Annotated in this window: 109 protein-coding genes and 2 pseudogenes (2 of these 111 cut by a window edge); 70 read left to right on the top strand and 41 right to left on the bottom strand. The window is 68.6% G+C overall.

Translation table 11 applies throughout. The features are described 5' to 3' along the window. The 3 genes from rplL to ABH923_RS15585 all read left to right on the top strand — a co-directional run. On the top strand, positions 1-254 hold the 3' portion of the coding sequence (gene rplL / locus ABH923_RS15575) for a 50S ribosomal protein L7/L12 (protein ID WP_370056298.1). 133 nt of this gene lie to the left of the window's left edge; 254 of the gene's 387 nt are visible here — the last part of the coding sequence; its start codon lies off the left edge, out of view; the stop codon is at positions 252-254. 239 nt (positions 255-493) lie between these two features. Continuing rightward, positions 494-631, top strand: coding sequence for a hypothetical protein (locus tag ABH923_RS15580; protein ID WP_179607953.1), 138 nt, complete (start codon positions 494-496; stop codon positions 629-631). Positions 632-715: 84 nt separating this feature from the next. Then, positions 716-1414, top strand: coding sequence for a class I SAM-dependent methyltransferase (locus tag ABH923_RS15585; RefSeq protein WP_370056299.1), 699 nt, complete (start codon positions 716-718; stop codon positions 1412-1414). Here ABH923_RS15585 and ABH923_RS15590 read toward each other — a convergent pair. Then, positions 1369-2817, bottom strand: coding sequence for an amino acid permease (locus tag ABH923_RS15590; RefSeq protein ID WP_370056300.1), 1449 nt, complete (start codon positions 2815-2817; stop codon positions 1369-1371). The genes ABH923_RS15585 and ABH923_RS15590 overlap by 46 nt on opposite strands. Positions 2818-2893: 76 nt before the next feature. On the opposite strand from ABH923_RS15590, the gene ABH923_RS15595 reads away from it, so the two are divergent. Continuing rightward, positions 2894-3376 carry a MarR family winged helix-turn-helix transcriptional regulator gene (locus ABH923_RS15595; RefSeq protein WP_370056301.1) on the top strand — a complete coding sequence of 161 codons (483 nt, stop codon included), beginning with the start codon at positions 2894-2896 and terminating at the stop codon, positions 3374-3376. Positions 3377-3436: 60 nt separating this feature from the next. Then, the gene (locus ABH923_RS15600; RefSeq protein WP_370056302.1) at positions 3437-4675 is read left to right on the top strand and encodes an MFS transporter; all 1239 of its coding nucleotides are present in this window, start codon (positions 3437-3439) and stop codon (positions 4673-4675) included. A 240-nt stretch (positions 4676-4915) separates the two neighbouring features. On the opposite strand, the gene ABH923_RS15605 is transcribed toward ABH923_RS15600, so the two are convergent. The 6 genes from ABH923_RS15605 to ABH923_RS15630 all read right to left on the bottom strand — a co-directional run bounded on the left by ABH923_RS15605 (position 4916) and on the right by ABH923_RS15630 (position 10030). Then, entirely contained in the window at positions 4916-5923 is a 1008-nt protein-coding gene (locus ABH923_RS15605; RefSeq protein ID WP_370056303.1) for a LacI family DNA-binding transcriptional regulator, read from the bottom strand. Between the two features lie 10 nt (positions 5924-5933). Next, complete coding sequence (locus ABH923_RS15610) at positions 5934-6170, bottom strand: hypothetical protein (protein ID WP_370056304.1); 237 nt, start codon at positions 6168-6170, stop codon at positions 5934-5936. A 3-nt stretch (positions 6171-6173) separates the two neighbouring features. After that, a complete protein-coding gene (locus ABH923_RS15615; protein WP_370056306.1) occupies positions 6174-7088 on the bottom strand; it encodes a carbohydrate ABC transporter permease in 915 nt (304 codons plus the stop codon). Then, a complete protein-coding gene (locus ABH923_RS15620) occupies positions 7088-8119 on the bottom strand; it encodes a carbohydrate ABC transporter permease (RefSeq protein WP_370056307.1) in 1032 nt (343 codons plus the stop codon). The genes ABH923_RS15615 and ABH923_RS15620 overlap by 1 nt, the downstream gene beginning before the upstream one ends. An 82-nt stretch (positions 8120-8201) precedes the next feature. After that, positions 8202-9491 (bottom strand): ABC transporter substrate-binding protein, encoded by a 1290-nt coding sequence (locus ABH923_RS15625; protein ID WP_370056309.1) that lies wholly within the window; start codon positions 9489-9491, stop codon positions 8202-8204. 149 nt (positions 9492-9640) lie between these two features. Next, positions 9641-10030 (bottom strand): hypothetical protein, encoded by a 390-nt coding sequence (locus ABH923_RS15630; protein WP_370057414.1) that lies wholly within the window; start codon positions 10028-10030, stop codon positions 9641-9643. Between ABH923_RS15630 and ABH923_RS15635 the strand changes: the two are divergent. Then, positions 9942-11613 (top strand): annotated as a pseudogene (locus ABH923_RS15635) (ABC transporter ATP-binding protein). The gene ABH923_RS15630 and the pseudogene ABH923_RS15635 sit on opposite strands and share 89 nt — an antisense overlap. Positions 11614-11731: 118 nt before the next feature. Then, the gene (locus ABH923_RS15640; RefSeq protein ID WP_370056310.1) at positions 11732-12973 is read left to right on the top strand and encodes an Nramp family divalent metal transporter; all 1242 of its coding nucleotides are present in this window, start codon (positions 11732-11734) and stop codon (positions 12971-12973) included. A 4-nt stretch (positions 12974-12977) separates the two neighbouring features. Here the strand turns inward: ABH923_RS15640 and ABH923_RS15645 are convergent, their stop codons facing one another. Further along, entirely contained in the window at positions 12978-13646 is a 669-nt protein-coding gene (locus ABH923_RS15645) for a metal-dependent transcriptional regulator (protein ID WP_370056311.1), read from the bottom strand. A gap of 87 nt (positions 13647-13733) precedes the next feature. Between ABH923_RS15645 and ABH923_RS15650 the strand changes: the two genes are divergently transcribed. The 5 genes from ABH923_RS15650 (at position 13734) to ABH923_RS15670 (ending at position 18334) form a co-directional block, all read left to right on the top strand. Further along, positions 13734-15098, top strand: a complete 1365-nt coding sequence (locus tag ABH923_RS15650; RefSeq protein ID WP_370056312.1) for a cystathionine beta-synthase — start codon at positions 13734-13736, stop codon at positions 15096-15098. A gap of 40 nt (positions 15099-15138) precedes the next feature. Beyond that, on the top strand, positions 15139-16284 hold the full coding sequence (locus tag ABH923_RS15655; protein WP_370056313.1) for a cystathionine gamma-synthase: 1146 nt from the start codon (positions 15139-15141) through the stop codon (positions 16282-16284). Between the two features lie 7 nt (positions 16285-16291). Next, positions 16292-16807, top strand: a complete 516-nt coding sequence (locus ABH923_RS15660; RefSeq protein WP_370056314.1) for an N-acetyltransferase family protein — start codon at positions 16292-16294, stop codon at positions 16805-16807. A gap of 70 nt (positions 16808-16877) precedes the next feature. Then, entirely contained in the window at positions 16878-17990 is a 1113-nt protein-coding gene (locus ABH923_RS15665; RefSeq protein WP_370056315.1) for a glutamate--cysteine ligase, read from the top strand. Between the two features lie 74 nt (positions 17991-18064). Then, on the top strand, positions 18065-18334 hold the full coding sequence (locus ABH923_RS15670; RefSeq protein ID WP_369960974.1) for a hypothetical protein: 270 nt from the start codon (positions 18065-18067) through the stop codon (positions 18332-18334). A 10-nt stretch (positions 18335-18344) separates the two neighbouring features. On the opposite strand, the gene ABH923_RS15675 is transcribed toward ABH923_RS15670, so the two are convergent. The 3 genes from ABH923_RS15675 to ABH923_RS15685 form a co-directional block, all read right to left on the bottom strand. Then, the gene (locus ABH923_RS15675; RefSeq protein WP_370056316.1) at positions 18345-19811 is read right to left on the bottom strand and encodes a DUF1254 domain-containing protein; all 1467 of its coding nucleotides are present in this window, start codon (positions 19809-19811) and stop codon (positions 18345-18347) included. An 80-nt stretch (positions 19812-19891) separates the two neighbouring features. After that, entirely contained in the window at positions 19892-20098 is a 207-nt protein-coding gene (locus tag ABH923_RS15680; protein WP_370056317.1) for a hypothetical protein, read from the bottom strand. A 164-nt stretch (positions 20099-20262) separates the two neighbouring features. Continuing rightward, positions 20263-20424, bottom strand: a complete 162-nt coding sequence (locus tag ABH923_RS15685) for a hypothetical protein (RefSeq protein ID WP_370056318.1) — start codon at positions 20422-20424, stop codon at positions 20263-20265. Between the two features lie 92 nt (positions 20425-20516). On the opposite strand from ABH923_RS15685, the gene ABH923_RS15690 reads away from it, so the two are divergent. After that, the gene (locus tag ABH923_RS15690) at positions 20517-21485 is read left to right on the top strand and encodes an aldo/keto reductase (RefSeq protein ID WP_370056319.1); all 969 of its coding nucleotides are present in this window, start codon (positions 20517-20519) and stop codon (positions 21483-21485) included. A 57-nt stretch (positions 21486-21542) separates the two neighbouring features. On the opposite strand, the gene trxA is transcribed toward ABH923_RS15690, so the two are convergent. Continuing rightward, positions 21543-21932, bottom strand: a complete 390-nt coding sequence (gene trxA / locus ABH923_RS15695; RefSeq protein ID WP_370056320.1) for a thioredoxin — start codon at positions 21930-21932, stop codon at positions 21543-21545. A gap of 98 nt (positions 21933-22030) precedes the next feature. Between trxA and ABH923_RS15700 the strand changes: the two genes are divergently transcribed. The 6 genes from ABH923_RS15700 to ABH923_RS15725 all read left to right on the top strand — a co-directional run bounded on the left by ABH923_RS15700 (position 22031) and on the right by ABH923_RS15725 (position 30118). After that, a complete protein-coding gene (locus tag ABH923_RS15700; RefSeq protein ID WP_370056321.1) occupies positions 22031-22639 on the top strand; it encodes a glyoxalase in 609 nt (202 codons plus the stop codon). Positions 22640-22765: 126 nt separating this feature from the next. After that, the gene (locus ABH923_RS15705; RefSeq protein ID WP_370056322.1) at positions 22766-24061 is read left to right on the top strand and encodes a glycosyltransferase; all 1296 of its coding nucleotides are present in this window, start codon (positions 22766-22768) and stop codon (positions 24059-24061) included. A gap of 2 nt (positions 24062-24063) precedes the next feature. Further along, complete coding sequence (locus ABH923_RS15710; protein WP_370056323.1) at positions 24064-26199, top strand: ArnT family glycosyltransferase; 2136 nt, start codon at positions 24064-24066, stop codon at positions 26197-26199. Between the two features lie 150 nt (positions 26200-26349). Next, a complete protein-coding gene (locus ABH923_RS15715; RefSeq protein WP_370056324.1) occupies positions 26350-27654 on the top strand; it encodes an APC family permease in 1305 nt (434 codons plus the stop codon). Between the two features lie 47 nt (positions 27655-27701). Further along, positions 27702-28736: a LacI family DNA-binding transcriptional regulator gene (locus ABH923_RS15720; RefSeq protein WP_370056325.1), complete on the top strand. Its 1035-nt coding sequence runs from the start codon at positions 27702-27704 to the stop codon at positions 28734-28736. Continuing rightward, positions 28733-30118, top strand: coding sequence for an MFS transporter (locus ABH923_RS15725; RefSeq protein ID WP_370056326.1), 1386 nt, complete (start codon positions 28733-28735; stop codon positions 30116-30118). The genes ABH923_RS15720 and ABH923_RS15725 overlap by 4 nt, the downstream gene beginning before the upstream one ends. Positions 30119-30145: 27 nt before the next feature. Here the strand turns inward: ABH923_RS15725 and ABH923_RS15730 are convergent, their stop codons facing one another. Continuing rightward, on the bottom strand, positions 30146-31432 hold the full coding sequence (locus ABH923_RS15730) for an MFS transporter (RefSeq protein ID WP_370056327.1): 1287 nt from the start codon (positions 31430-31432) through the stop codon (positions 30146-30148). 97 nt (positions 31433-31529) lie between these two features. Between ABH923_RS15730 and ABH923_RS15735 the strand changes: the two genes are divergently transcribed. Beyond that, positions 31530-32627: a glycerate kinase gene (locus ABH923_RS15735; RefSeq protein WP_370056328.1), complete on the top strand. Its 1098-nt coding sequence runs from the start codon at positions 31530-31532 to the stop codon at positions 32625-32627. Between the two features lie 142 nt (positions 32628-32769). On the opposite strand, the gene xylB is transcribed toward ABH923_RS15735, so the two are convergent. From xylB to ABH923_RS15750, 3 genes are all read right to left on the bottom strand, one after another. Then, the gene (gene xylB / locus ABH923_RS15740) at positions 32770-34197 is read right to left on the bottom strand and encodes a xylulokinase (protein ID WP_370056329.1); all 1428 of its coding nucleotides are present in this window, start codon (positions 34195-34197) and stop codon (positions 32770-32772) included. Between the two features lie 104 nt (positions 34198-34301). Then, positions 34302-35495, bottom strand: a complete 1194-nt coding sequence (gene xylA, locus ABH923_RS15745) for a xylose isomerase (protein ID WP_370056330.1) — start codon at positions 35493-35495, stop codon at positions 34302-34304. 79 nt (positions 35496-35574) lie between these two features. Then, positions 35575-36540: an acetylxylan esterase gene (locus tag ABH923_RS15750; protein ID WP_370056331.1), complete on the bottom strand. Its 966-nt coding sequence runs from the start codon at positions 36538-36540 to the stop codon at positions 35575-35577. 70 nt (positions 36541-36610) lie between these two features. Between ABH923_RS15750 and ABH923_RS15755 the strand changes: the two genes are divergently transcribed. The 7 genes and pseudogenes from ABH923_RS15755 to ABH923_RS15785 all read left to right on the top strand — a co-directional run bounded on the left by ABH923_RS15755 (position 36611) and on the right by ABH923_RS15785 (position 44247). Then, positions 36611-37630, top strand: a complete 1020-nt coding sequence (locus ABH923_RS15755; protein ID WP_370056332.1) for a LacI family DNA-binding transcriptional regulator — start codon at positions 36611-36613, stop codon at positions 37628-37630. 128 nt (positions 37631-37758) lie between these two features. Further along, positions 37759-38914, top strand: a pseudogene (locus tag ABH923_RS15760) (Gfo/Idh/MocA family protein). An 82-nt stretch (positions 38915-38996) separates the two neighbouring features. After that, positions 38997-39689, top strand: a complete 693-nt coding sequence (locus tag ABH923_RS15765) for a ThuA domain-containing protein (protein WP_370056333.1) — start codon at positions 38997-38999, stop codon at positions 39687-39689. Then, positions 39674-40771, top strand: a complete 1098-nt coding sequence (locus ABH923_RS15770) for a Gfo/Idh/MocA family protein (RefSeq protein WP_370056334.1) — start codon at positions 39674-39676, stop codon at positions 40769-40771. The genes ABH923_RS15765 and ABH923_RS15770 overlap by 16 nt, the downstream gene beginning before the upstream one ends. 59 nt (positions 40772-40830) lie before the next feature. Then, positions 40831-42015 (top strand): ROK family protein, encoded by a 1185-nt coding sequence (locus ABH923_RS15775; protein WP_370056335.1) that lies wholly within the window; start codon positions 40831-40833, stop codon positions 42013-42015. A gap of 276 nt (positions 42016-42291) precedes the next feature. Further along, positions 42292-43521, top strand: a complete 1230-nt coding sequence (locus tag ABH923_RS15780; RefSeq protein WP_370056336.1) for a multidrug effflux MFS transporter — start codon at positions 42292-42294, stop codon at positions 43519-43521. A 36-nt stretch (positions 43522-43557) separates the two neighbouring features. Next, complete coding sequence (locus tag ABH923_RS15785; RefSeq protein WP_370056337.1) at positions 43558-44247, top strand: phosphatase PAP2 family protein; 690 nt, start codon at positions 43558-43560, stop codon at positions 44245-44247. Here the strand turns inward: ABH923_RS15785 and ABH923_RS15790 are convergent. Both ABH923_RS15790 and ABH923_RS15795 read right to left on the bottom strand, forming a co-directional pair. Continuing rightward, positions 44219-45088 carry an aminoglycoside phosphotransferase family protein gene (locus ABH923_RS15790; RefSeq protein WP_370056338.1) on the bottom strand — a complete coding sequence of 290 codons (870 nt, stop codon included), beginning with the start codon at positions 45086-45088 and terminating at the stop codon, positions 44219-44221. The genes ABH923_RS15785 and ABH923_RS15790 overlap by 29 nt on opposite strands. After that, entirely contained in the window at positions 45088-45921 is an 834-nt protein-coding gene (locus ABH923_RS15795; protein WP_370056339.1) for a helix-turn-helix domain-containing protein, read from the bottom strand. The genes ABH923_RS15790 and ABH923_RS15795 overlap by 1 nt, the downstream gene beginning before the upstream one ends. Before the next feature lie 17 nt (positions 45922-45938). On the opposite strand from ABH923_RS15795, the gene ABH923_RS15800 reads away from it, so the two are divergent. Next, a complete protein-coding gene (locus ABH923_RS15800; RefSeq protein ID WP_370056340.1) occupies positions 45939-46547 on the top strand; it encodes a GNAT family N-acetyltransferase in 609 nt (202 codons plus the stop codon). Positions 46548-46553: 6 nt separating this feature from the next. On the opposite strand, the gene ABH923_RS15805 is transcribed toward ABH923_RS15800, so the two are convergent. The 5 genes from ABH923_RS15805 to ABH923_RS15825 form a co-directional block, all read right to left on the bottom strand. Then, the gene (locus tag ABH923_RS15805; protein ID WP_370056341.1) at positions 46554-47114 is read right to left on the bottom strand and encodes a hypothetical protein; all 561 of its coding nucleotides are present in this window, start codon (positions 47112-47114) and stop codon (positions 46554-46556) included. After that, positions 47114-47344 carry a hypothetical protein gene (locus ABH923_RS15810; protein ID WP_370056342.1) on the bottom strand — a complete coding sequence of 77 codons (231 nt, stop codon included), beginning with the start codon at positions 47342-47344 and terminating at the stop codon, positions 47114-47116. The genes ABH923_RS15805 and ABH923_RS15810 overlap by 1 nt, the downstream gene beginning before the upstream one ends. A 54-nt stretch (positions 47345-47398) precedes the next feature. Next, complete coding sequence (locus tag ABH923_RS15815) at positions 47399-48904, bottom strand: alpha-N-arabinofuranosidase (protein ID WP_370056343.1); 1506 nt, start codon at positions 48902-48904, stop codon at positions 47399-47401. A 142-nt stretch (positions 48905-49046) separates the two neighbouring features. Beyond that, positions 49047-50060: a LacI family DNA-binding transcriptional regulator gene (locus ABH923_RS15820; RefSeq protein ID WP_370056344.1), complete on the bottom strand. Its 1014-nt coding sequence runs from the start codon at positions 50058-50060 to the stop codon at positions 49047-49049. Between the two features lie 68 nt (positions 50061-50128). Then, positions 50129-50773 carry a TetR/AcrR family transcriptional regulator gene (locus tag ABH923_RS15825; RefSeq protein ID WP_370056345.1) on the bottom strand — a complete coding sequence of 215 codons (645 nt, stop codon included), beginning with the start codon at positions 50771-50773 and terminating at the stop codon, positions 50129-50131. Between the two features lie 154 nt (positions 50774-50927). Here ABH923_RS15825 and ABH923_RS15830 point away from each other — a divergent pair, with 154 nt between their 5' ends. The 10 genes from ABH923_RS15830 (at position 50928) to ABH923_RS15875 (ending at position 61346) form a co-directional block, all read left to right on the top strand. Next, entirely contained in the window at positions 50928-52607 is a 1680-nt protein-coding gene (locus ABH923_RS15830) for an ABC transporter substrate-binding protein (RefSeq protein ID WP_370056346.1), read from the top strand. Positions 52608-52704: 97 nt separating this feature from the next. Then, positions 52705-53529, top strand: coding sequence for an ABC transporter ATP-binding protein (locus ABH923_RS15835; RefSeq protein ID WP_370056347.1), 825 nt, complete (start codon positions 52705-52707; stop codon positions 53527-53529). Then, positions 53526-54365: an ABC transporter ATP-binding protein gene (locus tag ABH923_RS15840; protein ID WP_370056348.1), complete on the top strand. Its 840-nt coding sequence runs from the start codon at positions 53526-53528 to the stop codon at positions 54363-54365. The genes ABH923_RS15835 and ABH923_RS15840 overlap by 4 nt, the downstream gene beginning before the upstream one ends. Continuing rightward, a complete protein-coding gene (locus tag ABH923_RS15845; RefSeq protein ID WP_370056349.1) occupies positions 54362-55441 on the top strand; it encodes an ABC transporter permease in 1080 nt (359 codons plus the stop codon). The genes ABH923_RS15840 and ABH923_RS15845 overlap by 4 nt, the downstream gene beginning before the upstream one ends. Before the next feature lie 8 nt (positions 55442-55449). Continuing rightward, a complete protein-coding gene (locus ABH923_RS15850; RefSeq protein WP_370057378.1) occupies positions 55450-56478 on the top strand; it encodes an ABC transporter permease in 1029 nt (342 codons plus the stop codon). Beyond that, positions 56475-58760: a glycoside hydrolase family 3 N-terminal domain-containing protein gene (locus ABH923_RS15855; RefSeq protein WP_370056350.1), complete on the top strand. Its 2286-nt coding sequence runs from the start codon at positions 56475-56477 to the stop codon at positions 58758-58760. The genes ABH923_RS15850 and ABH923_RS15855 overlap by 4 nt, the downstream gene beginning before the upstream one ends. Positions 58761-58920: 160 nt before the next feature. Then, a complete protein-coding gene (locus ABH923_RS15860; protein WP_370056351.1) occupies positions 58921-59118 on the top strand; it encodes a DUF1737 domain-containing protein in 198 nt (65 codons plus the stop codon). After that, the gene (gene catA, locus ABH923_RS15865; protein WP_370056352.1) at positions 59115-59810 is read left to right on the top strand and encodes a type A chloramphenicol O-acetyltransferase; all 696 of its coding nucleotides are present in this window, start codon (positions 59115-59117) and stop codon (positions 59808-59810) included. The genes ABH923_RS15860 and catA overlap by 4 nt, the downstream gene beginning before the upstream one ends. 9 nt (positions 59811-59819) lie before the next feature. Continuing rightward, entirely contained in the window at positions 59820-60575 is a 756-nt protein-coding gene (locus ABH923_RS15870; RefSeq protein WP_370056353.1) for an SDR family NAD(P)-dependent oxidoreductase, read from the top strand. 99 nt (positions 60576-60674) lie between these two features. Continuing rightward, on the top strand, positions 60675-61346 hold the full coding sequence (locus tag ABH923_RS15875; RefSeq protein ID WP_370056354.1) for a hypothetical protein: 672 nt from the start codon (positions 60675-60677) through the stop codon (positions 61344-61346). Between the two features lie 36 nt (positions 61347-61382). Here the strand turns inward: ABH923_RS15875 and ABH923_RS15880 are convergent, their stop codons facing one another. From ABH923_RS15880 to ABH923_RS15900, 5 genes are read right to left on the bottom strand one after another with little or no spacing between them, the layout of a single operon-like run. Continuing rightward, positions 61383-62093 (bottom strand): IclR family transcriptional regulator, encoded by a 711-nt coding sequence (locus ABH923_RS15880; RefSeq protein WP_370056355.1) that lies wholly within the window; start codon positions 62091-62093, stop codon positions 61383-61385. A 15-nt stretch (positions 62094-62108) separates the two neighbouring features. Then, the gene (locus ABH923_RS15885; RefSeq protein WP_370056356.1) at positions 62109-63293 is read right to left on the bottom strand and encodes an adenosylhomocysteinase; all 1185 of its coding nucleotides are present in this window, start codon (positions 63291-63293) and stop codon (positions 62109-62111) included. 50 nt (positions 63294-63343) lie between these two features. After that, on the bottom strand, positions 63344-63817 hold the full coding sequence (locus tag ABH923_RS15890; RefSeq protein WP_370056357.1) for a carboxymuconolactone decarboxylase family protein: 474 nt from the start codon (positions 63815-63817) through the stop codon (positions 63344-63346). After that, positions 63814-64173: a UBP-type zinc finger domain-containing protein gene (locus tag ABH923_RS15895; RefSeq protein WP_370056358.1), complete on the bottom strand. Its 360-nt coding sequence runs from the start codon at positions 64171-64173 to the stop codon at positions 63814-63816. The genes ABH923_RS15890 and ABH923_RS15895 overlap by 4 nt, the downstream gene beginning before the upstream one ends. Beyond that, positions 64170-65093, bottom strand: coding sequence for a DUF5996 family protein (locus ABH923_RS15900; RefSeq protein WP_370056359.1), 924 nt, complete (start codon positions 65091-65093; stop codon positions 64170-64172). Before ABH923_RS15900 ends, ABH923_RS15895 begins: the two co-directional genes overlap by 4 nt. 352 nt (positions 65094-65445) lie before the next feature. Here ABH923_RS15900 and ABH923_RS15905 point away from each other — a divergent pair, with 352 nt between their 5' ends. From ABH923_RS15905 to ABH923_RS15940, 8 genes are all read left to right on the top strand, one after another. Further along, complete coding sequence (locus tag ABH923_RS15905; RefSeq protein ID WP_370056360.1) at positions 65446-66414, top strand: ferritin-like domain-containing protein; 969 nt, start codon at positions 65446-65448, stop codon at positions 66412-66414. Positions 66415-66574: 160 nt separating this feature from the next. Then, positions 66575-66814 carry a twin-arginine translocase TatA/TatE family subunit gene (gene tatA, locus ABH923_RS15910; RefSeq protein ID WP_370056361.1) on the top strand — a complete coding sequence of 80 codons (240 nt, stop codon included), beginning with the start codon at positions 66575-66577 and terminating at the stop codon, positions 66812-66814. A gap of 50 nt (positions 66815-66864) precedes the next feature. Further along, positions 66865-67617, top strand: a complete 753-nt coding sequence (tatC, locus tag ABH923_RS15915) for a twin-arginine translocase subunit TatC (protein ID WP_370056362.1) — start codon at positions 66865-66867, stop codon at positions 67615-67617. An 11-nt stretch (positions 67618-67628) separates the two neighbouring features. Then, positions 67629-67982, top strand: coding sequence for a Sec-independent protein translocase TatB (locus ABH923_RS15920; RefSeq protein ID WP_370057379.1), 354 nt, complete (start codon positions 67629-67631; stop codon positions 67980-67982). 135 nt (positions 67983-68117) lie between these two features. Beyond that, positions 68118-68531, top strand: a complete 414-nt coding sequence (locus ABH923_RS15925) for a DUF4383 domain-containing protein (RefSeq protein ID WP_370055360.1) — start codon at positions 68118-68120, stop codon at positions 68529-68531. 23 nt (positions 68532-68554) lie between these two features. Beyond that, positions 68555-69073 carry a hypothetical protein gene (locus ABH923_RS15930; protein WP_370056363.1) on the top strand — a complete coding sequence of 173 codons (519 nt, stop codon included), beginning with the start codon at positions 68555-68557 and terminating at the stop codon, positions 69071-69073. Between the two features lie 284 nt (positions 69074-69357). Beyond that, positions 69358-71259, top strand: coding sequence for an FG-GAP-like repeat-containing protein (locus ABH923_RS15935; RefSeq protein ID WP_370056364.1), 1902 nt, complete (start codon positions 69358-69360; stop codon positions 71257-71259). A 560-nt stretch (positions 71260-71819) separates the two neighbouring features. Further along, positions 71820-72851, top strand: a complete 1032-nt coding sequence (locus ABH923_RS15940; protein WP_370056365.1) for an SIR2 family protein — start codon at positions 71820-71822, stop codon at positions 72849-72851. 36 nt (positions 72852-72887) lie between these two features. Here ABH923_RS15940 and ABH923_RS15945 read toward each other — a convergent pair whose 3' ends face one another. Continuing rightward, positions 72888-73469, bottom strand: a complete 582-nt coding sequence (locus ABH923_RS15945) for a helix-turn-helix domain-containing protein (RefSeq protein ID WP_370056366.1) — start codon at positions 73467-73469, stop codon at positions 72888-72890. Between the two features lie 101 nt (positions 73470-73570). On the opposite strand from ABH923_RS15945, the gene ABH923_RS15950 reads away from it, so the two are divergent. The 14 genes from ABH923_RS15950 (at position 73571) to ABH923_RS16015 (ending at position 86251) form a co-directional block, all read left to right on the top strand. After that, positions 73571-73768, top strand: a complete 198-nt coding sequence (locus ABH923_RS15950; protein WP_370056367.1) for a helix-turn-helix transcriptional regulator — start codon at positions 73571-73573, stop codon at positions 73766-73768. Positions 73769-74242: 474 nt separating this feature from the next. After that, the gene (locus ABH923_RS15955; RefSeq protein ID WP_370056368.1) at positions 74243-74986 is read left to right on the top strand and encodes a sigma factor; all 744 of its coding nucleotides are present in this window, start codon (positions 74243-74245) and stop codon (positions 74984-74986) included. Further along, positions 74983-76086, top strand: a complete 1104-nt coding sequence (locus tag ABH923_RS15960; RefSeq protein ID WP_370056369.1) for a hypothetical protein — start codon at positions 74983-74985, stop codon at positions 76084-76086. The genes ABH923_RS15955 and ABH923_RS15960 overlap by 4 nt, the downstream gene beginning before the upstream one ends. Before the next feature lie 88 nt (positions 76087-76174). Further along, on the top strand, positions 76175-76828 hold the full coding sequence (locus tag ABH923_RS15965) for a hypothetical protein (protein ID WP_370056370.1): 654 nt from the start codon (positions 76175-76177) through the stop codon (positions 76826-76828). Then, positions 76825-76989, top strand: a complete 165-nt coding sequence (locus ABH923_RS15970; protein ID WP_370056371.1) for a hypothetical protein — start codon at positions 76825-76827, stop codon at positions 76987-76989. The genes ABH923_RS15965 and ABH923_RS15970 overlap by 4 nt, the downstream gene beginning before the upstream one ends. Continuing rightward, on the top strand, positions 76986-77309 hold the full coding sequence (locus ABH923_RS15975) for a hypothetical protein (protein WP_370056372.1): 324 nt from the start codon (positions 76986-76988) through the stop codon (positions 77307-77309). Before ABH923_RS15970 ends, ABH923_RS15975 begins: the two co-directional genes overlap by 4 nt. Positions 77310-77410: 101 nt before the next feature. Then, positions 77411-78349: a hypothetical protein gene (locus ABH923_RS15980; protein ID WP_370056373.1), complete on the top strand. Its 939-nt coding sequence runs from the start codon at positions 77411-77413 to the stop codon at positions 78347-78349. A 3-nt stretch (positions 78350-78352) separates the two neighbouring features. Then, positions 78353-79885: an SCO6880 family protein gene (locus ABH923_RS15985; RefSeq protein ID WP_370056374.1), complete on the top strand. Its 1533-nt coding sequence runs from the start codon at positions 78353-78355 to the stop codon at positions 79883-79885. A gap of 6 nt (positions 79886-79891) precedes the next feature. Further along, on the top strand, positions 79892-81340 hold the full coding sequence (locus tag ABH923_RS15990; protein WP_370056375.1) for an ATP-binding protein: 1449 nt from the start codon (positions 79892-79894) through the stop codon (positions 81338-81340). Further along, the gene (locus ABH923_RS15995; protein ID WP_370056376.1) at positions 81337-83142 is read left to right on the top strand and encodes a type IV secretory system conjugative DNA transfer family protein; all 1806 of its coding nucleotides are present in this window, start codon (positions 81337-81339) and stop codon (positions 83140-83142) included. Before ABH923_RS15990 ends, ABH923_RS15995 begins: the two co-directional genes overlap by 4 nt. After that, entirely contained in the window at positions 83142-83546 is a 405-nt protein-coding gene (locus ABH923_RS16000; RefSeq protein WP_370056377.1) for a hypothetical protein, read from the top strand. Before ABH923_RS15995 ends, ABH923_RS16000 begins: the two co-directional genes overlap by 1 nt. After that, entirely contained in the window at positions 83543-84016 is a 474-nt protein-coding gene (locus tag ABH923_RS16005; RefSeq protein ID WP_370056378.1) for a hypothetical protein, read from the top strand. The genes ABH923_RS16000 and ABH923_RS16005 overlap by 4 nt, the downstream gene beginning before the upstream one ends. Positions 84017-84099: 83 nt before the next feature. Beyond that, the gene (locus ABH923_RS16010) at positions 84100-85566 is read left to right on the top strand and encodes a P-loop ATPase, Sll1717 family (protein WP_370056379.1); all 1467 of its coding nucleotides are present in this window, start codon (positions 84100-84102) and stop codon (positions 85564-85566) included. 241 nt (positions 85567-85807) lie between these two features. Further along, complete coding sequence (locus ABH923_RS16015) at positions 85808-86251, top strand: single-stranded DNA-binding protein (protein ID WP_370056380.1); 444 nt, start codon at positions 85808-85810, stop codon at positions 86249-86251. Positions 86252-86439: 188 nt separating this feature from the next. Here ABH923_RS16015 and ABH923_RS16020 read toward each other — a convergent pair whose 3' ends face one another. Then, positions 86440-87504: a DUF4062 domain-containing protein gene (locus ABH923_RS16020; protein WP_370056381.1), complete on the bottom strand. Its 1065-nt coding sequence runs from the start codon at positions 87502-87504 to the stop codon at positions 86440-86442. A gap of 759 nt (positions 87505-88263) precedes the next feature. On the opposite strand from ABH923_RS16020, the gene ABH923_RS16025 reads away from it, so the two are divergent. Further along, on the top strand, positions 88264-88671 hold the full coding sequence (locus ABH923_RS16025) for a hypothetical protein (protein ID WP_370056382.1): 408 nt from the start codon (positions 88264-88266) through the stop codon (positions 88669-88671). Between the two features lie 2 nt (positions 88672-88673). Here ABH923_RS16025 and ABH923_RS16030 read toward each other — a convergent pair whose 3' ends face one another. The 9 genes from ABH923_RS16030 to ABH923_RS16070 form a co-directional block, all read right to left on the bottom strand. Then, entirely contained in the window at positions 88674-91394 is a 2721-nt protein-coding gene (locus ABH923_RS16030) for an AAA family ATPase (RefSeq protein ID WP_370056383.1), read from the bottom strand. 286 nt (positions 91395-91680) lie between these two features. Next, entirely contained in the window at positions 91681-92535 is an 855-nt protein-coding gene (locus ABH923_RS16035) for an ArdC family protein (protein ID WP_370056384.1), read from the bottom strand. 415 nt (positions 92536-92950) lie between these two features. Next, on the bottom strand, positions 92951-93568 hold the full coding sequence (locus tag ABH923_RS16040; RefSeq protein ID WP_370056385.1) for a DUF1349 domain-containing protein: 618 nt from the start codon (positions 93566-93568) through the stop codon (positions 92951-92953). 18 nt (positions 93569-93586) lie between these two features. Continuing rightward, complete coding sequence (locus ABH923_RS16045) at positions 93587-94864, bottom strand: aspartate aminotransferase family protein (protein ID WP_370056386.1); 1278 nt, start codon at positions 94862-94864, stop codon at positions 93587-93589. A 13-nt stretch (positions 94865-94877) separates the two neighbouring features. Then, positions 94878-95747: an amidohydrolase gene (locus tag ABH923_RS16050; protein WP_370056387.1), complete on the bottom strand. Its 870-nt coding sequence runs from the start codon at positions 95745-95747 to the stop codon at positions 94878-94880. Further along, positions 95744-96754: an aldo/keto reductase gene (locus ABH923_RS16055; RefSeq protein ID WP_370056388.1), complete on the bottom strand. Its 1011-nt coding sequence runs from the start codon at positions 96752-96754 to the stop codon at positions 95744-95746. The genes ABH923_RS16050 and ABH923_RS16055 overlap by 4 nt, the downstream gene beginning before the upstream one ends. A 23-nt stretch (positions 96755-96777) precedes the next feature. Further along, positions 96778-97764, bottom strand: coding sequence for a hypothetical protein (locus ABH923_RS16060; RefSeq protein WP_370056389.1), 987 nt, complete (start codon positions 97762-97764; stop codon positions 96778-96780). Positions 97765-97782: 18 nt separating this feature from the next. After that, positions 97783-99345 carry an APC family permease gene (locus ABH923_RS16065; RefSeq protein WP_370056390.1) on the bottom strand — a complete coding sequence of 521 codons (1563 nt, stop codon included), beginning with the start codon at positions 99343-99345 and terminating at the stop codon, positions 97783-97785. A 125-nt stretch (positions 99346-99470) separates the two neighbouring features. Continuing rightward, positions 99471-100394, bottom strand: a complete 924-nt coding sequence (locus ABH923_RS16070) for a LysR family transcriptional regulator (protein ID WP_370057380.1) — start codon at positions 100392-100394, stop codon at positions 99471-99473. Here ABH923_RS16070 and ABH923_RS16075 point away from each other — a divergent pair. The 9 genes from ABH923_RS16075 (at position 100288) to alr (ending at position 109967) form a co-directional block, all read left to right on the top strand. Beyond that, positions 100288-101424: a hydroxypyruvate isomerase family protein gene (locus ABH923_RS16075; RefSeq protein ID WP_370056391.1), complete on the top strand. Its 1137-nt coding sequence runs from the start codon at positions 100288-100290 to the stop codon at positions 101422-101424. The genes ABH923_RS16070 and ABH923_RS16075 overlap by 107 nt on opposite strands. Next, positions 101421-102338 carry a 2-hydroxy-3-oxopropionate reductase gene (locus ABH923_RS16080; protein WP_370056392.1) on the top strand — a complete coding sequence of 306 codons (918 nt, stop codon included), beginning with the start codon at positions 101421-101423 and terminating at the stop codon, positions 102336-102338. The genes ABH923_RS16075 and ABH923_RS16080 overlap by 4 nt, the downstream gene beginning before the upstream one ends. After that, a complete protein-coding gene (locus ABH923_RS16085) occupies positions 102325-103536 on the top strand; it encodes a glycerate kinase (RefSeq protein WP_370056393.1) in 1212 nt (403 codons plus the stop codon). The genes ABH923_RS16080 and ABH923_RS16085 overlap by 14 nt, the downstream gene beginning before the upstream one ends. Further along, positions 103533-105596 carry a transketolase gene (tkt, locus tag ABH923_RS16090; protein ID WP_370056394.1) on the top strand — a complete coding sequence of 688 codons (2064 nt, stop codon included), beginning with the start codon at positions 103533-103535 and terminating at the stop codon, positions 105594-105596. Before ABH923_RS16085 ends, tkt begins: the two co-directional genes overlap by 4 nt. Beyond that, on the top strand, positions 105593-106861 hold the full coding sequence (locus tag ABH923_RS16095; protein ID WP_370056395.1) for a Glu/Leu/Phe/Val dehydrogenase: 1269 nt from the start codon (positions 105593-105595) through the stop codon (positions 106859-106861). The genes tkt and ABH923_RS16095 overlap by 4 nt, the downstream gene beginning before the upstream one ends. Continuing rightward, positions 106858-107034 carry a hypothetical protein gene (locus ABH923_RS16100; RefSeq protein WP_370056396.1) on the top strand — a complete coding sequence of 59 codons (177 nt, stop codon included), beginning with the start codon at positions 106858-106860 and terminating at the stop codon, positions 107032-107034. Before ABH923_RS16095 ends, ABH923_RS16100 begins: the two co-directional genes overlap by 4 nt. Before the next feature lie 316 nt (positions 107035-107350). Continuing rightward, positions 107351-107659 carry a hypothetical protein gene (locus tag ABH923_RS16105; protein WP_370056397.1) on the top strand — a complete coding sequence of 103 codons (309 nt, stop codon included), beginning with the start codon at positions 107351-107353 and terminating at the stop codon, positions 107657-107659. Positions 107660-107706: 47 nt separating this feature from the next. After that, positions 107707-108822 (top strand): alanine dehydrogenase, encoded by a 1116-nt coding sequence (ald, locus tag ABH923_RS16110; protein ID WP_370056398.1) that lies wholly within the window; start codon positions 107707-107709, stop codon positions 108820-108822. Continuing rightward, complete coding sequence (gene alr / locus ABH923_RS16115; RefSeq protein ID WP_370056399.1) at positions 108819-109967, top strand: alanine racemase; 1149 nt, start codon at positions 108819-108821, stop codon at positions 109965-109967. The genes ald and alr overlap by 4 nt, the downstream gene beginning before the upstream one ends. A 61-nt stretch (positions 109968-110028) precedes the next feature. Here alr and ABH923_RS16120 read toward each other — a convergent pair whose 3' ends face one another. Together ABH923_RS16120 and ABH923_RS16125 are read right to left on the bottom strand one after the other, a co-directional pair. Next, entirely contained in the window at positions 110029-111570 is a 1542-nt protein-coding gene (locus tag ABH923_RS16120; protein ID WP_370056400.1) for an APC family permease, read from the bottom strand. Positions 111571-111694: 124 nt separating this feature from the next. Then, positions 111695-112439, bottom strand: the 3' portion of a protein-coding gene (locus ABH923_RS16125; RefSeq protein ID WP_370056401.1) for a LysR family transcriptional regulator. It continues 161 nt past the right edge of the window; only the last 745 of its 906 coding nucleotides appear in the window; its start codon lies beyond the right edge, outside the window; its stop codon occupies positions 111695-111697.

Genomic DNA, 112439 nt, shown 5'->3' on the forward strand with positions numbered 1-112439 from the left:
CCGGTGCCGGCGCTGCCGCCCCCGTGGAAGAGGTCGAGGAGAAGGACTCCTTCGACGTCGTCCTCGAGGCCGCCGGTGACAAGAAGATCCAGGTCATCAAGGAGGTGCGCGCCCTCACCAGCCTCGGCCTCGGTGAGGCGAAGGCCCTCGTTGACGGCGCGCCGAGCACCGTGCTCGAGGGCGCCAACAAGGAGACCGCCGAGAAGGCGAAGGCTCAGCTCGAAGAGGCTGGCGCCACCGTCAACCTCAAGTAGTCGACGCCCCATCGGGGCTTCTTCTACCGCAGGCTGACAAGCCACGCGACGCGGACTCCTTCTGTAACAGAGTGTTCCGCGTTGTGGAGGGCGTCGCCCCCGTGACGGGGGTGACGCCCTTCGTGGTTTAACCACGAAGGCCGGCCGCAGTGCGGACGCTCGACCCCACCAGAGCGTCCGATCGCGCCTGCCCGCGTGCATCGGTGTGCAAGGACGCACAACCGGAAGAAGAAACCACGATGAATACCTGGCGCACGTTCGCCTCCACCCTGCGCGGACTCGGGGCCGCGCTCCTGCACGGTGACGACCGCGACAGCGGCGCCCACCCGCCGGATCTCTACCGCAGGACCCTCCTGTACGACCGGTACCTGCGGTAACCCGACCATCGAGGGGCACGTCGTTGTCGCTTTCCACACGGAAAAGCGACAACGACGTGCCCCTCGTGCTTGTAGGTTTGCGGGGTGGGTGGTGAGCACGAGCACGAGCACGAGGACGAGGCGCGGGTCGCGTATGACCTGGTGGCCGAGGACTACGCGGCGCTGCTGGAGGGCGAGCTCGAGAAGCTGCCGATCGAGCGGGCGATGCTGACCGCGTTCGCCGAGCAGGTCGCCGCGGACGGCGGGGGAGCGGTGGCCGACATCGGCTGCGGTCCCGGCCGGGTGTCCGGGTTCCTCGCCGGCGTCGGGGTGGACGTGCGCGGCGTCGACCTGTCGCCCGGGATGATCGAGGTCGCGCGACGCGACCACCCCGGCATCCCGTTCGAGGTCGCGTCGATGGCCCGCCTCCCGTACCGGGACGGCGAGCTCGCCGGCGCGCTGGCCTGGTACTCGATCATCCACATCCCGCAGGAGGAGCAGGACGCCGTGTTCGCCGAGTTCGCGCGCGTGCTCCGGCCGGGAGGCCGGCTACTGCTCGGCTTTCAGGTGAGCGAGCAGGGTGACGAGGACGTGGTGCACCTGCGGCAGGCGTACGGCCACGAGCTCGATCTGCGCACCCGGCGTCAGTCGCCCTCCCGCGTGAAGCAGCGCCTGGCCGCGGCCGGCTTCGCTGTGCGGGCGGAGCTGTTCCGGGTGCCGGTGGCTCCCGAGAAGTCGCGGCAGGCGTTCCTGCTGGCTCAGCGCACGGCCGGCTCCGACTCGGAGGCCGCGTCCGCCTCCTGAGCCGCGTGCGCGCGCACCCGGCCGCGCACCACGTACCAGCCCGCGACGAGCAGCGGCACGATGATGACGACGGCCGCGCCGACCGTGAAGGTTCCCATCGGGTAGTCGATGAGGATCAGCACCCCGACCACCACGAGGAAGCCGAGCGTCAGGTAGCTCGTGAACGGCGCCCCGGGCAAGTGGAAGGCAGGCCGGGTGAGCCGGCCGGCCTTGGCGAGCGACTGCAGCTTGAGCTGACAGAGCACGATGACCGCCCAGGCCGTGAGCAGGCCGATGGAGGTCAGGTTGATGCCGATCTCGAACGCCTCGGCGGGCACGACCAGGTTCAGGCCGACACCGACCAGCGCGACGACGCCGGTGATGACGATGCCGCCGTAGGGTACGCCCGCCTTGTTCATCCGCAGCGCGAAGCGGGGCGCCGCACCGCGCAGGGCCAGGGACCGCGCGATCCGGCCGGTGGAGTAGAAGCCCGCGTTGAGCGAGGAGAGCGCAGCGGTCAGCACGACGAGATTCATGATCGCGTCCGCCCCGTCGACGCCGATGGACGAGAAGAAGGTGACGAACGGGCTCTCGCCCGCCGTGAAGGCGGTGTGGGGGAGCAGCAGCGAGAGCAGCAGCACCGACCCCACGTAGAACAGCGCGATCCGCACCAGGATCGTGTTGATCGCGCGCGGCATCGTCTTCTCGGGGTTCTCGGTCTCGCCGGCGGCGGTGCCGATGAGCTCGATGGCGCCGTAGGCGAAGACGACGCCTTGGACGACCAGGATGAGCGGCAGCACACCGTTCGGGAAGAGGCCGCCGTGGTCGGCGAGCAGCGCGAAACCGGGGGTGCGGCCGTCGACCGGAGTGCCGAAGACGACGAAGGCGATGCCGATGACGAGGAAGGCGACCAGGGCGACCACCTTGATGAGGGCGAACCAGAACTCCAGCTCGCCGAACACCTTCACCGAGAGCAGGTTGAGCAGGAGCACCACCGTCAGGGCGACCAGCGCGTAGACCCACTGCGGGACCTCGCCGAGCACCGGGATGTACTTGCCGAAGAAGTGCATGTAGAGAGCGACCGCCGTCACGTCGACGATGCCGATCATGCCCCAGTACATCCAGTACATCCAGCCGGTCACGAAGGCGAGCTTCTCGCCGTAGAACTCGCGGGCGTAGGAGACGAACGAGCCGGAGTCCGGGCGGTGCAGGATCAGCTCGCCCAGCGCACGGAGGATGAGGTAGGCGAACACGCCGCACACCGCGTAGACGATGAGGAGTCCTGGACCGCCGGAGGCGAGGCGGCCGCCGGCCCCCAGGAAGAGCCCGGTCCCGATCGCGCCGCCGATGGCGATCATCTGGATGTGCCGTCGCTTGAGGCCCTTGTGATACGTGCCGTCGCCGGCCGGGTCGGTGGAGGTCATCCGGAGAGTCAACCAGGTGAGGTGTGAGATATCGGGCCGACTTGATTTATATAGGCCAGCTATATAAAATGGCTGCGTGACCGAAACACTGCACTCCCCGCTCGACACCGCTCAGCTCCGCCAGACCCTCGGCGACCTCGTCGTCGCCAGCCACCGCCTCACCCGGCTGGCCGCGCACGTCACCGGCAGCACCGAGTCCCCGGCGACCTGGCGGACCCTCAGCGTGCTGCAGACCGTCGGCGCGATGCGGCTCGGCGAGCTCGCCTCCCAGAGCCGCGTATCCCAGCCCACGATGACCAAGCTCGTGCGCAACCTCGTCGAGTCGGAGTGGGTCAAGCGGATCGCCGACGTGGACGACGCCCGCGCCTGGCAGATCGCGATCACCCCGAAGGGCGCCGCCGCGCTCCAGGACTGGCGCGACACGCTGTCGGAGGCCCTCGTGCCGATGTTCGCCGACCTCCGCGACGACGAGCTGGCCGCCATGCGGGCCACCGTCGAGATCATCGCCTCGCGCGTCGACCTGTCCGCCGCGACGTCGGCGGCCGTCGGCGGCCGCTGAGGCATTCACCTCACCGTTCACTCTTCATCTCTCTGCAGACCTAGGAGGCCTCACCCGTCCATGTCCCCTCAGAAGCCGGACAACATCCTCAAGCAGCCGACCGCCGTCTGGGCCGTCGCGTTCGCGTCGGTCATCGCCTTCATGGGCATCGGCCTCGTGGACCCGATCCTCCCCGCCATCGCGGCCAGCCTGCAGGCGACCCCGACGCAGACCGAGATGCTCTTCACGAGCTACCTGCTGATCACGGGTGTCGCGATGTTCTTCACGAGCTGGATCTCCAGCCGCATCGGCGCCAAGCGCACCCTGTTGATCGGCCTCGCGCTGATCGTGGTGTTCGCGCTGGCCGCCGGGCTGTCGCAGAACGTGTGGACGATCATCGGCTTCCGCGCCGGCTGGGGTCTCGGCAACGCGCTCTTCATCTCCACGGCGCTCGCGACCATCGTCGGAGCCGCCGCGGGCGGGACGTCGGCGGCGATCATCCTCTACGAAGCCGCGCTGGGCCTGGGCATCGCCATCGGCCCGCTGCTCGGCGGTCTGCTCGGCAGCTGGAGCTGGCGCGGGCCGTTCTTCGGCACCGCGACCTTGATGGCCATCGGCTTCATCGCGATCGTCGTCATGCTCAAGAAGAACCCGGAGAAGCCCGTCCCGACGAAGCTCTCGGCCCCGTTCCGCGCGCTCGGCCGGCCCGCGCTGGGCTTCCTGGCCGCCGCCGCGCTGTTCTACAACATCGGCTTCTTCGTGCTGCTGGCGTACACGCCGTTCGCGCTGGCCGACCTCGGCGTCAAGGACGCGATCACACTCGGGCTGATCTTCTTCGGCTGGGGCGTCGCGCTGGCGGTCACTTCGGTCCTGGTGGCGCCGCTCCTCACGGCGCGGCTGCCGCGGACCCGCGTGCTGTGGCTGATCATGCCGCTGCTCGCGCTCGACCTGGCCGCCGCCGGCCTGCTGGTGGGCTCGCTGGTCGCGCTGATCGTGTGCGTGATCGTCGGCGGGCTGCTGCTCGGCATCCTGAACACCGTGCTGACCGAGTGCGTGATGGAGGCCACCGACCTGCCGCGCGCTGTCGCCTCCAGTGCGTATTCCGGCGTCCGGTTCCTCGGCGGCGCGATCGCCCCGCCGGCGGCCACCCTGCTGGCGAGCCTGTTCGCCCGGTCGACCCCGTTCTACGCCGGCGCCATCTCGGTCCTGATCGCCGCTGCCCTGGTCATGCTCGGGCACAAGCACCTCAAGCGCGTCGACGCCCCGCACGAGACGCGCGAGCAGGAGGCGGAAGTCCTGGCTCTGGCCGACGCGGACTGACCTGAACCGGTTCAAAAAGCGAAGAGCCGCCCTGTCCTAGTCAGGGCGGCTCTTCCCGTACGCGCCGAAGCGTCGGTACGGACGGACTGTCGGCGGTCGATCGTGCCTACCCGAAAGGCGCGATCGGCCAACGGCCGCATGACCTATTGTTTCAGATCGCGGGACGCTGATCGTTCATATCCGGACGGATTCGTGCAAATCCGCAATGATTCACCCGGCGCGTGTACGGATTCGCAGGGCTCAGCGCGGCGGCGCGGTCGATCGGCGCATCACAAGATGCGCAGATGAGCGCACCGATCCGGTCCGCGGCTCTCCGCCGCCCAGCTCGTCCAGGAGGATGCGCGTCGCCACCGCCCCCTGCTCGAACGGGCTCTGCGCCATCGTGGTGAGCCCGAAGCACTCCGCGAAATCGTGGTCGTCGATGCCGATGACGGAGAGGTCCTCCGGCACGCGCAGTCCGTGATCGCCCGCGGCGAGGATCGCGCCCATCGCCATCTCGTCCGAGCCGGCGAACACCGCCGTCGGGCGCGGGCCCGGGCGGTCGAGCAGTCGGTTCATCGCCGCGCGGCCCTCGGGGAGGGAGAACCCGCCGGGGATGACCCACTCCGGCCGCACCGGGAGGTGGGCGGACTTCATGGCCTTCTCGAAACCCCGCAGGCGCCCGAGCGGGACGTTGCTGTTGAGGCCTTCCTCGTCCTCGCCGCCGATGTGCGCGATGTCGGTGTGACCGAGGCCGATCAGGTGGTTCGTGGCCTCCTTGGCGGTGGCCTTCTCGTCGATCCCGACGCTGCGCAGCCCCTTGACCGGCCCACCGACCACGATGGTCGGGTGGCCGAGCGATGCGAGCTGCTCGCGCTCGTCCGGCGTGAAGTCGAGGCACAGCGCCAGCAGCGCGTCCGTGCGCTTGCGCAGGATGCTGCGGTGGAAGACCCGCTCCCGGTCGCCGCGATGGCCGCCCAGGTTGAACAGGATCATGTCGTAGCTGGCCGAGCGCAACTCCGCGTCGACGCCCTCCAGCACCTGCGTGTAGAACCAGCGGCTCACCGAGGGGACGACGACGCCGAGCGCCAGGGTGCGCCCGCTGGCCAATCCTGACGCGCTCGACGACGCGACGTAGCCGAGCTCGTCGGCGGCGCGCCGCACCGCTGCGCGCGTCGTGTCCGACACGTTGGGGAGCCCCCGCAGCGCCCGCGAGACCGTCGCCGTGGAGACGCCGGTCGCGCGCGCGACCTCCTCGATCCCTGCCATGATCCCCCCGTCAGGAGTCCTGGCCCGCTCGTGCCTCCTCCGCCCGCAGGCGCGCCGCCACGATGCGGTGGCGCGCCTGCAACAGAGCGATGAAGATCACGACGAGCACGAGCGAGATCAGCGCCCACGTCAGCGCGGGTTGACCGGTCAGCTCGCAGACGGCTGTGATGATCGCGAAAGCCGCCCCGAAGAAGCCGACGAAGCCGAGGCCGATCTCGACGAGCTCCTTCGGGTCGGTCACGCGCATCGGTCAGCCCTTCACTCCACCTGCGGTCAGGCCCGCCACGATCCGGCGCTGGAAGATCAGCACCAGGATGATGAGCGGGACGGTCACGATCGTACCGGCTGCCATGATGGCGGTGTACGGCTCCTGGTGCGGCTGGCTCCCGGTGAACGAGGCGATGGCGACCGTCACCGGCTGCGTCGCGTCGCTCGAGAGCTGGCTGGAGATCAGGAACTCGTTCCAGGACGAGATGAACGCCAGGATCGCGGTCGTGAACACGGCGGGCGCCGCCAGCGGCAGGATGATCTTGCGGAACGCCTGCGCCTGGGTGCACCCGTCGATCCGTGCGGCCTCCTCCAGGTCCCACGGCATCTCGCGGAAGAACGAGACGAGCGTGTAGACCGTCAGCGGGAGGGCGAACGAGATCTCCGGGATGATCAGCGCCTGGTAGGTGCCCATCCACCCGATGTTCGTGAAGAGCTGGAACAGCGGGGTGATGAGCGCGACGCCCGGGAACATCGAGGCGGCGAGGATGATGCCGAGCACGATGCCCTTGCCCAGGAACTCCAGGCGGGCGAGCGCGTACGAGGCGAAGATGCCGACGACCAGGGAGATCACGGTGACGCAGACGCCGATGAACAGCGAGTTCAGCAGCGCCTGGCCGAGGTGGTTGCCCAGGTTGGTCGACAGTGCCGTCACGTAGTTGTCGAACGTGATGTGCGTGAACCACGGCGTGTTGTCACTGGTGTAGCCGACGTCGCGGAACGACGTCACGACCATCCAGTAGAACGGCAGCAGACACCACAGCACGATGACCAGCGCCTGCACGATGGTGCGGGTGTTCTGGTTGCGGTTGCGGGATCGCGTGCGGCTCTTCGTGCGCGGGCGGGCGGGTGCGTTCGTGTCGGAGGTGGCCGTTGTGGGGCCGGCGACGGTGGTCATCACTTCGCTCCCTTCGCTTGCGTCTCCTGCGTTCGCACCACGTTCGTGCCGAGGAACCGCACGAAGATGAACGCGACCAGGAAGATCAGGATGAACGTGATGGTGGAGAGGGCGGCAGCGCTGTTGAAGCCCTGCCTGATCTGATCGACCACGAGGATGGACAGTGTCGTCGTCGCATGGCCTGTGCCACCGCCGCCGCCTGTCAGGATCTGCGGCAGGTCGTAGATGCGGAGGGCGTCGAGGGTGCGGAACAGGATCGCGACCATCAGCGCCGGCTTCAGCAGCGGCATCGTGACGCGCCAGAAGCGCTGCCACGTGCTCGCGCCGTCCATCTTCGCCGCCTCGTAGACGTCCTCCGGGATGATCTGGAGGCCGGCCAGGATGAGCAGCGCCATGAACGGCGTCGTCTTCCAGGTGTCGGCGATGATGACCGCGAACCGGGACGCCCATTCGTCGCTCGTCCAGAGGATGTGCGCGTTGAGGACGGCGTTCGCGACACCGGCGACCGAGAAGATGAAGAACCAGAGCTTGGCGGTGACGGCGGTGGGGATCGCCCACGGGATCAGGATGGCCGCGCGGACGAAGCCGCGGCCGCGGAAGGCGCGGTTCATGATGAGCGCGAACCAGAGGCCGAGGACGGTCTCGAGGATGACGGTCGTGATCGTGAAGAAGAAGGTGACCCCGACGGCGCTCCAGAAGGTGGAGCCGAGGTTGCCGGGCGGGCACGAGACCGTGGTCCCGTTCGGGCCGGCGCACTGCTGGAACAGCCAGTGGGCGTAGTTCTGGAATCCGGCGAAGCCGCCCTGGACGAACAGGCCCGTCGCCGGGTCGAGCCCTGCGTCCTTCTGGAACGACATCACGACGGCGCTGACGATCGGGTACCCGATCACGATGGCGAGCAGGATCAGCGTGGGGAGGATGAGGTAGAGGGCCCAGCGGCTCTGCTGGCGGCGGGTGTGCTTGACTCCGGCGCGCTGCTCGGGCGGCCTGTTATTTGTTGCTGAGGGGGCGACGACGTTCGACGTTGACATGTGCGGCCTCCGGGGAGAAAGCGGTGGGGGTGGGGAGCCGGGCGGCGGGAATGGTCCCGCCGCCCGGCGACCGTGGTGGGGCCTACTGGCCCGCGCTCGCGGTCTTGATGGCCGCGGACATGTCCTTCAGTGCCTGATCGACCGACTTGTCGCCCTTCAGGGCGGCGTAGGCGTTGTCCTGAACGGCCTTGGTGATGGCCGGGTAGAACGGCGAAACGGGACGCGGGACCGCGTTCTCGATCGACGTCTTCAGGGTGCTCAGGTACGGCAGCTGGCTGTTCAGGCCAGGGTCGCTGTACAGCGAGGACAGCACAGGCGCGAGCGAGCCCTGCGTCACGAAGAACTTCTGGGTCTCTTCGCTCTGCAGGAACTGCAGGAAGGCGAACGCGGTCGCCTTGTGCTTGCTGTAGACGCTGATCGCGGCGTTGTGACCGCCCAGGCTGGACACGCCCGGCTTGTCGGCCGTGATGCCCGGCAGCGGCGCGATGCCGAAGGTGTCCTTCACCGTGGACGATCCGTCGGTCTTGGCCAGGTTGTAGACGTACGGCCAGTTGCGCAGGAACATCAGCTTGCCGGCCTCGAACGCCTGACGGCCCTGCTCCTCCTGGTAGGTGATGGCCTCGGCCGGGATCTGGCCGTTCTTGAAGCCGTCCACCAGGCGGGTCAGACCCGCGTTGGCCTGCGAGCTGTCGACGGTGACGGTCTTGCCGTCGTCGCCGACGATGGTGCCGCCGTTGGTGTTGATGGCCTCGGCCACGTTCACCGTCAGGCCCTCGTACTGGGCGAACTGACCGGCGTAGCAGCCGATGCCCTTCGCCTTGGCGACGTCGCAGTCCTTCAGCATCTCATCCCACGTCTTGGGCGGGCTGGAGACGAGATCCTTGCGGTAGTACAGGATTCCGCCGTCGGAGGTCTGCGGCGCCGCGTACTGGGTGCCGTTGTACGTGCCCGACTTGACCGTCGGCGCGAGCAGCTTCGAGTTGTCCATCTTCAGGTTGCCGGTGAGCGGCTGCAGCCAGCCCTTCGCGGCGAACTCGCCCGTCCACACGACGTCGACATCGACGACGTCGTAGTTCGGGTCCTTCGCCTGGAAGTGCTGCACGAGGTCGTCGTGCTGCTGGTCGGCCTGGTCGGTCTGCTCCTTGAAGGTGACCTTCTCGCTGGGGTGTGCTGCGTTCCACTTGTCGACCAGGGGACGGACGACGTTGGAGTTGTCCTTGCCCTGTACGTAGGTGATGGGGCCCTTGCTGTCGAGGTTGGCGCTGGCGTCTCCGCCCGAGCTACTGCCTCCTGAACCGCCGCCGGTGCATCCCGCAAGTGCGATGCCGGCGAGGGCGACTCCTGCGATCACGGAGAGACGTGCTGCTTTCATTTCACTCCTCGTTGAGTATTTGGTGCTCGTGTCGAGCATGGTGCTCTTGGTGCAGGCGCGGGTGCGCCCGGGCTCAACGTACTCCCGCCGATAATTCTGTGCAAGCGTTTACGTCAAGCGCTTGCATTGCGATTGGGTCACGGTGGGGTCTACCCACGAGCGGGGGCACGGTGTTCCTCCGACGGCGTAACCGGCCCGGAGTCCGCACCCACGACGCCGACGTAGGCTTTCGGTGTGAGCGGAATGCGTGGCATGGTCGGAGGCGGCGGTCCCATGCGCTCGCGGGTCAGCACCGGCGACGCGGCGGCCCAGCGGGCGCTGAACGCGGAGGCGCCGCGCATCCCGCACCTGTTCCGCCGGATCGTGTCGCTGTTCGCCGCACACAGGGCCGCCATCATCATGACGATGGTGCTGGTGCTGATCGGTGCTGCGCTGTCCGTCGTCCCGCCGCTGCTCACCCAGCGCGCCTTCGACCACGGGCTGTTCCCGAAGTCCGGGACGCCGGACATGCCGGTGCTGATCGAGATCGTCGTGATCATGATCGTGGTCTTCGTCGGGTCAGCGCTGCTCGGCGTCTGGCAGACCTACCTGACCTCGTCGGTCGGCAACAAGGTGATGGGCGCGCTGCGGGTGCGGCTGTTCTCGCACCTGCAGTCGATGGAGCTGAGCTTCTTCACCAAGACCAAGACCGGCATCATCCAGTCGCGGCTGCAGAACGACGTCGGCGGCGTCGCCAACGTGCTCACCAACACCATGTCGAGCATCCTCGGCAACACGGTCACGGTGATCGCGGCGCTGGTGGCGATGCTGCTGCTCAACTGGCAGCTCACCATCGTGGCGGTCATCCTGATGCCCATCCTGGTGATCGCCCAGCGCCGGGTCGGCCAGGTGCGCGCACGGATCGCGACCCGGACCCAGGAGTCGCTGTCGGACATGACCGCGATCACGCAGGAGACGCTGAGCGTGTCCGGCATCCTTCTCTCGAAGAGCTTCAACCGGCAGCAGGCCGAGATCGAGCGCTACTCGGACGAGAACCGGACCCAGATCCGGCTGCAGGTGTCGCAGTCGATGAGCGGGCAGTGGTTCTTCGCGATGGTGAACATCTTCCTGTCGTCCATCCCGGCGATCGTCTACCTGGTCTCGGGCTGGCTGATCCTCGGCGGGGCGACGGACATCACCGGCGGGCACGATCGTCGCGTTCACGACGGTGCAGGCGCGGCTGCTGTTCCCGCTGCTCGCGCTCATGCGGGTGGCGCTGGACCTGCAGACCTCCGGCGCCCTGTTCGCCCGGATCTTCGAGTACCTCGACCTGAAGCCGGCCATCGCCGACCGGCCGGACGCCGTGCCGGTCGACCCGGGCCGCGACCTCGGCCGCATCGAGTTCGACCACGTGGTGTTCCGCTATCCGGACGCCCGGCCGGGGGAGCGCAACACCCTGGACGACGTGTCGTTCACGATCGAGCCCGGCGAGTTCGCCGCGTTCGTCGGGCCGAGCGGCGCGGGCAAGACCACGGTGAGCTACCTCATCCCGCGGTTCTACGACACGACCTCCGGGCGCATCGTGTTCGGGGACACCGACCTGCGCGACCTGCAGCAGGACTCCCTGGTCTCGCACATCGGCGTGGTCAGCCAGGAGACCTACCTCTTCCACGCGACCATCGCCGAGAACCTCCGGTACGCGCGTCCGGACGCGACGCAGGCCGAACTGGAGGCCGCGGCGACTCGGGCGAACATCCACGAGACGATCGTGAGCTTCCCGGACGGCTACGACACGATCGTGGGGGAGCGCGGCTACCGGCTGTCGGGCGGCGAGAAGCAGCGCATCGCGATCGCGCGGGTGCTGCTGAAGGACCCGGAGGTGCTCATCCTCGACGAGGCGACGAGCGCGCTCGACACCATCTCGGAGCGGGTCGTGCAGCAAGCGCTGGACACAGCCTCCCGCGGGCGCACGACCATCGCGATCGCGCACCGGCTGTCCACGATCGTCGCCGCGGACGTCATCTTCGTGATCGACCACGGGCAGGTGGTCGAGCGCGGGACGCACCGCGAGCTCCTGGAGGTCGGCGGCGTCTACGCGCGCCTGTACCGCGAGCAGACCGAGACCGCCCTCCTCGACGACTGACCCCTTCTCCCGGCGCCGAGGGGCACGTGAACGCCCCTAAAAGGGTGTTGTAGGGGCGTTTACGTGCCCCTCGATCATTGTTAGGCTGGGCTAACAACGAGGTTAGGGGCGGGCGACTATGGCGCTGGAGGTCGTGGAGCGGCCCGCGCGCTCCCGCCTGCGCCTCTGGTTCCTGCTCGGCCCGGCCTTCGTCGCGGCGATCGCGTATGTCGACCCGGGCAACGTCGCGGCCAACCTCACCGCGGGCGCGCGCTACGGCTACCTCCTGGTCTGGGTGCTCGTCGCGGCCAACGGGATCGCGGTCTTCGTGCAGTACCAGTCCGCGAAGCTCGGCATCGTCACCGGCCGCAGCCTCCCCGAGCTCCTCGGCGCGCGGCTCGGCACCGGGGCACGGCGCGCGTACTGGGCGCAGGCCGAGCTCGTCGCGGCCGCGACCGACATCGCCGAGGTGATCGGCGGGGCCATCGCGCTGAACCTGCTGTTCGGCCTGCCGCTCCCGGTCGGCGGCCTCATCGTCGGCGTCGCCGCCATCGGGCTGCTCGCCGTGCAGACCCATGGCGGGCAGCGGCCGTTCGAGGCGGTCGTCCTCGTGCTGCTCGGGGTGATCGCCGTGGGCTTCCTGGCCGGGCTCGTCGTGAGCCCTGTCGACTGGAGGGCGGCGGCGTCCGGGCTGGTGCCGCGTTTCGACGGGGCGCCCACGGTGCTGCTGGCCGCGAGCATGCTCGGCGCGACGGTCATGCCGCACGCGATCTACCTGCACTCGGCGCTCGCCCGCGACCGGCACGGCGCCGGCGGCGACGAGGGGCGCACGCGCACGCTGCTCCGGGCCACCCGGCTGGACGTCGTCCTCGCGCTGGTGCTGGCCGGCGCGGTCAACATCGCGATGCTGCTGCTCGCCGCATCCGCGCTGCCGGGGGTCGCGGGCACCGACACGATCGAGGGCGCGCACGCCGCGATCAGCGCGGCGCTCGGACCGGCGATCGGCGTGATCTTCGCGGTCGGGCTGCTGGCGTCCGGGCTGGCGTCGACCTCGGTCGGGAGCTACGCCGGCGCGACGATCATGAGCGGCCTGCTGCGCGTGCGGGTGCCGCTGCTCGCCCGGCGGATCGTCACGCTCATTCCGGCTGTCGTCATCCTGTGGCTCGGCGCCGACCCGACCTGGGCGCTGGTGCTGTCGCAGGTGTTCCTGAGCCTCGGCATCCCGTTCGCGATGATCCCGCTGCTGCGGCTGACCGGGTCGCGTGCGGTGATGGGGAAGCGGGCGGACGCCGGCTGGGTGCGGGTCGTGGGCTGGGGCGTCGCCGCGCTCGTGGTGGCGCTCAACCTCGCGCTGGTGGCGTTCACACTGCTGCCGCAGTGAGCGGTCAGGCCCCGGCGACCCAGACGGCCCCGGCGGCCGTCGCGCCGAGGACGATCGCGGCGTCCCCGATGTTCACCGTCACGTCGCCCGCGAAGGCGCGGTGCTCGTCCACCGTCAGCACGGCGTCCAGGCCGATGCCGCGCTCGCCGAGATAGCGGAGGACGGCGGGGTCGGCGTCCGAGATGCGCACGACGGTGAGCGGGACGCCGGTCTCCGCGTTCAGCAGCGGCACGGCCTCCGGTCGCCGCGGGGTCCCGTCGGCCGTCGGGATGGGGTCGCCGTGCGGGTCGCGGGCCGGGTAACCGAGCCGCCGGTCGATCCGGTCGACCAGCCCGTCGGAGACGGCGTGCTCCAGCACCTCCGCCTCATCGTGCACCTCGTCCCAGCCGTAGCCGAGCTCCTCGACCAGGAAGGTCTCGATCAGCCGGTGCCTGCGCACCATCGCGACCGCGCCACGGCGGCCGTCGTCGGTCAGCTCGATCGCGCCGTACGGCTCATGCACGACCAGGCCCTGGTCGGCGAGCCGGCGGATGCCGTCCGACACGGTCGCGGCGCGCACGCCCATCCGCTCCGAGAGCTGCTTGACGGTGATGGGGTCGCCGGACCACTCGGTCGCCGACCAGATCAGCTTCAGGTAGTCCTGAGCGACGGGCGAGAGATCGGACACGGGCATGGAGGAAAGTCTAGGCGGCGGCCCACAGCGCGAAGGAGCGGGGTCACACGGCGGCAACGCCGCACCCGCCCTGTTACGGTGGACCGCGTGAAGTACGCAGAGACCATCATCGACTTGGTCGGCGACACTCCGCTCGTGAAGCTCAACCGGCTGACCGACGGAATCGCGGCGACGGTGCTCGTCAAACTCGAGTACCTGAACCCCGGAGGTTCGTCGAAGGACCGCATCGCCTCCCGCATCCTCGACGCGGCGGAGGCCGAGGGGCTGCTGAAGCCCGGCGGCACCATCGTGGAGCCGACGAGCGGCAACACCGGCGTGGGCCTCGCGCTCGTCGCCCAGCAGCGCGGCTACCGCTGCGTGTTCGTGCTGCCCGACAAGGTGGGCGAGGACAAGCGCAACGTGCTCACCGCCTACGGCGCGGAGATCGTGGTGACGCCCACCTCGGTGCCTCCGGAGCACCCGGACTCCTACTACTCGGTGTCCGACCGGCTGGCGGCGGAGATCCCGGGGGCGTTCAAGCCCAACCAGTACTTCAACCCGAACGGCCCGCGCAGCCACTACGAGACCACCGGTCCGGAGATCTGGCGCGACACGGACGGCCGCATCACCCACCTGGTGGCGGGCGTCGGCACCGGCGGCACCATCACGGGCACCGGACGCTACCTCAAGGAGGTCTCCGAGGGCCGCGTCCGCATCGTCGGCGCCGACCCGGAGGGCTCGGTCTACTCCGGCGGCACCGGGCGGCCGTACCTCGTGGAGGGCGTGGGCGAGGACTTCTGGCCCGGCGCATACGACCCCAGCGTGGTGGACGAGGTCATCCCGGTCAGCGACGCCGAGTCGTTCCACATGACCAGGCGGCTCGCCCGCGAGGAGGGCATCCTCGTCGGCGGCTCCAGCGGCATGGCCGTGGTGGCCGCGCTGCGCGCCGCGAAGGACCTCACCGCCGACGACATCGTGGTGGTCATCCTCCCGGACGGCGGCCGCGGCTACCTCGCGAAGATCTTCAACGACAAGTGGATGCGCTCCTACGGCTTCAGCGAGGTGCCGGACGAGGCGACCGTGCACGACGTCGTCCGCACCAAGCGCGGCGACCTGCCGGACCTCGTGCACGCGCACCCGTCCGACACCGTGCACGACGCCATCGAGATCATGAACACGTACGGCGTCTCGCAGCTCCCCGTGCTGACGGCGGAGCCGCCGGTCGTCATGGGCGAAGTCGCCGGAGCGCTCGACGAGCGCTCGCTGGTGGACGACGTGTTCGGCGGGCGCGCCAGGATGAACGACCCGGTCGGGGCGCACCTGGGCGAGCCGCTGCCGCTGATCGGCGTCAACGAGTCGGTCACGGCCGCGCGGGCGGCGCTCGCCGTCGCGAACGCGCTGCTGGTCACGGAGGACGGCAAGCCCGTCGCCGTGCTGACCCGGCAGGACCTCCTCACCTACCTGAGCGAATAGCCGCTCGCACCTCAGCCCCCGCATCGAAGTAAGGATCACGATGACCCACGGTTTCGCCACGCGCGCCATCCACGTCGGCCAGGAGTTCGACCCGACCACGGGCGCGATCATCCCGCCGATCTACCAGACCTCGACGTTCGTGCAGGACGGCGTCGGCGGCCTCCGCGGCGGCTACGAGTACGGGCGCGCGGGCAACCCGACGCGCACCTCGCTGGAGACGCTGCTGGCCTCCCTGGAGGGCGGCGTGAGCGCGCTGTCGTTCGCCTCCGGCCTCGCGGCGGAGGACGCCCTGCTGCGCGCGGTGCTGCGCCCGGGCGACCACGTCGTGCTCGGCAATGACGTCTACGGCGGCACCCACCGGCTCATCAACCGCATCCACGGCGCCTGGGATGTGCGCAACACCACCGTCGACCTCGGCGACCTGGACGCCGTCCGCACCGCCCTCGGGACGGATCGGACCCGCGTGCTCTGGATCGAGACCCCGAGCAACCCGCTCATGAAGGTCAGCGACCTCGCGGCGCTCGTCGAGCTGGGTCACGCCGCGGGCGCGCTGGTCGTCGTGGACAACACGTTCGCGTCGCCCGCCCTCCAGCAGCCGCTGTCGTTCGGCGCGGACGTCGTGGTGCACTCCACCACGAAGTACCTCGGCGGCCACTCCGACGTGATCGGCGGCGCCCTGGTCTTCGCCGACGCCGAGCTCGCCGAGAAGGCGCAGTTCATCCAGTTCGCGGCCGGCGCGGTGTCGTCGCCGATGGACGCCTGGCTCACCACCCGCGGCATCAAGACGCTCGACGTGCGGATGAAGCGGCACAGCGAGAACGCGCAGGCCATCGCGGAGGCGCTGGTCGGGCGCCAGGGGATCGACGCGGTGTACTACCCCGGCCTCCCGGACCACCCCGGCCACGAGCTCGCCGCCCGGCAGATGAGCGGCTTCGGCGGCATGCTGTCGGTCGCGCTGAGCGGGGGAGCGGCGGCGGCGCGGCGGTTCGCGGAGTCGACCGAGGTGTTCCAGCTCGCGGAGTCGCTCGGCGGCGTGGAGTCCCTGATCGGCTACCCGTCGGAGATGACGCACGCGTCGGTGCGCGGCACCGAGCTGGAGGTCCCGGACAACGTCATCCGGCTGTCGGTCGGGATCGAGGACGTCTCCGACCTGCTGGCCGACGTCGAGCAGGCGCTGGCCCGGTAGTCCGGCCATGACCTCCATCCGCCCGGCGCGCCCCGCCGACGCCGACGCCGTGCTGCGCCTGTTCGACGACGCGATCGCCTGGTTCCTCACCATCGGGAACACCGGGCAGTGGGGCACCCAGCCGTTCTCGGAGCGGCCGGAGCAGGTGACCCGCGTGCAGGGCTGGGTCGCCGAGCCCGGGACGTGGATCGCCGAGCACCCGGAAGCGGGCGTCGTGGGCTTCCTCGCGCTCGGGGCGGCGACCGAGTACGTGCCGGCCGCGACCGAGCCGGAGCTGTACGTGCGCGTCCTGATCGGCTCCCGCGACCCGCGCGCCACGGGGACCGGCCGGCGGCTGCTGGACTTCGCCCACGAGGAGGCGCTCGCCGCAGGGGTCGGCACGCTGCGGGTCGACTGCTACGCGGGCGGGACCGGCGACCTGGTGCGCTGGTACGAGTCGTGCGGGTACACGCGCACCGACCGGTTCCTGGTCGGCGAGTGGCCGGGGCAGGTGCTCGAGCGGCGGGTCGTCCGCCCGGACTGAGCCGCGCTGGGCGGATTCACGGGTTACGGGGTATTGCTTCCCTGAGGACCCCTCACCGATAGTGGTTGTCGTGAGGACTTTCGGGGTGGAGGAAGAGCTCCTCTTGGTCGATGAACGCGGGATCGCGACTCCGGTCGCCCCGTACGCGCTGGCGGACGCTCCCGCCGGGACCGAGCTGCGGCTCGGCGCCGAGATCCAGCAGGAGATGATCGAGACGCAGACGCTCCCGCGCCTGACGACGCACGACCTGTACGCGGACATCATGGAGGGGCGTACGCTCGCCGACACGCTCGCCCGGCGGCACGGCGCCAGGGCCGTGGCGGTCGCGATGTCGCCCCTGCCGCTGCGACCGCACGCCACACCGGACCCGCGCTACGACCAGATGATGGCCAGGTACGGGCTCACCGCGAAGGGCACGCTGGTCTGCGGCTGCCATGTGCACGTCGTGATCCACTCCCGCGAGGAGGGCGTCGCGGTCCTCGACCGCATCCGCACCTGGCTGCCCGCGCTGCTGGCGCTCACGGCCAACTCGCCGTTCGTCGGCGGCGTCGACACCGGGCACGCCAGTTACCGGTTCGTGGCCTGGCACCAGTGGCAGAGCGCGGGGCCGACCGACGTGTTCGGGTCGGTGGAGGCCTACGACCGGTTCGAGCGGCTGCTCGTGGAGACCGGAGTCATCCTCGACAAGGCGATGCTCTACCTGGACGCGCGGGTCTCGCACAAGCAGCCGACCGTGGAGGTGCGGGTCGCGGACGTCTGCCTCGACGCGCGCGACACGGTCGTGCTGGCCGCATTGGTGCGCGCCCTCGTCGACACCGCCGTCGGCGAGTGGCGTTCTGGCGTCCCGCCGCTTGCGACGCCCTCCGCGGCCCTGCGGCTGGCCGAGTGGCAGGCGGCCCTGACCGGGGTCGGCGGCACGCTGCCGCATCCCGTGACCGGCCGCGAAGGCACGGCGGTCGCCGCTCTCGACGCGCTGCTCGCCCACACGGCACGCGCGCTGGAGAGCTACGGTGACCTGGAGCTGGTGCGCCGCGGGGTGGACAGGATCCTGCGCAGCGGAGGCGGCGCGGGCCGTCAGCGGGCCGCCCACGCCCGGCGCGGACGGATGCGCGACGTCGTCGCCGAGGCGGTCGCGGTGACCCACGACGAGGGCGTCGAGGGCGACGGCCGGTTCGTGGCGTAGCGATCCCTTCCGCCGGAGGCTCGACACGCTTACGCTTCGGACATGGGATGGAGGGCCGGGACGTGGAGGCGGACATGACGGGGAAGGAACTGGCCCACCAGCACGCCGTGTACACCTACGGCACGCTCCCGCTCACCCTGATGTACAGCCCGACGGCGACGGCGGCGTGGGAGGTGTACTTCGGCGGCGACTACCTCGGGCTCGTCGAGGAGTCGCACATCCCCGGCGACCCGTGGCCGGCGTTCGTGGCGCGGCCGCCGGGCGAGGAGGAGACCGGTGACGGCATCCCGGCGCGGGACTGGCGGGTCGCGGTGGAGCTGCTGGCGGCGCGGGCGGGGCTGTGAGGGACGCTCCTCAGTCGCTGGGCACCGGCTCCGTCACGCGCTCGATTTCCGGCAGCCTCCAGGTTCCGTCGAACCACGGCTCCAGCGGCCCGTAGAGGCGGACCATCGGGAACCACGACTTGCCGGGCACGGTGCGGACCCAGTTCGACTCGTGCCCTGCCGGCGCGTGCGGACCGAACCAGAGCAGGTGCGAGCCGTCGGCGTCCGGCTTCACGGTGCCCGCGAGGCTCGACAGCGCGGGGTACGGGTTGTCCGGGAGCTGGAGCAGCGAGCGCGTCTGGGTGTCGTAGAGGTCGATGGACCAGAAGTTCTTCGCGGGCGCGTCGGCGGGGATGCGGAGCGTGTAGGTCGCGCCGCCGTCGAGCGCGTGCCCGTCGCCGTCCTCCGCGGTGTACGCGTACGCGGACCCCGCGCCCACCTGGGCGTGTGCCATCGCCGGTGTGATGACGGTTGCGAAATAGTGGAATTGCGTCCTGGCGTCCAAGAGCCGCGCGCCCTCGCGGAGGAACTCGTAGCTGCCGCCGACGAACGCGTTCTTCCACGACGATCCGGACCAGTAGTACGCGGCGGGGTCGCGCGGCGCGAAGACGAGGGCGCGGGACATCGCCGCCCCGAGCCGGGCCCCGGCGTCGAGGAGCCGCGCCCGCTGCTCGTCGGGAGCGAACGGCTGCCCGTGCACCACACCCAGCGCAGCGAAGACGCCGGTGCGCTCCGGGTCGAGCGCGTCGAGCGGCTCCTCCTGGACGATCTGGTCGATCTCCCGGAAGAACTCGAGGTCGTTCGAGTGCACGGTGTTCTGCCGCACGTCGGCGATGTTGAGGAAGGTGTTCTCGCGAGGGTGGTCCGCTTCGGCGAGCGGGTAGATGCGCGTCGTCTTCATAGCGGGCACGCCGCCGAGCGTGCGGAGGACGACCCAGTTGCTGTAGGTGGCCGGGCGCAGCACGAAGTAGCCTTCCGGGTCCGCGCCCTCCCAGCCCGGGGGAAGGAACAGGTACTTCCCGCCCGCGCCGCGGTCGGGACCCGCGATGCCCATGTCGGTCACATACCGGAACCAGAAGTCGTCCACCACGCACAGCGACTCCGGTGGCGCCTCGATGACGGTCGGACCCCACGCCTTCAGGTCGAGGAAGGTCGTGCCATAGGTGGTCTCCGTGTTCGGCGTCAGGTAGAGGCCGCCCGAGTTCGCGCGCGGGTCGGTGTAGCCGACGATGTCGGGGGAGGTGACCCCCGCGGTGCGCAGGCCGCTGCGCAGCGCCACGAGCGACGCCCCCGGGATCCCGATCAGGAACGCCTCCGCGGCGCGCATCAGGTCGAGGGCGTCGTAGAGCGCGCCCACCGACGTCGGGCGTGGCACCCCGTCGAAGAACTCGAAGGCGCCGAACGGCGTCGCCAGCTCATCCGGCGTCGAGATGCGCTGCACGGCCTCCCGCAACTGCTCCGCGGTCAGCCCCGCACCCGGTGTCCCCTCGATCGGCATGGCACGTCCTCCCCGTGGCCGGTCGGTCCGGCCGATGGCGGGAAAATAACGTGGAACGCGAGAGGGCGTCTAGAGGCGGGTCAGAACGCGAACTGCGCCCACTCCGTCCGGTCGAGGCTCACGCGCTCGCCGTGCCTCTCCACCACCCAGTGCGAGGGCGTCCCCGCCAGATACGTGCAGAGCACGGTCTCACTGCTCCAGCCGTCCGCGGACCGGATCCATCTCACCAGATGGATGTCCTGGCCCGGTTTCGGCGCGTTCCCGATCGGCGTCTCGTAGGTCGTCACGCTGCACCCCTCCCCAGTTGTGCAACCGGTCCCTGGGTCGTCGGAGGTGCGCCTGACATCGCTTCCGCCGGCTCGGGACTGGCTCCTGGACCACACCCTAGTGGGGTACAAGCCCGGGGGACAAGAGGAACGGGGTGAACAGGAGGGGACAGCTCGTGGTCCGTTCAGATTCCGGGGTCGTCCTCGTCGTCCGCCGCCGCGTCGTCCTCCGGCTCGAAGACGCCGTCGGCGTCGTACGGTCCGCCGCCTTCGCCCTCGGCCAGGGCGTCGACGTCGATGGGCTCGCCGGAGGGGGTCTCCGGCCAGTTCTCTCGTTCATCGGTCATGCCGTGATGGTAGGGCCGATCGCGGTACTCGCAGTACCTCCCATTCGTGCGGTGTCCCCGCGTAACGTCGTGGGGGAGAGGAGAACGAGACTATGGAGTACACACGACTGGGGTCGACCGGCCTGACGGTCAGCCGCCTCGCACTGGGCTGCATGAGCTTCGGCGACACATCGCGCGGCTTCAACGAGTGGGCACTGGACGACGAGGGCGCCGCACCGATCTTCCGCCAGGCCGTTGAGGCCGGCATCACCTTCTGGGACACCGCCAACGTCTACGGCTTCGGCAGCTCGGAGGAGATCGTCGGCCGCGCCATCCGCGAGTACACGAAGCGCGAGGACATCGTGCTGGCGACCAAGCTGAACTTCAAGATGCACGACGGCCCCGGCGGCGCGGGCCTCTCGCGCCGCGCGATCCTCGAGCAGATCGACGCCTCGCTGCAGCGACTCGGCACCGACTTCGTCGACCTCTACCAGATCCACCGCTTCGACCCGCTGACCCCGGCGGAGGAGACGATGGAGGCGCTGCACGACGTGGTCAAGGCGGGCAAGGCCCGCTACATCGGCGCCTCGTCGATGTGGGCGTGGCAGTTCGCCAAGCTCCAGCACGCGGCCGACCTCGGCGGCTGGACGCGGTTCGCGACCATGCAGGACCAGTACAGCCTGATGATGCGCGAGGAGGAGCGGGAGATGTTCCCGCTGCTGGCGGACCAGGGCGTCGGCAGCCTCCCATGGAGCCCGCTCGCGAAGGGCCGGCTGACGCGGCCGTGGGGCGAGCAGACGCTGCGCGGCGAGACCGACCCACTGCAGGCGCGGTACTCCGAGGAGCACGACAAGCCGATCGCGGAGGCCGTGCAGCGGGTTGCGGAGGCGCGCGGCGTCCCGATGGCGCAGGTCGCGCTGGCCTGGGTGCTGCGCAACCCGGTCGTGGACGCCCCGATCGTCGGCGCGACGAAGCCGCACCACCTCCCGGACGCCGTGGCGGCCGTGCACCTGGAGCTGACGGAGGACGAGGTGCACGCGCTCGAAGAGCCCTACACGGTCACGATGCCGACGGGGTTCTGACCGCGAACGAACTGACAGGACACGCCGCCCGCGATGTTGTCGAGGCGGCGTGTCCTGTCAGTTAGATCGTTGGGCCCCGGGCTCCTCGGCCTTCGCCTCGGCGATGGACGCGCGGACCGCGTCCATGTCGAGCGCCTTGACCTGGGTGATCAGGTCCTGGAAGGTCGGGGCGGGGAGTGCGCCCGGCTGCGAGAACACCAGGATGCCGTCGCGGAACGCCATCAGCGTCGGGATGGAGGTGATCCCGGCGGAGGCGGCGAGCGCCTGCTCGGCCTCGGTGTCGACCTTGCCGAACACGACGTCGGTGTGCTCCTGCGACGCCTTCTCGAAGACCGGGCCGAACATGCGGCACGGGCCGCACCATTCCGCCCAGAAGTCGACGAAGACGATGTCGTTCTCGGTGATCTTGGACTCGATGTTCTGAGCGGTGAGCTCGACGGTAGCCATGACGAGTGCAACGGCACGCCGGCCTCCGACATTCCCCGTCCGCCATCGAGCAGGAATGGAGAAGCACCCCGGCCGTGCCCGCGCCTACCGTGATTCCCATGACCTCCATCGACCACATCACCCTCGAGGTGGCGGACGCCTCCGCCGCCCAGCAGTTCTACGACGCCGCCTTCGGGCTCGGCGACCGGGTGCGCGTGCGCGCCTCCGACACCCCCTCCACCGGCTTCCGCGGCTACACGATGTCCATCACGGTCGCTCAGCCGGCCGACGTGACCGCCTACGTGGAGGCCGCGCTCGCCGCGGGCGCGACGACCATCAAGCCGGTCGCCAAGAGCTTCTGGGGCGTCGGCGGCACCGTGCAGGCGCCGGACGGCGCGATCTGGAAGATCGCGACCTCCGAGAAGAAGGACTCCGGCCCGGCCAAGCGCGAGCCCGAGTCGGTCGTGCTGCTGCTCGGCGTCGACGATGTGGGCGCGAGCAAGCAGTTCTACGCCGCACGCGGCCTCCCGGTCGGCAAGAGCTTCGGCTCCTACGTGCAGTTCGACCTGAAGGACAGCCCGGTGCAGCTCGGCCTCTACAAGCGGCGGGCGCTGGCCAAGGACGCGGGCGTCGCGGAGGACGGGTCCGGCTCGCACCGCATCGTCATCGGCGGCGAAAGCGCAGCGACCGATCCGGACGGCTTCGCCTGGGAGACCGCAGCCGACTGAGCGGCGCAGCATGCTGAGCGGCGCAGCCGGCTGATCGGCGCAGCATAGGAACCCCTCAGAACCTCCATCGACCGGGCATAACGTCGCGAAAGGTCACAGGTAGGTAACGGCGGCAGGGTTGCTGCCATGTCCCAGCCAACGCCACTCTCGCTCGACATCGTCGTGCCCGTGTACAACGAGCAGCCGACGCTCGACACGTCCCTCCGCCGGCTGCACGCCTACCTGACCGACACGGTGCAGGCGAGCTGGCGGATCACGATCGCCGACAACGCCAGCACCGACGCCACACCCGCCCTCGCGGACGCGCTCGCCGGGGAGCTGAGCGGGGTCGTCGCCGTGCACCTCCCGCTGAAAGGTCGCGGACGCGCCCTGAAAGCGGTGTGGGGCTCCTCGCCCGCCGAGGTCCTCGTCTACCTGGACGAGGACCTCTCCACCGACCTCGCCGCCCTGCCGCCGCTGGTGGCGCCGCTGCTCTCCGGCCACTCCGACCTCGCGATCGGGACCCGGCTGGGCAGGAGCGCGCGCGTCACGCGGGGCGGCAGGCGCGAGTTCATCTCCCGCAGCTACAACCTGCTGCTGCGCCGCACGATGTCGGTCGGGTTCAGCGACGCGCAGTGCGGCTTCAAGGCCATCCGCCGGGATGTCGCCCAGCGTCTCCTCCCGCTCGTGGAGGACGACGGCTGGTTCTTCGACACCGAGCTGCTGATCCTCGCCGAGCGTGCAGGGCTGCGCATCCACGAGATCCCCGTCGACTGGGTGGACGACCCGCACAGCTCGGTGGACATCGTGCGCACTGCCCGCGAAGACCTCAAGGGGATGCTGCGCGTCGGCACGAACATCGCGCGCGGCCGCATCCCGATCGAGGCCGTCTACGCGGAGCTCGGGCGGCGGCCGTTCGCGCCGCCGACGCCGCCGAGCTTCTTCGGCCAGGTCGTGCGGTTCGCGATTGTCGGTGTGCTCTCGACCGCGGCGTACGCGCTGCTGTACCTGCTGCTGTCCGGTGTGCTCGGCGGTCAGGCGGCGAACTTCGCTGCCCTGCTGCTGACGGCGGTGGCCAACACCTGGGCCAACCGGCGCTTCACGTTCGGTGTGCGCGGACGGCCCGGGATGGTGCGGCATCAGTTCCAGGGGCTGGTCGTGTTCGGGATCGCGTGGGCGCTGACCAGCGGGTCGCTCGCGGTGCTGCACGCCACGGCGCCCGGTGCGCCCGCCAGGGTCGAGCTGATCGTGCTCACGGCGGCGAACCTGTTCGCGACGCTCGTGCGGTTCGTGCTGCTGCGGCTGTGGGTGTTCCGGGCGGGGAGGCGGCGGGCGGTGGTCGAGGCCGATCCCGTCGGGCCATCCGATCCCGTCAGGCCATCCGATCCCGGGCCGCTTCCCGACACCGCCCTCATTCTCGTCCCGACCGAAACGGAGAAGTGATCATGTCCGTCACGACAGCACCCAGCCCGAGCGCACCCAGCACGACCGTCCCCGCCTCCACCTCCGAGCCCCGTCGCTCCACCGCCTGGCTGCGCCGCCTCGTGCGCGGCAGGGAGGGCGCCGCCGCCTGGGAGCGCCCGGCGCTGCTCGGCCTGCTGGCCGTCACCGCGCTCCTCTACCTCTGGGACCTCGCCGCCAGCGGCTGGGCCAACTCCTTCTACTCAGCCGCCGTGCAGGCCGGGTCGGTGAACTGGGAGGCCTTCTTCTACGGGTCCAGCGACGCCGCGAACTCGATCACGGTCGACAAGCCTCCCGCGAGCCTCTGGATCATGGCCCTCTCGGTGCGGATCTTCGGCCTCAGCTCGTGGAGCATCCTCGTGCCGGAGGCGCTGATGGGCGTCGCGACCGTGTGGCTCGTCTACCTGATCGTGCGCCGCAACTTCAGCGCGCGGACCGCGCTGCTCGCGGGCGGCGTGCTGGCGGTGACACCGGTGGCGGCGCTGATGTTCCGGTTCAACAACCCGGACGCGCTGCTCGTGCTGCTGCTGACACTGGCGACCTACCTGACCCTGCGCGGCATCGAGTCCGGGCGCATCCGTTGGGTGATCTGGGCGGGCGTCGCGGTCGGCTTCGGGTTCCTGACCAAGCAGCTCCAGGCGTTCCTCATTCTCCCGGTGCTCGCCGGGGTCTACCTGGCGGCGGCGCGGATCTCCTGGGCGAAGCGCTTCGGCCACCTGTTCGCGGCGCTCGGCGCGGTGGTCGTCGCCGCGGGCTGGTGGGTCGCGATCGTCCAGGTCGTCCCCGCCTCCTTGCGGCCGTACATCGGCGGTTCGCAGACCAACAGCTTCCTGGAGCTGACCTTCGGCTACAACGGGCTCGGCCGCCTCACCGGCAACGAGACCGGCAGCGTGACCGGCGGCCGGGGCGGCGCGACGGGAGGCGGGATGTGGGGAGCCACCGGCATCCTGCGCCTGTTCGAGAACGAGGTCGGCGGCCAGATCGCCTGGCTGCTCCCGGCGGCGCTCGTGCTGTTCGTCGTGGCGCTCCTGCTCGGCCGCCGGATGGCGCGCACCGACGCCCGCCGCGCGACCCTCCTGCTGTTCGGCGGCTGGCTGATCGTGACCGCGGTCGCGTTCTCGTTCATGGCCGGCATCTTCCACGCCTACTACACGGTCGCGCTGGCCCCGGCGCTCGCCGGCGTCGTCGCGATCGGCGCCTCGGCGGTCTGGGGTGCCCGCGACCGGCTGTGGGTGCGCATCCTCTCGGCCGTGACCATGCTCGGCACCGCGGTGTGGGCGTGGGTGCTGCTCGACCGCGCGACCTCCTGGCTCCCGTGGCTGAAGGTGGTCGTCCTCGCCGTCGCGCTCGCGGCGTCCGTGCTGCTGCTCCTTCCCCCGCGCAGCCGGGCGCTGTCAGGCGCGACCATCGCCGCGACGCTGGTGGCGGCGCTGCTCGCGCCCACCGCGTACACGCTGCAGACCGTGACCACGGGGCACAGCGGGTCGATCGTGACCGCGGGGCCGACCGTGGCGGGGGCGATGGGCGGGCCGGGCGGCGGGCGCGGATTCGGCGGGGCGCCCACCGGCGGCGGGGGCGCGCCGGGTGGCGGCTTCGGCGGACAGGGCGGGTTCCCCGGGACCGGTGGGACGAACGGCGGGACCGGCGGGACGGCAGGCGGGACCGGCGGGACGGCCGGCGGCACCGGCGGCACGACGGGCGCGCAGGGCGGCACGACGGGCGGCGCCACCGGGGCACCCGGCGCTGCGCGCGGCGGCGGAATGGGCGGCCTCCTCGGCTCCAGCACGGTCAGCTCCCAGCTCAGCGCCTTGCTGAAGGCGAACGCCTCCTCCTACACCTGGGTGGCGGCGGCGATCGGCTCCAACTCCGCGGCGGGCTACCAGCTCGCGACCCAGGAGGCCGTGATGCCGATCGGCGGCTTCAACGGCTCCGACCCGTCACCCACGCTGGCGCAGTTCGAGCAGTACGTGAAGGAAGGAAAGGTCCACTACTTCATCGCCGGCGGGGTCGGCCAGGCCAACGGCGGGAGCAGCGCCTCCAGCGCCATCGCCTCCTGGGTCGAGAAGAACTACACCGCGACGACAGTGGGAGGTGTCACCCTCTACGACCTGACGAAGTGACGCCCTCGAAGGGCACGTAAACGCCCCTAAAACGCCGTTTTAGGGGCGTTTACGTGCCCCTCGGCGACGCGGTGAACGGTTGGCGGGCGATCATCGGCGATTGGCTGCGGATGAGCGGCGGATGTCGGTGGTCCACGCCAAGATGGTCCAGTGACCGATAGCGCCCCCTCCGCCACGCGGGTGCCCACGGCGGAGCCCGTCGAGCACCGCGGGCACCTCGGCGTCGCCGGCGGCACGGCGCTCTACGTCGCGGCCGTCCTCGGAACGGGCATCCTCGTCCTGCCCGCGCTCGCCGCCGCCGCGGCCGGACCCGGCGCGATCCTCGCGGTCGCCGCCCTCGCGCTCATCTCGGTGCCACTGGCCGCGACGTTCGCCGCGCTGGCCCGCCGCCACCCCGACGCCGGCGGCGTCGCCACGTTCGCCCGCCGCGCCTTCGGCCCGACCTCCGCGCGGATCGTCAGCTACTGGTTCTTCTTCGGCACCCCGATCGGCGCACCCATCGCCGCGCTGATGACCGCGCGCTACGTCGTGGCGGTGATCGGCGGCGACGCCGTGCAGACCGTCGTCATCGCGATCGCCCTGATGGTCGTCCCCGTCGCGGTCACCGCGTTCGGCGTCCGGTTCGCCGCGTCCGTCCAGCTCGTGCTCTCCGGGGCGCTCATCGCCGTGCTCGTCTTCGTCCTCGCCGCCGCCGCGCCGCACGCGCGCGCCGGGAACCTCCAGCCCCTGCTCCCGCACGGCTGGTCGGGCGTCGGGCTCGCGATGAGCCTCTACATCTGGGCGTTCGCCGGATGGGAGGCCGTCGCCGGCATCGGCGGGGAGTTCCGCAACCCGCGGCGCGACATCCCGCGCGCGACCGCTCTGGCGCTGGTGATCGTGTCGGTCGCCTACCTCGCGATCCAGACCGTCACCGTCGCCGTGCTGGGCGGCCGCGCCGCCACATCGGCCGTCCCGCTGCTCGACCTCGTGTCGGTCGCGACCGGCTCCGGCGGCGGCATCGTTGTCGCGGTCATCGCCGCGATCGTCGTCACGGGCGTCTTCAACGCCTACCTCGCCGCCTTCAGCAAGCTGGGCGCCGCGATGGGCCGCGACGGCGACCTCCCCACCTGGTTCGGCCGCGGCGCCGAGAACGGCGCCGTCGCTCGACGAGGGCTCCTACTGTCGGCGGTGGTCATGGCGCTGTACTCGGTCGTGGTGCTGGCCAGCGGCGACCTCCAGCCGTTCATCCTCGTGCACACCAGCATCGCGGCGGCCGTCTACGGGCTGGGCGTCGCGAGTGCGATCGTCCTGCTGCCGACCCGCTCGCCGGGGTGGTGGATGGCTGTCCTCTCGGTCGTGTTCGCGGCAGGACTGCTGGTGCTGGCCGGCTGGCACCTGGTGTTCCCGGCCGGGATCGCGGCGATCGCGGTGCTCGTCGGGGTCGTTACGCGCCGGAGGACGCGCCGCCGCGGGTGAGCCGCACGGACGCGCCGCAGCACGGCCCCGTCACGGATAATGGGGCGGTGCCCCACGATCCTGCGGTCCGCGCCGCGAGCATCCGCGACGTCGCGCTCCTCGCCGGCGTCTCGCACCAGACGGTGTCCCGGGTCATCAACGACCACCCGAGCATCCGGGACTCCACCCGGCAGCGTGTCCTCGACGCGATGGAGCACCTCCAGTACCGCCCCAACCGGGCGGCGCGGGCGCTCGTCACCGCGCGGTCGCGCACCCTCGGCGTGCTCTCCACCACCGCGGCCGCCCTCTACGGGCCGGTGTCGAGCATCAACGCCGTCCAGGGCGCCGCTCGCGACGCCGGGTACTACCTCGCGGTCGCCCAGATCCCCGAGCTGACCGACGCGGGGATCGCCGCGGCGCTCGACCACCTGCTGGCGCAGGCGGTGGAGGGCATCATCGTCATCGCGCCGCAGGACCTGGTGCTGGAGCACATCTCGAGCGCGCGCATCGGCGTCCCGTACGTCACGCTCCAGGGCGGATCGGAGCACGTCGAGCGCGAGCTGACGGTCGACCAGGAGGCCGGGGCCCGCGCGGCGACCGCGCACCTGATCGGGCTCGGTCACCGGCGCATCCTCCACATCACCGGCCCGCTCGCGTGGTTCGAGGCGCAGGCGCGCGTCGCCGGCTACAGCCACGAGCTGGAGGCCGCGGGCCTGGCGCCGGCGCTGCTGGAGGGCGACTGGTCCGCCGAGTCGGGGTATCGCGCAGCTCAGACCTTCGTGCGGGATCCCGAGACCACGGCGGTGTTCGCGTCGAACGACCAGATGGCGCTCGGGGTGTACCACGCCGCCCGGGAGGCCGGCCGGCGCATCCCGGAGGACCTGAGCGTCGTCGGCTTCGACGACATCCCGGAGGCGGCGCACTTCTGGCCGCCGCTGACCACCGTCCTGCAGGACTTCACCGAGCTCGGCCGCCGCAGTGTGGAGCGCCTGGTCGCCGAGATCGAGGGCGGCGAGGTGCCGGGGCCGGCCAGCCTGCTGCCGGAGCTGATCGTGCGCGAGTCGACGACAGCTCCCGGGGCTGCCGGGAGGCCGGGCGGATGAGCACCGACGAGCGGCACCGGGACATGGCCGGGCGCCTCGCCAAGCCGGAGGGGGTGCTCGCGCCGCGCTACCGCTGGGTGAGCATCGGGATGTGCCTGCTCGTCACGCTGGCGGCCTTCGAAGCGCTCGCGGTGACGACGATCATGCCCACCGTCAGCCACCAGCTGCACGGCGCCGGCCTGTACGCCTTCGCATTCGCCGGGCCGCTCGCCGTCGGGGTCGTCGGCATGGTCGTGGCCGGGACCTGGTGCGACCGCGGCAACCCCCGAACCGTCCTGTTCGCATCGGTCGGGCTGTTCGCGACCGGGCTCATCCTGGCCGGTCTCGCACCGACGATGGGACTGTTCGTCACCGGACGGCTCGTGCACGGGCTCGGCGGCGGCGCGCTCACCGTGGCGCTCTACGTGATCGTCGCGCGCGTCTACCCACCACGGCTGCACGCCCGGATCTTCGCCGGTTTCGCCGCCGCGTGGGTCATCCCGTCGCTGATCGGCCCGGTGATCGCGGGCGCCGTCGCCGAGACGGTCGGCTGGCGCTGGGTGTTCCTCGGCGTCGTGGCGCTGGTCGTTCTCGCGATGCTGATGGTCGTGCCCGCGATGCGCGGCCTGCACGCGCCCGAGCGGCGACCGGAGGGAGGCCGGCGCGAGCTGGCACGTGCCGGGCTGGCCACGCTGGTGGCAGTCGCCGTCCTCGCCCTCACACTCGCCGCGGAGGCGCGCGGACCCGTCCAGTGGCTGGTCCCGGTGTTCGCGGCGGCGGGTGCGATCGCGGCGCTGCGGCCCCTGATCCCGGCGGGCACGCTGCTCGCGCGCCGCGGCCTCCCGAGCGTGGTCCTGCTGCGGGCGATCATCGCCGGGACGTTCTTCTCCGCGGAGGTCTACGTGCCGCTGCTGATGGTGACGCAGTACGGCGCGTCCCCGGCCGTCGCGGGCCTCGCGCTCACCGCCGCGGGCCTGAGCTGGGCCGCGGCCTCCTGGGCGCAGGGCCGGTTCCCGTCGATCAGCCACCGCCTCGCCGCGCGCCTCGGCGCCCTCGGCTTGACCATCGCGATCGCCTCCCTGCTGGTGACCGCGCTGACCGGGGCCTCCCCGGTGATCGTGGTCGTCGGCTGGGCGTTCGCCGGCGCCGGGATGGGCATCCTCTACCCGCGCCTCGGCGTCCTCACCCTGGAGTACTCGACCCCCGCCGACCAGGGTTTCAACAGCTCGGCCCTGTCGATCGCGGACTCCACCGGCTCGGCCATCGCCCTGGCCACGACCGCGATCGCGTTCTCCGCGCTCGGCGGCGCGTCATCGCCCGCGGCGTTCGCCGGGGTATTCGCCGTGAACGGCGTCCTGTGCCTGGCCGCGTGGCTGTGCGGCGGCCGGATCGTCCGCCGCTGACCCGCCGCGCGCCTGTGAAGCGGTCGCTCACGGAGCGGTGGGGGCGGCCTCCGCGTCGCCCGCCGCGGCCGCCCCACGCGCTCCCGCGGAGTCCGACGGGTCGTCCTGCCGCCGGCTCGCCAGCAGGAACGGGATCCCGATCAGCTCGATCGCGCCGCCGATGACGAGCGACGTCCCGTACCCCCAGAGGTCGGCCGCGCGCCCGAGCGCCGGCTGGATGACCACGCCGCCGAGGCTCCCGAACAGCGAGTCGAACGACAGCACGGTCGCGCGCTGCTTCGACGGGATCATGTCGTTCAGGTACGCCTGCCGCACCGGGCCCGCCACCGCGAACACGAAACCCCAGATCACCAGCAGCACCACCGCGAACCAGAAGAACGCCGTCAGTCCCATCGCCACCAGGATGACGATGCTGGCGAGCGAGGCGCCGATGATCGTCGTCGTCCGCTTGGCGAACAGGCGCCGGAGCCGCGGCGCGAAGATGCCGCCCGCCACCTGCGCGAGCGACAGGATGGCCGCCGCGAGTCCGGCGACCGAGTACGCCTTCGGGTCGCCGTACAGTTCGAGCAGGTACGGCTGGAGGGCGTAGAAGGCGTAGATCCCGACCCCGGACGCGAACGGCGCCGACAGGATGATGTAGCGCACCGAGCGCTTCCGCATCCCGTGCTCGATCGACTGGGTGAGGACGTTCCTGGTCGCCCGGAGCGGCCCCATCGATCGGTCGGGGGTGAAACCGACGTCGCGCATCGCGATGAAGGCGAACACGAACATCCCGACGAGCACGCCCGCGCGCAACAGGAACGGCACCCCGAGGTTCGTCACCTGCGCGATCACCCCGCCCAGCACGGACCCGGCGAACATCGCCGCCCCGGTGACGACGAGCGCGCGACCGAAGACGGACTCCAGGCTCCCGGTGTACCCGGTGTACGCGAGCGCGTCGACCAGCCACGCGTCCGTCGCGCCGGAGAAGAAGGTGAAACCGAGCCCGAGCAGCATGGAGGCCACCGCCCACCAGAAGAACGGCGCGTGCCACAGCCAGAGCAGCCAGTACAGCACGGTCGACAGCGACAGGGTGATCGTGCCGAGCAGATAGGAGGCGCGGCGCCCGATGGTGTCGGCGACGACCCCGGTGGGGATCTCGAAGATGACCATCCCAGCGGTGAAGAACGCGTTCGCCGCGAACGCCTCGAAGTTGGTCAGTCCGGCGTCGAGCAGGAACAGGGTGTTGATGCCCCAGATGAACGACGCGGCCAGGGTGTTGCCGAGCAGGAGGGTGAGGTAGACGGCCTGGACCCGGCGGGGTGACGGGTTCATGGCCGGGGACCGGATGGTGCGTTCATGCCCAGAATCATCGTCCTCTCGGTGGCGGGATGCCAGAGGCCGTCTCCGGAACTGTGCCAGGGTGGTGCTGATGAGCACCGTCGTCTTCGCCCCCGACTCCTTCAAGGGCTCCGCGACGGCGGCGGAGGTGGCGTCGGCGCTCGCCGCGGGATGGTCGTCGGTGCGTCCCGACGACCGGATCGTCCTCGCGCCGATGGCGGACGGCGGCGAGGGCACGCTTGACGCGTTCGAGGTGGCGGTGCCCGGGTCCAGCCGCCGTCCCGTGCGCGTGACCGGACCGGACGGCGCCCCGCGGAACGCGAGCTGGCTCCTGCTGCCGGACGAGACGGCCGTCGTCGAGCTGGCCGAGACCAGCGGGATCGGGCTGATGCCGGCGCTCGCCTCCTTCGACGCCCAGACGACCGGGTTCGGTCAGGCGATCGCGGCCGCGCTGGACGCCGGTGCGACCGGGCTGCTGCTCGCGATCGGGGGCAGCGCCTCCACGGACGGGGGAGCCGGGATGCTGTCGGTCCTCGGTGCGCGGCTGCTCGATGCGGCCGGGGAGGCCGTCCCTCCGGGAAATCGTGGCCTCACCGGCCTCGATCATGTGGAGCTCGGGAGCCTGCGGGCGCTTCCCGCGGGAGGCGCGCGCGTCCTGAGCGACGTGACCAGCCCGCTGCTCGGACCGGACGGCGCGGCGGCGGTGTTCGGACCGCAGAAGGGCGCGGGTCCGGACGACGTGCCCGTGCTGGAGGCCGGGCTCGCCCGGTTCGCGGACATGCTGCGGGAGACCGGCGTCACCGTCGACCCCGCCACACCGGGAGCAGGCGCGGCCGGCGGGACCGGCTTCGGCCTGCTCGCCTGGGGCGCGACGATCGCTCCGGGGTCGGCGGCGGTCGGGGAGGCGCTCGGGCTGCCCGCGCTGCTGGCCGGTGCGGATTCGGTGGTGACGGGCGAAGGCCGGTACGACGACCAGTCGGCGGCGGGCAAGGTCCCGGGGTACGTCGCGGGGCTGGCTGGTGCGGCGGGGATCCCCGCGTTGCTGGCCGCCGGTTCGATCACGGCGCAGCCGCGCGGCTTCGCGGGCGCTGTCTCGCTCTCCGAGCTCGCGGGCGACTCCGCGGCCGCCATCGGCGACCCGCTCCGCTGGGCCGCGGCCGCCGGCGCCGAGCTCGCCCGCCGCGCCTGAGCCGTCGCCGCCAACGGAGGAGATCGGCCCGCCCACACCCTCCCACGACAGCCAACGGAGGACATCGGGCCGCGCGGCCCCACAATCTCCTCCGCTGGCTGCGCTATGGGCCGCGTGGGAACCGGATGTCCTCCGGTAGCGCCTACGGCAGGTACTGCCCGCGCTGCTCGCGGATGACCGGCCGCGTGTCGACCGCCAGCGGCGGGGCCGCCTCCACGGTCCAGGACGGGCGCTCACCCGTCAGTGCCCACGCCGCCTGCACGGCTCCGCCGTCGGCGACGTACTCGCCCGGCGCCGGCACGACGACCGGCGCGTCGAACACCTGCGCCGCGATGGCCGCGACCGCGCGGTTCTGCGCTGCTCCGCCGATGAGCAGGATGCGCTTCTCCCTCACCCCGACCGCCCGCACGGCGTCGAGTCCGTCGGCGAGGCCGCACAGCATCCCCTCGATGGCCGCGCGTGCGAACGTCGCCGGGCGCGTGCTCGCGATGGTGAGGCCGTGGAGGCTGGCCTTCGCGTCCGGGAGGTTCGGCGTGCGCTCGCCCTCGAAGTACGGGACGAGCACGACGCCCTCCGCGCCGGGCTCCACCGACAACGCGAGCTCGGCGAGGGCGTCGAAGTCCACTGAGAGGAGGTCGGCGATGGAACTCAGGACGCGGGCCGCGTTGAGGGTCGCGATGAGGGGGAGGCGGAGGCCGCTCGCGTCGGCGAACCCGGCGACGGTCCCGGTCGCGTCCGCGATGGGGGCGTCGGTCACGGCGAAGACGGTGCCGCTGGTGCCGATGGACACGACCACGTCGCCGTCTGCGGCGCCAAGGCCGAGCGCGGCGCCCGCGTTGTCGCCGGCGCCGGGGCCGACGAGGACGCCGTCAGGGGTGCGGCCGGCGGAGTCCGCAGGTCCGAGGACGCGGGGGAGGATGACGCCCGCGCCTGAACCCCCGGCCTCCCGCCCCGCACGCCCCAGCGCCCGCTCGAACAGCTCGAAATCGTACGCCCCGGTCCCCGCGCTCCAGTACGCCGTCCCGCTCGCGTCCGACCGATCCGTCGTCAGCGCCTCCAGGTCAGGCCCCAGCGGGCTCTCGTCCGCCGGGCCGTAGCCGAGCAGACGCCAGGTCAGCCAGTCGTGGGGGAGCGCGACGGCCGCCACTCGCGCGGCATTGACGGGCTCCGCGTCCCGCAGCCAGCGCAGCTTGGTCGCAGTGAAGGACGCCACCGGCACCACGCCGACCCGCGACGCGTACGCCTCCGCGCCGACCTCCGCGATCAGGTCGCGGGCGGCCTGGGCGCTGCGGGTGTCGTTCCAGAGCAGCGCGTCGCGGATGACGCGGCCGTCCGCGTCCAGCACCACCATGCCGTGCTGCTGGCCGGCGATGGAGATCGCGGCCACGTCGGAGAGGCCGGCCGCGGCCTCCAGGGCCGAGCGCAGCGCACTCCACCACGCGGCCGGGTCGACCTCCGTTCCGTCCGGGTGCGCGGCCCTGCCGGTGCGCACCAGCGCGCCGGTCTCCAGGTCGCGCACGACCACCTTGCAGCTCTGCGTCGACGAGTCGACGCCCGCGACCAACGTCACGAACTCACCTCACTTCTCAAGACTCAGCCACCGAGGGGCACGTCGTCGTCACTTTCCACGCGGAAAAGCGACAACGACGTGCCCCTCGGCAGCAACGGGTAGCGTCAGCCGCGGGCGCCGATGAGGTGCTCGAGCGCGAGCTGCTGCAGGCGGACGAAGCCGAAGCCCTTGCCGCCGAAGTAGGCGCCCGCGTCGAAGTCCTCGTACGCGCTGCGGTCGGCGAGCAGATCGTCGTAGCTCTCGCCCGCGCCGAGCGTCGGCTGGGACAGCTCGGTCACGCGGGAGGCCTCCAGCGCCGCCTGCACCTCGGGGTCGGCGCGGAACGCGGCCGCCCGCTCCTTCAGCAGCAGGTAGGTGCGCATGTTCGCGGCGGCCGAGTCCCACACGCCCGTGATGTCCTCGGTGCGCGACGGCTTGTAGTCGAAGTGGCGCGGGCCGTCGTAGGCCTGGCCGCCGTTGGGGCCGCCGTTCTCGAGCAGGTCGACGAGGGCGAAGGCGTTCTGGAGGTCGCCGTGGCCGAACACGAGGTCCTGGTCGTACTTGATGCCGCGCTGGCCGTTGAGGTCGATGTGGAAGAGCTTGCCGTGGTACAGCGCCTGCGCGATGCCGGCGGCGAAGTTGAGGCCCGCCATCTGCTCGTGGCCGACCTCGGGGTTGAGGCCGACGAGCTCCGGGCGCTCCAGCGAGTTGATGAAGGCGAGGGCGTGGCCAACGGTCGGCAGCAGGATGTCGCCGCGCGGCTCGTTCGGCTTCGGCTCGATCGCGAAGCGGATGTCGTAGCCCTTGTCGGTGACGTAGTCGCCGAGCAGGTTGACGGCCTCCCGGTAGCGCTCGAGCGCGGCCTGGATGTTCTTGGCCGAGTCGTACTCGGCGCCCTCGCGGCCGCCCCACATCACGAACGTCTTGGCTCCGAGCTCGGCGGCCAGGTCGAGGTTGCGGAGCACCTTGCGGAGCGCGAAGCGGCGGACGGCGCGGTCGTTGGAGGTGAAGCCGCCGTCCTTGAAGACGGGCGCGCTGAACAGGTTGGTGGTGACCATCGGCACGATCACGCCGGTGTCGGCGAGCACCTGCTTCAGGCGGTCGATCTGCTTCTGGCGCTCGGCGTCGGTGGAGCCGAAGGCGAAGAGGTCGTCGTCGTGGAAGGTGAGGCCATAGGCGCCGAGCTCGCTGAGCCTGGTCACCGCCTCCACCACGTCGAGCTGGGGCCGGGTCGGGCCGCCGAACGGGTCGGTGCCGTTGTAGCCGATGGTCCACAGACCGAATGAGAACTTGTCGGCGCGGGTGGGGGTGAGGCTCATGGAAGGTTCCTTCAGCGTCGTCGATGATTTGTTGTTTCGATAAACTTATACCAGGCCCGACGCCCGAGCGCCACTCCGATCACATCCGCGACGCCAGCCAGGCGGCCTGCTTGTGCCAGTGCGCGGCCTGGCCGCCCTCGTGGTCGTTGAACGGGTACACCTCGATCGCGCGGTCCGCCGCCGCCAGGTGGTTGTAGGCCGCGAACGTCGTGGACGGCGGCACCACCGTGTCCATCAGCGCCACCGAGAACAACGACGGCGCGTGGATGCGGCGGGCGAAGTTCACGCCGTCGAGGTACGACAGCGTGCGGAAGGCCGCGTCCACCTCGTCGCGGTGCACCGACAGGTAGGTGGCCAGCTCCTGGAACGGCCCGTCGGCCGCGACCTCCGTGCCGCGGCGGTACGCGCACAGGAACGCGACGTCTGGCAGCACCGCCTGCACGTCCGCCAGCGCGCCCGCGGCGAGGGCGATCCCGCCGCCCTGGCTGCCGCCGGTCACGGCGATCCGCGCCGCGTCGACGAAGGGCAGCGTGCGGGCCGCGTCGACCGCCCGCACCGCGTCGGTGAACACGCGGCGGTAGTAGTGCTCGTGCGGGTCGTGGATGCCGCGGGTCATGAAGCCGGGGGTCGCCGGACCCGAGCCGTGCGGGTCGGCGGTGCCGCCTCCCGTGCCCCACCCGCTGCCCTGGCCGCGGGTGTCCATGAACACGTGCACGTAGCCGGCGAGCGCCCAGTCGACGTTCTCGCCGGCGAGGCCGCGGCCGCCGCCGTAGCCCTGGTACTGCACGACCGCGGGGAGCGGGCCGTCCGCGTGCAGCGGGCGGGAGACCCAGGCGCGCACGGGCTCGCCGCCGAAGCCGGGGAAGGTCAGGTCCTCCACGATGAGCTGGGTGACGGGAGTCGTCGCGGGCGCCAGCACCACCTCGCCGCCGGCCGCGCGGGACTCCGCGAGCGTCGACTCCCAGAAGGCGTCGAAGTCGGCGGGCTCCTCCACCTCCGGGCGGAAGTCGGTCAGTTCGGCGAGGGTGAGGTCGGTGAGCGGCATGGGTCTCCTCTGGAGGGCGGGTGCGGGGATCGGCGCGGAAGCCTGGCGGACATTGTGGCACAGTGTCCCCATGCCAGAACCGACCGCGCCGAGCCGTCCGACGCTGGAGGCGATCGCGCGGCAGGCGTCCGTGTCGCTGTCCACGGTGTCGAAGGTCCTGAACGGGCGGCCGGGGGTCTCCGCACCCACCCGGGCGGGGGTCGAGGAGCTGCTGCGCGACTCCGGCTACGCGCGCCGGGGCCCGGAGCCGGAGCGCGGCGGGCTGGTCGAGCTGGTGGTGGCCGACTTGGTGAGCGAGTGGTCGGTGGAGATCATCCGCGGCGTCGAGCGGATCACGCGGGAGGCCGGCTTCGTGCTCGCGCTCTCCGCCCTGGGCGACCATCACGAGCCGGGGCGCGACTGGATCACCGGCGTGCTCAGCCGGAAGCCGGTCGCGGTGATCCTGCAGTTCTCGAACCTGACGGCCGAGCACCGGCAGCAGCTGCGCACCCGCAACATCCCGTTCGTGGTCGTGGACCCGGCGGGCGACCCGCCGCCGGACGTCCCCGCGATCGGCGCCACCAACTGGGCGGGCGGTGTCGCGGCGACCCGGCACCTGCTGGGGCTCGGCCACACCCGGATCGCTGTCGTCTCCGGGCCGCCCGACCTGATGTGCTCGCGCGCCCGCGTCGCCGGATACCAGTCGGCGCTGGCGGAGGCCGGCCTCCCGTTCGACCCGCGGCTGGCGGGCGTCGGCGACTTCGGTCGTGCGGACGGGGAGCGCGAGGCGCGCCGGCTGCTCGAGAAGGCCGACCGCCCCACCGCGATCGTCTGCGGCAACGACCTGCAGGCGCTCGGGGCGATGGATGCGGCGTTCGCGCTCGGCCTGGACGTGCCGCGCGATGTGTCGATCGTCGGCTTCGACGACGTCGCGCCGGCCTCCTGGGTGCGGCCGGCGCTCACGACGATCCGCCAGCCGTTGCAGGAGATGGCGGAGGAAGCGACCCGCACCGCACTGCGCCTGCGCGCCGGAGCCGTCGAGAACCCCCGGCTGGAGTTGGCGACCTCGCTCGTCGTGCGCGACTCCACCGCGCCGCCCGCTGCGCGCTGAGGCGACGAAAGTTTTCCAAGCTCGGCGAGAAACTTGCGGGGTGAAAATCCCGTTCGTTAGCGTCCACCAGGACGACACGCGAAGGAGCGGCACGGATGACTTCAGCGGCACGCGAGCTGCGGGTGGCGATGATCGGCTACGGGTTCATGGGCGCGGCCCACTCCCAGGGCTGGCGGGTCGCGCCGCGGTTCTTCGACCTCGCCGCCGAGCCGGTCATGGCCACGATCGTCGGCCGCGACCGGGAGCGAGTGGAGGCCGCGCGCACGAAGTTCGGCTGGCAGCGCGCGGAGACCGACTGGCGGCGCGCTGTCGAGGACCCGGACATCGACGTCATCGACATCTGCTCGCCCGGCGCCTCGCACGCCGAGATCGCCATCGCCGCGCTGGAGGCGGGCAAGCACGTCCTCTGCGAGAAGCCGCTCGCCAACACGGTCGCCGAGGCGGAGGCGATGGTCGCCGCCGCCGAGCGCGCGGCCGGGCGCGGCGTCCGCTCGATGGTGGGCTTCAGCTACCGCCGCGTCCCCGCGATCGGCTACGCGCGCCGCCTGGTGCAGGAGGGCCGCCTCGGCGCCATCCGGCAGGTGCGCGCCCTCTACCTGCAGGACTGGCTGAGCGACGAGAACGGCCCGATGACCTGGCGGCTCGACAAGGACGCCGCGGGTTCCGGCTCGCTCGGCGACATCGGCGCCCACGCGATCGACCTGGTCGAGCACCTGACCGGCTCCCTACTGGAGTCCGTCTCCGGCACGCTCGCCACCTTCGTCGAGGAGCGGCCGCTGCTCGGTGAGACGGTCGGGCTCTCCGGCACGGCTTCCGGCGAACGCGGCCGGGTGACCGTGGACGACGCCGCCTGGTTCACCGCACGCCTCGGCGGTGGCGCGGCGGCGGGAGCGATCGGCGCGTTCGAGGCGACCCGCTACGCCACGGGCCGCAAGAACGCGCTGCGGATCGAGCTGAGCGGCTCCCGGGGCGCGATCGCCTTCGACCTGGAGGCGATGAACGAGCTCCAGTTCTACGACGCGACGGCTCCGGCGGGGGAGCAGGGGCTTCACCCGGATCATCGTGACCGAGCCCGAGCATCCCTACATGACGAACTGGTGGCCCACCGGGCACGCGATCGGCTACGAGCACGCCTTCAGCCACCAGATCACGGCCTTCGTCGACGCCGTCACGAGCGGCGCCGACCCCGAGCCGTCCTTCGCCGACGGCCTGCACGTCCAGCGCGTGCTCGACGCCGTCGAGCGCTCCGCCGCCGCCGACAGCGCCTGGACCCCCACAAGCTGACCCCCCGTCGAGAAGGCGCAAAATCGACCGAAAAGCACCGAGTGGGCGGAATATCCGCCCACTCGGCACCCGGAAGGAACCCATGACCAGACAAGCCCTCGTCGTCCGCGGCGGCTGGGACGGGCACATGCCCGTCGAGACTACCGACCTCTTCATCCCGTTCCTGGAGGAGAACGGTTTCGCCGTGCGGGTGGAGGGGAGCCCCGCCGTGTATACCGACGAGGCGTTCATGGACACGGTCGACCTCGTCCTCCAGATCAACACGATGAGCGCCATCGAGCGGGAGGAGTTCGCGGGCCTGCAGCGCGCGATCCTGAACGGCACGGGGATGGGCGGCTGGCACGGCGGCATCGCCGACTCGTACCGGGACAACGCCGACTACCTGCACATGATCGGCGGCCAGTTCGCCCACCACGCGGGCAAGGACCCGGCGGAGCGCACCGGCGAGCAGTCGGACAACTACCTCCCGTACACGGTGAACATCACCGAGTACGGCGCCTCCCACCCGATCACGGAAGGCATCGCGGACTTCGACCTGGAGACCGAGCAGTACTGGGTGCTGAGCGACGAGTACAACGACGTCCTGGCTACGACGACGCAGACCGTGCGGCCGTGGGACGCTTGGAACCGTCCGGTCACCGCGCCCGCGATCTGGACGCGGCAGTGGGGCAAGGGCCGCATCTTCGTCTCCGCTCCGGGCCATCGGCTGGAGATCGTGGAGTCCCGGCCGGTGCGAACGATCATCGAGCGGGGGCTGCTGTGGGCCGCGCGCTGAACGTCGGGGTCGTGGGCGTCGGCGTCATCTCGGCGCAGTACTTCGCGGAGTTCCCGAAGCTGCCGAACCTGCGGCTGCGCGCGGTAGCGGACCTCGATCTCGATCGGGCGGCTGCCGTCGCGGCCGAGCAGGGTGTCGAGGCGATGACGGTGGACGAGCTGCTCGCGCATCCCGAGGTGGATGTGGTGCTCAACCTGACCATCCCGCTCGCCCACGTGGACATCGCGTTGCGCGCGCTCGCGGCGGGCAAGCACGTCTACGGCGAGAAGCCGCTCGCTCTCACGACGGCGGAGGCGGCGCCGGTGCTCGCGGACGCAGCCGCGCGCGGACTGCGGGTGGGCTGCGCGCCGGACACCGTACTCGGCACCGGCATCCAGACCGCGCGCGCCGTGCTCGACGAGGGCCGCATCGGCGTGCCGCTCGGCGCCGCGGTGGCGTGGACGGCGCCCGGACACGAGCTGTGGCATCCTGCGCCCGCGTTCTACTACCAGCCGGGCGGCGGGCCGCTGTTCGACATGGGGCCGTACTACCTGACGTCGCTCGTGACGTTCTTCGGGCCGGTCGTGCGGGTGTCGGGGGCGACCCGGCGCTCGGAGCGCGAGCGCGCGATCGCCACCGGGCCGAACGCGGGGGCCGTGGTGCCGGTGGACGTGGACACGCACGTCACCGCGATCCTGGAGCACGTGTCCGGAGTGGTCTCGACCGTGACCGTCTCGTTCGAGGTGTGGGCCTCCCGGGTGCCGCTGTTCGAGGTCTACGGCACCGCGGGGACCCTCGCCGCGCCCGACCCGAACCGGTTCTCCGACCCGGTGCTGGTCGCGACAGCGGACGACCGTGAGTTCCGGGAGGTCGAGGTGGCGGGTGGCTATGCCGACGCGGGACGCGGCTTCGGTCTCGCCGACCTGGCCCGCGCGATCGAGACGGACCGGCCGCACCGCGCCTCGGGGGAGCTGGCCTTCCACGTGCTGGAGATCATGGAGGCCGTGCTCGCGGCGGGCGCCCGGCACGAGGTCGTGACGCTGACCTCCACTGTCGAGCGGCCCGAAGCGGTGCCGGCGGGGGCGCGGCCAGAGTCGTGGTGAGGTCCGCGACGTGGTGACGTCCGCCGCACCCCGAGACCTGTAATACAGTGACCGGGACCATGAACGGCAGGACGACGGCGGGGACGAACCTCGACACGGTGCGGCGGCACAACCTCTCCGCCGTGCTCGGGATGGTGCACCGCGAGGGCCCGCTGGCGCGCTCGGCGCTCACCCAGGCGACCGGCCTCAACCGCTCGACCATCGGCGCGCTCGTCGCCGAGCTGGCCGAGTTCGGGCTGGTGCGCGAGCGCGAGCCGGAGACCAGCAACCGGGTCGGGAGGCCGTCCCCGGTCGTCGCCGCCGACGGCCGGGTCGTCGCGCTCGCCGTCAACCCTGAGGTCGACGCGGTCACGGTCGGCGTCGTCGGGCTCGACGCGCAGGTGCACCGCCGGGTGCGCTATCCCACCGGGCATGTCCCGACCGCCGCGGAGGCCGCTGCCATCGCGGCCGCCGTGATCGACGGGCTGCGGCCCGAGCTGGCCGCGGCCTCCCGGGTCGTCGGCGTCGGCGTCGCGGTGCCCGGGCTCGTGCGGGAGGAGGACGGCGTGGTCCGCCTCGCCCCGCACCTGGAGTGGGCGGAGGAGCCGTTCGCGGCCGAGCTCGCGGAGGCCACCGGCTACCCCGTGGTCGCCGCCAACGACGCGAGCCTCGGCGCGAACGCCGAACGGCTGTTCGGCGCCGGCCGGGGCGCCGACGACATCGTCTACGTCAACGGCGGCGCGTCCGGCATCGGCGCGGGCGTCATCGTCGGCGGGAGGCCGCTGACCGGCATCAGCGGTTACGCCGGCGAGCTCGGCCACACGCTGGTGAACTCGGCGGGCGTGCGCTGCCACTGCGGCGCGATCGGCTGCCTGGAGACCGAGGTGAGCCAGCGCGCGCTGCTGCGGGTGCTCGGGCTGGCCTCCGCCGACCCCGACGAGCTCTCGCGGGCACTGGGGGCGGCTGTGGCGGCAGGTGACACGGCCGTGCTCGCCGAGGTGGACCGCCAGCTCGGCTTCCTGGCGACCGCGCTGCGCAACGCGACCAACGTCTTCGACCCGGACCGGATCGTGCTCGGCGGGTTCCTGGGGGCGCTGCACGAGCTCGCGCCCGACCGGCTGCCCGAGCTCGTGGCATCGCAGGCGCTCGCCGCCTCGGCCGAGACCCTCACCATCACCCGGGCCGCCCTCGGCAGCGACATCCTCCTGATCGGCGCCGCCGAACTCGCCTTCACCCCGCTCTTAGCCGCCCCCTCCGCCGCGTAGCCCCTCGATCTCTTCCGGAGTTGTGTACGCCCACGCCCGGCGTGTCGCGTACGCAACTCCGGAATCGATGGCGGGTTGGGTGCGTCCAGCGAAATTGGGGGGATGTGCACGTTCACATTTCGGGGCCGGAGGCTGTAAGCTAGGCAGGCGCCCGCGATCGAATCGATTCGAACGGGCGGCTCCCAGCACCGCGACCGCCTCGCGGTGCTGTCGTTTTGCGTCCAGTGCCGGGCGCGTGCCCCCTCCCCACACGCCCTCCAGCAGAAGGACTCTTTCGTGACCACCGTCGTGCATCCCGGCGACTCGCTCACCGGCCGCCAGCGCTTGGCGTACATCCTGATCCTCGGCGCGCTCACCGCACTCGGGCCGTTCACGATCGACATGTACCTCCCTGCGCTGCCGACGCTGGAGTCCGACTTCCACGTCTCCACCGCGATGATCCAGCTCACGCTCACGGCGACCACGATCGGGTTCGGCCTCGGCCAGCTCCTGGTCGGCCCGTGGTCGGACAAGATCGGCCGCCGCATCCCACTCATCGCCGCGACCGGCGTCCACATCTTCGCGTGTCTCGCCGCGGCGATCGCGCCCAACGTCGAGCTGCTCGGCATCGCCCGCGCGCTGATGGGAATCGGCGCCGCCGCCGGCGGTGTCGTCGCGATGGCGATGGTCCGCGACCTGTTCGGCGGACGTCCGCTTGTGCGGATGCTGAGCAGACTCGCGCTCGTCAACGGGCTCGCCCCCGTTCTCGCCCCGGTGCTCGGCTCGTGGCTGCTGCTGGTCATGCCGTGGCGGGGCATCTTCGTCGTGCTCGCCTGCTACGGCGTGTTCGTACTCGGGTGCGTGTCGCTGTGGATCGCCGAGACCCTCCCGAAGGCGCGCAGGCACGACGCGGGCCACTCGACGGTCGGTCAGCGCTACCGCTCGGTGCTGAGCGACCGGGTGTTCGTCGGCATCGCGATCGTGGGAGCCGCGAACTTCACCGGGCTGTTCTCGTACCTGTCGGCGAGCCCCTTCATCTTCCAGGAGCTCTACGCGTTCACGCCGCAGGAGTACGGCCTCCTGTTCGCGGTCAACTCGATCGGCATCATCATCGGCGTGCAGTCGGCGGCGCGCCTGACCAAGTACGTCGGACCGCAGTGGATCCTCGCCGTCTCGACAGTCGTGATGTTCCTGGCGTCGGTCGCGATCGTCGTACTCGACCAGGCCCACGCCGGGCTCTGGGGTGTGGCGATCCCGCTGTGGTTCTTCATCGCGGCCTGCGGTTTCGGCTTCCCGTGCGTGCAGGTGCTCGCGCTGAACAACCACGGCCACGAGGCCGGGACGGCGGCGAGCCTGCTCGGCGCGCTCAATTTCGGCGCCGCGGGCGTGTTCTCGCCGATCGTCGGTCTGCTCGGCACCGGAAGCGCGGGGCCGATGGGCGCGATGATGGCGATCTGCGCCGCGGTGTCCATCGGGTCGCTGTGGCTGATCGTGCGGCCGCGGACGGTGCCGGCGCTCGCGCACTGACGCGGCCGGCCCTGCGCGTGGCGGTACCGTGATCCCATGACCGCGACGCCGCCCCTCCACAAAGCCGCGCGCATACAGCGCCGGTGGCCGCTGATCTCGGCGTCGGTGGCCATCGGCCTCGTGCTGCTGCTGGGCGGGATCATCGCGTTCCGGCCGACCGAGCCGTTCGCCATCGACCTGAAGTGGATGGCGGAGGTGGTCGAGCACCGGTCGCCGGTGTGGACCGTCCCCGCCCTGTTCTTCAACTGGGTCGGCGGCGGGATCGTCGGCTCGGTTGTGATCCCCGTGGTGATCTTCCTCCTGCTGCTGGCGTTCCGGAGGCCGTGGGGCGCCGGCTTCTTCGCGATCGCGAGCGTCGTGTCGGTGATCTGCGTGCAGGTCCTCAAGCTCACGGTCGGCCGGGCGCGTCCGTCGGAGATCCTGGTGGTCGCCGATCCGGGTTCATTCCCGTCCGGGCATACGGCGAACGCGGCGACGATGGCGGTCGTGTTCGGCATCCTGTTCCCGCGGGTCTGGGTGTGGTGCGTGGGCGGCGCGTGGGCGATGCTGATGGCGATCAGCCGCACCTACCTCGGCGCGCACTGGCTGAGCGACACGATCGGCGGCCTCCTGCTCGGCGCGGGCGTCGCGGTCATCGTGTGGGCGCCGCTGGCATACAAGCTGGCGGAGGAGAGCACGCGGCCGCACCCGTTCTTCCTCAGTGCGGCGGGCCGGGCGAAGACGTAGCAGGAAGGGCGTCCAGCGCCCGCATCGCCGCGATGCCCATCCCCACCGCGATCGTCGCATCGCCGGCAGAGCGCTCCGACCATGCCGCTGAGAGCCCGGCCCAGGCGAGCGCCCAGCGCAGCATCCGCCGCCGCGCGATCCCGGTCTCCGCCGCGATCACCGCCACGGTCCGCTCGAGCCGTCCCGGCATGAGCGCCACGTCCGCCGACGGGTTGCAGAGGATGTTCGCGAAGTCGAAGCCCGGATCGCCGTGGACGTGCTTGGGGTCGATCGCGAGCCAGCCGTCTCCGGCGAAGTCCAGCACGTTGCCGTGGTGGAGGTCGCCGTGCAGCACCACGTCGCCCTCCGGAGAGGCGAGCAGCGCCCGAGCCTCGGCGGCAGCGCGGGCGAACATTCCGTCATGGGCATGCGGACGATCGGTGGCGTGCTCGAAGAGCTCGGCGAACCAGCGCGGGAGGCCGACCAGCCCGTCCGGTCGCGGCCGGTCGGTCACCGTGTGCAGGCGAAGGGCGGCGCGGCAGAGGATGCGAGTCGCCTCGTCGTCCCCGTCCGGGCCGGAGGCCGCCAGCGACTCCAGCGAGCGCCCGCCGGTCGCACGCACGAGCACGAGCGCGTCGCCCTCCGCGACGAGCACCGGCGCCGCGCCGCGGCCGTCCCACCAGCGGAGCACGCGTCCGCCCGCGGCCTCCTCGGGGTGCGTCGCCAGCTTGAGGAACGCCGCCCGGCCCTCCAGGCGCACCGGTTGCAGCACGCTCGACGGCGTGGCGAAGGCTGCACCGTCCGGTGTCAGCGCCCAGCGCGCCCGCCACGGCGCGAGCAGGGCGTCGGGATCCCGCGCCATCAGGTCCGCCTGCTCTCGGCCGCGTACGCCCCGGGCGTCACGCCGATCACGGCTTTGAACTCCCGGTTGAAGTGCGCCTGATCCGCGTACCCCAGCTCCACCGCCAGGCGGGCGAGCGCGGGAGGCTCCGGCTCGCGAAGAGCCGCAGCGGCCTCCTGCAGCCGGTAGCGCTGGATGAGCCACTTCGGCCCGAACCCGATGTGTCCGGCGACGAGCCGCTGCAAGTGCCGAACGCCGATCCCGAACCGGTCGGCGAGTTGCTCCACCCGACGCAGGTCGCGGTCCGACTCGACCGCGGCGACGATAGCGTCGACCAGTCGCGCGTCGGCGTCAGGGATCGGGAGGTCGCGCAGGGCGGCCTCGATGACCGCGACCGCGGCCTCCGCGTCGTCGTGGGCGAGGCATTCGCGCACCGCGCCGACCGTGGCGGTCAGCGTCCGCGCTGCGTGCGGTTCCAGCGCCTCCAGCGGGATCGCCGGGGGTGCCCCGCGCAGCGAGGCTCCCACCCACTGCCGTGCAACGCCCGGCCGCAGCATCGCGCCGAACGCCCAGCCGTCGCCGGTCAGCGTCCTCCCGGACAGCCCGCGGCTCGCCCGGAACAGCGACGCGGTGTCCGCCTCGATCACGACGTTCGCGGTCGGGTACTCCAGCACCGCCTCGCGCACGCTCGCGCCGCCGGGCAGAGACCACCGCGGCAGCCAGTAGTGCCGCACGAACGCGGTCGCCGCCTCACCAGGCACGCGTCGCTCGATCCGGACGGGCGCGGCGGGCGCGTCCGCTCCGGGGGTGAGCCGGCCTTTGCTCAGCGGCCCAGCGACGGTGGACGAGGTCACGCTGCCATACTTTCACGGTGACTTCGATCCGACCGTACCGTCCGGCCGACCGCGCGGACGTCTACGACATCTGCGTGCGGACGGGGGCGAGCGGCGCGGACGCCCGCGGGGTGTATTCAAGCGACGACCTCCTGCCCGACGTCTTCGCGGGGCCCTACGTGGAGTACCAGCCGGACCTCGCGTTCGTGGTCGACACCGGCGACCGGGTCGCAGGCTACGTGATCGCGGTCGCGGACAGCCACGCGTTCGCCGACTGGTACGACGAGAACTGGCTGCCCGGGTTCCGCGAGCGCTACCCGGTGGAGGCGGCGCCCACCGCGAAGGAGCGCGAGGCGATCGGTTTCGGGCTCGACCAGCACGAGGCGATCGTCCCGGAGGCCGACCGGTACCCCGCGCACCTGCACATCGACCTGCTGCCCGAGCTGCAGGGCCGGGGCTTCGGGCGCCGGCTCATCCGGGAGCTCCTCGGCGCGCTGAACGATCGCGGCGTGCCCGGCGTGTTCCTCCGGATGTCGCCCACCAACGCGGGTGCGATGGCGTTCTACCGCCGGCTCGGCTTCGAGGAGCTGCCCTCCAGCCGGCCAGACGCGCCTGCACTGGCCATCGCGACGACCGCGGAGGTCTGAGCGGCCCTAACGGAACCGCGGCATCCGCTCGAACCAGTACAGCAGCTCGGGCGAGCGGCGCCGGAGCTGGGTCATGGTAAGGAAGTCCTCCGGCCGCGTCACCGGCACGTCGAACTCCTCGGCGACCAGCTCCATGTCGTCAACCGACCAGAACTGTCCGCGCATCCGGATGAGCACCCTGCCGTCGTGGTCGGTGATGAAGAGCTGGGGCAGGGTGTCCAGCGTGCTGCCGTCGTAGAGGCGCACCATCAGGATGGAGCCGACGTCGGCGGATCGCACGAACCGGGTGCCGCCGAAGAAGCCGCGCTCCCGGACGCCGTCCGGCTGGATCGTGATGGTCGCGCTGAGGAACGCGTACACACCGAGGATCGTCCCCAGGACGACCAGCACGTGGGCGGACAGGACGTACTTCCAGTCGCCGTCCGGGATGGTGAGCCAGTAGAGCACCGCGAACACCGGAGTGGTCAGCGCGAGCACGGCGGTGAGCCCGCGCGCGAACAGGTCGCGATGCGGGCGAAGTACGGTCCCCCTCGACACGTCCGTGTCGACCCCCTGATGGTTGCTCATCAGGTCGAGTTTGACGGATTCCCCGGGTCGTTTGTAGCGGCATTTTGGGGGACACGGCGCTCGACCTCTGCGAGGTGCTTGACGCGCAGCGAACGCACCCGGAAGGCCGACAGGATCGTCGCCAGCACGCCCACGGCGAACAGGATCACCGTGGCGAGATCGTGCATCGAGCGGCCGATCAGCAGGGTCACCGCAGCGAGCGCCACGGTGGCGCAGAGCTGGGAGAGCATTTTGCCGGTCACTCCCATATCTAACATGCAGGACGGCTGTCGAGCCAAATCCGGTCAGCCGAGTGCGACGGCCGTCCAGGAGACCGGGGGCAGCTCCACGGTCAGCACGCCGTCCGCGAGAGTCGCCGTGGAATTCGTGCGCGGCACGACGCGCTCGGGCTCGGCGAGCGTGTTCTTCGCGTACACGTCGTGGTCGAACAGGCTCAGCGCCTCCCGTACCACGGTCGCGCCCAGGTCGCGGAGGTCGATCGTGACCGTCTCCGTCTCGGTGAGGCTGCGGTTCACAAGGAACACCGCCGACGCGCCGGTCGCCGCGTCGTGTGTCGCGACCGCGTCCACGACGTCGGCCGTCCCGTGCACCGCGGTCTCGTAGCTGCCGGTGCGGACGGCCGGGCGCAGCACCTCGCCGCGCGCGAGCCGGCTCGTGACCGAGAACGCGAAGAACGTGGTCTGCCGCCAGGCCGCGCCGCCCGGCTCGGTCATGATCGGCGCGATCACGTTGACGAGCTGGGCGAGGGAGGCGCTGCGCACCCGATCGTGGTTCTTCAGCAGGGTGATCAGGAGGTTGCCGACGACCACCGCGTCGGCGACCGAGTAGACGTCCTCCAACTGACGAGGGGCGACGCGCCATTCGTCGTTGACCTCCTCGGAGGCCTGGTGCTCGTCGAGGTACCAGACGTTCCACTCGTCGAACGAGATGGCGATCTTCTTGGCGCTCTTGCGCTTGCTGCCCACGTGGTCGGCTGCCGCGACGACCGTGTCGATGAAGTACTGCATGTCCACCGAGGAGGCCAGGAACGACCCGAGGTCGCCGCGGCGCTCCTGGTAGTACGCGTGCGCGGAGATGAAGTCGACGTTGTCGTAGGCGTGCTCCAGGACCGTGCGCTCCCAGTCGCCGAAGGTCGGCATCCCGGAGCCGGACGACCCGCAGGCGACGAGTTCGAGGTGCCGGTCGGCCGCCTTCATCGCCTGGGCGGTGCGGGCGGCGAGCTTTCCGTAGTCGTCGGCGGTCAGGTAGCCGGTCTGCCAGGGGCCGTCCATCTCGTTACCGAGGCACCACATCCGGATGCCGTGCGGTTCGACCGTGCCGTTGGCGATCCGCTGATCGCTGAGCGCGGTGCCGGACGGATGATTGGCGTACTCCAGGAGGTCGAGCGCCTCCTCGATCCCGCGGGTGCCGAGGTTCACGGCGAGCATCAGCTCGGAGCCGGTCAGCTTCAGCCAGCGCGAGAACTCGTCCAGGCCGACCTGGTTGGTCTCCAGGGAATGCCAGGCGAGGTCGCGGCGCACCGGGCGCTGCTCGCGCGGGCCGACGCTGTCCTCCCAGCGGAACCCGGAGACGAAGTTGCCCCCGGGGTAGCGGATGGTGGTCGCGCCGAGCTCCTTCACCAACTCGACCACGTCGAGGCGGAAGCCGTCCTCGTTCGCGGTCGGGTGCCCCGGCTCGTAGATGCCGTCGTAGACGCAGCGGCCGAGGTGCTCGACGAACGATCCGAAGATGCGCCGATCGATCGCGGCCACGCGGGCGGAGCGGTCGAGGGTGATGGTGGTCTCGGGCATGGCTGCTTCCTCTTCGTGCGTATTACAACGTTGTACAGACATGATCGCGGGCGGATGTGACCGTGTCAAACGGAGTTCGCCGAAGGGCACGTAAACGCCCCTATAACGGCCTTTTAGGGGCGTTTACGTGCCCCTCGACGGGTCAAAGAGCGGTGGACTCGCGGGGGACGAGGCGGTAGGGGACGAGGACGCGCTCCGGCGTGAACGGCGCAGGGCCGCCCTCGATACGGCGCACCAGCAGGTCGACCGCCGTCCGGGCGATCTCGGCGCGGCCGGGGTCGATCGTGGAGAGCGTCGGCATGGAGTACTGCGTCTCGTCGATGTCGTCGAAGCCGATGAGGGCCACGTCCTCCGGGACGCGGACGCCGGCCTCCTGCAGTGCGCGCAGCGCGCCGAGGGCGATCGCGTCGTTGAACGCCACGACCGCGTCGAACCGGACGCCGCCGGCCAGGAGGTCGCGCATGGCCTCCGCCCCGTTGCGCCGGAGCCAGGAGCCGACGGGCACGATCAGCTCCTCGTCGGAGGGGAGCCCCGCCGCCGCCAGGGCCGCGCGGTAGCCGTCCAGGCGCAGCGCGGCGGACCCGATGGCCTCTCCCGGATGCGCGCCGAATGCCACCACGCGGCGCCGGCCGAGCCCGAGGACGTGATCGGTCGCGGCGCGGGCGCCCTCGCTGTTGCGCATCGTGACGTGGTCGCGCGGCCCGGTGAAGATGCGCTCGCCGAGCAGCACGACGGGGAGGGGCATCGCGGCGATGACGTCCTCGTCGTCCTGGTCGAGGGCGAGGACGCTGTAGAGCACGCCGTCGACGAGTTGGGGCCGGGGCCGGCGCAGAGCGGCGATCTCGTGGTCCCTGTCGTCGCCGAACTGCTCGATCAGCACCGAGAGCCCGTGCTCGGCGGCCGCCCGCATGACGGCGTCGGCGAGCTCGGCGAAGTAGGCGTTCCGGAGGTCGGGGATCATGAGCGCGATGACGTTGGTGCGCCCCGACCGCAGGTTCCGCGCCGAGAGGTTCGGCGTGTACCCGAGTGCGGCGATCGCGTCGTGCACGCGCCTCCGGGTCTCGTCCCGCACGTAGGGATGGTCGTTGACGACGTTCGACACGGTCTTGATCGACACCCCGGCCAGGCGGGCGACGTCGTGCAGGGTCACGGCCACGCGCACTCCCGTCTGTTGCCGGTCGGCACGACCTTACAACGTTGCACGGGTGCAGCGCCGCCGGCCGATCAGGCGCCCCGCACGTACGTGGTCAGCCCCGGCCCCGGCCGCAGCACCCCGTTCACGATCGCCTCGATGGCGAACTCGCTGGCACCCGCGAGGTCGACCGACGTCGGATCGAGCAGCCACTGCAGCTGGAGGCCGTCCATCACCGCGAGGATGGACGCCGCTGCCCGGTCGATCGTGTCCGGATCGGTCACGCCCTCCTGTGCGCAGAGCGCGCGGAACGCGGCGTCGACCTCGGCCCGGAGGTTGCGGTACCGCTCCTGGAAGTAGGCCGTCGCCGGGTGGCCCTCGGTGACCGACTCCGCCGACAGCACGGTGAAGACCTGGACGATCCCCGGCCGCTGCGCGTTGCGCTGCGCGGTGCCGACGAGGTGGGCGAAAAGCGCTGGGCCACCGGGGATGTGCTGGTCGGCGAGGTGGGCGACGTCGTCCCGGTCGCGGAACTCCAGCACCTCCAGGAGCAGGTTGTTCTTGGACCCGAAGTGGTGCAGGACGCCGGCGTGCGTCATCCCGACCTGGTCGGCGATGTCGGCGAGTGTGCCGTTCGTGGAGCCTTTGGCGCCGAAGGTCTCGATCGCCGCGCGCAGGATGTCGATGCGCTTCTGCTCGGTCTCCGGACGCGTTCCGGTGCTGCTGCCGATGGCCATTTCCGTCGCTCCTGCCGTGCTGGTTGCGGCCGAGCTTACCAGCCAGTAACCTCACCTCAACCAACTTGCTTTCTGACCAGTAAGCAAGTTATCGTCAGCCGACATTCCGCAGCACCAAGGGCACAACGGATGTGCCCGCCACGAAGGAGAAGCAATGAGGCTTAGGAAGTATCTGATCACGGCATCGGCCATCGCCGCCGTCGGCGCACTTGCGCTCACCGGCTGCTCGTCCGACGGCAAGTCCGGCGCCAGCACCGCCAGCACGGGCTCGCTCACCGTCGCCAAGCCGGATGGCGCCGCCATCCTGGCGACCCAGATCAACAACCCGTTCATCACCACCGGCTCGGGCATGTCGCTCGGCTACGACCGGATGATCTACGAGCCCCTCGCGATCGTCAACCCGGTCGGCAAGAACGAGACCACCCCGTGGCTCGCCTCGAAGGTGCAGTGGAACGCGGACTACACGCAGCTCACCGTCACCCCGCGCAGCAACGTCAAGTGGAGCGACGGCAAGGCGTTCGGCGCCGACGACATCGTCTTCACCTACAACCTGATCAAGAACACCCCCGCCCTCGACCTGGGCGGCCTCAAGCTGACCGACGTCAAGAAGGACGGCAACAACGTCGTCCTGAGCTTCAGCGAGTCCAAGTTCGTCAAGCAGGGCGACGTGCTGCAGGTCCCGATCGTCCCCGAGCACCAGTGGAAGTCAGTCGCCGACGCGACGAAGGACCCGGTGACCAACGCCGTCGGCACCGGTCCGTACACGATCAAGACCTTCTCGTCGCAGGGCGTCGTCCTCCAGGCGCGCAAGGACTACTGGGGCGGCACCGTCCCGGTGGCCCAGCTCAAGTACCTCGAGTACAACGACAACACCGGCCTCCTCCGCGCACTGCAGAGCGGCGAGACCGACTGGGCGCAGATCTTCATCACGGACTACCAGAAGAACTACGTGGACAAGGACCCGAAGCACAACGTGTTCTGGGGCGCCAACGTCCTGAGCCCCGACATGATCGTGGTGAACACGGCGAAGGCCCCGTTCAACGACGTCGCGCTCCGCAAGGCCGTCAACATGGTCATCGACCGCAAGGCGCACGCCACGACGGCGCGCAGCAACGCCGGCCCCGAGCTGACCAACGTGACGGGCATCCCGCAGCCGACCGGTGACCAGTACATCGCGTCCGACTACAAGGACCAGACCTTCAAGATCGACGTCGACGGCGCCAAGAAGGTCCTCACCGACGCCGGCTACACCTGGAAGTCCGGCGCGCTGACCGACCCGTCCGGCAAGCCGGTCTCCTTCACGCTGCAGGACCCGCAGGGCTGGAACGACTACGTCACGGGCATCCAGCTCGTCGCCACGCAGCTCAAGACCACGCTCGGCATCGACGCGAAGGTCGCGACTCCGGACGCCGACACCTGGTTCGCCAACGTCGCCTCCGGCAACTTCGACGCGGTGCTGCACTGGACCGGCTCCGGCTCGAACCCGTGGCACATCTACGACGACGTGATGAACTCCAGCTACCTCGACCAGGCCGCCGACGGCAAGGTCTCGGACAACTTCGGGCGCTACAGCAACCCGGAGGCGACCGCCCTGCTGAAGGAGTACGCGCAGGCGTCCGACGACACCGCCCGCACCGCCGCCCTGGACAAGCTGCAGAAGATCTTCGTGGACGATGTCCCGGCCATCCCGATCGGAACCCACCCGCAGCTCGCCGAGTACAACACCCGGAAGTTCGTCGGCTGGCCGAGCGAGAAGGACCAGTACGCGACCGCCGACCCGACCCAGCCGTCGGCCGTCCAGGTGCTGATGAACCTGAAGCCCGCGGGCAAGTAGTCGCTCCGAGCGACCACAGCCAACCCGTCCGGGGTGGACGACGGCCTCGAGCCGCCGTCCGCCCCGGGCGACCCGCGGACAGCATGAAAGCGATGCCATGACAGACTCCCTTCTCTCCGTGCGCGACTTCTCGGTCGTGTACGACGTCGACCCGCCGGTCGCGGCGGTCAAGAACGTCTCCCTCGACATCAAGCGCGGCGAGATCGTCGGCCTCGCCGGCGAGAGCGGCTGCGGCAAGACCACCCTCGCCTACGGCGTGCAGCGCCTGCTCAAGCCGCCGGCCGTGATCACCAGCGGCAGCGTCGTCTTCCACGACCAGGGCGGCGAGGACATCGACATCAACGCCCTCGACGCGGAGCAGATGCGCCGCTTCCGCTGGGACAAGACCTCGATGGTCTTCCAGGGGGCGATGAACGCCCTCAACCCGGTGGCCACCATCGGCTCGCAGCTCGACGACGTGTTCCAGGTGCACCGGCCGGGGATGAGCAAGGCCGAGCGCCGCGCGGCGGTGGTCGAACTCCTGGAGATCGTCAAGGTGGGCGGCCAGCGGGTGCGCTCCTACCCGCACGAGCTCTCGGGCGGGATGCGCCAGCGCGTCATGATCGCGATGGCCCTCGCGCTCCGTCCGCAGCTCATGGTCATGGACGAGCCGACGACCGCGCTGGACGTGCTCGTGCAGCGCGAGATCCTCAAGCAGATCTCCCAGCTCCGCCACGACTTCGGCTTCTCGGTCGTCTTCATCACGCACGACCTCCCGCTGCTGCTGGAGATCAGCGACCGGATCGCGATCATGCGCGACGGCGAGATCGTGGAGCTCGCCACCGCAGAGCAGATCTGGACGAACCCGCAGCACGAGTACACGCAGAAGCTGCTGCAGTCGTTCCCGCGCCTCACGGGCGAGAGAGGGGTGGTCGTCCGATGACGACGCTCGAGTTCAAGAACGTCACCAAGATCTACAACGTCCGCGGATCGGGCCAGCTCAAGGCTTTGGACGACGTCAGCTTCACGCTGGGCCAACGCCAGACGATCGGCCTGGTCGGCCAGTCCGGCAGCGGCAAGTCCACGATCGCGAAGATCCTCACCCAGCTCGAGACGCCGACCCGCGGCGAGGTGCTGCTGGACGGCGCCCCGATCCCGACGTCGGGCAAGCGGCTGCGGCAGTACCGCCAGCAGCTCCGGATGGTCTTCCAGGATCCGTTCGCCTCCCTGAACCCCTCGCACACGATCCGCCACCACATCGAGCGCCCGCTCCGGCTGGACCACGTCGTCCCCACGGGCGAGGTGGACGACGAGGTGCGCCGCCTGCTGCGCCGCGTCCAGCTCGACGCGAACGCGGTGATCGACCGCCGCCCGCACGAGCTCTCCGGCGGACAGCGGCAGCGCGTGGCCATCGCCCGCGCGCTGGCCTCCCGGCCGACCCTGCTGGTCGCCGACGAGCCGGTGTCGATGCTCGACGTGTCGCTGCGCGTCGGCGTCCTGAACCTGCTCGCCGACCTGCAGCGCGAGGAAGGCCTCGGGGTGCTCTACATCACCCACGACCTGGCCACCGCACGGCACTTCAGTGACGAGATCATCGTCCTCAACCAGGGCAGGATCGTCGAGCACGGCGCCGCTGACGACGTCATCCTCCGCCCGCAGGACCCGTACACCCGCGAGCTCCGTGCCGCTTCCCCCGACCCGGAGAAGCACTTCGGTGCGCTGACCGCCCTGACCGCCCTGACCGCGCAGACCGCACAGACCGCAGGAGGTGCGCTGTGAGCGCAGAGACCGTGAGAGCGGAGACCGCTCTCGACCCGACCCTCGTCGGCACCACCGCCACCCGGGCGGAGCGCCGCGGCATCCGCGTCCCGTGGCGGTTCATCGGCGGCCGCGTGGCCTTCTACGTGTTCACCCTGTGGGCGGCCATCACGATCAACTTCTTCATCCCGCGCCTGATGAAGGGCGACGCCGTCTCCTCTTATATGGCGCGCAGCCAGGGCCAGCTCACTCCCGACGCCGAGAAGGCGCTGCGCCTCCTGTTCGGCGTCGACAAGTCGGTGCCGCTCTGGCAGCAGTACCTCGACTACTGGAACATGCTGCTGCACGGCAACCTCGGCGTCTCCATCTCGACCGGCATGGCGCCGGTGGGCGACGCCATCGCGTCCGCCCTGCCCTGGACGCTCGGCCTGGTCGGCTTCGCCACGGTGGTCTCCTTCCTGATCGGCACCGGCCTCGGCGCGGTGATCGGCTGGCGGCGCGGCGGCAAGCTGGACGTCTTCATCCCGATCACGACGTTCCTCGGCACGATCCCGTACTTCTGGCTCGGCCTGATCTTCATCGCGATCTTCTCCACGACGCTCGGCTGGTTCCCCGCGGGGCACGCCTACGAGCTGGGCGTCGACCCGGGCTGGAACGCCGACTTCATCGGCCAGGTGCTCTCGCACGGCGCCCTCCCGATGGCCACCATCGTGGTCGTCTCGATCGGCGGCTGGGTGCTCGGTATGCGCAACATGATGCTCACCGTGCTCGACGAGGACTACATCACCGTCGCCCAGGCGAAGGGCATGCCCGACCGGCGCGTGCTGTGGCGGTACGCCGCCCGCAACGCCGTACTGCCGCAGATCCAGAGCTTCGCGCTCGCCCTCGGCTTCATCGTCAGCGGCACGATCGTGATGGAGATGGTGTTCTCCTACCCCGGCATCGGCCTGCTGCTGCTCAACGCGACCAACGCCAAGGACTACGCGCTCATGCAGGGCATCTTCCTCGTTCTCGTGCTCGCCGTGCTGATCGCGAACATCATCGCCGACATCGCGTACGCCATCCTCGACCCGCGCACCCGCCAGACGGAGGCCTGATCATGACCATGCCGCAGACTGCCTTCATCCAGGCCGCCACCCCGGAGCCTCCCGCGCCGAAGAAGACCACCTTCTGGTCGCAGCTCAAGGCCTCCCTGGCCATGTTCAGCAACCCGAAGTCGGCCACCGGCCTGATCATCCTGGGCGTGTTCGTGCTCGTCGCGATCTTCGCCCCGCTGATCGCCCCGTACGACCCGAACGCGCAGAACCTGAAAGAGACGCTGCAGCCGCCGTCGTTCGAGCACCTCCTCGGCACGACGCACATCGGCCAGGACGTCTTCAGCCAGCTCGTCTACGGGACCCGCGGCGTGCTCGTCGTCGGCTTCCTGGCGACGATCATGGCCACGGTCGTGGCGATCGTCGTCGGCGTGACCGCCGGCTACCTGCGCGGCTGGAAGAGCGAGTCGCTGTCCGCGCTGTCGAACGTGTTCCTCGTCATCCCCGGCCTGCCGCTGATGATCATCGTCGCCTCGCAGTTCCAGGACCCGCCGCTGCCGCTCATCGCCGCCGTGCTGGGCCTGACCGGCTGGGCGTGGGGCGCCCGCGTTCTGCGCGCGCAGACCATGTCGCTGCGCAACCGGGACTTCATCCAGGCCGCACGGGCTAACGGCGAGCCGCTGCACCGGGTGATCCTGGTGGAGATGCTGCCGAACCTCCTGGCGATCATCGCCTCCAGCTTCGTCGGCACCATGACGGCCGCGGTGCTGGGCCTGACCACGCTCGCATTCATCGGCGTCATCCCGGTGTCGAACCTGAACTGGGGCACCATCCTGTTCTGGGCGCAGCAGAACAACGCATTCCCGGACTACTGGTGGTGGTACGTCCCCGCCGGCCTGTGCATCGCGCTGCTCGGCGTCTCCCTCGCCCTCATCAACTTCGGCATCGACGAGTACGTCAACCCGCGCCTGCGTTCGGCGGGGGAGCGCGCCCGGGCCATGAAGCGCAAGGGCATGAACGTCAACGCCGCCGTGACGCAGGTGCGCACGACCTCCACGACGGCCCCGGCCGCAGCGACCCCGGAAAGCACCACCGCATGACTTCGACCCTCCCGTCCACCACGACCGAACCACCCGAGGAGACCGACAACACCGCGGAGGCACTCCCGTACCAGGACCCGTCGCTCACGACCGCCGAGCGCGTGCGCGACCTCCTCGACCGCATGACGGTGGAGGAGAAGGTCGGCCAGATGCTCCAGCTCGACGCGCGCGACGACCTGCGCGACCACGTGCTGCGGCGTCACGTCGGCTCCATCCTGCACACGTCGCCGGAGCGCATCCTGGAGGCCAACCGGCTCACGGACCAGACCCGGCTGCGGATCCCGCTGCTCGTCGGCGAGGACTGCATCCACGGTCACTCGTTCTGGCCGGGCGCCACGATCTACCCGACCCAGCTCGGCATGGCCGCGTCGTGGGACGCGGAGCTGATCGAGCGCGTCGCCCGCGCCAGTGCCGAGGAGGTCGCCGTCACCGGCGTGCACTGGACCTTCTCGCCTGTGCTGTGCATCGCCCGCGACCTCCGCTGGGGACGCATCAGCGAGACGTTCGGCGAGGACCCGTTCCTCATCGGCGAGCTCGCCAGCGCGATGGTGCGCGGCTATCAGGGCGACGGCCTGGAGGACTCGACCGCGATCCTGGCGACCGCGAAGCACTTCGCCGGCTACTCGGAGACCCAGGGCGGCCGGGACGCGAGCGAGGCCGACATCTCCCGGCGCAAGCTGCGCAGCTGGTTCCTGCCGCCGTTCGAGCGGGTCGCCCGCGAAGGCTGCCGCACGTTCATGCTCGGCTACCAGAGCACGGACGGCGTGCCGATCACCGTGAACGACTGGCTGCTCAGTGAGGTGCTGCGCGGCGAGTGGGGCTACACCGGCACGCTCATCACCGACTGGGACAACGTCGGCCGGATGGTCTGGGAGCAGAAGATCCAGCCGGACTACGCCCACGCCGCGGCCGCCGCGGTGAAGGCCGGCAACGACATGGTCATGACGACCCCGCATTTCTACGAGGGCGCCCTGGAGGCCGTCGCGCAGGGACTGCTCGCGGAGGACGCCTTCGACGCGGCCGTCGCCCGCATCCTGACGCTGAAGTTCGACCTCGGCCTGTTCGAGGACCCGCGCCTCCCCTCGCCCACGCTGGACGAGGTGGTCGGCAGCGCCGCGCACGCGGAGCTGAACCTGGAGATCGCGCGCCGCTCGATCGTGCTGCTGGAGAACGACGGGACGCTGCCGCTCGCGTCGTCCTCGCCGCTACGCGTCGCCCTGGTCGGCCCGCTAGCCGACGACGCCCAGACCCAGCTCGGCGACTGGGCGGGCGGCTCCGGCCAGGCCGGCTGGCTCGACGGGCAGCCGCGCGAGATGATCACCACGGTGCTCGACGGCCTGACCGCGATCGACGGCTGGACCGTGACGCACGCGCGCGGCGCCGACATCCTGACGCTGGAGGCCGACCCGCGCGGCGCGACGTTCCAGGACGGGCAGCCGCGGCCTCCCGTGGTGGTGCCGTGCGCACCGGACGCGGACCTGATCGCGGAGGCGGTCGCGGCCGCCGAGTCGTCGGATGTCGTCGTGGCCGTCGTTGGCGACCGCATCGAGCTCGTGGGCGAGGGCCGTTCCACTGCGACACTGGAGCTGATCGGCGGCCAGAACGCGCTGCTGGACGCGGTGATCGCGACCGGGAAGCCCGTCGTCGTGGTGCTTCTGGCCTCCAAGCCGCTGGTGCTGCCGCCGTCGGCCTCGCGGGCCGCGGCGGTGCTGTGGGCGGCGAACCCGGGAATGAAGGGCGGCCGGGCCCTCGCGGAGATCATCGCGGGCCAGGTCGAGCCGTCGGGTCGCCTCCCGATCTCGTTCGCGCGCCACGTCGGCCAGCAGCCGACCTATTACAACCAGATCCGCGGGCAGCACGGCGACCGGTATGCGGACCTGACACAGGCGCCCGCATGGGCGTTTGGCGAGGGGCTGTCCTACACGAACGTGTCTTACGCGGACCTGACGCTCTCCGCCACCACGCTCGGTGCGGCGGACACCATCGAGGCCGCCGTGACAGTCACCAACACGGGCTCGCGCCCGGTGCGCGAGACCGTGCAGGTGTACGTGCGCGACCAGGTCACGAGCGTGAGCTGGGCGGACAAGGAGTTGAAGGGGTACCGGCAGGTGGAGCTGGCGCCGGGCGAGTCGGCGCGGGTGCGGCTGACGCTGCCGGTGGCGGAGTGCACGATCGTGGACGCGGCGGGGGAGCGGAAGGTCGAGGCCGGCGCCTTCGAACTGCTGGTCGGCCCGTCGTCCCGGGACCAGGACCTGCTCGCGGCAGGGTTCGAGGTGCGCTGAGGCGCGCGTGATGGCAGGAGATTCCCGTGGAATCTCCTGCCATCACTCGCCTGAAAGGATCTTCCCGCGCGTTTCGCGGCGAGACTGCTTCGGTGGGAATGGACGCGGGGGCGCCCGGGCGTCCTGGAAGCCCGGCAGGGCTCCCCGGTAAGCTCCGAAGGTGGATACCGAACGTTACCCGCGATACCGGTTGCTGACGGGGCCGGACGACTCCGCCTTCTGTCATCGAGTCAGTGACGCCCTCGAGCTCGGCTATGAGTTGTACGGCCCGCCCGCAGCGACCTTCAACGGAACGAATGTCATCGTCGCCCAGGCCGTCCTGTGGGGTCGCGACGAGCCGACGCCCCTCCTTCCGTGACCCTCGCCCCGATCGACCTCGAGACCTGGCCACGCCGGCAGCACTTCGAGCACTATCTGAACGCGTCGCCGTGCACGTACTCGCTGACGGTGGAGCTCGACGCGACCGTGTTCGCCGCCGAGCTGCGAAAGTCGGAGCGCAAGACCTACCTGGCCCAGATCTGGGCGCTCGCGACCGTCGTCAACGCGCACCCGGAGTTCCGGATGGGGCTGACCGAGGCGGGAGCACCCGGCGTCTGGCCGGTCGTGCACCCCGCTTTCACCGTCTTCGACGCGGAGCGGGAGACCTTCTCGTCCGTCTGGGCGCCCTACGACGCCGACTTCGCGACGTTCCATCGCACCGCCGCGGCCGTGATCGCCGAGAACGCACCGGCCACCGGGATGTTCCCCCAGGGGCGGCCACCCGCGAACACGTTCGACGTGTCGAGCGTCCCGTGGACGTCGTTCACCGGCTTCACCCTGAACATCCGCGACGCGTGGCGGCACCTGGCGCCCATCGTCACCCTCGGCCGGTACGTCGAACGCGACGGACGCCTGCTGCTCCCGCTCGCGCTGCAGCTCCACCACGCCGCCGCCGACGGGTTCCACGCCGCCCGCCTCGTCAACGAGCTCCAGGCGCTCCTCGACGGCCCCGCGTGGGTCCGCGCGGAGCCCGCCGCCGTCCCCACGGAGGCCGGCCTCCCCGGCCGATAATCTGACGCCATGGATGTGAGGCAGCTCTTCGGGCTCGATGGACGAACGGCGCTGGTGACCGGAGGGAGTTCCGGCATCGGCCGAGCGATCGCCGTGGCTCTCGCCGATGCGGGCGCCCACGTGCTGGTGGCGGCGCGAACTCAGTCGATGATCGACGAGACCGTGGCCGAGATCAGGACGCGCGGCGGCTCGGCCGAGGGCCGACCCGCGGACTTGTCGACGCGGGCCGGGGCTCACGAGCTGGCCGACGCTGCCGGCGATGTCGACATCCTCGTGAACTCCGCGGGCGTCAACCTGCGCCCTCCGATGGCGGAGCTGGATGAGGCGACCTGGGACGCGACGATGAGGGTGAACCTGGACGCCCCGTTCGTCCTCGGGCAGCGCCTGGCTCCTGGGATGGTCTCGCGCGGCTACGGCAGGTTCATCCACATCAGCTCGCAGCAGGCCCACCGGCCGTTCGCGTCGAGCGGCGCGTACGGGGTGTCCAAGGCCGCCCTGGAGGGGCTCGCGCGGTCCCAGGCGGAGGCATGGTCGAAGAGCGGGGTCACCTCGAACGTCCTCGTGCCGGGTTTCGTGCAGACCCCGCTGAACCGGCGGCTCAGCTCAGAACCCGCGACGGTCGAGGCACTCGCGGCACGCACACTCATCGGACGAAACGGTGTGCCGGAGGACTTCGCCGGCCCCGCGGTCTTCCTCGCGAGTCCCGCGTCCGCCTACGTGACCGGCCAGTCGATCCCGGTCGATGGGGGTTTCTCGGTTCACTGAACCGGGATGGCGGTGGTCAGCGGACGCGGCGGTGCCCCACCTTGCAGACCGCCCCGCGGTCTGCGACATTGGCCTGATGGAGCGACAGGCACGGATCGGATGAACGGCGAAACCGGCGAGCACACACCCCTTCCTGACGCAGGAGACTCAGCCGGCGCACTCGCCGATCGGCCTCTCGCGTTCTACAACGCGTTGCTGACCGAGCATTTCGTCCTGGAGTCCGCGCGCGGCATCACCGTCAGCGAGTCGAGCAGCCGGGCGTCGCTCTACCTGATGACGCTCTCCAGTGCGCTCGTCGCGTTCGGCTTCCTCGCAGCGACGCCGTTCGCGGCGGGCTTCCTCGCCGTCATCATCCCGGTCATCGTCATCCTCGGAATCTTCACCTACGAACGGCTCGTGCAGACCTCGCTCGAGGATGTCGCCGCCCTCGCCTCGATCCAGCGCATCCGCCGCTACTACGGGACGCTGCTCCCGGGTGCCGGACGCTTCTTCCCGATCCCTCCGGGCAGCGCTCCGAACGAGCTGCTGGAGATCGGGCAGAAGGGCTACCGTCGCGGCGTCTTCTTCACCATCTCGTCGGCCATCGCGATCGTCAACTCGATCGTGGCCGGAGTCGGGGTCGCCCTCCTCGTGTACGTGCTCGCGCACAGCCTGCTGGCTGCGATCGCCGGCGGGCTGGCGGCGGCCGTCGTGCTCGCGCTGATCCACGGGGCCTACCAGGAGAACCGCTACCTGCGGCAGCGCAGGCTCCTCGCGGAGCAGCAGGGCTGAGTCGCCTGGAGCTACGCGCTGGGCCGCCCGTCGGTGTCACACGCCGAGCGCGGCCTGAACGCGCTGCGCGGTCTCGATGGTCCTGTCGAGCACGGCGTCGGTCCCCGAGCGGCTGTAGCTGGTCGCGATGTACGGCACGGTGATCGCCGCAACGGCCTCGCGACCGTTGGAGCGGAGGATCGGGACGACCACGTCGGTGATCCCGGGCTGCGCGGCGTCGGGGCGAACGTACGCGCCGTCGGCCCGGATCGCGACCAGCCGGTCCTCGTCCACCCCGTCGAAGGTCTCGTCGGAGAACGCGGCCAGGACCATCCCCGTGGCGGTGTCGGCCACGTCGAAGAGCGCTCCGACGCGGACACGGAATCCGAAGTCGGCCGGGCTCTCGACCTGCGCGACGATCCGCACGCTGCGGTTGTCGAGCGTTCCCAGGTTGCAGGACTGCCCGATGTCGGCCGCGAGCTCCCGCATCGCCGGGATCGCGATGGTCAGCAGCGACCGGAGCGGCTCCTGCCGGTGTGCGAGGTCGAACATCCGCAGGGACAGCCGGTAGAGCCCGGATTGCGGGTCGCGGTAGAGGTAGCCGCGCTTCTCCAGCCGCAGCAGCGGCCGGAAGATCTGCCCAGCCGAACGGTCGATCGCGGTGGCGATCTCGAGCTGGCTCATCGGCGCCGGGCTCTCGGCGAGCAGTTCGAGGATGTCGAGCGCCTTGTCGATCGCTGGGGCGGCGTATTCGGGTGAGTCGGACATCGGGGTTCCTCTGCGTTACGAGGATGCGTGGAGGGTCGCCATGATCCGGCGCGCGATCGTCCGGTCGATGTCGTCGGGGACAGGCTGCGCGCCCGGTTGCAGTATGGACGCGCTCGTGGCGACGCGTTCGAGGGAGAGCGCCTGGAGGAGGAACCCCAGGTCCATCGACTCGATGGAGTTCCCCTTCGGCTCCGTCCCGGCGAGGTTGAACATGCGTCCGCCGGCCAGGAGCACGACGTGCCTGCCGCTGGGGAGGGCGACCTGTTCGACGGCGCTGATGATCTCGGTGCTGCCGGTCTGGTGGGCGCGGAGGGCGGGGACGTCGATCTCCCAGGGGAAGTGGCCGACGTTGCCGAGGATCGCACCGTCCTGCATGCGCTCCATCACGTCGTAGGTCAGCACGTTCGGGCGGCCCGTGGCGGTGATGAAGGCGTCGCCCCACTCGGCGAAGTCGTCCGCCGTCCCGACCCGGAAGCCGTCGAGGGTCGCCTCGAACGCCTTGAGCTCGTCCACCTCGACGACCGCGACCTTGCCGTTGAGCGCGCGCAGATACTGGGCGACACCGCGGCCGACCCAGCCGTACCCGAACACGACGAAGCGGCGCCCGGGAACCATCACGTTGGTGATCCGCATGAAGCTCTCGACCGCGGACTGGCCGACCGCGTGCTTGTTCTCCCCGATCGCCTTGAGCAGGCTGTCGTTGATAACGATGATCGGGACGGGCACGCGACCGGCCAGCTCGGAACGGAGGCGGTCGCCGCCGCTCGTGGTCTCCTCGGTGCCGCCGATGATGGTGTCCATCGCGCCGCGCTCGACCAGGCCGGCAGCGAGATCGCCGCCGTTGTCGAGCAGCATGTCCGGTCGGGCGTCGAGCACCTTCGCGAGGTTGTCGCCGTGCTGTTCGAGGGAGTCGTCGCGGGCGCCGAAGACGGTGACGTTCGGCAGGGAGTTCAGGTGCGCGACGATGTCGTCCTGGGTCGAGCCGAAGTTGCCCGTCCCGACGACCTCCGCGCCCCCGGCGGCGAGGGTCTCGACCAGGACGGCGGTCTTCGGCTCGACGTGGAGGGACATCCCGATCCGGTGCCCGGCAAACGGCCGGGACGACGAGAACTCCTCGCGCGTCGCGGCCAGAAGTGCCATCCGGGAGCGGATCCACGCCACGCGGGCGGTCCCCTGCGCTGCGAGTGAGTCGGTGTTCATGGGCGCAAGCTTACGCGGGTGAACATGACTTTCATATATGCACGCGAAGGTCAGCGGACGAGCCGCCCCTCCGCGTCGCGTGTGTTCACCCGGTGGCCGCTCAGGATCGAGATTCGGTTGAACGAGTTGATCGCGACCGCGATCCACTCGGCCGCGACGTACGCCGACTCGCCGAGGACGTTGCGGGCGCCGACGAGATCGGCGCGCGAGTCCTCTGTGAGCGGCAGGAGCGTCGCCGCCTCCGCGACGGCCAGCACGGCCCGGTCGCGCTCGTTATAGAGCTCCGCGTCCCGCCAAGCGGGGAGCATGTCCAGCTTCTGCTGGGGGACGCCCGCCGCCCTGGCCTCCCGCGAGTGCAGGTCGAGGCAGTAGGCGCAGGCGTTGAGCTGGGAGGCCCGCACCTTGAGGAGCTCCACCTCCTGCGCCGTCAGCCCGTTGACGAGCGCGGTCTCCGCCACGACCGCTGACCAGGCTCTGGCGGCCCGCCACGCCTCGGGCTCCGACTTGTCCAGGTAGAGGGTCATTCGCTGTCCGCTCTCTGCTGGAGGAGGGTGCGCCAGTCGGTGGGCAGCCGGCTCGCCGGCCCGGGAACGCCCTGATCCTCCGGGTGGCTCGTCGCGGGAGCCAGCGCGGGGCCTTCCGCATACTGGTCGGTGACGAAGTCCCAGTACCAGTCCTCGCCCGGCTCGAAGCTCTGGATGTAGCGGTGCCCGGTCGCCGCGGCGTGCGCGCGTGCGTGCCGCGAGAGCGAATCGTCGCAGCAGCCGACGTGCCCGCACGCGGCGCAGCGGCGCAGATGCACCCACCAGCCGCCGTCGGCCTCGCACTCGACGCAGCCGGTGCCGCTCGGCGGCACGCTCGGGTCGATTCCGTCCGTCATCGTTCACTCCTCGCAGGGTTCGGGGCGATCAGGAGGTCGGGGGACCAGTCTCCCCGACGAGCGGCCGCGTCGTAGGTGGCGTCCAGGAACGCGAGCACCGTCGCGTCCGGGTCGGGGGAGGTTCGCACGACCTCGTAGGGCAGCAGGAACTCGCCATACTCCGCGCTGAACGTCGCGCCAGGCGGCAGGTCGGCCTCTGCGTAGCCGTCCGGGGCCGGATACGCGTACGAGTAGAACGCGCCTTCGCTCCCGCCGCCCGGCCAGAACCCGGCGCTGCTGAGCTCGTGCGAGTAGCCCTCCCGCATCACGCTGTCCGGGCAGTTCGGCGCCCCGCCCGGGTGCGGGGGAGCGGTGCGCCCGGAGAAGCGCGTGACGGCCAGGTCCATCGCGCCCCAGAAGAAGTGCACGGGGCTCACCTTGCCGCGGAACCCGGACCGGAAGCGCTGAAGGACCCGGTCCGCCTGGATGAGCTGCCTCCAGAAGGCGTTCGCCTGCTCCGGCACGTAGCTGGCGTGCACGGTGTCGTCGGCGAACGGGATCGCCACCTCCACCTCGTTCGGCGACGGGTGGATGGCGACCTCGACTCCGAGCAGCCGCAGCGCGTCGAACACCTCGGCATAGAAGAGGGCGACCGAGCAGCCGACCAGCGGGACGGTCACAACGCCGCCGTCGCTCGTGCGCACGAGCAGCACCTGGTCGACGAAGTCGAAGGCGAGCTCGAGCAGCCGCCCGCCGACCGGGATCCCGCCCGTCGTGAGCCCGCGGGCGTCGACGCGCAGCGTGACGTGCCACCAGTGGTTGACGGGGGCGGCCAGCGCCACCCTGATCTTCCCGACGATCTGCGTCCACATGTGCAGGGTGTCGCGGGTCGGCGTCCAGCTCTCCACCGCGAGGGCCGGCCAGGCCGCGTCGTCCGTCATGTCCGCCCCTTCGGTCGTCGGAGTGCTCACTCTAGTGTGCGCGTGCGTGGGGGTCGGAGGATCAGCGCCTGATCCAATCCGCTCCTCTTGCGGTATCCGAACACCCTTCGCTGAACTTTGTTTGGCCTCAGCCTCGAGTTCCCCGTCCGCCCGATGTGTCCTGCCGCATGTCGCCGGGCGGGGAGGTCGGGGAATCCCGGTGATCCGTCTCGCGAATCGCCCTTAAGTCAAGGGGTATTGAGACATCCTCACTCTGAGTTATCCTCGGCTTGCGCGCGGAGAGAATCCGCGTCGACGAGGATTGTCGGGCAGGCAACATCCCCGTCATTGACATCAATGACTGGAGATTGCAGTGTTCGACGACAAATTCATCACGCATGCCATCGCGCGCAGCGGAGAGACCGCGCTCGACCGGCGTCGACTCCTCACGATGGCCGGCATCGCAGGGGTGGGCGCCGCGACCCTTCTGGTCGCGGCCGACCCCGCCGCGGCCACGACAGCCACCCCGACGCCCGCTCCGAGCGGGACTCCGGCTCCTCCCGGCGCACCGAGTGACGCCTCGATCCTGAACTTCGCTCTGAATCTGGAGTACCTCGAGGCCGAGTTCTACCTGCGATCGGTCACCGGCGAGGGATTGCCGCGCGACATGACGACTGGAAAAGGGACGCGAGGACCGGTGTCGGGGGGCCGTCAGGTGCCCTTCAAGACGCCGATCATCCGCAAATACGCGCAGGAGATCGCGGCGGACGAGAAGAACCACGTCGCGTTCTTGCGAAGCGCGCTCGGAGCTGCCGCCGTCTCGCGCCCGGCTATCTCGCTGGATGCGAGCTTCACCGCTGCCGCGACCGCGGCCGGCCTGATCAAGCCCGGGCAGAAGTTCGACCCGTATGCCAACGAACTGAACTTCCTGTTCGCGGCGTTCATCTTCGAGGACGTCGGCGTGACGGCGTACAAGGGTGCGGCGCCGTTCATCCGGAACAAGACCTATCTGGACGCCGCGGCGGGCCTGCTCGCGGTCGAGGCCTACCACGCCGGGATCATCCGAACGACGCTCTACGCCGAGGGAGTGGTGGCACCCGCGGTGTACACGGACGTGCAGAAGATCTCGGACGCCCGTGACAGCCTCGACGGCCCCACGGACGACGATCAGGGAATCGGCACCGCCGCGGTGGCGAACCTCGTTCCGACCGACGCGAACTCGCTGGCTTACAGCCGAACGACCGGCCAAGTGCTCAACATCGTCTACCTCAACCCCCACGACGTTCGCTCCGGCGGCTTCTTCCCTGCCGGCGTGAACGGTTCGATCAACACCAGCGCGTGATCCCGGATGCGCCGACGCGCGCATCCTCGCGCCCGGGCGGCGTTACGCCTCGCCGTCCGGGTAGGACGGTCGCCCGCGCACTGACCCGAACGGTGCGCGGGCGGGCCGCCTGCTCACTGTCGCACCACGGGCGTTCGGCCCTCTGAACAAAGGAGCATCTATGTTGGGCAACCTCACCGGATGGCACCTGCTGATCATCCTCGCCGTCGTCCTCCTCATCTTCGGCGCGTCCAAACTCCCGGGGCTTGCCAGGGCGATGGGGCAGTCGGCCCGGATCCTCAAATCGGAGATCACGACGGCAAAGACCGAGACGACGGGCGCCGACGCGGGACCCGCTCCTGAGCCGGTTCCCCCGGCGGCTGAGACCACGGTGGCAGCCCGCGAAACGCCGAAACCCTGACATCGATGTCCTCTGCGACCGGCACGGTGCGCTCTCGGCGTCGAGGACAGATGACGCTCGGCCAGCACGTCCGCGAACTCAGGCGCCGCATCGCGTTGTCGGCGGGCGCTGTACTCCTTGCGTCGGTTGCCGGGTGGTTCCTCTCCCCGCTGGTCCTGGATGCGATGCGGGCTCCCATCGCCGCGCTCGCCGCGCAGCAGCATCGCCTCGCCGAGCTGAACTACGACAACATCACGGGCGCGTTCGACCTGAGGATCCAGATCGCGGTCACCGTCGGTGTCGTGCTTTCGAGCCCGATCTGGCTCTATCAGATCTGGGCCTTCCTGGCGCCTGCCCTCAACCGCAAAGAACTGAAGTACGGCCTGGGATTCTTCTTCTCGGCCGTGCCGTTGTTCCTGGCCGGATGCCTCGCGGGAGCACTGGTCGTCCCCCACGTCGTTCAACTGCTCACCGGCTTCGCCGCCGCTGGATCGAGCTCCTTCCTCCGGGCGTCCGATTACTTCGATTTCATCCTGAAGCTCGTGCTCGCGATCGGGGTGGCTTTCGTGCTCCCGGTGTTCCTCGTGCTGCTGAACCTCGTCGGCGTGCTCAGTGCCCGGACGATCCTCCGCTCCTGGCGGGTCGCGTTGCTGGCGATCATGCTCTTCACGGCGATCGCGACACCCTCGGCGGACATCGTCTCCATGTTTCTGCTGGCGGTCCCGATGGTGTTGCTCTACCTCGGTTCGGCCGGGATCGCACAGCTCCACGATCGACGGGTCGCACGATCGGCCGCATCGATGAGCCCCCTCAGCAACGAATGACCGGAGTGGACATGTTCGGATTCTCGTTCGAGAAGTTCATCGTGATCGCGGTTATCGCGATCGTGATCGTCGGCCCGGACCGCCTGCCGGCCTACTCTGCCGCGTTCGCGGGATTCGTGGTCCGCCTCCGCCGGATGACCGAGAATGCGAAAGAACGGATGCGGGACGAGCTCGGCCCCGACTTCGACGATGTGGACTGGAAGAAGCTCGACCCACGCCAGTACGACCCCCGGCAGATCATCAGAAGCGCTCTGCTCGACGATCCGCCGCCGTCTGCCGATTCGAGGGGCGGCTCCGCCGGGACTGACGGCACGCCTGTCGGCGATCCCGTGTCTTCGCGCGGTGACGGTGATGGGCTGAAGTGACGGCGTACTCGTCCAGCTATTACACAGCAGAAATCCAGAGGTTTTGCAAGGGGCCTTCATGCCATCCCTGAGTGGCCCATGCTTCGAATCACGGAACAGGCGCGCGACCGTGCGCCGTCAGGGAGGGAAACCACAATGCGCACATCACCGAATCGCCTCGTCGCCACCATTTTCGGCGCCGTCTACCTGCTCGTCGGCCTGCTCGGCTTCGCCTTCACCGGCGGCGTCGGCTTCGTCGCCACCCAGGGTGGCCTGATCCTCGGCATCTTCGAGGTCAACCCGCTGCACAACATCGCCCACCTGCTCATCGGCGCGGCGCTGCTCATCGCCGGCCTCACCAGGGCAGCCGCGGCGAAGGCCGTCAACACCACCGTCGGAGCCGTCTACCTGCTCCTGGGCATCGTCGGCTTCTTCCTGGTCGGGACCGGGGCGAACATCCTCGCCCTGAACACCCCCGACCACTTCCTCCACTTGGTGAGCGCCATCGTGCTCCTCGGTGTCGGTCTCGGCGCCGAGCGGACTGTGCGCTCCTCTTCGGTCGCCGCCTGACCGACCAGGCCACGGCGCTTCCCATGAGCAGGATGAAGGGGTCAGCCCCGGTCGCCCCGGCGACCAGGGCCTTCCTCGCCGTGGCCGCGCTGGGGGCCGGGCTGCTACACGCCGCCCTCGCCCCCAGCGCACCCCCGGTCCTCTTCGGGCTGCTCATTGCCATCGCGACAGCCGAACTCGGCTGGGCGGTATGGACGCTGTCGTATGATCGACCGCCGGTGTTCGCCCTCGTCCCTGCGCTCGCGCTGCTGCCGATCGCGATGTGGGCGGCGCTCGCGGTGACCGGGGCGACGGCGTCGTCCGGAACGGTCCTCGAACTGCCGCCGCAGCCGATGGGTGCCGCCTCCCTGCTGGACCTCGCCGTAGCGGGTGTGACTGCGGTCGTGATTCGCCGCGGCCGGCGGGCGCCGCAGACCTCTGGCGCGCTCCGGTTCGTGACTGTCCTCGTGCTGAGCGCGGCGGCGGTGTGCGCCATCACGGTGCCGGCTCTCGGGCTCACGGACGCGGGCGTCGCTGCTGTGACGGTCCATCACCACCACTGATGAGCCGAGGAATGGGGATTCGAATCCCCATCGAGGCCCCCGATTCGGGGGTCGTGAGAATAGTTCTCCCGTGTTAAGTTTCGATTCGTCGCAGCCGGATCCGACGAGGTGCTGCTCGAGGGAGACAGTTGAAACACGGCAAGTCGGTCGCTGGGGCGATCGCTCTCACGCTCGCGGTCACGCTCGTATCGATGCCCACTCCGGCTGGCCCCGCCGCTGCAGCCACGGCGCCGACTCCCCTGACCGAGGTGGGTCAGCTACAAGTCGCGGGTCCTCCTCTCGATATGGCGATCGACACCGGGCGCCATCTCGCCTACATCCTCACCGGGCCGGCGAACCTTTCTGATCCTGTGTCGGTGACCGTCATCGACGAGGGGAAGCGCACAACCGTCGGTTCGATCCCCGTAAGCAGCGGTGTGACCCGGATCGCGGTGGATTCGACCCGTCATGTGATCTACGCCGTCGACTCCACGAAGAATACGTTGTCCGTCATCGATGACGTGAGCGGTTCCGTCACACGAGTCGTGCCACTCGCCTTCAGGCCATGCGGTATAGCGGTCGACACCCAACGCAACGTCGTCTATCTGACGGACTTCGCTGGAGCGGCCGTCTACATCGTCGACGGCTCGAGCGGCACCGTTACGGGCTCGATACCGACCGACACCGACCCGGAATATGTCGCAGTCAACGAGACGACAGGGGTGGTCTACGCCGAGACGGGTTCGCACGGCTTCGCGGGGGACGTCGACGTGCTGGATCCGGCGTCGCGGACCGTCACGGCGCGGGTTCCTGTTCAGTGGTCTCAGCAGATGGTTGTGAACCCGGTGACCAACCGGGTCTACATCCCGACCGGCCTTGCGGTGGCGATTCTCGATGGGGCGACCAACACGGGCAGTTCCCTCCTTCCGACGAACTGGGCCGGAACCACCGGCGTCGATCTGGTCGCGGTGAATCCCGCTACGGACGACGTCGCCTATCTCACCCCGAACGGCGCGGACGCCATCGACATGGCGAAGGGCATCGACCCGACGGTGACGCAGGAGCTTCCTGAGCTTTACCATCCGCAGGCAGCGGCTATCGACCCCGTGACCGGCGACATGCTCGTCACTGACAACACCAACTACTACTACCGCGTTGAGTTCTACGCGCCGATGGCGTTTGTTTCCGATCCACCGGCCTCGACGCTCGTTCCCGAGAAGCAGTTCTCCACCGTGGTGACCACGAATTCGACCGTGTCGCCCACGTACACGGTCACGTCGGGCGCCCTGCCGACAGGGCTCCAACTGAACTCGACGACGGGGGTCCTCTCGGGAGTGCCGACCGCGCGCGGCGCCTTCACATTCACGATCACGTGCGCCGACCAATGGGGAAACTCCATCTCGCAGGAATATTCGCAGACGGTCGAAGGGGCGGATTATGTTCCGCCGGTGCGGGCACACGACTTCAGCGGCGACCAGAAGGCGGATGTGCTGGCCCGTGACACCGCAGGTGACTTCATCAGGTACCGAGGCAATGGCGCCGGCGGATGGCTCACGCCGGCTTCGGCTCCGATCGGGTCAGGGTGGAACGGCATGACCTCGATCGTCGTGCCGGGCGACTTCGACGGTGACGGAAACGCGGATGTCCTGGCGCGAGACGCTGCCGGCCGGCTGTGGCTGTATCCGGGGAACGGCACCGGAGGCTGGAAGGCCCGTGAGCTGGTCGGGTCGGGCTGGAACGGCATGGCCGCCATTGTCGCTGCCGGTGACTTCAACAGCGATGGCTTCCAGGACGTCCTCGCCGTCGACGGCTCCGGCGTCCTCTGGGAGTACCCCGGCGATGGGCACGGCGGCTGGCTGCCACGGCAGCAGATCGGCTCCGGATGGGGCGCGATGACGGCGATCGTCGGCGTCGGGGACTTCAACGGCGACGGTTTCCCCGATCTGCTCGTCCGGAACCCTGCCGGCGCCCTGCTGCTGTATCCGCACACCCCCACCGGCTGGCTCACCCCGAAGCAGGTCGGTTCCGGCTGGAACGTCATGACCTCGATCCAGTCCGTCGGTGACTTCACCGGCGACGGATTCACTGACGTCCTCGCGCGGGACACCGGCGGTTCGCTCTGGCTCTACCCGGGAAACGGCGCGTCCGGGTTCGGCGCCCCCTCCCGGGTCGGCAGCGGGTGGAACATCATGAACTGGATCGGCTGAGCCTTCAGGCACAGGCGCGCTGGCTGAAGAAAGAGCGAAGGCCCCGACTTCCGCGTAATCTTGCGGATCTCGGGGCCTATGTTCACTGCGAAATATGGCGGAGAATGGGGGATTCGAACCCCCATCGAGGCCTCTCGACGCCCTACGGCGAAGCCAACTTCCGCGGAATTACGCGGAAGTCGCATCTCTTGTCATCTCAGCGATTTGCCCTGATCTCAGAATTGTGTGGGCAAAGTGTGGGCACGGCAATTCCCTCGTTCAGGGCGTCAGCGGGATCAACCGGCAGCTGAGTGACCAATCGATAAGCGCACCTGAGTGGGTCAGCCACGTGGTTGGTTCTCGTGGCGGCCGTGGGATTGCGATGTTTCGCCTGCAGGCAAGGTACCTGGGCCGTGATTTGAAATTGAGCGGAGACCTGGTCCTCGCCCGGCCCGATGGTGCGTCAAGATAGTGCGAACCCGATTCGCTGGAGGCGGCCTGTGTACATGCCACGTGTCCTGATCATCACAGGAGCCGGGGCGAGCGCGTCGCTAGGCGCGGACGGACGTCCGATCGCGATGATGAGCGAATGGGCGACCTCACTGATCGATGAGCTCGGTTATGCTGCAAAGCTTCTCGGCCTAACCGAAGGGATGGCTGGGAACGAGTTTGAATCAGCGCTGGGGCGGTTCATCGCCTTCGCAAACGCGCTGCCGGTCGTCGAGCCTTTACATGAGTTCGGCGGCAAGGCGAACGTGCTGGCTGATCCAGCCAATGTGCAGGCCCTTCTCGATTCCAATGCCTGGCTGACCAATGCTCGCCGCAACGTCGACGCCGTACGTCGCGTACTCCAAAGGAACTTATTTGAGCAGTTCAACCAAGCGCGCATCGATGAGAACTCGGCATTTCACAGTTATAGCGCCCTGCATGATCAGCTTCGCTCGGCGTTCGATGAGCGACCCGTTTTTCTCGCTCACGTCACCACCAACTTCGACCACGCCATCGAGGCAGCGATTGAAAAGGAGGGCGAGACCTCTTCAGAAGATCGCGTAGTCCTTGACGGATTCGCTCGCTCATACGGCGGCAAAGCCGAGACGTGGGCCCCAAACCTCCTTACCTTCAGCCGCCTGCACGACGGCGAGATACCGGTGGTTCATCTTCACGGAGCCGTGGGCTGGTATTTCTCGGACGACGGCAACACGATCCGCCGCCGGCCTAGCAACGAGCTCATCGACGACCGACTAACGCCAGCGCTTCTTCTGCCTGACGACAACAAGGAAATCGGCAAGTTCCCGACGCCGCTTAGGCAAGTCTGGGACCAGTTCCTTGGGCTCCTTGCGAGCAGCACACACGTGCTCGTGCTTGGCCACAGCCTGCACGACCCGCATCTGGTGAAAGAGCTCCGAAGCTCCCAAAAGCCGATTGCGGTCGTGGCTTACACGGAACCGGATGCAAAGGGCCGATTTGATCTCAACAACTCGAGTCAGGCGCAATCTCTGAGGGAGCTACTTCCCGAGGCCAAGCTGCTGGCTGGAAAGTTTGGACAGCGAGGACCGCACTCTGACATAGACCCAATCGAACTCAAGATCTGGATGCGGGATCATGCGAGGTAGCCGCGAGAGATTCACCACGTCGCCACTACGGCGTTCTTAGTCGGCTCGGGCAGCAACCCCGCTGCTCTTGAGGAGCGTTGCGATCCGGGCGGACTCTTGAGCGAGCCTAGCGATCCTCTCTTGAACCTCGGATCTTGTAGCCGTCAGGTCTGGGTCGCCGGAAGCGGTTTCAACTTCAACGACCATGCGAAGGCGATCAAGCTCACGCTCAAGCAGCCCTAGTTCGCGGATCGCAGTCAGAAGAGCGATGTCTTCGCGCTCACGGGCCGTTCTTGGCCGATACGAACTCGCGGGCGTGGCCGAAAGCCAGCAGTCGAACTCGGCCGCCGTCATACCTGCGAATTCGTCGCTGAGGTTCGGTAGGTCTAGTTCGGAGTCTGGGCGTCCCATCGGAGCGAGCAGCATCGACAGTGGAACGTTGAGTCCCCGCGCAATATTCAGGAGCTGGCTGACGCTGAGGTCTGCCTTTCGCCCGGACTCGATGTTCTCGAGGACGGCTTCAGTGACATTGCCGCCAGGGATGGTGTCCGCCAAGTCCCGCGTAGTGCGGAACCCGCGTTGGCGACGAGCCATCCTGATCCGCGTTCCGATGCCGGCCTCCGCACGAAAATCTGCCATGTCAACAGCCTAATGGCAGGACTGTTGTCGATCTAGCGATTTGTGATACTGTCGTATTTGCAACACACGGATACTCACGTTGTCGAAACGGAGGAAGCAAGATGATTGGAGATTTCATTCGGCCCGCTGATGCGGCCGAGCTGACCGGACTATCGGTAGCGGCGCTTGCGCAGCTTCGCTACCGCCACGAGGGCCCGTGCTACTACAAGCCCACATCGCATCGCGTCTACTACAAGCGCGCGGAGGTGATCGCATGGCTCGAGACGGGCATCCAAACCGCGAGCTCGACCCTGGCGTGACGGAAACCTTCGAGACGCAACGCGGCGTCATTCAGGATTTCGTAGATGGCTACCTGGTGCCAGTTGACCCCATGGATGACCTGCATTGCGAGAGCTGTCAGTAGAACAGCTCGTTCACCCCGGCGTGCCGCCGAAAGGCCACCCCTGTTCGGGGGTAGCGTGCGGCACCAAATGGAGAGGCTGATTCTTACCCACTTCGCCGTAACGCCAGGCTCCCGAGGCGAGTCAGGGCGGCGGTGAGGCATCGTGGCTGAGACTCCCGAACTTCAGAGTCGAAGTCGCCGCTCCGCAGTCCAATCCGGGCGCGCTGCCCCGAGACCCATCTCCCTGGCGCAGCTCGGAAAATCCAACTCCTTTTCACGGGGGTTCCCGCGCGCCCATTCGCGCTGAAGTAGCCCTCATCTGACGAGCCCTCTACTGCTCGAACCCGGTCCCTCGCATAAGCCACCTCCATGCAAGGAAGGTTGTGATCTCGTGGCTGGAGGAACCCAAGTTCGCACGCGTGCGGACGCCCGACTGACCGAGCTGCTCCGTGAAGTCGACACCATGCGCTCATTCGTCCGGTTCCGTATGCGGGGCCGGCCCAACGAGGTCGATGACGTACTGCAGCTCATCCGCGAAACTGTCTGGCACCGCGCTGCCACTTACGACCCAGACCTGGGAACACCGAACTACTTCGTATTCGGCATTACGCGCCACGTCGTGCTCCGCGAGCTGGAGCGCAAATACGTCCAGATGGACGAACTACCCGCTGACGCCGAGTGGTACTCGGATGTCGACCCGCTGGATGGATTGATCCGTCGTTTCGACGCACACCGGTGGATGCTTCTGGCGGCTGATTACGTCGGCGCATCCGACTGGCGAGTGATGGGCGAACTCAGTCTGTCCGGCGGCGACGCACAGCGCGTCGCCGCCGAATATCAGCTGTCCAAGCGGGGGCTTCGCACGGTCCGCGATCGGGTGTGTCAGGTCGCCCAGACCGTTCTTGCCGCGCTTGCGGCCGCGGATGCCGGGCTCCCGGTCACCGGTTCCGTGATCGTGTCGTGCGTGCCGGAGACCGGAGGGTTTAGAGAGGTCGCCGAGATGATCAGCGACGACACCAACACAATTGCGGCGCGCCTCCACATCCACCCGGGCTCCGCGCGAGCGCGAATCGCCACCGCCAAGCGACTGCTGACGATCGCCCGAGCTGTCCTCGAACAAGAGACAACGGCATGATCAGCGCCACCTCCATGGCCGCGCACGCGGTGACGCGTCCGAAGACCACTCGGAATCTCTTGATCGTCGCCGCGGTCATCGTCCTCGTCGTCCCCGCCGCTCTCGTCGCTGTGCCGGTCACCCTGGTGCTCGCGATGGGAGCCGACGGCTTCGGTGGTGGCGGGGGAGTCTGCAGCGGATCCGCCCCCTCCGTCCAGGCAGGTAAGACCGTCGACGGGTACGGGCCGGACCAGTTGAAGATCGCCGCGACGATCATCACTGTCGGTCAACAGATGAGCGTTCCACCGCACGGCCTGACGTTGGCGCTGATGGTCGCGATTGGCGAGTCCGGACTCCGCAACCTCGACCATGGCGACGCGGTCGACAACACGACAATCGGTGTGTTCCAGCAGGGCGCCGGGTACGGCACGCGCGCGAAGCGGATGGACCCGGCGACTGCGGCAGCCGCTTTCTACACCCGGATGCTGCACGTCCCGGATTGGCAAACCGCGGCACCGACCCTGGTCGCGCACGCGGTCCAGATCAATGCGGACCCGAACCACTACGCGCCGTTCTGGGCGCCAGCAGAACGAGTCCTCGCGACACTTACCGGTGCTAGCGCGGAGTCGTGCCAAGTGCCCGCGGACGCCCGGGCCGCGGCCGCGGTCCTCGTGGGGGCCATCCAAGCGAAGAAGCTGAACTTCCTCGAACCCCGCTACCAACAGCAAGTGGTCAATATAGCCGATGGGACGGCGACCCCGGACTGCACGATCGATGCTCACGTCCTGCAGCTGATCGTCGTGGCCGTCCGGTCTTTCCAGCAGGTCGGAGTCAGCGACCTCAACCGGCGGTGTACCGGTATGACTCCAGGCGCAGGCACCGCCTCCGCGCACTGGAAAGGCAAGGCGGTCGACTTCTATGCCCTCAACCGGCAGTCGCTCACAGGCGCCGATGACCTCTCCGTCCAGCTCATCCATGCGCTGGATCCGTACGCCCCCCACGGGTCATCAGTCGGCCAAAGTGACTGCCGAGCCCGCGCCCACGTCTCGCTCGGCGCCCTGTCGAACTTCACCAGCGGCTTCCCCGACACCTGCAATCACCAGCACCTTCAGGTGCCCTGACTCACGGATTTGCGGAGATGCGCGCCAAAAACAGCCCCGAACCGGAACGTGAAAGCGACGGGCACATACGAAACCGAGGTGAATTGAGATGAACAAGAAGTGGATCGCACTCGCGGCCCTTGTGCCGTGCTTGGCGCTGGTCGGCTGCGCCGCCGCAGCCCCAGCCAGGAATCCGTCGTTCACAACCGTCGCACCTGCCAAGCCGATACCGACACCAGCCCAGGACGTCATGCCCGCCGCGTCGGGCATCGTCAGCAGCGTCTGGGTCGACGTCTATCCGGACGCCACGTTCAAGGCCAAGCACGGCTGTCGGTGCACGCTCCCTAACTCCCCGTCGGAACTTTTCCCCGTCGGCAGCCCAGTGCTCCTCCTGAAGGTCACGATGACCGGTAAGTGGATTCCCTCTCAGGGCAACCAGGACTTCCAGGACGTCACCGGAACGAGCTTGAAGGGAACCCAGTTCGACGGCCGCCCGGAACCCGCGGTCCTCGATACCGCTGACGGTCCAACTGCGGCCAAGGCGTCAGGTTTGCCCTGGCTGCCGAGCGGGCTCTTCCACGATCGGTCGTCCTGGGCCATCCCGAACGAGAAGGGGCGGTCCTTCGCTGCCGCCTACTACCTGCCGCCCGGGGTCGACCAACTCGTGCTCACCGTCAACGTGCCCTCCGAGGGGATGGCCAACGTCCTCAACGTCCCGCTGCAGGCCTCCATGACGGGCGCATCTACCGGGGGCGGGGAGTGACCGCCATGGACCTGTTTATCGATCTTCTCGGGTTGCTGGGCCTGATCTGCATCACGCTGCTCGGCATCGCCGGATCTGGTTGGCTCGCCGCTCGACGCATGCGCCAGAACAACGAACTCGAGCCGTTGACCGAACCCGCGGAAAGGAACCAAGAATCATGAACGCACTCAACGAAGCCCTCGTCACCATCCACGCACGCATCATCACCGTGGCGTCCGTCCCGAACCCAAGCCCGGACTTTTCGGGCCCCGGTGTCGGTGCCTTGCAGGCCGTCGCCAACGTGGTGTTCGCGATCGTGCTCATCCTCGCCATCATCGGCGGCCTGATCGCCGCCGGGTTCATCGTCGTCGGACACATCTCCAGCAACGGGCGCGTGCAGAAGGCCGGCATTGTCGGCCTGGTCAGCTGCGTCGCCGGAGTCGCCGTCGCCGCCGGCATCGCGGGGCTCATCAACTGGGGCCAGTCACTCAAGGTGGCGTGATTACGTTGCTTCCTCTCGCCGCACCGGACCCGTTCTCGCCAAACTACGGATGCTTCGTCTCGGACTTCGGCTGCCAGGCCTCCCAGACGGTCGCTCAGTTTATGGGTTCCACGATCCGCAACCTCGGCGACTTCATCGCCACCATGATCGCCGGATCCTTCAACACCAACATCGACCAGGGCAGCTGGAACATTGCCCACTCGCAGTTCCTGTTCTGGATCGCCGTCACCGCCCCGGTCATCCTGATCGTTGCCCTTGTCCAGATCGGGATCGCGATGATCCTGCAGGACTGGTCACGGATCGGACGTACTGCCGCTGGCGCCGCTCTCGCCATCCCGTTCTCAGCGATCTGCGTCTGGGGGATGCAGAAGGCCTCCGGCATCACCGACGACATCACCCACGCGCTCACGTCCACCGTCCAAGGCGGCGACCTGAGCCAGAGCCTGCTCCGTGTTGTCGGCCTATTTGATGCCCCGAAGCAGCTTCATGGGGCGCTCATGAGGACGATGCAGTTCTCCCACGACGGCGTCATCTTCGCCATGGCCACTCAAGGCTCGCAAGGGCCAAACGCCGTCGGCGAATACGTCCTGACGCTTCTCGTGGTCGGACTGATGATGATCGCCTCCCTTTTCCTGTTCATCGCCATGTCCATCCGAGAGTTCGGACTTCTTGCGCTCGCCGCGATGGCGCCAGTTGGGCTGATGATGATCGGCCAGCCCAAGCTCACGGCGTGGGCGCAGCGATGGATGAACCTGTCGGTCGGACTGCTTATTGCCAAGCCACTCGCTGCAGGCGTCGTACTCCTCGCGGTCGAACTTACGAAGGCGAGCCTGAGCATCGGTGTCATCCTCGTCGCCGCAGGCGCTGTGATCGCGGCCTCGTTCAGCCCGCTGTGGGCGACGAAGCTCGTGTCCTTCGCCGGTGCCGAAGTCGGGACAGCCCTTCACCATCGGTTCTCGGTGCGGGACCAGTTCTCGCGTGTCAACACGGCCGCAGCGCCCGTCCGGTCGGCGGCCCGGGTCATCAAGGTTGGGAGATAACTCGTGACCACCTTCACCGCAGACCAGATCATCACCGAGGAGGGCGCACCCCGCGTCCGCTTCGCCGCCCGCGAGCGTCGAGGCGTGTTCCTCGGCCTCAGCTTCCTGCAGCTCGTTGTGATCGGTGCTGCCGTTGCCATCCTGCTCAGCACCCTCTTCGTAGACGCGAATGCGCTGTGGGTGATGCTTCCGGTCATCGCGGCGATCGCCTTCTTCGCCCTCGCCACCTATCGGCGCGAGCCGATCCTCGTGATCGTCGCGCAAGCCGCACGCTACATGCTCCGCAGCATCGCCGGGCAGACCGTTTTCCGACGAGACGTCTGGTTCCGCGTCACTATCGCCTCACTCAACGTCGGGCACGCCCAGGTCGCTGCGGCGACTCCGGTCGTGACGTCGAAGTTCCTGCTTCCCGGGGCGCTCGGGGACGTGCAGGTGGTGCAGATCCCAGGTGCGGGTGGATTCATTTATAACGCCCGCGGGAGGCTTGCCTCGGTCACTGTGAAGGTCGGGTCGAAAGCGTGGGCGCTCCGGGACAAGGGCACTCAGGAGGCCGCGTATGACGGGTTCGTCGAATGGCTCAGCTCCCTGGAGAACCTTCCGGGCGTCCGTGAGACCACCATTCGGATCCGGGTAGACCGTGCCTCTTCCAACGAGCTGCGGGACTACCTCGTGGTTCGCGAGAACGAGCACGACCCGCAGGTCACTTCTGAGCTGCGCGCGGAGTACTGGGCGCTGACCCAGGCGGCGTCGAAGCGATCGATGGGCTTCACCAATTCCATCACGCTCACCTTCGACACCGGAGCCCTCAACGGAGCCATTCGCGACGCCGGCAAAGGCCTCACCGGCCTTGCCGAGGTGCTCAAAGAGCGTGTCGCCGGCATCGAGACCTCCATGGAGCATGCTCGACTCACCCCCGCAGGCTGGCTCACTTCCGACGAGCTCGACGAACTCAACGCTCTCTCCGCTGACCCAGTGGCAGCCGCCGCCCGTCGTGAGCAGGCTTCAGGCATCGTATCTGCGCCGTCGCCCGTGATGGGGATCGACGAGGGCTGGGATTGGATACGCGTGGACGAGTCCTGGCACCAGACCTTCTGGGTCGCCGAATGGCCCCGCACCGACGTCCGGACAGGATTCCTCGAACCGCTTTTGTACGCGGGCGATGCGACCCGAGTGATCACCCTGCAGGTGCGCCCGGTGGCCACGTACAAGGCGCTGGCCCAGCTAAACCGAGCACAGTCCGACATGGAAACCGCGGCCACGATCCGGATGAAGTTGTCATCCCGGATCCCGCTCACCCATCTCCGAGAGGAGGAGGACCTCGCGGTACGCGAGCATGACCTCGTCGACGGGTTCGGAGACGTCCAGTACCGCGGGTTCGTCACGATTTCCGCCGAGTCCAAGGATGCGCTCGCCAAAGCGCGCGCCGACATCGAGCAGGCCTCCCATACAGCACGCCTCTTGCTGGCATCGATGTCGGGGCAGCAGGCAGCCGGGTTTGTCACCGCGGCGCTGCCGGTGCCGCTGGAAGGGGAATGATCCACCATGAAGCCCAGCACGGTCATCGGGCGCATCCCGGCCTACGAGAAGCCCGGCGCAAACGGGCGTCGCCGCCAGACCACCCCGACGGACAAGGACGGGTCCTGGAAGGTCCCAAGCGCTGAGTTGCCCGCATCGAAGATGCCAGCATGGGGATGGAAGCAGCCCCACAACCTTCGCGGCCCATTGCGCGCCACCCCACCCGCACACCGTTGCAGCTCGAAGGTCCTTGGTGGGGCGTACCCGTTCCTGGCGGAGACCGGCGACATCCTGACCGGGGCGTACATCGGAGAGAACCTCCTCTCCCGAGCGCCATTCTGCTTCGACCCCTGGGACGCGTACTCAGCCGAAGCCGTCCGCTCACACTCGGTCGCGATCCTCGGGGTGAAGGGGACGGGTAAGTCCATGCTGGCCAAGTCTTGGTCGTCCCGTTTAGCACGGCTGGGTCGAAAGATCGCCGTGCCGCACGACCCAAATGGGGAATGGGTGCGGGTCGCCACCTACGTCGGAGGCACATCCATCTCGGTTGGCCCCGGCAAGGCGGCTCGCATCAACCTCCTCGATGAAGGTCCGCGGGATGCGTCTTTCTCGGACGAGGACTGGAACCAAAACGTGCTCCAGTACCGACGGGCAACCGTGAAGACGATCATCCGCCGCCTTCGCGAGGGCGGGAACCTGGAGCCGGTCGAGCACACCGCCCTCGACGTTGCACTTGAAGCGCTCCGAGGGAACTCCACTGTCACCATCAGCCACGTCTACAGCCGACTCGTCGAGCCCGATGACACGCTCCCAAGTGAGGTCGCTGAGGCCGGTCACCGCCTCGCGCACTCACTGCGTCGGATGGTGTCTGGGGATCTCACCGGATTCTTCGACGGCCCGTCCACGGTCCGGTTCGATGCGGACGCTCCGATGATGGTCGTCGACACCTCCGCACTCAAGGGTGCGTCGCCCGAAGCACAGGCGCTCGCCCGTTTGGCTACAGCGAACTGGATCCGCCGCTCGAGCCTGGGCGCGAACCGGCAGGCCCGCGTAATCATCCACGAGGAGGCCGCCGTTGAGCTACTGAACGATGTCTCCGGCGGCGACGGCCTCGCAGACCGCGTGGAGGACGAGAAGGTCGCTCGCCACCTCGGCACCTCGAACTGGTATCTGCTGCACCGGGTCGCCGACTTGGACGCGCTGGGCGACCGCAACAGCGCCCTCCACTCCCGCGCACTCGGGCTACTCGCCGACTGTGAGACCCGGATCTCGTACGCGCAGCACTCGGGGGAGATCGCCCGATCCCGGGAGATCCTCGGCTGGAACGACACCCAAGCCGACCTGGTCCGCAAGCTCCACAAGGGCGAAGGTCTCTGGCAGATCGGCCAAGACCGCGTCGCGAAAGTCCGCAACATCTGCACCGACCACGAACTCGGGATTTTCCGCACCGATGCCATGGGCGGTGAACGAGCATGAAAACCCATGGCTACTCCTGGACTCACCTCGCGCTCTACAGCCTGTTCGCCATCGCGGTCGCCGGCGGCTTGTCCACCGGCATCGCCAGCGTGACGATGAGTTGGACCTGCGGGACCGGCGGTCAGCCGGGGAGCGTCTTCGCCGGCCTTCAGCTAGCGATGAGCGGCGACCCTTCGGGGTTCGCTCTCGCGCCCAGCTGTACGACCCCTGTCACGCTGATCCGGGTGCTCGACCTGCTCGCCGTCTTCTTGCTTCTAAGCGCGGTCGCCGTCGTCACGGTCTGGTGGCTTCGCTACCGACAATCCGACCGCCACTTCATCCATGAGCTCCGGGGCCGCGACGGGCTCGCCAAGCCCGGCGAAGTTCGCAAGCACACGTCCGCCCGCACCGTACTGCACCGCGCCAAGACGCTACGTCCGGCGTTGGTCAACCCCGCGCCGTCCGCAGCCGGGTGGAAGGTCGGCAGCGCCCACGGGCAGGACGTCTACGTGTCGATCGAGGACTCGATCGTCGTCGAAGGCGCGCCCCGCTCCGGTAAGGGTTACCGGTTCATCATCAACGCCATCCTCGACTGGGACGGCCCGCTGATCACCACCTCCACCCGCAACGACAACCTCTCCGCCACAATGCGTCAACGAGCCCGAGTAGGGGAGGTCACCGTGTTCGATCCACAGGAGTTAACAGGGGTCCGCTCGGCGCTGCGGATCTCACCGGTCACGGGCTGCGAGGACCCCCTCGTGGCCGACCAGCGCGGACAGGCGATCATAGCCGGAACCGCGCTCGGTGCGTCAAAGACGAATCAGGAGTGGGCGCAGGTGTCCTCTTCGGTGCTGTCGCGACTGCTGCACGCTGCCGCCGTGTCCGGACGTGGGACCGACGCACTCGCTAGGTGGGGCTCCAATCCGCGGATCGCTCGCGAAGCCGTCAGCGTGCTCGCCAACCAGGGCACCCCCGGCTGGTCGGAGGACCTGGACGCGATCATCAACGGCGATGAGAAGCTCCTGGCCAATTCCTGGTTCGGTGTCTTCGGTGCGCTCCGTCCCCTGTCTATCCCGGCGATCCGGAAGGCGATGACACCGGGACCGGGAGAGCAATTCGATCTCGACGCGTTTCTCGCCCGACCTAACAGTCTCTACCTCGTGGGCACCGGCGCTGGGGCGGGATCTGTCGGTGGGTTCCTCGGCGCGATCCTTGACGACATTGTCGAGACCGCCCGCCGCAAAGCGCTCGCCTCACCAGGCTCCCGCCTCGACCAGCCACTCGCGTTGATTCTGGATGAGATCGCGAACATGTTCTCCTGGCCTGCGCTGCCGCGGATCATGGCCGACGGCGGCGGTATCGGCATCTCCACCGTTGTGGTTCTGCAGGCGCTTTCGCAGGCTGAGACGGCGTGGTCGCGGTCCGAGGCGGACACGATCTGGTCGGCCGCCACAGCCAAGCTCCTCCTCGGCGGCGCGTCCGACGTTGACCACCTCCGCGACATCGAATCCCTGCTGGGCTTCCGTCGGATCCGCAACACGGGGCATTCGTACAACGACACCGGGTCGTCGACGAACGTGCAGAACGAAAAGGTGCCGGTCATGACGATCGACGAGGTCCGCCGCATGCCCGAAACCGTCGGACTACTCGCGTACCGAAACCGTCGTGGGATTCTCCTCGACCTGCGCGGGTGGACCGACCGCGATGACGCCCGTCAGGTCAGCACCGGCAAGAAGCTCACCGAACTCGACCAGCAGGTCGTGTTCGCCGAACAGTATCAAGCCGCGCTCGATCGCCGAGGATCAGCGGGGGAGGAACACTGATGTCCAACCGTCGCCGCCCCGTCCGGGACAACACCTATCGCACCCAGTACCTCCGCTCGGGGGCTTGGTTCGCTCGCCGCGACCGCTGGTTCCTTGAGGAAGCGATCGGCAACGGCGAGATCCGCTGCGCTCTCTGCCTCGGCGCCGGGTCCTCGCGCAGCCTCGAGCTGCACCACCTCGACTACCGAGGCGTCACCCAAACCCCACACGGTTGGGCCGCCCATGAGCAGCATGACGACCTGACGGCGCTGCACCCGCGTTGCCACGAATACGTCCACCAGCTCATCGACCGCGATCGTGTGTTCTCCCGGTTCGTCTCCCGCCGGACGGCATCGCTGCAAGCCATCGCGCGGCTGCAGGCCAAAATCGCACACTACATCGAAGCCTCCATGGAACAGCAGTGACCGACGACGACGGTATCCCTCAGGACTTGCTCGTCGCGTCACTGCCCGAGGGATGGGATCAAGCACCCCGGCAGTCGCCCGGGATGCTAGGCGTCCGGGTGATCAACTGGCGCACCCTCGACAATGTCGATGCACCGGACGTTTGGACGGACCTGCGGGAGTGGGTGATCTGGTTCACCCACCGCTACGACCTCCCAGCACGGAAGATCCCCCCGTGCTGGTTCAGGCACGGGGCCCTAGTGGAAGAGCTCTCTGCCCTTCACACAGCGTGGCTTGTCTCCTTCGACGGCCTCGACGCCGGCTATGGGCCGATCGGATGGCACGAACGTCTCGCCGTCGCGATCCCAAGACTCGCGACTTGGTACAACGGCGAATGCCACAACGGCCACACCGAGATGATTCAGGCCAGCGACTGCACCCCTTCTGAAGGCTGGTCTCAATGGATTACGGAGACCCACAGTCGTCCGTAGCTTCAGGACTCGCGGCGATGACTCTGGCTATCGCCGCCGTCGGCGAACACAGCATGTCAGAGGTTATGCAGTAATCTCGCGCTGTGCCGTTGCAGAAGCTACCTCGATTGGGCGACCTGGACTTCGGGCGCCTGAGCGCAGCCGACGAAGCCTCGATCTCGCCGGAGCTACTCAAGTCCGGTTACTTCGACTTTCAGCAAGCGGCCTACAAGATTGCCCTGGGTCACGCGTGGCTCCTCATCGGTCCGAAAGGCGCCGGCAAGAGCGCGTCGTTCGAGCACCTTGCGCTCCTGTGGGAATCGAGCCCGATGAAGTTCCTTTCGAGATGGGAGCTAGGGAGCTTTCCTGTCGCGGATGTAACGACGCTCAAAGTCGGATCGCAGCCCGGACCAACCGCATCACGTGCAGCCTGGGAGTTCCTTCTGCTGTTGAAGGTATTCGAGTCACACATGCGCGACAACGGCGCAGCCTATGGCGCAGACATAACCCGACTCAGAAGCGAGCTCACCGCCGCCGGCCTCATCGAAGGGCCGGACCTGAAGACGCGCTTCGTAGATTGGTCCAAGTCAACCGTTAAATTCAACGTGCTTGGTTTAGGGGCCGAGGGAGCAGTCGCAGACTCTGCTGCGACGGCAATGCAGGTCACTGAGATATTGAAGCGTGGTCTAAGCACCATCCGTACGAACTCGCAGCACCTGCTAGCAGTTGACGGACTGGATTCTTTCTTCGCTCAGTCGGACCAGCAGCTCGAGTCGCTGGCTGCTCTCGTGGACGCAACAGCAGGAGTCAACGCGTTTCTCAACAGCCTGAACCTCCGCAGCTCGGTTGTCCTTGCCATCCGGTCGGACATGTTCGCTCAGCTTCCAAGCACCGATTCTGCCAAGATGACGGACCACGCCATCGAGCTTGACTGGAGCCGAGGCGGCATGAGCGAGGGCAATGAGCTTTGGACGTTGATCAACACGAAGGCGCGGGCGTCCGTACTACCGAGCTTCGAGGGACGGCCCTTGAAGGATGTACGTTCCGGTTATCTCAATACGCCGATCGGCATCGGCGCATACGACAAGATTCCTCAATACTTTCTTTCGCACACACGGCTGCTTCCCCGAGACCTGATTGCCCTGATGACTGAATTGAAAGGACTTCATACGGGGAGCGGTCAGGTGACGGAGCAGACTGCCCGCGAAACAGTGCGCCTCTATTGCGAAACCTACTTCATTCGCGAGATAACCAACGGCCTTAGTAAGGTCCTCCCGGGAGCCAGCGCAAACAAGGTCAGCACGTTCATAGACGCCCTAAGCACACTTCAAAATCGCCACTTCCGCGCGGCGGATTTGACCCCCGAGACGACCGGCGTGCTCGACCCAATGGAACTTCGGACCCTTCTTCGTCAGCTGTATACGATCGGCGGACTCGGGGTCCAATCAGGTCGCGGCAGCGTGCGGCACACCAATTTTGTCTTTCGCCGGACCGCTGGGGGCGGGTTCTCCTTTGTGGCTGACTACACGCTGCACAGTTCGTTAGTTGTGGCATGGAACTTGACGTGGTGAACTCTCGGCCTATAGCCCCGGCACTCGGCTTTGGAATGCTTGGGAGGCCGCGTCGGCCCGCGGGGCTGCGCAGAACGCCCATCCACATCAGAAGGATGCGAGCGCCCGAACTGCCCAGGTTCACTCCGCATTCTGATTAGCGCCTCAGTGCGCGCCATTTGCGCGCCACACTACCGAGCGAATCGGAACGTGTAAGTGAAAGCGACCCAACCAGCGGCCGCCGAAACGAGAGGAAGCAAAGATGAGCACACGAGTCCCGATCAGCATCGAAGGAAACCTCGTCGCCGACCCCGACTACGGCGAGTCCCAGAACGGCACCAAGTTCGCCAAGTTCACCGTCGCCGTCACCGACCGCAAGCTTGAAGACGGCAAATGGGTCGACGGCGACACGCAGTACCACCGCACCACCGTCTTCGGCCGCACCGCCGAGAACGTCCGCGCCAGCCTGGCCAAAGGCGACACCGTCATCGTCAACGGCAACCTCGAGTTCCGTCACTGGACGGACCAGGCCACCGGTGAACCCCGGGCCGCCACCGAGGTCGTCGCAGACAGCGTTGGCCCCTCGCTCCGGTACACCACCGCGGAGGTCACGCGCCGCGCCCCAAAAGTTGATGGCTCGGAGGTCCACTCGGCGGGACCGATGAATCTCCCGAGCCATTCTGGAACGTCGGCCTCCGTAGCGTGAGGGTACAAGCGGTGTTGGGGACTGGTCGGCTGCCAGTCTCCAACACTGCGGTCAGGCAGTTCGGCCCCGGCAGACGCACTCTTCTATGAAGCGTGTTGTTTCGCATTGGGGTGGTCTGATCGACGGGGCCCGGGATGTCCCAGCAGTGAGACCAGACGGAACGCCAATCGTCCGTCCGTTCCGCGCTTTCACAGACCCGCGATTGTCCCTTCGATGGTGACCGGTGGTGGTGCCGGCTGGTTCGTGTAAACCTGCGGTGGAGACCAAGTCACGATCACGTTCCGGACGCCTCCGCGGTTCGGTCCAATGGTGACGGCATCTATACGAACGGCGCTGCTGGAAGACATCAAATACTCAGTGATCTGCAGGGCGACCATCGGTCGGACAGCCGCTTCGACGAGACCGGCCGTGCGGAGCGGGCCGAGCAAATCAGTGACCGGTGGCCCGCCGTATCTGGGACCGGTACTTGTCCCGAAGAGGCTGTCACTCAGAGACGCAGCAACGAGATCGTCAGGACTGTACTGGCGGTGACCGTCGTTTAGACTCGCCCTCATCCATGTCCCAAACTGCTGGGACTGGTTAGAGGCCGACACCTCGATCTCATAGTTGGAAGCCATCGTCGTTGTCTGCTCCACATGGACATCGGACACGCGCCCAGCGATTAACCGGTCCGGAGCGACCACCGAGACTGTTGACCCGCGATCGCCATACTGGTCGAGTCGAGCACGGACCGCGCGGTCGCGGACAGTTGCGATAATCCGTATCCCACGGTTGGTGAACTGGAGACGGGACGCTCGGATGGCGACCTCTCCGATCTTCACCCACGGGGCGACGTCCTCCGCGGCGAGGTCCACCAGTCGTTGCTGGACTGCGACCTGGAGATCTTCGGCGATAACCCAGCCGCCGGTCGTGAGCTTGTTCTGCAGACTTTGGACGAACCGACGCTGCCGTCCTTCGAAGGATGCGGACGTCTGCGTCTGCACGAACGCCGCGACACGGAGGCCGCGGTGTTCCGCTTCCCTGAACTCCGCCTCGGTAGCCGAGTCGCCATCCGCCAGCTCGACACCGTAGACGGGGCCGAAGAGTCCAACGTAGATAGAGGACTGCCGGACACCGTCAAGATAGGCCCGGTCGGCGCTGACGTCCTGGCCGCCGAGGTCATATTCGAACATCACCGGCCGAGTTCCAACGTCGAGGATCGCACGGCGGGTGAAAGCCCGCTCCTCCCGCATCGCGTCGATGAGGGACGACACGAACACAGTCTGTTTCGCTCCCCAATCGCTAAGTTCCGCATCTGTCAGGCGAACGGAAGTTGAGGGAGTGTCCACAAGGAGTTCGGGCATGTCTGATTCCACCACACCGCGGCACGACATCGCGGGCCAACGGCATCGCGAGGGGCCAACGCGGGCCATGGCCGAGCGTAGAGCACAAGCTGGGCCATCAAGCCAATGCCGTGTCAGACGTCGGTGGCACTCTGTTGAAAAGTAGCTAGCGAAGGGAAGAGCATTGCCCCAGCCAGATCGATACGTCAGCGCCAAAGTCGAATGCTCCGCCGGACACCTACACGACATCTGCGTAGAAATAGGCCGACAGGTACCTCCCGAGCTCCGGTGCGCACCTACCGCTCCCGCGGGATACTCCGCCGGAAACGGCGGTGGTTGCACGATCCCCGGTCACGATCGACTGGTTGAAATTGCCGATCGGGAACTCCGCGACAACTTCCAAGAGAGCAAGCGACGCGGATACGTTCTTATACGGCCTGCTTGACTGTGATAGCTGCGCGGCGAAAGGTACGGACCTTCGACGTCGGCAGACTTGCGAGTTCCTGTCTAGAGCTTCCGGCAGACGCTCAAGTGCGGCCCATCGTTCTCCCGGACCGCGTTAATGCCGCGGGGGCGGAAGCGTTCGTCCGATCAGTCGAGCGAGCGACGGGCCTCATTCGTGTCGTAGATCTGCGCGCAGCTTCACTCAGGTTCTTCTGGAATCCCGGGGGCAGGGAGGACACTATGCCCATGCAAGCTCAACCTCCACTTCCCAGGCAATGGAGAGCATCTGACAGCGAAGCGGTCGAATTGTGCCGTGAGTGGATGATTTATCTCGGCGCTGGCGACGTGGTCGTGGCGCAGGGAGAGGTGCGCCGAGTCTGCGATTTGTATAGCAGTCATTTTCTAGCTTGGGTCGACAACCGCCGTCAGAACCTCGAGGTTGCAGTCGTTCAGAATGCCGCGAACGTTGCTGCCGTGGATGGCCGAGGCCCCTTGGTTTTCGTGCCCGGAGGCATCTATCCCGAAGCGCAGGACATAGCGGACACCCTAGGCGTGGCACTTTTGCGTTTTGATTCGCTCGGAGGGGATCTCGACGGAGCAAGTGCCGTCGGTCGTCAGTTACGCGCCAGAGGCTTGGCCACGATCGCGACGTGAAGTCAGCTGATACTCGGCGCGGACTCGGGCACCGGATGTGCCGGCCCGGTAAGACCTGTCAGGTTTTGGGCCGCGCGAGCTAGCTCGATTTGAGCAGCGGCACGCGACTTCTCGATGGTCTCTTCCACCGGATGCCGTTGCATTGCCTCCACCAGTTGAGCGCGAGCGGTCGCCTCGGACGGAGCCACAACGACGGCCTTGTTATTGTCCTTGCCTCGTGTTAACCCGACGTACAGTCCAGCTGCGTCAACGCCAGGACCGACAAGTGACACATCTGTCGTCTCGCCTTGGACGCCGTATACGGTCGTCGCGTACGCCAAATGAAGATGCGATTCGGCATACTCGAGCGAGACCTTTCGGAGATCCAGCGAATCGTTAGCCGACGCGAGCATTAGATGCTCAGAAGTGATCTTCCGCACTAACCAGTTTTGGCGGTTCTGAACATCCGTTGTGCTGTCGTTTCGGCGGGTTTGCACGACGTCACCAACGAATATCGGCTGCCCACCCTGACCTGATACAGCCTGCCGAGTGTCAACGGACCCTTTTGCGATCCTCCGCGCCTGGATGCTCTCACTGAGCGTTTGCGCCTCAGCGTGCGTCGCCGTGACAAGTGCTACGGACTTGCCATCACGCCTGGCGTCGAACCAGGCGCGTGCCATCGCATCGCGCGCCTCGCCATCATTGTTCGTAAGGATGACGTGACCGGTGCGGAGCAGCTCATCGGCGACATCGCCTGCGTCTTCGCTTCCAGGACTGCGGAGCCTAAGGCTGATGTCTGACCACGAGGGATCCTTGAACCGGTGGATCGTCAAAAGCTCGACCTGGCGACTAGAGCGACGCCAGAAGAGCGCCATCGCGCCGGAATGTCCGACCGGGAGCGCTTGGTGTGGATCTCCAACGACCGCCACCGATGCGCCAGTTCGGTTAGCGACGTCAAGAAGCGCGTTTGCTGCTTCGAGATCGAGCATTCCCGCTTCGTCCACAACGATGCGATCGCCCGGTCGAATGCCGATTCGCGGGCCAGCGTACTCGACTCCGGTCACCGGGTCGCCATCACCGATTCTTAGACAGGACCATTCGACTGCACCCGCAGGGCTGCTGTTCCATCGCCACCCGTAATCGTGCAGGAGTTGGTGAAGCGACGACGACGCGCTCTCGGTTTCGCGACCCGCCACTGCGGAGGCCTTCTTCGTCGGCGCCACGATGATCATGTTGCGGCCTCGGCGGCGTAGGGCCGCGCCGGCGACCTTAAGCATGGTCGTCTTTCCCGTGCCAGCCGCTCCGGCGATGGCGACAATTCTGTCCGTTCCCGCGATGGATGAGGCCCCCTTCATCTGGTCCTCATCCAAAGTTCGATCCGGTTCGATCGCCTTAGCAATCGCCATTATTTCGGGTGCCGAAAGCACTTCGCCGGGGACGGCGAGCGACTCTGTCCGCTGCGCGACAGTGGCCTTCAGCGTGGCCGTCGAGGTCGCCATGCGTCGCTTGATGTGCGGCGGAATGTCCGGGTCCGAAAGGAGAGTAACCGTGTGAGTCCTGATGGCGAGCGAGCACACTTCGTCGATTGCTTCCGCGAGCTGAGTCCGGTCTTCCATCACGCCAGACAAAGAGATCGCTCGAATCGCCCCCGCCCGGACGTCCATGTCGCTGAATCGACCACCGGTGCCGGTTGACCGACTATCTGCGTCCACGATCGCCTTCGCCGCGAGGAGCTCGACGTCGAGGTCCTCGACGGCCAGCGTTCGTGCTCCGATAGCGGTGCGGGGTTGCGCTGCCTCCGGATCAGCATGGAGGATCTCCGCTGTCACAATGGATGACCACTCATCTTCGTTCAGCTGTCCGGGCTTGTTCGGCCGGCCTGCCGACCACGCCCACTGATCGATCTGGGTCAGGACGGTCGACGAAGGTTCCTCCCCGGGGTGTTGCTCCCGCCAGTGACGGAGATGATTCGCCTTATTCGCTTCGATCTGTGCGGACCGCTTCGACAGCCGCCGTACCAAGTGCTGCAGCTGCGCGATCTCACCATCCGAATTCAGAGTGAAGCCCTTCGCGGCCAGTGCCGCGACCCAAGCCGGGTCTGTCCGCGACGCCAGATCGCCCTCCGCATTCACGACGTTTTGGAACCGCAGGGCGACCCGGGTGTCCACGTTCGACCACTTCCCGTCGACGCCCTGGACCTTGACGTTCAGCCAGAGGTGGCGGTGCTTGTGGGGGTCCAGCGAACGCGACCGTTCATGCCGCAGCTCGACGACCTCGATGCGGGCGAGGTCCTCTCGGATGGCTCCCTGCTTGCCGCGGCGGGCGTTGAGCTCGGTCTGCCACAGCTTGATGATCCGGTCCCGCAACCTGTCCTGCAGATCCTCGTACGCTGCCGCCAATTCCGGGTCCAGCATTGCCGCGATCGAGAACGACTTCGGTGCGTTGATCGTCGCATCCAGAATCAGATCCGCAACCGGAGACTCCAGATCCCGGCCCCGTCGCTCACCGGTGAACGGGTCGATGCCGTCCACCCAATCCTTCAACTGTGAGCGAGTGAGCAGGTCGTCGCGGATGGCGCCGTTCTCGACGATGTACCGGGTCATCACCGCGTCCGCGTACCCGGCCGCAGCCAGCGCGCCGTCGGCGGTCTTAGCCGTCAGGGTCGCGTCGCAAACTCCGCCGAAGGCGTAGTGGACGGCCTGCTTGACCCCTTGGGCTGCCTGCCCGCGCTTCCAGCGCGCCACTCCACCTCTCACACTTACACGTTCCGGTTGCGCGCTCATTTTGGCGCGCACATCTCGAAGAGTGCCTACGTGCATTCGCCTTGTCGCTTTCATTTATCCGCTTCTGCTTCCTCCTTCGTCGCTTCTCTCTATTTGCTCTCCTTTCCTTCCTCTGATCGTTGTCTCCTTCTCTATCTCACGTTCCCTTCTTTGTTCTTCGCTCGGGTATCTCAGCTGCCGTTCGTCAAAAAGACCCCGACCCACTTGGGTCGGGGTCTTGGGCGTCACCGGATCGCTACTCGTGATGTTAGATGATCTCCGCGATGGAGCGGGCCGTTTTCAGTACACGCGCTGCGGTGTCTCGAATGACCGTGACGTCCTCATCCGCCCATCCGGTGATGTAGCCGATGCTGTAGGCGCTAGTGTCGAAGCCGTTCAGGCCAGCGACGATAAACGCGACAGATTCTGCTTCGACTTCCATCCGGCCCCGGTGGATCCGGTACTGGTCGAGGTCGTCGATGTGGCGCAACTCGATATGCGCAGTCTCGTGAATGAGGGTCTTCGCAGCCTGCTCGGGGGCGAGGTCCTTTGCCAGGGTCACTTTGTGCGCCCCCGGGTCGGTGTACCCGCTTGCACTACCGAGAGGTGCGCAGTGGATTCTCCACCCACGCGCCTCGAGATCCGCAGTCAAAGGGGCGATGACGCCATGGTCGTCATTGCCGGTCAACCGTCGGGTCGGATCCTCGGGGAGCGCCTCGGCCCCTTCGATCGGGTCCGTCTGGGCGATGTCGAAGACCGAGAGCGTCGGGAAGTAGCGAATAATGCGCTCGCCGCCTTCGGTGGCTTCATCGTCCTCGTCGTCACGGTCGGTCTTCTTCTCCCGAAAGCCGAAAATCTTGATCGCGTTCTCGCCTCGCCTCACCTGTCGTCCCCTCGCCTGCCACTGCCGAAACCCGGCGACCATCGTCGCTTTCGGGTTCTGAGCGAGGATCAGCAGAAGGTTGTTCAGGCTGTAGTTGTGGAAGGAGCGGGCGAACTCCAGGAAGACCCGCCACTGGCCGCTGTCGGCGAGCCGCTGCACTTGCTCCACGATCGACGCGTGCAGTGCCTCCGCCTCAGCCTGACGTTCCGCTGCGCTCCGGGTGATGACCTTCCCGCTCATGATCCCTACCTCCCTGATCGTTCTTCTTGCCGTTCCGGCACAGAGATCGAGAGCGGGCGGAGGCAACGCAGTGCCCGGAGGGAGCGGCTGCTAAGCGCAGGGAGCGAAGCGAGTGAAGTCTGCAAATAGCGCGTGAAGGGAACGGAGTTGGTTCCGCTCGCTATGATCAGCCGCCGGATCGGAAAGTGGGCCGGCAAAAAGTGCGCACGAGCTCGCCGAATAGCCGACGACTATCGCCACACCGTGGCGAACGTTATCGATTCCGGTACGTGGCGTTGATTGTGGCTCGCGAGGACCACGTGTGTGGACGGCCACTTGTTGGCCGGCGATATGTCTGGTTATGGATGCGATTCTCGGTTCAGCCTTCCCGAAGATGGCCCGCCCACAGGACGGACCATCTCCGATTGAGGTGCGGCTAGTGCAGAGACGAGTCGCGCGGCCCGACCTGCCATTTCGTGAATTCGGCTATGAAGCCTGCGCGTTCAGGCGCGCAGAGGTAGGGTCCGGCCACGACCACGGCGTCTTCGTGAGGCGACCACGGCGCGAGTCTAATGAGTTCGAATTCCTCGCGGTCGGCCTTGGCGCGGATAGAGAGTGCCCCGGAAGCCCAACTCGCCCGAATCGTGACCTTCTTGTTCTGCCACCCGGGAACCGGCGCCGTGGACCAGTCGGAGAACTCGTCCGTGACGACGGTCGATAGACGGAGGACACCGTCGGCGTATTCCGTTCCGGCCTTCACCCAGTGGTCTTCGTCCACTCGCACGATCACACCGGCCTGATCAAACTGCTGCGACATGTCTGCCACGAACTCCACTTCTACAGCCGTGTCGATATCGAACGGTCGGAGCAGGCCGTGCTCGGAGTCCCGCTCGAACCCGTACGACGTCTTCTGCCACGCGTCGCTGCCCTGCACCGCCTCGACGCGAAGGCTGCCAGCGGGCGTCTCCGCCACGGAGACCGGAGCGTTTCGCCAATTGCCCTGATTCCAAGGGATGTCACGCACGAGCGTGGCGGGAGCGTTGGTTTCTGTCATCAGTTCGTCCTTCGTGGCTCAGAGGTTTTGGGCGGCCGCGGCCACCACCGGCTCGATCCGCTGCAGCGTCTCGTCCACGTCGAACGAGGTGTGCGCAGCGGACACATACCAGATCCCGCGGTATGCGACCCATACGCCGCTTTCGATCAGACGCCGGGCGAATGCACTGTACCGTGACGCGTCGAGCGCCAGGATCTGGTCGTAACTCGTGACGACGTCGTTCTCCTCGTCGAACCGAAGGTGGAACGCCATCGGAAGGCCCTGGATCTTCAGCGGCAGCCCGTGCTGGGACGCGAGTTCGCCGAGCCCCCGCATGAGCTCCGATCCCACCTGCTCGATCCGGCTGTAGGCAGACCTGTCCTCGAGCTCGTCGAGCGACGCGAGCACGGCCGTCGTAGCGACAACGTTCCCATTGAACGTCCCGGCGTGCGTCAAGCGACCGGTCGCGACCTCGGTGAAGAGGTCCCGCTTGCCGACGAGCGCGGCACACGGCCATCCCGCGGCCATCGCCTTTCCGTACACGGCGAGGTCAGGGAACACCCCGAACCGCTCCGCGGCGCCGCCGAGTCCGACGCGGAAGCCGGAGATCGTCTCGTCGAAGATCAGGACGATCCCGTGCTTCGCAGTCAGCTCACGCACGGTCTCGAGGTAGCCGGGACGTGGCTCGATCGCGCCCGCGTTGAGCATCATCGGCTCCATGATGACCCCGGCGATCTCGTCGCCGCGCTCCTGGATGAGCTTCTGGAATGCGGCGGGGTCGTTCCAGGAGATGGTGATCGTCGGGTCGAGCGCGTCGGGCACCTGTCCAAGGCTGCCGGGCCCGGCCACGCCGTCCACCGACTGGATCTGGATGTTGTCGAACCAGCCGTGATAATGACCGTGGAACCTCACGATGTACCGCCGGCCCGTCGCCTGGCGCGCGATCCGCATGGCGGCCTGCACCATCTCGCTGGAGGAGCTCCCGAATCGCATCGTCTCGGCCCAACTCAGGATCGAGAGGACCCGCTCGGCTGCTTCGATCTCGCGTCGGTGGGTGGCCGCGTAGATGATGCCATCCTTCTGAGCCGCGGCAAGCTTCTCCACGACGCGAGGCGGCGCGTAACCGAGGAAGTTGGGGCCCTGGCCGAGGAGGTAGTCGATGTACTCCGTGCCGTCGACATCCCAAAGACGCGCGCCCTCTGCACGATCGACGATGAGATGAGGATTGAGCAGGCGCGTGTTGCTGGAGACGCCGCCTGCGAGCGCGCGCAGGGCGCGAGCCTGCAGTTCCTCCTGGATCGTGGTTGTTTCGGTCATCGGTCTGCCTTTCTCAGTTGCGTGTGACGTTTGTCGACAGCCCGTAGAACGTTCGAGCGTTCTCGGACAGGATTTTGGCTTGCTCGGTGAGGGAGAGTGCGGCGATGGTCGCTTCGGTCGAGGCGAGGACAACGTCGTAGGGCGCCGCAAGTTCGCACACCGGCCAGTCGGAGCCGAACATCAGCCGGGTCGGTCCGAATGCCTCGAGGGCGACGTCGACGGCGGACTGGAGGTCGCCGACGGTCCAGCGGTCCCAGTGCGCCTCGGTGACCAGTCCGGAGACCTTCGCCATGACGTTGGGTCGGTCAGCGATGGCTGTCATTCCGTCGGCCCAGCCCTGTTTCACTCCCTCCCGCAGACTGGGTTTGGCGAGGTGATCGACGACCATCGGCAGTTCGGGGATCCGGTCGGCCACCGTGATCGCAGCCGCGAGCTCGCGTCGCGTGACCTCGAGGTCGAATGTCAGGCCGGCGTCGCTGACGATCCGGAGCCCGCGGATGACGTCGTCGCGGCGCAGCCAGTCGGGGTCCGTCTCGTCGGCGGCCCCGTGCCGGACCCCCACCAGGTGGTCGCCGCCAGGGGCAGACCGCAGGGTTGCGAGCTGCTCACCGACGGCGGGGGCGGTCAGGTCGACCCACCCGACGACACCGGCGATCTCCGGGTGGGCCGAGGCCGCCCGGAGAAGCTCGAGCGACTCCTCGATGTCGCCACGCGCCTGTACGGCGACGGTGGCTTCCACCTCGTTGCTCCGGAGGAGCGGGGCCAGCTCGGCCATGTCGTGGACGCCGTGCAGGGCGGCGAAATCGCCGACCATCCACGGATAGTCCCCCTCGCTCGAGTCCCAGAGGTGATGGTGAGAGTCAATGACGGTCCGCCGGTTCATTCCGCCGCCGGTTCCGGCGCGTTGTCGGCGAGGAAGCCGAGGCTCTTCAGATCGGTCCACAGCGCCTTCGGGATCTCGAGGTCGAAGAACTCGACGTTCTCGCGAACCTCCTGGGCCGAGCGGGCTCCCGTCAGGACGGCCGCTACGACGGGGTGCGCCGCGGGAAGTTGGAGCGCCGCCGCTTTGAGCGGGACGCCGTGCGCGGCGCAGATCGCCGCGAGCTCGAGCGCACGGTCGACGAGCGCCCGGGGAGCGCGGTCGTAGTTGTAGTGCGCGGCGGGGGACGGGTCGGCGAGGAGGCCGCTGTTGAAGACCCCGCCGGCGATGACGGCGATCCCTCGCTCGGCGCAGAGCGGGAAGAAGGTGTCCAGAGCCGTCTGCTCCAGGAGGGTGTATCGCCCGGCGAGGAGCAGGGCGTCCGGGTCGGACTCGCGGGCGATCCGCTCGAGGGCCGCCGTCTGGTTCATCCCGGCGCCGATCGCCCGCACCACGCCCTGATCGCGGAGCTCGATGAGGGTCGGGAACGCGGTGTCGAGCGCCTCGTCGAGGTAGTCGTCGGGATCGTGCACGTGAACGATGTCGAGCCTGTCCACTCCGAGCCGGTCCATCGTCTCCTCGAACGCCCGCAGGATGCCGTCGCGGCTGTAGTCGTAAACGGTCGCGACATCGGGTGCGCCCGCGTCGTAGGGTCGCCCCTCGGGGTCGAAGTCGTCAGGGTTCGGCGGAGCATCGGCGCGCAGCAGCCGGCCGACCTTGCTCGAGAGGGTGAACGAGTCCCGGTCGTGTCCCGCCAGGCCGCGCCCCAGCCGAGCCTCGCCATTGCCGCGACCGTACTGCGGGGCTGTGTCGTAGAACCGGATGCCGGCATCCCACGCGGCGGCGACAGCACCGGCGGCCTGTTCGTCGGTCACCTCGGTGTACATCCCGGCGATGGCGGTGGCGCCGAAGCCCAGGGCGGTCACCTCCACGTCGGTGCGGCCGAGTGTGCGGATCTGGTCGTGCTTCATTCGTTGCGTCCTCGTTACGTCGTTCACTGCAGTGCTGTTCCGTCCGGGAGAAGGGCGCTCACGGAGGAGACGCCGTCGTAGAGATGTGCGGATACTTCGGTGGTCTGCTCTTCGCCCGGCAGCAGGATGCGGGCGCGGCCTGCTGCCACGGCCTCGTCGAGCGGGCTCGGGTAGCCGGTCCACGGTTCGATCAGCGCCTGGTAGTAGCCACGCCAGCCGCCATAGACGAGGCAGAACCACACGACCGGGAAGAGCTCGCGGTCGAAGCGCAGTCCGAACCCGCGCCGGTCGGGCACGTCCGTGGCGGCGACCCAGCCGTCCGTGAGCCCGGTCAGGTAGTGCAGGGCGAACGAGTGGCGGTCGGAGAACTCGGCGTTCCTCAGGTCGAAACCGTCGACGAACGGCCAGTGGTACTGCTGTCCCGGCCGGCCGAGGAACCCGTCGTCGCTCTCGTCGACGAGGCCGTGCGTTGCGGGGATGTCGAACCGCATCCCGGGCCGGATCGACAGGCTCGGGTGGATCCCCCAGTTGTAGTCGAACGGCAGGAACCCGATGTTGCGGAGCCGGTAAGCCATCGTGAACGTCGTCCCTTCATCTCTCAGCGTGATAGTCCGCGTGAGCTCGGCCGGGGTCACCGGAGTAGTCACGACGGTCGTCACCGAGCAGAACCCGTCGCCGCGCTGGATGGTGTAGCTGGCGTTCGCTGTCCAGACCTCGCCCATGTACGGGAGGCGGTCGCCGTAGCGGTTCGGCGCTGCGCGACCTCCTGGGAAGGCGTCATCCCATCCGCCCGCCCAGTGGTCGTCGAAGTCCGAGTGGATTGCCGCGATGTGAGGCAGGACGCGCGCTGACTTCCAGAGGAGGTCGAGGTCGCGTGCCTTGTCGATGACTCGGTAGATGTTGCCGCCGCGCTCGGGAAGGACGTCCAGTGAGATGTGCTGGTTCTCGAGTCGGATACTGCGGAGGCCGTTATACGTCCATCGGTCGTCGACGGTGGCTGCCCTAGTCATCGTGGCGACTCCTTTCGTTCAGAGGGTCTGGGGTGACGGCTTCTCGGCGCCAGCCGGAGCGTCGCTGCCGGTTTCGACTGCTTCGGCGACACGCTCGATGATCAGACCGTCGTCGGCGCGCAGCGAGGCGGCCACGCGCCGTGCGACAGCGGGTCGGATGACGATGACCGCCAGCACGATGAGCGTCCAGATCCCGGCGATGTAGACGTTCGCCTGGCCTGCGCCGGTGGTGGGCCACGGGACGAGGTTGCGGAACATCGTGTAAGCGATCAGCGCGACTCCCAGCACCGGGAGGACGTAGTCGAGTGGAGCGGCCTTGAGCCCGTGCAGCTTGGGGCTGCGGATCACGAGGAAATACCAGGCGCCGACAGAGAACAACGCGTAGGCCACCAGCAGGACGAGCGTGCCGATTGTGCCAGATGCCGCAAACAGGTCGAACGCCTTCGTGGTGAAGAACAGGCGGGTGCCGATGATTACGACCACGGCGATGGCGCAGACCACATAGGTGGCGGATGTCGGTGCTCCCGATCGCTTCGAGAGGTGGCTGAGCCCACGATCGCCGACCAGGCCGCGGTTCATAGCGAACAGGAGTCGTGCGGCGGCGACGGCGGTCGCGAGGCAGCAGCCGACCGCGGAGACGGCGGTTCCGAGGGTGACGACTCCGCCGACCCAGGGACCGATGTACTGCTGACCGAGGTCGCCGAAGAGCGAGGCCGAGCCCGAGAAGGCCGTAACCCCCGCCTTGTCAGTGCCGAATCCAAGCATCTGGACCGCCGTGCCGATGATGTAGAACAGGCCACCGAAGAGCGGGACGGCGAAGACGGCGCGGGGGATGGCCTTCTTCGGATTCTCGGCCTCCTCACCGAGCGCCGCCGAAGCTTCGAAGCCGGCGAACGAGAGGAAGCCGAAGACGACTCCGAGGAAGAGGTCGGACGGCGCGACGCCCTGAGGGACTGTGAACATGTCGAGGGTGAACTTCTGGCCCGTCGGTCCTCCGACCGTCGCGACGCGGACGACGATGACCGCCATGATGATGACGATGAGCGCGAGAGTTACGATCTCGATCCAGAGAAGCACCTTGGCCGACTGCTTGATCGGTGAGAGGCCGAGGGCCAGGGCGATGATCACGGTCACGATCGCAAGCAGCCACGGGACGATGTCGGGGGTCTTGTTGTAGAGGCCCAGCACGCGCAAGAGATCGGCGCCGAAGATTCCGGCCGTCATCGCTGTCGTGACGATGAACGAGAGATATGCCCCAAGCAGGGTCCAGCCGGCAACCACCCCAGCACGCGGGCCGATCGTCGCGCCAGTGAGGCCGAAGACGGAACCGGCGTGGCTGAGCCTGCTGCAGACGCGAGCGAAGCCGTATGCAACCAGCAGCACGCCGGCGGTGGCCAGGACGAACGTCAGCGGGACCGCGCGGCCGACGGTCGCGCCGGCGCCCTGTGGGTTCAGGTTGATGGCGAGGCTGGCGCCCATCGCAGCGATCGACAGTGATACCGCCGCCCAGGTCTTCAGGCTTCTTCGCAGCGCCGGCTTGGAGCCGGCGCCGGTCGGGGGATTGCTTGAGTCCGTGGTCATTGTCATGCCCTTCTCATGCTTGTGGGAGGCAACACCGCCTCACGCTGGGCACGAATTTATGGAGATTTCACCGAAGAGACAATGACGAACAAGGCCCGCGATTATTCGGACTAACCGAATATTCGTTATTCGCCTCCGATGAAGAAGTTCTGCTGCGGATCCGATTCCTTCACGCTCTTCGCCGCGAAGTCGTTGGCTACATCGACGAGGTCGGCGACGAGGGCGGTGTGCTCTGGCCACCAGGCGAGGACCACCCGGCAGGGCGAGACATCGACGATGGGCCGGAACACGACGCCGGGCCGCGAGTACCAGCGGGCCGTGCTCTCCGACGACACGCTGATGCCGACACCGCGACCGACGAGATGCAGTTCGCCGTCCCGGGTACTGGCCTCGCCGACGACGGTCGCCGGCTTGGACCGGTACTCGGAAAGCAGCCAGTAGTCGCGCCAGGGGCCCGGTGCCTCCGGGGCGGCGATGATCGGCTCGTCCAGCAGGTCGCGGACGTGCAGTTCGGCTCGCGCTGCCAGGGGGTGGCCCTCCGGGAGGCAGGCGATCCGCTGCTCGGACCACAGATCCAGGGTGGTCAGCCCGGTCAGGCCGATCGGGGGCCGCACGATCGCGGCATGCACCTTGGAGTCCCGGAGGCCGGCGGACGGATCGGTGAAGTCGAACTCGAGGGTCGTCAAGTGGCGGTGCGGGTGCCGCTGGGCGAACGATCGCAGCAGCCAGGGCACGACCTCCAGCCCGGCGCCGATCGTGTAGCCGAGCTGGAGCGCCCCGCGCGTGGGATCGGACGCCCGTCGCACGGCTTTGACGGCAGCGTCGAGGTCCGCGACGGCCTGACCGGCCAGGTGGGCGAACAGGCGTCCCGCATCGGTCACGTCGACGGAGCGGGTGGTGCGCGACAGTAGCTTCGCTCCGAGCTGGGTCTCAAGCTCCCGGATGGTCTCGCTCACCCACGGGTTTGACACGCGGAGCCGTTCCGCCGCGCCGGAGAAGCTCCGCAGCTCGGCGACTGTCAGAAAGGTCTGGATCTGCCTGAGAGTGATGTTCGGCTGCGGCATGCTCACTGACTCCTTTGCCAACAATTCGCGTATTGCGAATAGTAACCCGGGTGATCCGTTATTGTCCTGCGCTCGTCCGCCTCATACGTTTGGCCCGACCGTTCCGGGACGATCCGGATCGTGGACGAACCGAACCCGCAAACTATCGGAGTGGCTCATGCAGACAGTCTCCCGGCTTCACGCGCAGGCGAACATCTCGATCCTGTACCCGGAGCTTCCCTTTCTTGAGCGCGCGCAGGCCGCCGCCGATGACGGTTTCCGTGCGGTCGAGAGCTGGTGGCCTTTTGACGCTGCCGTTCCGCCGGATGCCCAGGTGGAGGCCTTCGTGGACAGCATTGAGGAAGCGGGAGTGTCGCTGCGCGCGCTGAACTTCTTCGCCGGAGACATGAAGGCGGGCGAGCGCGGCATCCTGTCGGTGCCGGCGCGACTCAACGAGTTCCTCGACGGCGTGGGCGTGGCCACCGACATCGGCCGCCGGCTCGGCGTCGAGAAGTTCAACGCCTTGTACGGGAACCGGCAGGAGGGTCTCACTGCGCGAGACCAGGACGAGACGGCATCGATCGCCCTGCACCGGGCGGCGGTGACGGTGTCGTCGATCGACGCGGCCGTTCTCGTGGAGCCGGTCAGCGGCGTCGACGCTTACCCGCTCAAGACAGCGGCGCAGGCGCGGTCGGTGATCGACTCTGTCGGGCTGCCAAATGTCGAGCTCCTGGCCGACCTCTACCACCTGTTCGTCAACGGCGATGACGTGCCGACCGCCCTCCGTGACCACATCAGCGTCATCGGACACGTGCAGATTGCGGACGCACCCGGACGGCATGAACCCGGAACCGGGTCGATCCGCATCGCCGACCTGCTCTCGCTCCTGGTCTCGCTCGGCTACGCCGGCGGCGTCGGGCTGGAGTACCTGCCCGCGGGCGCGACTTCCGCTGGGATCGCCTACCTGGCGGACAACACAGAACTGGCGGGGATCCTCGCTCTCCCCGTGCGCGAAACGGAAATGGACAATCGATGACCGATCACACCAACCCCTTATCCGCGGAGGCGACCACGATCGCCTTCATCGGGCTCGGCGTCATGGGGCGCCCGATGGCGGCCAACCTGAGGAAGGCCGGCTATCGCGTCCGCGGGTACAACCGCACCTCCTCCCGCGCGGATGAGCTGGTCGCCCTGGGCGGATACCGCGCGTCCGACGTTGCGGACGCCGTCGACGGCGCAGACGTCGTAATCACGATGCTGCCGGACTCGCCCGATGTCAGCGAGGTGCTACTCGCCGACGGCGGCGTGCTCGACCTCGTGACGCCGGGGACCGTCGTCGTCGACATGAGTACCATCGAGCCGAGCGTGTCGCGACTGGTCGCAGAGCGTGCTGCGGAGCGGGGCTGCGCCGCGCTCGACGCTCCCGTCAGCGGCGGCGAGCAGGGCGCGATCGACGCGGCCCTCTCGATCATGATCGGCGGCGATGAGGCGACAGTAGCTCGGGTCGCGCCGATCTTCCAGTCGATCGGAAAGACCCTCGTCCACGTGGGTCCGTCCGGTTCTGGTCAAACCGTGAAGGCGGCCAACCAGCTCATTGTCGCCGGCAACATCGAACTCGTCGCGGAGGCCCTCGTCTTCCTCGAAGCCCAGGAGGTCGACACGACGGCCGCGCTCGCCGTGCTCAGCGGCGGCCTCGCCGGGAGCACCGTCCTGGCACGCAAGGGCACGTCGATGATCGAGCGCCGATTCGAACCGGGCTTCCGGATCGCCCTGCACGACAAGGATCTCGGCATCTACCTCGGCGCGGCGCGCAGCGCCCGCACCGCGACACCGCTCGGCGCAGTCCTCGGACAGCTGATGGCCACGGCGAACGCCGAAGGTGACGGCGGTCTCGACCACTCAGCCCTGTTCCGGCTCGTCGAAAGGATGTCTGGCCGTGCCGATCGGTGATCTCGTCGTCGTCGCGCCGGACAAGTTCCGCGGGAGCGTGACGGCGCGGGAGGCAGCGGCGTGCCTCGGCCGTGGGATCCGCCGCACCGCGCCTTTCGCCACCGTCGTCGAGCGCCCCATCGCGGACGGCGGAGAGGGAACCGTCGACGCCCTGTGCGCAGCCGGATTCGCGCGCGTCGAACTGCAAACGACCGTCGGTTCGCGCCGCGACGGTCGGCGTCCGGCTGTTGCCACGCGCGGCCGCGTCGCGGTGATCGAGCTGGCCGAGCTCTGCGGTCTGGAACTCACTCCTGCCGAGGAACGGGACGCGCTTCGCGCAACCTCGCGACCCGTCGGGGAAGCCGTCCGTGAGGTCCTCGATCTCGGGTTCCGCAACATCGTGCTGGCCGTCGGCGGGAGCGCCAGCACCGATGGTGGCGCCGGAATGATGCGCGCACTCGGTCTACGCATAACCGACGAGCAAGGTCAGGAGCTGCCGGAGGGCACCGAGTACCTTCGCGACGCTCGTGCCGTCGATACGTCGGCGCTGGATGCGCGGATCGCAGAAACCCAAGTGCTTCTCGCCGCGGACGTCACCAACCCGCTGCTCGGCCGCGACGGCGCAGCTGAGGTCTTCGCCCCGCAGAAGGGCGCCGACCCGGCGGGCGTCGGAGTCCTCGAGGCCGGGCTGCGCGCGTGGGCGGCGGCAGTCGGCGGCAGCCAGGCCGAGGCACCGGGAGCGGGGGCAGCCGGCGGCGTCGGGTTCGCCGCGTTGTCGCTGCTCGGCGCGCAGCGACGCTCCGGGTTCCAGCTCATCAGCGAGTTCGTCGGCCTTCCCGAGCTGCTTCCGCAGGCGAAGCTTGTCGTCACCGGCGAAGGGAAGCTGGACCGTCAGACTCTCTCGGGCAAGGCTCCCGCCGGTGTTGCCTGCACAGCAGCCAAACATGGAGTACCCGTCGTCATCGCGACCGGATTCTCCGAACTCGACTCTCGCGCAGGGCACGCCGCAGGGTTCAGCACTATCTACTCGCTGGCCGACCGCGAACCGGACCCGGACGTATCGATCCGTAATGCGCCGGCCCTTCTCGAACGCGTGGGCGATGACATCGCACGCGACTATCTGCCCGGTCTAGTGGCATCGCAGCCGACGTCTCAACTCACCGGGCTCACGACTCAACTGATGGCCTCGCTCGGGGTCGAAAGGACGGAACTCAGATGACGACAACGGAACGAACCTCCGTCGAGGTACGCGCGGCGGATCCGGAGGAGATCGCCGTCAACACGGTGAGGACCCTGACGATCGACGCCATCGCGCGAGCTCACTCCGGCCATCCTGGGGCAGCGATGGCACTGGCGCCCGTGGGCTTCACCCTGTGGAACCGGGCGCTCCGATACGACGTCGATTCGCCGACGTGGGCGAACCGCGACAGGTTCGTGCTCTCGGCTGGCCACGCGTCGATGCTGCTCTATTCGCTCCTCCATTTGTCCCGGGTCAAGGATGCGGACGGATCCCGGCTAGCGATCGAGCTGGATGACATCAGGAGTTTCCGGCAACTGGGAAGCAGGTGCGCAGGTCACCCGGAGCGCGAGATCGACGGCGCCATCGAGGTGACCACCGGCCCCCTGGGTACAGGAATCGCCACGAGCGTCGGTATGGCGATCGCCGGCAAGTGGAAGGCGGAGCGATTCAACCGTCCGGGCTATCGACTCTTCGACTACGACGTCTACGCGATAGCGGGAGACGGCGACCTCATGGAGGGAATCGGTCAGGAGGCCGCCGGCTTGGCCGGGCATCTCGAGCTGGACAACCTCTGCTGGATCTACGACAGCAACCAGGTGACCATCGAAGGCGATACCGAGCTGGCATTCACCGAGGATGTCGCCGCGCGGTTCCGGGCATACGGATGGGTCGTCGAGTTCGTGGCGGATGCCAACGACCGCGAATCCCTCGCGCGAGCTCTCGAGCGGTTCAAGACAAACGCGCGTCCGACCCTCATTGTCGTGCACAGCGTCATCGGGTATGGCGCGCCAACCAAGCAGGGGACCGCCGCGGCGCACAGCGAGCCGCTGGGCGAAGCAGAAGCACGTGCCGCAAAGCGCCACTACGGATGGCCGGAGGACGCCGAGTTCCTCGTGCCTGCGGAAGCATACGAGGCCTTCGCTGAGGGCATCGGCGATCGCGGTCACCGACTGCGCCACGCCTGGGACAACCTGCGCGAGAGCTACCGCCAGGCTTTCCCCGTCCTCTCCGCCGAACTCGACCGGCTGGAGGCGCAGAACCTGCCTGTGGACTGGGATCACGAACTTCCGTCGTTCACGGTCGAGCACGGGCCTCTTGCTGGCCGTGCGGCGAACGCTGAAGTCCTCAACGCAGTGGCGCGCGCGGTGCCGTGGCTCATCGGCGGCGCGTCCGACTTGGCGCCGTCGACTAAGACGCTCCTCACGGGGGACGCCGGTCACTTCAGCGCGACCGACCGAGGTGGTCGGAATCTGCACTTCGGTGTCCGCGAGTCAGCGGCGGCTGCGATCGCCAACGGCCTGGCTCTGTGTGGGCTGCGGCCGTTTCAAGCGGGATTCCTCGTGTTCTCCGACTTCCAGCGCGGACCGATCCGACTGGGCGCGCTCATGGAGCTCCCGGTGGTGCACATCCTCACCCACGACTCGATCGGGATGGGCGAGGATGGCCCGACCCATCAGCCGGTCGAGCAGCTCGCGTCGCTTCGCGCGATGCCGAACCTCATCGACATCCGTCCAGCGGACGCGAACGAGGTCGTCGAAGCGTGGCGCGTCATTCTGGCCGTCGATCGCTCACCGGTCGCCCTCGTCCTGGCGAAGCAGGATCTTCCGGTCATCGACCGGTCACGATTCGGAGCGGCCTCCGGACTGGCGCGGGGCGCGTACATCCTCGCCGACCCCTCGGATGGCGTCCTACCCGACGTCATTATCATCGCCACAGGGTCGGAGGTGAGCCGTGCGCTCGACGCGTGGGAGCAGCTTTCGGCGGAGGGTGTAAGAGCCCGCGTTGTCTCGATGCCGTCGTGGGCGCTGTTCGAACGACAGCCGGAGGAGTATCGCGCGGAAGTGCTCCCGCCGGAGATCACCGCACGCGTCGTCGTGGAACAGGCCGCCGCTTTCGGGTGGGAGCGCTACGCGGGGACGAATGGTGCCATCATCGCGATGCGGTCGTTCGGCCGCTCCGCCCCGGCCGCGGACGTGCAACGGTTCTTCGGGTTCACGACGGAAAACATCGTTGCTGAAGCGAAGGGGCAGCTATCATGACTCTGGATGTCCTCGCAACTACCGAGTGGTCGGCACTCGACGCCGCCCGACAGCAGCTCCGGGAGGCGGCCGGGTACCTCGGGTTCGACCCGGGAACCACCGACATGCTCGAGAATGCACGACGCGAGCTCATCGTCAGCGTCCCGCTGCGACGCGACGACGACACCCTCGAGGTGTTCACCGGCTACCGGGTCCAGCACAATCTCTCTCGCGGTCCGGCGAAGGGCGGTCTCAGATACCACCCCTCGGTGACGCTGGACGAAGTGCGTGCCCTCGCCATGTGGATGACCTGGAAGTGCGCTTTGCTGGATGTACCGTACGGAGGCGGCAAGGGCGGGATCGCAATCGACCCGCGTGCGTACAGCACCCGGGAACTGGAGCGTCTCACCCGCCGCTACACGAGCGAGATCAGCCCGCTGATCGGGCCGGAGCAGGACATTCCCGCTCCCGACATCGGAACCGATGAACGGACGATGGCGTGGATGATGGATACCTACTCCGTGAACAAGGGGCACACCATCCCCGGCGTCGTCACCGGCAAGCCGCTGAGCCTCGGCGGCTCCCTCGGGCGCCCGGGGGCGACCTCGCGCGGGGTGGTGCACATCGCCCTCGAGGCGCTCAAGCGGTTCGCCGTCGAACCCGCAGGCGCGACGGCGGCCGTGCAGGGATACGGAAAGGTCGGGGCCGGGGTGGTGAACTACCTCGCGGAGGCCGACGTCAAGGTCGTCGCCGTCTCCGATCAGTACGGCGCCGTCCACAACGACCGCGGGATCGACCCCGTTTCGCTCGCGGCCCACGTCGGCCGTACCGGTTCCGTGGTCGGCGCACCGGAGACGACCCCGCTCAGCGGGGAGGAACTGCTGCTGCTCGACGTCGACCTTCTCGTGCCCGCGGCTGTGGAGGGCGTGCTGACCGGTGCGAATGCGCCAGGCGTCAATGCGAGGATCGTCGTGGAGGGCGCCAACGGGCCCACCACTCCGGAGGCCGATCGGATCCTGGAGTCCAAGGGCGTGCTCGTTGTGCCGGACATCCTCGCGAACGCCGGCGGTGTGTTGGTCTCGTACTTCGAATGGGCCCAGGCGTTCCAAGGCTACCCGTGGGGCGAGTCACTGGTGCAGCGCCGACTTCGGGATCGAATGGTGCAGACCTGGGACCTCGTGGCTGGGTCCGCGGCGGCGAACGGACGCGACCTTCGACGTGCCGCCACCGCGATCGCCGTCGAGCGTGTTGCTGAGGCGCACCGGGCAAGAGGGCTCTACCCGTGACTCCCACGGCGCGGTGGTTCCACCTGGTAGGCGCCGGCACCCTGATCCTGGTCTGCGGTTTCGTCCTGTGGGCGGCAGAGCCGCCGGTGCTGCGGTTCGCGGCTGCCGCGGTCGGTGCGATAGCCGTCGCTTGGATGCTGGCCGTATTCGTGGCAGGAGCACGATCGGGCTGAGGCGATCGGTGCAATCGCACGAAGCGCCCCAGCGCGTTCATCGCTAAGTTGCTGCTTGAAGCAGCGTGTTGAAGGTCGCGAGCATCGCCTGTGGTTCTGCCGTCTCATCCTCTGCTGAGACTCGCTTCCTCATCCGGCGCCTCCTGCAGTTCGTCGCTGCGCTCTTCCTGCTGGTGACCGCCATCTTCCTGATGGCTCGCGGCTTCGATAGAGCTCGCGAAGACGCCTCGAACTGCTCGAGATCGCCGGTCAAGACCCGCGGTCCGAGTCCGGCCCTGGCATCGTCCCGGGCATCGCCGACGAGCCCCTGGCCGAGTTGACCGCGGCCGAGATGGCGCCCTTTGTCGGCCGATTCGCCACCGAATGGGGCATTACAGACGTCGCCGCACTCGGCGGCAAGCTCCTAACGATCAGCCATCGCGGCGCCGCGTCGCCGTTCGGATCGGCCAGCCGCGTGGTGGTGACAGCGCCGGACGAGCTCCAGTACATCGGCGCCGCCTCTGGGCTGCTCGGCGAGCGAATGCACTTCGTACGCAACGACCGCGGCGCGAACGTCCGCATCGAGGGCCGCGGCGGGATGACGCTCTTCCCGGCCGAGGGAGCATTCGACGACGACATTCGGTGACAGGCACCTCCCCCTATCAGCACCACTAACACGAAAGGCACGTGATCATGCGCGTCGGAATCCCCGCGGAGATCAAGAACAACGAACAGCGAGTGGCGATCACGCCGGAAGGAGTCGACGCGCTCGTCGGACGCGGACACGACGTCTTCATTCAGGCCGGGGCTGGGACCGGCTCCCGGATCAGCGATGACGCGTTCCGGCTGGCCGGCGCCCGGATCGTGGATACAGCGGACGAGGTGTGGGAGCGGGGCGACCTTCTGCTGAAGGTCAAGGAGCCGATCGAGGTCGAATACGGGCGCATGCGCGACGACCAGGTGTTGTTCACCTATCTGCACCTGGCGGCGTCGAAGCCGTGCACGGACGCGTTGCTTGCCGCGGGCACGACCGCCATCGCGTATGAGACGGTGCCGCTCCCGGATCGCAGTCTGCCGCTCCTGGCACCCATGAGCGAGGTGGCGGGCCGCCTGTCCATCCCGATGGGCGCGTACCACCTGCTGGGTCCCGCCGGCGGTCGCGGCACGCTTCTCGGCGGCGTTCCCGGCACGCGCCGGGCGAAGGTCGTCGTCATCGGCGGCGGAGTCGCGGGCGAGCACGCAGCGCGCAACGCCGTCGGGCTGGGCGCAGACGTCACCGTCATCGACGTCTCCCTGCCGAGGCTCCGGCAGCTCGAAGCCCTGTTCGGCAACAGCATCCAGACCCGCCACTCGAGCAGGCTGGAAATCGCCTCGCAGCTCCGCGAGGCCGATCTGGTCATCGGTTCCGTCCTCATCCCCGGCGCGGCTGCGCCGAAGCTCGTCACCGACGCGATGGTCGCCGACATGCGGCCGGGTTCGGTGCTGGTCGACATCGCCATTGATCAGGGTGGGTGCTTCGAGGGCAGCCGCCCGACCACGCACGACGAACCCACCTTCACCGTGCACGACTCGCTCTACTACTGCGTGGCGAACATGCCCGGAGCAGTTCCGGAGACCTCCACTAGGGCGCTGACAAACGCAACGCTGCCCTACGCGTTGAAGCTGGCGGAGCTGGGCTGGCGGAAGGCGGTGCAGGTGGACGGAGCCCTGGCCAGGGGACTCAACACCCATGCCGGCCAGGTCGCCAACGAGGGTGTCGCGGCCGCCTTCGGTCTCCTATCGGCCGACGCTCTCGAACTGGCCGCATGACGGCACCCGGCTTGCCGGCGGGCGTCGAGCGCGCCGCGGTGATCGACACGCTGGCCATCGAGGAGAACGCTCGGCGATTTGTCGAGCTCGCCCGCTCGGCCCAGGTGATGGCGGTCGTCAAGGCCGACGGCTACGGACACGGAGCCGTTGAGACCGCGCGCGCGGCTGTCCGAGGAGGCGCCACTTGGCTCGGCGTTGCCCACATCTCCGAGGCGATCGCGCTGCGCGAGGCTGGCATCAGTGCGCCTATCCTGGCCTGGCTGCACACGCCGGCGTCGGCGTTCGCGACGGCTATAGAGCAAGGCGTCGCTCTGGCGGTGTCCGGGCCGGAGCTCGAGCAGATCGCTGCCGCAGCTCGCGAATCGGGGACGGCCGCGCGACTACACGTGAAGGTCGACACTGGACTGGGTCGCAACGGGGCCGGCCCCGGTGGGCTCGATGAGCTCGTTGCGCGACTGGCGTCCCTGCAGGAAGACGGGTCAGTTGTCGTCGACGGGGTAATGACGCACCTGGCGGTGGCCGACAATCCGTCGAGAGGGGCCGAGACAGACGCGCGGCGCGACGCGTTCCTTGCCGCGATCGACGATCTCGCCGCCGCCGGCGTCTCGCCTGCGCTCCGCCATGTCGCCAATACCGCTGCCACGCTCAGCCGCCCGGATCTGCATTTCGACCTGGTCAGGGTCGGTATCGGGCTCTACGGCCTCGGCCCATTCGCCGACGGGATCGCCGGGCTCCGACCTGCCATGAGCGTGCGCACGAGGCTGAGCCACATCAAGACCCTTCCGCCGGGTCACGGCGACTCGTACGGCTACGACTACGTCGCCGAACGTGCCGTCACTGTCGGTCTCGTCCCGCTGGGTTACGCCGACGGTGTTCCGCGCCGCTCCCGGAGCGCCAGCGTCACCATCGGCGGACGCGAATTCCCAGTGATCGGCCGCATCGCGATGGACCAGCTCGTCGTCGACCTGAGTCGCGCGAGCCTCGACATCAACGATCGGCCCCGGGTGGGCGACGTCGTCGAATTGTTCGGCGCCGGAGGGACCACCGCCGACGACTGGGCGCGCGCGGCCGGAACGATCAACTACGAAATCGTCACGCGCATCGGACCGCGGGTGCCGCGACTGTTCGTGGCAGACCGGCACTAGTAGCGGGAAAAGCCGGCGGGGGCCGCGTGAAACGCAGCCCCCGCCGGTGAGCGGTCTCTCGCTAGCCGATGTCGGACGTTGCTGGGCCGACCTCGTCGGGGTGGTTTCGGGCGAAGTTCGGACCAGCCTGGCCGGTCCTCAGTCGGCGGCGGAGGGCGAACACCCACCACAGGGCCGCGAGGGCGACGATCCCGCCAAATACGTATCCGTTGCCGGCGAAAGCCGGCAGGAAGATGAGCGCGAACTCGACCGCCAGGAAGACGACCAGGCTGATGATCAGCAGTGGGACGCGCGCGCGACCGAGATCGAAGGTTCCCGGCTCCGGCGCGGGGATGCGATGGCGGATGGCGGCAATCAGGAGCCCGAGCGTCTGCAGGACGTAGGTGGTGAAGAACGCGAGGGTCGCGATCCCGAGGAAGTAGTTGAACGCCTGCACGCTGATGAGAGCGGAGAGAAGCAGGAGGATCGACACTACGCCGAGGGTGATCACGGCAGTCGATGGCGTCTTCCGCTTGGGTGCGACGTGTCGCAGTGCCCGCGAGAACGGCATCATGTTGTCACGCGACAGGGAGTAGAGCAATCGCGTCCCGACCAGGACGTTGGCGAGCAGGCACACCAGGATGTTTGTGAGGGCGAGCGCGACCACGATCCGGGCGAACACGGGCCCGAGCTGCTGCTGGATGATCTCCTCGATCGGTGCGGGCGAGTTGGCGAGCACCGACGGGTCCTTGATTGCCAGCACGTAGACCAGATACATCAGGAACTCGATGACGCACGAGGCGGCGAAAGCGTAGAACATCGTGCGGGGGATCACACGCCGGGCGTTCTTCGTCTCCTCCGCGACGTCGGCGACCGCCTCGACGCCGACGAGCCCGAAGAACGGGCCGAGCGATGCGGAGAGCCAGGCCAGGATGTAAGGCGTCGTCTGGTCGGGGCTCTTGCCGATGAAGAGCGACGAGAACGGTTGGGCGTTGTCGGGCACGACGATCAGCAGAATGCCGATCGTCAGCGTGACGCCCACGGTGACGACGATCTCAAGACCTACGCCGATGTTGTTGATGAACGTCGCGAGCCTGACCCGGTAGGCGTTGATCAGCACGCACACCGCGACGACGGCAATGGCGATGAAGATCTGCTGGGGTTGCGTGAGCGTCCAGCCGAAGACGCTTCCGAGATAGCCGGCGAAGATGTAGCCGAGGCTCGTCATCCCGCTCACCCAGCCGATCAGCGCGGCGTACCCGGTGAACCAGCCGAACGTCGAGCCGTTGAGGCGACTCGTCCACTGGTAGGCGTAGCCGGCGAGCGGGATCTTCGCGGCGACGTCGGCCGCGATTAGCGTCCACAGCAGGAATACCGGAATCGCGAGGAACAAGGTCCAGATGAATGGTGAGCCTGCATTGAGGTAGCCGGCGGCGAAGCCGGTGAAGACTGCGGTGGTCGCGCTGATCGTCGAGAACCCGATCGCGAACGATGCGATCTTGCCGACAGAACGGTCGAGCTTCTGCTTGTAGCCGAACTCTTCGAGGCGGGCGTCCTCGTCCTCACCAACGACCCGAGGGGGCGGTGTGAGTGATTCTTCTTCGGGGGTGGTCGAGTTGACCATGAGCTACTCCTAGCTTCCTTGCTGGCCGAGTGGGGGACGATCCGCGGGTTCGTTCCAGTAAGTGAAGCGAGGATGCGCGCCGAGTGGAAGTTCGGAGCGGTTATGGAGTGATAAACCGAACCGATCAGTCCCGCGACCTGGGCCGCGAGGTGCTGGTCATGTGCTCGACCAGCCTGCGAGCCGGGGTGGTGAGGCGCTCGGGCCGCCACGCGATCGCCGTGTAGCTGACCGGCCGATCCGTGATCGGGACGAATTGGATTCCTGGGCGGTCGTAAAGGCGGACCATCGACGACGTCGTGAAGCTCACGCCGACCCCGCGCGAGACCAGCGTCGCCTCCGCCTCGTAGGTCGCGGCCTCGGCCGCGATCTGCGGCTCCCTGCCGCCTCGTGCGTCGGCCGCGTACCAGTACTCGCGCCACCGTCCAGCGGACTTAGGCGCCACAACGATCGGTTCGTCGAGGAGCTCCTCGATCTGGAGCTCTTCGCGCCCGGCCAGCCGGTGCGACCGCGGCAGGCACGCCACCCAGGACTCTTCCGCGACAATCGCCAGCTGCATGTCCGGCACGTCGACCGGCGGACGCAGCAGGGCGATATCGGTGGCGCCCGACGCCAGTCCCGCCGTGGGGTCGGAGAAGTCGTACTCGATCGTCTCGACAGTGATTTCCGGGAATGCGGTGTCGATACCGTCCAGCAACTGGAACAGCAGGTCCGCACCAGTCCCAATGAGGTAGCCGAGCCGGACGTGACCGTAGTCCACTAGGAGCGCCACGGCTTCCAGCGCGGCGTCCACTCCCGCGAGCGCCGCGCGCACGTGCGGCAGCCACTCACGACCGGTTGCCGTGAGCGTGACGGAACGGGTGTCGCGATCG

It is taken from the genome of Leifsonia sp. EB41 (assembly GCF_041262565.1).
GTDB lineage: Bacteria > Actinomycetota > Actinomycetes > Actinomycetales > Microbacteriaceae > Leifsonia.

Excerpts from the sequence above, each read along its gene's own strand:
- ABH923_RS15960 (WP_370056369.1), top strand. The coding sequence starts at position 74,983 with ATGATCAGCGCCACCTCCATGGCCGCGCACGCGGTGACGCGTCCGAAG.
- ABH923_RS15765 (WP_370056333.1), top strand. The coding sequence starts at position 38,997 with ATGACCAGACAAGCCCTCGTCGTCCGCGGCGGCTGGGACGGGCACATG.
- ABH923_RS15615 (WP_370056306.1), bottom strand. The coding sequence starts at position 7,088 with ATGACCACCGTCGCCGGCCCCACAACGGCCACCTCCGACACGAACGCA.
- ABH923_RS15815 (WP_370056343.1), bottom strand. The coding sequence starts at position 48,904 with ATGCCCGAGACCACCATCACCCTCGACCGCTCCGCCCGCGTGGCCGCG.
- ABH923_RS15600 (WP_370056302.1), top strand. The coding sequence starts at position 3,437 with ATGTCCCCTCAGAAGCCGGACAACATCCTCAAGCAGCCGACCGCCGTC.
- ABH923_RS15675 (WP_370056316.1), bottom strand. The coding sequence starts at position 19,811 with ATGCCGATCGAGGGGACACCGGGTGCGGGGCTGACCGCGGAGCAGTTG.
- ABH923_RS15670 (WP_369960974.1), top strand. The coding sequence starts at position 18,065 with ATGACGGGGAAGGAACTGGCCCACCAGCACGCCGTGTACACCTACGGC.
- tatC (WP_370056362.1), top strand. The coding sequence starts at position 66,865 with ATGACGCTCGGCCAGCACGTCCGCGAACTCAGGCGCCGCATCGCGTTG.
- ABH923_RS15625 (WP_370056309.1), bottom strand. The coding sequence starts at position 9,491 with ATGAAAGCAGCACGTCTCTCCGTGATCGCAGGAGTCGCCCTCGCCGGC.
- ABH923_RS15710 (WP_370056323.1), top strand. The coding sequence starts at position 24,064 with ATGTCCGTCACGACAGCACCCAGCCCGAGCGCACCCAGCACGACCGTC.
- ABH923_RS15605 (WP_370056303.1), bottom strand. The coding sequence starts at position 5,923 with ATGGCAGGGATCGAGGAGGTCGCGCGCGCGACCGGCGTCTCCACGGCG.
- ABH923_RS15640 (WP_370056310.1), top strand. The coding sequence starts at position 11,732 with ATGGCGCTGGAGGTCGTGGAGCGGCCCGCGCGCTCCCGCCTGCGCCTC.
- ABH923_RS16075 (WP_370056391.1), top strand. The coding sequence starts at position 100,288 with ATGGTCTCGCTCACCCACGGGTTTGACACGCGGAGCCGTTCCGCCGCG.
- trxA (WP_370056320.1), bottom strand. The coding sequence starts at position 21,932 with ATGGCTACCGTCGAGCTCACCGCTCAGAACATCGAGTCCAAGATCACC.
- ABH923_RS16080 (WP_370056392.1), top strand. The coding sequence starts at position 101,421 with ATGACCGATCACACCAACCCCTTATCCGCGGAGGCGACCACGATCGCC.
- ABH923_RS15945 (WP_370056366.1), bottom strand. The coding sequence starts at position 73,469 with ATGGCAGATTTTCGTGCGGAGGCCGGCATCGGAACGCGGATCAGGATG.
- ABH923_RS15705 (WP_370056322.1), top strand. The coding sequence starts at position 22,766 with ATGTCCCAGCCAACGCCACTCTCGCTCGACATCGTCGTGCCCGTGTAC.
- ABH923_RS15850 (WP_370057378.1), top strand. The coding sequence starts at position 55,450 with ATGCCGCAGACTGCCTTCATCCAGGCCGCCACCCCGGAGCCTCCCGCG.
- ABH923_RS15660 (WP_370056314.1), top strand. The coding sequence starts at position 16,292 with ATGACCTCCATCCGCCCGGCGCGCCCCGCCGACGCCGACGCCGTGCTG.
- ABH923_RS15835 (WP_370056347.1), top strand. The coding sequence starts at position 52,705 with ATGACAGACTCCCTTCTCTCCGTGCGCGACTTCTCGGTCGTGTACGAC.
- ABH923_RS15645 (WP_370056311.1), bottom strand. The coding sequence starts at position 13,646 with ATGCCCGTGTCCGATCTCTCGCCCGTCGCTCAGGACTACCTGAAGCTG.
- ABH923_RS15855 (WP_370056350.1), top strand. The coding sequence starts at position 56,475 with ATGACTTCGACCCTCCCGTCCACCACGACCGAACCACCCGAGGAGACC.
- ABH923_RS16000 (WP_370056377.1), top strand. The coding sequence starts at position 83,142 with ATGTCCAACCGTCGCCGCCCCGTCCGGGACAACACCTATCGCACCCAG.
- ABH923_RS15690 (WP_370056319.1), top strand. The coding sequence starts at position 20,517 with ATGGAGTACACACGACTGGGGTCGACCGGCCTGACGGTCAGCCGCCTC.
- ABH923_RS15935 (WP_370056364.1), top strand. The coding sequence starts at position 69,358 with ATGGCGATCGACACCGGGCGCCATCTCGCCTACATCCTCACCGGGCCG.
- ABH923_RS16025 (WP_370056382.1), top strand. The coding sequence starts at position 88,264 with ATGCAAGCTCAACCTCCACTTCCCAGGCAATGGAGAGCATCTGACAGC.
- tatA (WP_370056361.1), top strand. The coding sequence starts at position 66,575 with ATGTTGGGCAACCTCACCGGATGGCACCTGCTGATCATCCTCGCCGTC.
- ABH923_RS15870 (WP_370056353.1), top strand. The coding sequence starts at position 59,820 with ATGGATGTGAGGCAGCTCTTCGGGCTCGATGGACGAACGGCGCTGGTG.
- ABH923_RS15620 (WP_370056307.1), bottom strand. The coding sequence starts at position 8,119 with ATGTCAACGTCGAACGTCGTCGCCCCCTCAGCAACAAATAACAGGCCG.
- ABH923_RS16055 (WP_370056388.1), bottom strand. The coding sequence starts at position 96,754 with ATGAAGCACGACCAGATCCGCACACTCGGCCGCACCGACGTGGAGGTG.
- ABH923_RS15885 (WP_370056356.1), bottom strand. The coding sequence starts at position 63,293 with ATGAACACCGACTCACTCGCAGCGCAGGGGACCGCCCGCGTGGCGTGG.
- ABH923_RS15700 (WP_370056321.1), top strand. The coding sequence starts at position 22,031 with ATGACCTCCATCGACCACATCACCCTCGAGGTGGCGGACGCCTCCGCC.
- ABH923_RS15895 (WP_370056358.1), bottom strand. The coding sequence starts at position 64,173 with ATGACGGACGGAATCGACCCGAGCGTGCCGCCGAGCGGCACCGGCTGC.
- ABH923_RS15785 (WP_370056337.1), top strand. The coding sequence starts at position 43,558 with ATGACCGCGACGCCGCCCCTCCACAAAGCCGCGCGCATACAGCGCCGG.
- ABH923_RS15920 (WP_370057379.1), top strand. The coding sequence starts at position 67,629 with ATGTTCGGATTCTCGTTCGAGAAGTTCATCGTGATCGCGGTTATCGCG.
- ABH923_RS15965 (WP_370056370.1), top strand. The coding sequence starts at position 76,175 with ATGAACAAGAAGTGGATCGCACTCGCGGCCCTTGTGCCGTGCTTGGCG.
- ABH923_RS15790 (WP_370056338.1), bottom strand. The coding sequence starts at position 45,088 with ATGGCGCGGGATCCCGACGCCCTGCTCGCGCCGTGGCGGGCGCGCTGG.
- ABH923_RS15950 (WP_370056367.1), top strand. The coding sequence starts at position 73,571 with ATGATTGGAGATTTCATTCGGCCCGCTGATGCGGCCGAGCTGACCGGA.
- xylA (WP_370056330.1), bottom strand. The coding sequence starts at position 35,495 with ATGAGCCTCACCCCCACCCGCGCCGACAAGTTCTCATTCGGTCTGTGG.
- ABH923_RS15890 (WP_370056357.1), bottom strand. The coding sequence starts at position 63,817 with ATGACCCTCTACCTGGACAAGTCGGAGCCCGAGGCGTGGCGGGCCGCC.
- ABH923_RS15940 (WP_370056365.1), top strand. The coding sequence starts at position 71,820 with ATGAGCGAATGGGCGACCTCACTGATCGATGAGCTCGGTTATGCTGCA.
- ABH923_RS15685 (WP_370056318.1), bottom strand. The coding sequence starts at position 20,424 with ATGACCGATGAACGAGAGAACTGGCCGGAGACCCCCTCCGGCGAGCCC.
- ABH923_RS15775 (WP_370056335.1), top strand. The coding sequence starts at position 40,831 with ATGAACGGCAGGACGACGGCGGGGACGAACCTCGACACGGTGCGGCGG.
- ABH923_RS15610 (WP_370056304.1), bottom strand. The coding sequence starts at position 6,170 with ATGCGCGTGACCGACCCGAAGGAGCTCGTCGAGATCGGCCTCGGCTTC.
- ABH923_RS16040 (WP_370056385.1), bottom strand. The coding sequence starts at position 93,568 with ATGACAGAAACCAACGCTCCCGCCACGCTCGTGCGTGACATCCCTTGG.
- ABH923_RS16065 (WP_370056390.1), bottom strand. The coding sequence starts at position 99,345 with ATGACCACGGACTCAAGCAATCCCCCGACCGGCGCCGGCTCCAAGCCG.
- ABH923_RS15875 (WP_370056354.1), top strand. The coding sequence starts at position 60,675 with ATGAACGGCGAAACCGGCGAGCACACACCCCTTCCTGACGCAGGAGAC.
- ABH923_RS15995 (WP_370056376.1), top strand. The coding sequence starts at position 81,337 with ATGAAAACCCATGGCTACTCCTGGACTCACCTCGCGCTCTACAGCCTG.
- ABH923_RS15925 (WP_370055360.1), top strand. The coding sequence starts at position 68,118 with ATGCGCACATCACCGAATCGCCTCGTCGCCACCATTTTCGGCGCCGTC.
- tkt (WP_370056394.1), top strand. The coding sequence starts at position 103,533 with ATGACGACAACGGAACGAACCTCCGTCGAGGTACGCGCGGCGGATCCG.
- ABH923_RS15730 (WP_370056327.1), bottom strand. The coding sequence starts at position 31,432 with ATGAACCCGTCACCCCGCCGGGTCCAGGCCGTCTACCTCACCCTCCTG.
- ABH923_RS16045 (WP_370056386.1), bottom strand. The coding sequence starts at position 94,864 with ATGACCGAAACAACCACGATCCAGGAGGAACTGCAGGCTCGCGCCCTG.
- ABH923_RS15980 (WP_370056373.1), top strand. The coding sequence starts at position 77,411 with ATGGGTTCCACGATCCGCAACCTCGGCGACTTCATCGCCACCATGATC.
- ABH923_RS16120 (WP_370056400.1), bottom strand. The coding sequence starts at position 111,570 with ATGGTCAACTCGACCACCCCCGAAGAAGAATCACTCACACCGCCCCCT.
- ABH923_RS15830 (WP_370056346.1), top strand. The coding sequence starts at position 50,928 with ATGAGGCTTAGGAAGTATCTGATCACGGCATCGGCCATCGCCGCCGTC.
- ABH923_RS15930 (WP_370056363.1), top strand. The coding sequence starts at position 68,555 with ATGAGCAGGATGAAGGGGTCAGCCCCGGTCGCCCCGGCGACCAGGGCC.
- ABH923_RS15900 (WP_370056359.1), bottom strand. The coding sequence starts at position 65,093 with ATGACGGACGACGCGGCCTGGCCGGCCCTCGCGGTGGAGAGCTGGACG.
- ABH923_RS15580 (WP_179607953.1), top strand. The coding sequence starts at position 494 with ATGAATACCTGGCGCACGTTCGCCTCCACCCTGCGCGGACTCGGGGCC.
- ABH923_RS16050 (WP_370056387.1), bottom strand. The coding sequence starts at position 95,747 with ATGAACCGGCGGACCGTCATTGACTCTCACCATCACCTCTGGGACTCG.
- ABH923_RS16095 (WP_370056395.1), top strand. The coding sequence starts at position 105,593 with ATGACTCTGGATGTCCTCGCAACTACCGAGTGGTCGGCACTCGACGCC.
- ABH923_RS15750 (WP_370056331.1), bottom strand. The coding sequence starts at position 36,540 with ATGCCGCTCACCGACCTCACCCTCGCCGAACTGACCGACTTCCGCCCG.
- ABH923_RS15805 (WP_370056341.1), bottom strand. The coding sequence starts at position 47,114 with ATGAGCAACCATCAGGGGGTCGACACGGACGTGTCGAGGGGGACCGTA.
- ABH923_RS15655 (WP_370056313.1), top strand. The coding sequence starts at position 15,139 with ATGACCCACGGTTTCGCCACGCGCGCCATCCACGTCGGCCAGGAGTTC.
- alr (WP_370056399.1), top strand. The coding sequence starts at position 108,819 with ATGACGGCACCCGGCTTGCCGGCGGGCGTCGAGCGCGCCGCGGTGATC.
- ABH923_RS16035 (WP_370056384.1), bottom strand. The coding sequence starts at position 92,535 with ATGAGCGGGAAGGTCATCACCCGGAGCGCAGCGGAACGTCAGGCTGAG.
- ABH923_RS15630 (WP_370057414.1), bottom strand. The coding sequence starts at position 10,030 with ATGATCACGACGATCTCGATCAGCACCGGCATGTCCGGCGTCCCGGAC.
- ABH923_RS15755 (WP_370056332.1), top strand. The coding sequence starts at position 36,611 with ATGCCAGAACCGACCGCGCCGAGCCGTCCGACGCTGGAGGCGATCGCG.
- ABH923_RS15840 (WP_370056348.1), top strand. The coding sequence starts at position 53,526 with ATGACGACGCTCGAGTTCAAGAACGTCACCAAGATCTACAACGTCCGC.
- ABH923_RS15990 (WP_370056375.1), top strand. The coding sequence starts at position 79,892 with ATGAAGCCCAGCACGGTCATCGGGCGCATCCCGGCCTACGAGAAGCCC.
- ABH923_RS16015 (WP_370056380.1), top strand. The coding sequence starts at position 85,808 with ATGAGCACACGAGTCCCGATCAGCATCGAAGGAAACCTCGTCGCCGAC.
- ald (WP_370056398.1), top strand. The coding sequence starts at position 107,707 with ATGCGCGTCGGAATCCCCGCGGAGATCAAGAACAACGAACAGCGAGTG.
- ABH923_RS15735 (WP_370056328.1), top strand. The coding sequence starts at position 31,530 with ATGAGCACCGTCGTCTTCGCCCCCGACTCCTTCAAGGGCTCCGCGACG.
- ABH923_RS15975 (WP_370056372.1), top strand. The coding sequence starts at position 76,986 with ATGAACGCACTCAACGAAGCCCTCGTCACCATCCACGCACGCATCATC.
- ABH923_RS16060 (WP_370056389.1), bottom strand. The coding sequence starts at position 97,764 with ATGACTAGGGCAGCCACCGTCGACGACCGATGGACGTATAACGGCCTC.
- ABH923_RS15590 (WP_370056300.1), bottom strand. The coding sequence starts at position 2,817 with ATGACCTCCACCGACCCGGCCGGCGACGGCACGTATCACAAGGGCCTC.
- ABH923_RS15880 (WP_370056355.1), bottom strand. The coding sequence starts at position 62,093 with ATGTCCGACTCACCCGAATACGCCGCCCCAGCGATCGACAAGGCGCTC.
- ABH923_RS15725 (WP_370056326.1), top strand. The coding sequence starts at position 28,733 with ATGAGCACCGACGAGCGGCACCGGGACATGGCCGGGCGCCTCGCCAAG.
- ABH923_RS15825 (WP_370056345.1), bottom strand. The coding sequence starts at position 50,773 with ATGGCCATCGGCAGCAGCACCGGAACGCGTCCGGAGACCGAGCAGAAG.
- ABH923_RS15810 (WP_370056342.1), bottom strand. The coding sequence starts at position 47,344 with ATGCTCTCCCAGCTCTGCGCCACCGTGGCGCTCGCTGCGGTGACCCTG.